The sequence below is a fragment of the Novosphingobium sp. GV079 genome (assembly GCF_003058045.1).
Lineage (GTDB): Bacteria > Pseudomonadota > Alphaproteobacteria > Sphingomonadales > Sphingomonadaceae > Novosphingobium > Novosphingobium capsulatum.
Genome location: NZ_QBUE01000011.1, coordinates 57672 through 142561, shown reverse-complemented (window position 1 = coordinate 142561; position 84890 = coordinate 57672). Strand labels below are relative to the sequence as shown.

Annotated in this window: 94 protein-coding genes and 3 tRNA genes (1 of these 97 only partly in view); 72 read left to right on the top strand and 25 right to left on the bottom strand. The window is 64.3% G+C overall.

What is annotated here, in order from left to right; translation table 11 throughout:
• The 34 genes from C8K14_RS22670 to C8K14_RS14930 form a co-directional block, all read left to right on the top strand.
• Window positions 1–222, top strand: a 222-nt coding sequence (locus tag C8K14_RS22670) for a hypothetical protein (RefSeq protein WP_158271923.1), incomplete at its 5' end; no start/stop codon positions are given.
• Window positions 219–425, top strand: a complete 207-nt coding sequence (locus C8K14_RS15085) for a hypothetical protein (RefSeq protein ID WP_107717262.1) — start codon at window positions 219–221, stop codon at window positions 423–425. The genes C8K14_RS22670 and C8K14_RS15085, both read left to right, overlap by 4 nt.
• Window positions 426–591: 166 nt before the next feature.
• Entirely contained in the window at window positions 592–1563 is a 972-nt protein-coding gene (locus tag C8K14_RS15080; RefSeq protein ID WP_108338591.1) for a hypothetical protein, read from the top strand.
• Window positions 1514–2083, top strand: coding sequence for a hypothetical protein (locus C8K14_RS15075; RefSeq protein WP_133726839.1), 570 nt, complete (start codon window positions 1514–1516; stop codon window positions 2081–2083). The genes C8K14_RS15080 and C8K14_RS15075 overlap by 50 nt, the downstream gene beginning before the upstream one ends.
• Window positions 2080–2277 carry a hypothetical protein gene (locus tag C8K14_RS22425; protein WP_133726838.1) on the top strand — a complete coding sequence of 66 codons (198 nt, stop codon included), beginning with the start codon at window positions 2080–2082 and terminating at the stop codon, window positions 2275–2277. Before C8K14_RS15075 ends, C8K14_RS22425 begins: the two co-directional genes overlap by 4 nt.
• A 16-nt stretch (window positions 2278–2293) precedes the next feature.
• A complete protein-coding gene (locus tag C8K14_RS15070; RefSeq protein WP_133726837.1) occupies window positions 2294–3145 on the top strand; it encodes a hypothetical protein in 852 nt (283 codons plus the stop codon).
• A 117-nt stretch (window positions 3146–3262) separates the two neighbouring features.
• A complete protein-coding gene (locus C8K14_RS15065; RefSeq protein WP_107717258.1) occupies window positions 3263–3910 on the top strand; it encodes a hypothetical protein in 648 nt (215 codons plus the stop codon).
• Window positions 3831–6032, top strand: a complete 2202-nt coding sequence (locus C8K14_RS15060) for a terminase gpA endonuclease subunit (RefSeq protein ID WP_133726836.1) — start codon at window positions 3831–3833, stop codon at window positions 6030–6032. Before C8K14_RS15065 ends, C8K14_RS15060 begins: the two co-directional genes overlap by 80 nt.
• On the top strand, window positions 6029–6271 hold the full coding sequence (locus C8K14_RS15055; protein ID WP_133726835.1) for a hypothetical protein: 243 nt from the start codon (window positions 6029–6031) through the stop codon (window positions 6269–6271). Before C8K14_RS15060 ends, C8K14_RS15055 begins: the two co-directional genes overlap by 4 nt.
• The gene (locus C8K14_RS15050) at window positions 6271–7917 is read left to right on the top strand and encodes a phage portal protein (protein ID WP_107717255.1); all 1647 of its coding nucleotides are present in this window, start codon (window positions 6271–6273) and stop codon (window positions 7915–7917) included. The genes C8K14_RS15055 and C8K14_RS15050 overlap by 1 nt, the downstream gene beginning before the upstream one ends.
• Entirely contained in the window at window positions 7914–8810 is an 897-nt protein-coding gene (locus C8K14_RS15045) for a S49 family peptidase (protein WP_107717254.1), read from the top strand. The genes C8K14_RS15050 and C8K14_RS15045 overlap by 4 nt, the downstream gene beginning before the upstream one ends.
• Window positions 8811–8831: 21 nt before the next feature.
• Window positions 8832–9479 carry a hypothetical protein gene (locus C8K14_RS15040; RefSeq protein ID WP_107717253.1) on the top strand — a complete coding sequence of 216 codons (648 nt, stop codon included), beginning with the start codon at window positions 8832–8834 and terminating at the stop codon, window positions 9477–9479.
• A gap of 27 nt (window positions 9480–9506) precedes the next feature.
• Complete coding sequence (locus C8K14_RS15035) at window positions 9507–10169, top strand: head decoration protein (protein WP_107717252.1); 663 nt, start codon at window positions 9507–9509, stop codon at window positions 10167–10169.
• A gap of 88 nt (window positions 10170–10257) precedes the next feature.
• Entirely contained in the window at window positions 10258–11268 is a 1011-nt protein-coding gene (locus tag C8K14_RS15030; RefSeq protein ID WP_107717251.1) for a major capsid protein, read from the top strand.
• A 1-nt stretch (window position 11269) separates the two neighbouring features.
• Window positions 11270–11563 (top strand): hypothetical protein, encoded by a 294-nt coding sequence (locus C8K14_RS15025; protein ID WP_107717250.1) that lies wholly within the window; start codon window positions 11270–11272, stop codon window positions 11561–11563.
• The gene (locus C8K14_RS15020; protein ID WP_133726834.1) at window positions 11560–11904 is read left to right on the top strand and encodes a hypothetical protein; all 345 of its coding nucleotides are present in this window, start codon (window positions 11560–11562) and stop codon (window positions 11902–11904) included. The genes C8K14_RS15025 and C8K14_RS15020 overlap by 4 nt, the downstream gene beginning before the upstream one ends.
• A complete protein-coding gene (locus C8K14_RS15015) occupies window positions 11897–12367 on the top strand; it encodes a hypothetical protein (protein WP_133726833.1) in 471 nt (156 codons plus the stop codon). The genes C8K14_RS15020 and C8K14_RS15015 overlap by 8 nt, the downstream gene beginning before the upstream one ends.
• Before the next feature lie 21 nt (window positions 12368–12388).
• The gene (locus C8K14_RS15010; RefSeq protein ID WP_133726832.1) at window positions 12389–12613 is read left to right on the top strand and encodes a hypothetical protein; all 225 of its coding nucleotides are present in this window, start codon (window positions 12389–12391) and stop codon (window positions 12611–12613) included.
• Between the two features lie 25 nt (window positions 12614–12638).
• Window positions 12639–13826, top strand: coding sequence for a hypothetical protein (locus C8K14_RS15005; protein WP_133726831.1), 1188 nt, complete (start codon window positions 12639–12641; stop codon window positions 13824–13826).
• 29 nt (window positions 13827–13855) lie between these two features.
• Window positions 13856–14626, top strand: coding sequence for a hypothetical protein (locus C8K14_RS15000; protein WP_107717245.1), 771 nt, complete (start codon window positions 13856–13858; stop codon window positions 14624–14626).
• Between the two features lie 156 nt (window positions 14627–14782).
• Window positions 14783–15496, top strand: coding sequence for a hypothetical protein (locus tag C8K14_RS14995; protein WP_133726830.1), 714 nt, complete (start codon window positions 14783–14785; stop codon window positions 15494–15496).
• A gap of 3 nt (window positions 15497–15499) precedes the next feature.
• The gene (locus C8K14_RS14990; protein WP_107717243.1) at window positions 15500–20296 is read left to right on the top strand and encodes a D-alanyl-D-alanine carboxypeptidase family protein; all 4797 of its coding nucleotides are present in this window, start codon (window positions 15500–15502) and stop codon (window positions 20294–20296) included.
• Window positions 20296–22221: a hypothetical protein gene (locus C8K14_RS14985; RefSeq protein ID WP_107717242.1), complete on the top strand. Its 1926-nt coding sequence runs from the start codon at window positions 20296–20298 to the stop codon at window positions 22219–22221. The genes C8K14_RS14990 and C8K14_RS14985 overlap by 1 nt, the downstream gene beginning before the upstream one ends.
• A 5-nt stretch (window positions 22222–22226) precedes the next feature.
• Complete coding sequence (locus C8K14_RS14980) at window positions 22227–22751, top strand: hypothetical protein (RefSeq protein WP_107717241.1); 525 nt, start codon at window positions 22227–22229, stop codon at window positions 22749–22751.
• Window positions 22752–22753: 2 nt separating this feature from the next.
• Complete coding sequence (locus C8K14_RS14975; RefSeq protein ID WP_107717240.1) at window positions 22754–23176, top strand: hypothetical protein; 423 nt, start codon at window positions 22754–22756, stop codon at window positions 23174–23176.
• A complete protein-coding gene (locus C8K14_RS14970) occupies window positions 23176–25026 on the top strand; it encodes a hypothetical protein (protein WP_107717239.1) in 1851 nt (616 codons plus the stop codon). The genes C8K14_RS14975 and C8K14_RS14970 overlap by 1 nt, the downstream gene beginning before the upstream one ends.
• A 13-nt stretch (window positions 25027–25039) precedes the next feature.
• The gene (locus tag C8K14_RS14965; RefSeq protein ID WP_133726829.1) at window positions 25040–26206 is read left to right on the top strand and encodes a hypothetical protein; all 1167 of its coding nucleotides are present in this window, start codon (window positions 25040–25042) and stop codon (window positions 26204–26206) included.
• A 40-nt stretch (window positions 26207–26246) separates the two neighbouring features.
• A complete protein-coding gene (locus tag C8K14_RS14960; protein WP_107717237.1) occupies window positions 26247–26510 on the top strand; it encodes a hypothetical protein in 264 nt (87 codons plus the stop codon).
• A gap of 23 nt (window positions 26511–26533) precedes the next feature.
• Window positions 26534–27073, top strand: coding sequence for a TIGR02594 family protein (locus tag C8K14_RS14955; RefSeq protein WP_107717236.1), 540 nt, complete (start codon window positions 26534–26536; stop codon window positions 27071–27073).
• Between the two features lie 33 nt (window positions 27074–27106).
• The gene (locus C8K14_RS14950) at window positions 27107–27379 is read left to right on the top strand and encodes a hypothetical protein (protein WP_199223741.1); all 273 of its coding nucleotides are present in this window, start codon (window positions 27107–27109) and stop codon (window positions 27377–27379) included.
• A 66-nt stretch (window positions 27380–27445) separates the two neighbouring features.
• Window positions 27446–27739 (top strand): hypothetical protein, encoded by a 294-nt coding sequence (locus tag C8K14_RS14945; RefSeq protein WP_107717235.1) that lies wholly within the window; start codon window positions 27446–27448, stop codon window positions 27737–27739.
• Window positions 27736–28278 carry a hypothetical protein gene (locus C8K14_RS14940; protein ID WP_107717234.1) on the top strand — a complete coding sequence of 181 codons (543 nt, stop codon included), beginning with the start codon at window positions 27736–27738 and terminating at the stop codon, window positions 28276–28278. The genes C8K14_RS14945 and C8K14_RS14940 overlap by 4 nt, the downstream gene beginning before the upstream one ends.
• 59 nt (window positions 28279–28337) lie before the next feature.
• On the top strand, window positions 28338–28709 hold the full coding sequence (locus C8K14_RS14935) for a hypothetical protein (protein ID WP_107717233.1): 372 nt from the start codon (window positions 28338–28340) through the stop codon (window positions 28707–28709).
• Window positions 28706–29512: a hypothetical protein gene (locus C8K14_RS14930; protein WP_107717232.1), complete on the top strand. Its 807-nt coding sequence runs from the start codon at window positions 28706–28708 to the stop codon at window positions 29510–29512. The genes C8K14_RS14935 and C8K14_RS14930 overlap by 4 nt, the downstream gene beginning before the upstream one ends.
• A gap of 69 nt (window positions 29513–29581) precedes the next feature.
• Here C8K14_RS14930 and C8K14_RS22420 read toward each other — a convergent pair whose 3' ends face one another.
• The 13 genes from C8K14_RS22420 to C8K14_RS14870 form a co-directional block, all read right to left on the bottom strand.
• On the bottom strand, window positions 29582–30124 hold the full coding sequence (locus C8K14_RS22420; RefSeq protein WP_133726828.1) for a hypothetical protein: 543 nt from the start codon (window positions 30122–30124) through the stop codon (window positions 29582–29584).
• Window positions 30097–30597: a hypothetical protein gene (locus C8K14_RS14920; RefSeq protein WP_107717230.1), complete on the bottom strand. Its 501-nt coding sequence runs from the start codon at window positions 30595–30597 to the stop codon at window positions 30097–30099. Before C8K14_RS14920 ends, C8K14_RS22420 begins: the two co-directional genes overlap by 28 nt.
• On the bottom strand, window positions 30594–31268 hold the full coding sequence (locus tag C8K14_RS14915) for a hypothetical protein (protein ID WP_133726827.1): 675 nt from the start codon (window positions 31266–31268) through the stop codon (window positions 30594–30596). Before C8K14_RS14915 ends, C8K14_RS14920 begins: the two co-directional genes overlap by 4 nt.
• A 132-nt stretch (window positions 31269–31400) precedes the next feature.
• Window positions 31401–32633 (bottom strand): hypothetical protein, encoded by a 1233-nt coding sequence (locus tag C8K14_RS14910; RefSeq protein WP_107717228.1) that lies wholly within the window; start codon window positions 32631–32633, stop codon window positions 31401–31403.
• A 142-nt stretch (window positions 32634–32775) separates the two neighbouring features.
• On the bottom strand, window positions 32776–33372 hold the full coding sequence (locus C8K14_RS14905) for a methyltransferase type 11 (protein ID WP_107717227.1): 597 nt from the start codon (window positions 33370–33372) through the stop codon (window positions 32776–32778).
• Entirely contained in the window at window positions 33369–35087 is a 1719-nt protein-coding gene (locus C8K14_RS14900; RefSeq protein ID WP_107717226.1) for a DUF3560 domain-containing protein, read from the bottom strand. The genes C8K14_RS14905 and C8K14_RS14900 overlap by 4 nt, the downstream gene beginning before the upstream one ends.
• Window positions 35088–35151: 64 nt before the next feature.
• On the bottom strand, window positions 35152–35448 hold the full coding sequence (locus tag C8K14_RS14895) for a hypothetical protein (protein ID WP_107717225.1): 297 nt from the start codon (window positions 35446–35448) through the stop codon (window positions 35152–35154).
• Entirely contained in the window at window positions 35445–35588 is a 144-nt protein-coding gene (locus C8K14_RS22665; protein WP_158271922.1) for a hypothetical protein, read from the bottom strand. The genes C8K14_RS14895 and C8K14_RS22665 overlap by 4 nt, the downstream gene beginning before the upstream one ends.
• Window positions 35582–35923 (bottom strand): hypothetical protein, encoded by a 342-nt coding sequence (locus C8K14_RS14890; RefSeq protein ID WP_107717224.1) that lies wholly within the window; start codon window positions 35921–35923, stop codon window positions 35582–35584. Before C8K14_RS14890 ends, C8K14_RS22665 begins: the two co-directional genes overlap by 7 nt.
• Window positions 35924–35926: 3 nt before the next feature.
• Entirely contained in the window at window positions 35927–36214 is a 288-nt protein-coding gene (locus C8K14_RS14885; protein WP_107717223.1) for a hypothetical protein, read from the bottom strand.
• Between the two features lie 245 nt (window positions 36215–36459).
• On the bottom strand, window positions 36460–37182 hold the full coding sequence (locus tag C8K14_RS14880; RefSeq protein ID WP_107717222.1) for a hypothetical protein: 723 nt from the start codon (window positions 37180–37182) through the stop codon (window positions 36460–36462).
• Window positions 37179–37625 carry a zinc-finger-containing protein gene (locus C8K14_RS14875; RefSeq protein ID WP_199223740.1) on the bottom strand — a complete coding sequence of 149 codons (447 nt, stop codon included), beginning with the start codon at window positions 37623–37625 and terminating at the stop codon, window positions 37179–37181. Before C8K14_RS14875 ends, C8K14_RS14880 begins: the two co-directional genes overlap by 4 nt.
• Window positions 37622–37846 carry a hypothetical protein gene (locus tag C8K14_RS14870; RefSeq protein WP_107717221.1) on the bottom strand — a complete coding sequence of 75 codons (225 nt, stop codon included), beginning with the start codon at window positions 37844–37846 and terminating at the stop codon, window positions 37622–37624. Before C8K14_RS14870 ends, C8K14_RS14875 begins: the two co-directional genes overlap by 4 nt.
• Before the next feature lie 311 nt (window positions 37847–38157).
• Here C8K14_RS14870 and thyA point away from each other — a divergent pair, with 311 nt between their 5' ends.
• The 3 genes from thyA (at window position 38158) to C8K14_RS14855 (ending at window position 39513) form a co-directional block, all read left to right on the top strand.
• Window positions 38158–39108 (top strand): thymidylate synthase, encoded by a 951-nt coding sequence (thyA, locus tag C8K14_RS14865; protein ID WP_107717220.1) that lies wholly within the window; start codon window positions 38158–38160, stop codon window positions 39106–39108.
• A 120-nt stretch (window positions 39109–39228) separates the two neighbouring features.
• Window positions 39229–39305, top strand: a tRNA-Asp gene (locus C8K14_RS14860).
• A gap of 131 nt (window positions 39306–39436) precedes the next feature.
• Window positions 39437–39513 (top strand) — tRNA-Asp (locus tag C8K14_RS14855).
• A gap of 99 nt (window positions 39514–39612) precedes the next feature.
• Here C8K14_RS14855 and C8K14_RS14850 read toward each other — a convergent pair.
• The 4 genes from C8K14_RS14850 to C8K14_RS14835 all read right to left on the bottom strand — a co-directional run bounded on the left by C8K14_RS14850 (window position 39613) and on the right by C8K14_RS14835 (window position 41326).
• The gene (locus C8K14_RS14850) at window positions 39613–39852 is read right to left on the bottom strand and encodes a DUF2842 domain-containing protein (protein ID WP_062782494.1); all 240 of its coding nucleotides are present in this window, start codon (window positions 39850–39852) and stop codon (window positions 39613–39615) included.
• Window positions 39852–40469, bottom strand: a complete 618-nt coding sequence (locus tag C8K14_RS14845) for a 5-formyltetrahydrofolate cyclo-ligase (protein WP_107717219.1) — start codon at window positions 40467–40469, stop codon at window positions 39852–39854. Before C8K14_RS14845 ends, C8K14_RS14850 begins: the two co-directional genes overlap by 1 nt.
• A gap of 156 nt (window positions 40470–40625) precedes the next feature.
• On the bottom strand, window positions 40626–40988 hold the full coding sequence (locus tag C8K14_RS14840; RefSeq protein ID WP_107717218.1) for a cell division protein ZapA: 363 nt from the start codon (window positions 40986–40988) through the stop codon (window positions 40626–40628).
• 59 nt (window positions 40989–41047) lie between these two features.
• A complete protein-coding gene (locus C8K14_RS14835) occupies window positions 41048–41326 on the bottom strand; it encodes a hypothetical protein (protein WP_107717217.1) in 279 nt (92 codons plus the stop codon).
• A gap of 249 nt (window positions 41327–41575) precedes the next feature.
• On the opposite strand from C8K14_RS14835, the gene tkt reads away from it, so the two are divergent.
• The 4 genes from tkt to C8K14_RS14815 all read left to right on the top strand — a co-directional run bounded on the left by tkt (window position 41576) and on the right by C8K14_RS14815 (window position 46951).
• Window positions 41576–43543: a transketolase gene (tkt, locus tag C8K14_RS14830; protein ID WP_107717216.1), complete on the top strand. Its 1968-nt coding sequence runs from the start codon at window positions 41576–41578 to the stop codon at window positions 43541–43543.
• 68 nt (window positions 43544–43611) lie between these two features.
• Window positions 43612–44619 carry a type I glyceraldehyde-3-phosphate dehydrogenase gene (gap, locus tag C8K14_RS14825; protein WP_022674902.1) on the top strand — a complete coding sequence of 336 codons (1008 nt, stop codon included), beginning with the start codon at window positions 43612–43614 and terminating at the stop codon, window positions 44617–44619.
• A 93-nt stretch (window positions 44620–44712) separates the two neighbouring features.
• Window positions 44713–45909 (top strand): phosphoglycerate kinase, encoded by a 1197-nt coding sequence (gene pgk / locus C8K14_RS14820; protein WP_107717215.1) that lies wholly within the window; start codon window positions 44713–44715, stop codon window positions 45907–45909.
• 139 nt (window positions 45910–46048) lie between these two features.
• Window positions 46049–46951, top strand: coding sequence for a fructose bisphosphate aldolase (locus C8K14_RS14815; protein WP_022674904.1), 903 nt, complete (start codon window positions 46049–46051; stop codon window positions 46949–46951).
• Here the strand turns inward: C8K14_RS14815 and C8K14_RS14810 are convergent.
• The gene (locus C8K14_RS14810; protein ID WP_133726826.1) at window positions 46941–47303 is read right to left on the bottom strand and encodes a hypothetical protein; all 363 of its coding nucleotides are present in this window, start codon (window positions 47301–47303) and stop codon (window positions 46941–46943) included. The genes C8K14_RS14815 and C8K14_RS14810 overlap by 11 nt on opposite strands.
• A gap of 92 nt (window positions 47304–47395) precedes the next feature.
• Here C8K14_RS14810 and thiE point away from each other — a divergent pair, with 92 nt between their 5' ends.
• From thiE to C8K14_RS14795, 3 genes are all read left to right on the top strand, one after another.
• Window positions 47396–48094: a thiamine phosphate synthase gene (gene thiE / locus C8K14_RS14805; protein ID WP_022674906.1), complete on the top strand. Its 699-nt coding sequence runs from the start codon at window positions 47396–47398 to the stop codon at window positions 48092–48094.
• Between the two features lie 99 nt (window positions 48095–48193).
• Window positions 48194–49303, top strand: a complete 1110-nt coding sequence (locus tag C8K14_RS14800) for a L,D-transpeptidase (protein ID WP_107717214.1) — start codon at window positions 48194–48196, stop codon at window positions 49301–49303.
• Between the two features lie 85 nt (window positions 49304–49388).
• Window positions 49389–51338, top strand: coding sequence for an OPT family oligopeptide transporter (locus tag C8K14_RS14795; RefSeq protein ID WP_107717213.1), 1950 nt, complete (start codon window positions 49389–49391; stop codon window positions 51336–51338).
• Between the two features lie 43 nt (window positions 51339–51381).
• Here C8K14_RS14795 and C8K14_RS14790 read toward each other — a convergent pair whose 3' ends face one another.
• Window positions 51382–51816, bottom strand: coding sequence for a hypothetical protein (locus C8K14_RS14790; protein ID WP_054131024.1), 435 nt, complete (start codon window positions 51814–51816; stop codon window positions 51382–51384).
• A 93-nt stretch (window positions 51817–51909) separates the two neighbouring features.
• Here C8K14_RS14790 and efp point away from each other — a divergent pair, with 93 nt between their 5' ends.
• The 14 genes from efp (at window position 51910) to C8K14_RS14720 (ending at window position 65455) form a co-directional block, all read left to right on the top strand.
• Window positions 51910–52473, top strand: a complete 564-nt coding sequence (gene efp / locus C8K14_RS14785) for an elongation factor P (protein ID WP_022674910.1) — start codon at window positions 51910–51912, stop codon at window positions 52471–52473.
• A 4-nt stretch (window positions 52474–52477) separates the two neighbouring features.
• On the top strand, window positions 52478–53296 hold the full coding sequence (locus C8K14_RS14780) for an inositol monophosphatase family protein (protein WP_054131026.1): 819 nt from the start codon (window positions 52478–52480) through the stop codon (window positions 53294–53296).
• 54 nt (window positions 53297–53350) lie between these two features.
• A tRNA-Leu gene (locus C8K14_RS14775) sits at window positions 53351–53434 on the top strand.
• Window positions 53435–53513: 79 nt separating this feature from the next.
• Entirely contained in the window at window positions 53514–55268 is a 1755-nt protein-coding gene (locus C8K14_RS14770) for a chloride channel protein (RefSeq protein ID WP_054131235.1), read from the top strand.
• Between the two features lie 117 nt (window positions 55269–55385).
• Window positions 55386–55898 carry a hypothetical protein gene (locus tag C8K14_RS14765; protein WP_022674913.1) on the top strand — a complete coding sequence of 171 codons (513 nt, stop codon included), beginning with the start codon at window positions 55386–55388 and terminating at the stop codon, window positions 55896–55898.
• Between the two features lie 59 nt (window positions 55899–55957).
• Window positions 55958–57325: a DNA repair protein RadA gene (gene radA / locus C8K14_RS14760; RefSeq protein ID WP_107717212.1), complete on the top strand. Its 1368-nt coding sequence runs from the start codon at window positions 55958–55960 to the stop codon at window positions 57323–57325.
• 10 nt (window positions 57326–57335) lie between these two features.
• Complete coding sequence (locus C8K14_RS14755; RefSeq protein ID WP_107717211.1) at window positions 57336–57947, top strand: CvpA family protein; 612 nt, start codon at window positions 57336–57338, stop codon at window positions 57945–57947.
• A gap of 1 nt (window position 57948) precedes the next feature.
• Window positions 57949–58380 (top strand): iron-sulfur cluster assembly scaffold protein, encoded by a 432-nt coding sequence (locus C8K14_RS14750; RefSeq protein WP_166643363.1) that lies wholly within the window; start codon window positions 57949–57951, stop codon window positions 58378–58380.
• Window positions 58381–58421: 41 nt separating this feature from the next.
• Window positions 58422–60029: an MFS transporter gene (locus C8K14_RS14745; protein ID WP_107717210.1), complete on the top strand. Its 1608-nt coding sequence runs from the start codon at window positions 58422–58424 to the stop codon at window positions 60027–60029.
• A gap of 32 nt (window positions 60030–60061) precedes the next feature.
• Window positions 60062–61138: an alanine racemase gene (locus tag C8K14_RS14740; protein ID WP_107717209.1), complete on the top strand. Its 1077-nt coding sequence runs from the start codon at window positions 60062–60064 to the stop codon at window positions 61136–61138.
• Window positions 61139–61210: 72 nt separating this feature from the next.
• The gene (phaR, locus tag C8K14_RS14735; protein WP_022674919.1) at window positions 61211–61774 is read left to right on the top strand and encodes a polyhydroxyalkanoate synthesis repressor PhaR; all 564 of its coding nucleotides are present in this window, start codon (window positions 61211–61213) and stop codon (window positions 61772–61774) included.
• Window positions 61775–61846: 72 nt separating this feature from the next.
• Window positions 61847–63394, top strand: coding sequence for a proline--tRNA ligase (gene proS, locus C8K14_RS14730; protein WP_054131028.1), 1548 nt, complete (start codon window positions 61847–61849; stop codon window positions 63392–63394).
• A 115-nt stretch (window positions 63395–63509) separates the two neighbouring features.
• Window positions 63510–64829: a M28 family peptidase gene (locus C8K14_RS14725; protein ID WP_107717208.1), complete on the top strand. Its 1320-nt coding sequence runs from the start codon at window positions 63510–63512 to the stop codon at window positions 64827–64829.
• A 41-nt stretch (window positions 64830–64870) separates the two neighbouring features.
• Entirely contained in the window at window positions 64871–65455 is a 585-nt protein-coding gene (locus tag C8K14_RS14720) for a DUF805 domain-containing protein (protein WP_107717207.1), read from the top strand.
• Here C8K14_RS14720 and C8K14_RS14715 read toward each other — a convergent pair whose 3' ends face one another.
• Window positions 65456–66223 carry a class I SAM-dependent methyltransferase gene (locus C8K14_RS14715; protein ID WP_107717206.1) on the bottom strand — a complete coding sequence of 256 codons (768 nt, stop codon included), beginning with the start codon at window positions 66221–66223 and terminating at the stop codon, window positions 65456–65458.
• A gap of 80 nt (window positions 66224–66303) precedes the next feature.
• Between C8K14_RS14715 and C8K14_RS14710 the strand changes: the two genes are divergently transcribed.
• Both C8K14_RS14710 and C8K14_RS14705 read left to right on the top strand, forming a co-directional pair.
• On the top strand, window positions 66304–67065 hold the full coding sequence (locus tag C8K14_RS14710; protein WP_107717205.1) for a helix-turn-helix domain-containing protein: 762 nt from the start codon (window positions 66304–66306) through the stop codon (window positions 67063–67065).
• A 51-nt stretch (window positions 67066–67116) separates the two neighbouring features.
• Window positions 67117–69411 (top strand): ribonuclease R family protein, encoded by a 2295-nt coding sequence (locus C8K14_RS14705; RefSeq protein WP_107717204.1) that lies wholly within the window; start codon window positions 67117–67119, stop codon window positions 69409–69411.
• A gap of 109 nt (window positions 69412–69520) precedes the next feature.
• Here C8K14_RS14705 and C8K14_RS14700 read toward each other — a convergent pair whose 3' ends face one another.
• Window positions 69521–69982, bottom strand: a complete 462-nt coding sequence (locus tag C8K14_RS14700) for a universal stress protein (RefSeq protein WP_062783000.1) — start codon at window positions 69980–69982, stop codon at window positions 69521–69523.
• A gap of 253 nt (window positions 69983–70235) precedes the next feature.
• On the opposite strand from C8K14_RS14700, the gene C8K14_RS14695 reads away from it, so the two are divergent.
• From C8K14_RS14695 to C8K14_RS14665, 7 genes are all read left to right on the top strand, one after another.
• Window positions 70236–71528 (top strand): pyruvate dehydrogenase complex dihydrolipoamide acetyltransferase, encoded by a 1293-nt coding sequence (locus C8K14_RS14695; protein ID WP_107717203.1) that lies wholly within the window; start codon window positions 70236–70238, stop codon window positions 71526–71528.
• On the top strand, window positions 71525–71899 hold the full coding sequence (locus C8K14_RS14690) for an acyl-CoA thioesterase (protein ID WP_022677071.1): 375 nt from the start codon (window positions 71525–71527) through the stop codon (window positions 71897–71899). Before C8K14_RS14695 ends, C8K14_RS14690 begins: the two co-directional genes overlap by 4 nt.
• Before the next feature lie 12 nt (window positions 71900–71911).
• Window positions 71912–73324 carry a dihydrolipoyl dehydrogenase gene (gene lpdA / locus C8K14_RS14685; RefSeq protein WP_022677072.1) on the top strand — a complete coding sequence of 471 codons (1413 nt, stop codon included), beginning with the start codon at window positions 71912–71914 and terminating at the stop codon, window positions 73322–73324.
• Between the two features lie 144 nt (window positions 73325–73468).
• Complete coding sequence (locus C8K14_RS14680; protein ID WP_107717202.1) at window positions 73469–74638, top strand: NAD(P)/FAD-dependent oxidoreductase; 1170 nt, start codon at window positions 73469–73471, stop codon at window positions 74636–74638.
• A gap of 181 nt (window positions 74639–74819) precedes the next feature.
• Window positions 74820–76274, top strand: coding sequence for a M10 family metallopeptidase (locus C8K14_RS23205; RefSeq protein WP_133726825.1), 1455 nt, complete (start codon window positions 74820–74822; stop codon window positions 76272–76274).
• Window positions 76275–76392: 118 nt separating this feature from the next.
• Complete coding sequence (locus C8K14_RS23050) at window positions 76393–78114, top strand: M10 family metallopeptidase (RefSeq protein WP_107717200.1); 1722 nt, start codon at window positions 76393–76395, stop codon at window positions 78112–78114.
• Window positions 78115–78326: 212 nt separating this feature from the next.
• Window positions 78327–80261 (top strand): FIST N-terminal domain-containing protein, encoded by a 1935-nt coding sequence (locus C8K14_RS14665; RefSeq protein WP_158272939.1) that lies wholly within the window; start codon window positions 78327–78329, stop codon window positions 80259–80261.
• A 272-nt stretch (window positions 80262–80533) separates the two neighbouring features.
• Here the strand turns inward: C8K14_RS14665 and C8K14_RS14660 are convergent, their stop codons facing one another.
• The 3 genes from C8K14_RS14660 to C8K14_RS14650 form a co-directional block, all read right to left on the bottom strand.
• Window positions 80534–80806, bottom strand: a complete 273-nt coding sequence (locus C8K14_RS14660; RefSeq protein WP_022677077.1) for a hypothetical protein — start codon at window positions 80804–80806, stop codon at window positions 80534–80536.
• Between the two features lie 158 nt (window positions 80807–80964).
• The gene (locus tag C8K14_RS14655) at window positions 80965–81603 is read right to left on the bottom strand and encodes a CoA transferase subunit B (RefSeq protein ID WP_022677078.1); all 639 of its coding nucleotides are present in this window, start codon (window positions 81601–81603) and stop codon (window positions 80965–80967) included.
• On the bottom strand, window positions 81603–82313 hold the full coding sequence (locus C8K14_RS14650) for a CoA transferase subunit A (protein ID WP_107717198.1): 711 nt from the start codon (window positions 82311–82313) through the stop codon (window positions 81603–81605). Before C8K14_RS14650 ends, C8K14_RS14655 begins: the two co-directional genes overlap by 1 nt.
• A gap of 104 nt (window positions 82314–82417) precedes the next feature.
• Between C8K14_RS14650 and C8K14_RS14645 the strand changes: the two genes are divergently transcribed.
• The 5 genes from C8K14_RS14645 to C8K14_RS14630 all read left to right on the top strand — a co-directional run bounded on the left by C8K14_RS14645 (window position 82418) and on the right by C8K14_RS14630 (window position 84697).
• Window positions 82418–83287 carry a LysR family transcriptional regulator gene (locus tag C8K14_RS14645; protein ID WP_107717197.1) on the top strand — a complete coding sequence of 290 codons (870 nt, stop codon included), beginning with the start codon at window positions 82418–82420 and terminating at the stop codon, window positions 83285–83287.
• A 364-nt stretch (window positions 83288–83651) separates the two neighbouring features.
• Window positions 83652–83858: a cold-shock protein gene (locus C8K14_RS14640; protein WP_022677081.1), complete on the top strand. Its 207-nt coding sequence runs from the start codon at window positions 83652–83654 to the stop codon at window positions 83856–83858.
• An 86-nt stretch (window positions 83859–83944) separates the two neighbouring features.
• Complete coding sequence (locus tag C8K14_RS14635) at window positions 83945–84154, top strand: hypothetical protein (protein WP_062782566.1); 210 nt, start codon at window positions 83945–83947, stop codon at window positions 84152–84154.
• Window positions 84155–84187: 33 nt separating this feature from the next.
• On the top strand, window positions 84188–84316 hold the full coding sequence (locus C8K14_RS23130) for a hypothetical protein (protein WP_255352173.1): 129 nt from the start codon (window positions 84188–84190) through the stop codon (window positions 84314–84316).
• Window positions 84317–84439: 123 nt separating this feature from the next.
• Entirely contained in the window at window positions 84440–84697 is a 258-nt protein-coding gene (locus C8K14_RS14630; protein ID WP_022677084.1) for a hypothetical protein, read from the top strand.
• 3 nt (window positions 84698–84700) lie between these two features.
• On the opposite strand, the gene C8K14_RS14625 is transcribed toward C8K14_RS14630, so the two are convergent.
• A protein-coding gene (locus C8K14_RS14625) for an exopolyphosphatase (RefSeq protein WP_054131040.1) crosses the window boundary here: on the bottom strand, window positions 84701–84890 show its 3' portion. The gene runs 1292 nt beyond the window's last position; the window shows 190 of its 1482 coding nt (coding positions 1293–1482); the start codon falls outside the window, past its right edge — the gene reads right to left on this strand; the stop codon is at window positions 84701–84703.

Sequence of the window (84890 nt, the reverse complement as noted above, 5' to 3'; positions counted from 1 at the left end):
TCCCGCGTTCAACCCGATCGCTTCGCTTACGATGCGATGATGGAGCGAAAAATCCGTGCCCACATAGGAAAAGACGTGTCGATGATGACCGACCGGCGTGGTGGCGAAAAGAAACCCATGACGCTTGATGCCTTCGCCCAGCGACTTCGCGCCCAGCCTGAGGAGCGCTACGAATATCAGCCCGGCGATAGCGGCTGCGCCTGCTTTGCGGGTGTCGCATGAGCATCCCAGCGCCTTTCGAGGTGCATCAGCACCATGATGGCTGGCGGTGGCATCTGATCGCCGCGTGTGGCCGGCCGCTGGCCTATTCGACCGATGCATTCCCCAGCGACTTTGCCGCTGCCGAGGCGGCCAGGGCCACGCGCGCTGACATGGCGCTGCGGGCGGCCTTGGTTGATGCGGATGGGGAAATGCCGTGGACGTGAAAGACCGCAGCCAATTCCACCGCGATAGCCTCCGCAGGGCCGCTGCTCAGGTCATCTGCCCGACATGCGGCGCCCTGAGGGGCTTTCCATGCATTCGCGCGCGTGGCGGCCCCCGCAAGGCCATCCACGCCGATCGCTATGCCCAAGTCCGGGGAGAGCGGCCCCTGTGAGCGGCTTCGTCACCCTCCACCGTGAAGCGCTCGATCATCACCTGTTCCGGGGCGATTCCGCGCGGCTGGGCGCATGGTTCTGGCTGATCGGCAAGGCATGCTGGAAACCGACAACGCATGACGCGCGCGGGCGCACGATCACTGTCGAACGCGGGCAGCTTTGTGCTGGCCGCGAGTATCTGGCGAAGGAGTGGGGCTGGTCACCCAGCGCGGTCGAGCGGTTTTTGGTCCGTCTCGAAACCGAACATATGATCGAACGGCAAACCGGACAGGGAAAGTCAGTCATAACCATCTGCAATTACGACAAATATCAGGACGTAGCGGCAGAAGGCGGACATATGTCCGGACAGTCAACCGAACAGAAGTCGGACAGAAATCGGACAGCAAAAGAACAAGGGAACAAGGAAACAAGAGAACCTAACGGTTCTCATACCCCCCTTTCCCCCCGTTCTGATTTCGAGGCTTACCCAGAGCCTGCCCCAGCGCCCACCGCGGACAATCGGGGTGAGGTTGAAGCTTCGCCTGCCGCCGCCAAGTTTGGGCCACAGGACGTGCTCGACATGTGGAACCGGGCAGCGGTTCAGATCGGCCTGCCCAAGGCCACGAAGCTGTCCGATGCCCGCCGCAAGCACGCCACCAGGCTGATCCGCGATCACGGCGAGGAAGGCTTCCGCACCGCCATCAGGGCCATCATCCGCTCCCGGTTTCTGCGGGGCGATAACGACACCGGCTGGCGGGCGGACGTGGATTTCCTGCTGCAACCCAAATCCTTCTTGAAGCTCATTGAGGGCGCATATGACCGAAGCAACCGGGCAAGATCTGATTACCGCCACGAGCCCGACGGCGCAGTGGCTTTCCTCCAGCAGCGTCTTGGGATTGACGGAGATCCGGGCCCTCCCGGAGAGGCTGGACGATGGGATGATCGAGAAACTGGAGGCAGTGATCTCGTGCCCCGCCGTTCAGCCTGAGCCTTGCCCGCCGCAGTATCTGGAAAAAGCGCTGATGGCGATGATGGCGGTGCTGCCGCGTCAAGGCAAGGATGCGGCGACAGGCGCGGTGATGGTCAAGCAATACCTGCTCAAGCTGGCCAAGCACCCCAAGGGCGCGATCGAGTATCTCTGGGCCACGTCGATCGATCGGTTGAAGTGGTTTCCCACCGTGGCCGAGTGCAACGAGATCATCGCGGAATGGACCTCGCGCGCGGCGGAGCAGCGGCACGCCAAGGACATCGCCGGCAGCCGGATCAAGCGCGAGAAGCAGGCCCGGTTCGATGATGCGATGCGCGCGCTGAAGAAGGGCCAGTTGAGCCAGGCCGAGATCGATGCGCTGCCCGACAAGTGGAAGCTCCATGCCGTGACGGCGGGCCACCTCTGGCTGCTGAAGAACGGCGAGCATCGCGCCCGGTCGGCATTCCTCTGGATGACCGATGCCCAAGTGGAAGAACAGCGCGCCCTAGTGGCGCAGTGGCAAGAGGAAGGTTTGCTGTGAGCCGTTCAAGCCTGACACGCTTCTCGCATATGATGCAAGATCCTGACCCAAATGGTGCCAGTAAAGCTGCGCGCGAGGCCTGGCTTCAACACGGCATTGTTGTCATTTTTCCGAGCCAATTGAAATCTATGGCGGGTCTGGAACGCCAATTGATTTGCGCTATTGCTGATAAGAACTATGGTAAAAGACAATAATACAATGGGGTCGGACATGGACAAGCGTAAGATTACCGCCGAAGAGGTGAAGGCAAGGGTGCGAGATAATGCCATTGCCGAAGAACAGCGAGAAGCAGCTTTCATTGATCATTTCGAGCGCGTGGCTGTGCAGCGCGTCTGCGATGAGATCGGCAAGCCGTTTGTTGAGGCCGGGTTGGTTGGCGTGGATGAACCCGCGGCAGTGGCGGCTGAGCGTGAGCGCGTCGCGGCGCTGATCGAGCGTGACCGGGCCGATCGCGTCAGCGAGCGTGATCGTAAGGCCGCCGCGTTGCAGGTATCCGAGGGTGTGACGGTAAACATTGCCGATGCCGTGATTGAGCCTACGCCGGAATGGAAGGAGCAGGGCGATTTTCGCACTTTCACGCCGCGGCTGGAGCAAGGGACCGTGCGCACGGTGAAGGCCTATCGCCGCGTCAGTGTGCCGATGGTCCTGCGGCTTTGGAGCAAGGGCAAGATCAACGATGACCAGCTGCGCGCCTGCATCTGGTATCGCGAGGCATGGGAGCAGGCCGGGCTGATTGGCCGGTTCAAGTCCAGCCACATCAGCTTGACCGGAAATACCGGCGGCAGCGGCGGCATAGGCCAAGCCCCGATGGCATTGCAGCAGCGTGAGGCCGAAGCCAGGGATGGGTTCCGCCAGGCCACGGCAGCGATCGCGCCGGTGCTGGTGAAGATGTTTCAGGCGATCGTGCTGCACGACATGCCTCTGGCGCGCGCGCGGCGCTTCATCCGCTGCCGCAATGGTCAGGAGTTCCAGCGCTTCCTCGCCGCCTGCCAGGATCTGGTTGCCCACATCGAGAGCAATTCGATCGAGATCATGGACGAAGATGATGATGAAGGAATTTGACACGGGGAGAAAAACGATTCATCTGTGCCCCCGGAACAGTTATGCCCAGCGAACAGAGCCCCGCCCCGTGCGGGGCTTTTTCGTTGGTGCAAACCGCCAGAAATCAGGGGTTTTCTGATGGCCCGGCCTGGCACAAGCATCAATGCTCGGATCGGAAAACTGATCACAGCCGAGCAGCGCGCAAAAAAATTCAAGCGAGGCGAAGTCCTGGCATCCAAGCCGATGTGCGAGGTGCTGGGGGTGAGCTGGCCGACGTTGCGGGATTGGTGCAACGACATTGCGGAACTGGAAGCATCCGGCGCCGTGGTGCGTGGTGGCAACGGCATCGAGTGGCAGTTCAAGCCGGCTCGCACCGTGGCCATCATACTCAAGTCGCTGTCCAAGCAGCGGGACGGCCAGGCCAAGAAGAGCCGGGAAATCAGCAAGGCGATTGGTGTCAGCCTATCGCCCGATGAATCCGCGCCCAGCCTGGCCGAGACGAAGGACCTGGTGAACCTGACGCTGGCCGTGGTGGCCGCGCAGGAAAAGCAGGGCCGCTACACGCCGACCGAGCAAATGCTCGACTTCATCGAGCGCTATAACCAGCGCGTGGTGGAGGGGATCATGGGGGTGCGCACCCGCATGGACCCGAACGGGAAACTACCGCCCCAGATCCGGGCGGAAATCGACAAACACCTGCGCGCGGTTGCCACTGAAGTTCATGGTGAGGCCAAGCGCTTCATCGGAGAACACTGTGCGGGTTCTATCCAGGCAGGAGCTATCTGAGCAGGCACGATTGCTGGCTGCCGATGGCTTTTGCCAGGCGCCCGCCGCGCTGGCTGCACGCAAGCTCGATAGCCTGCTGCCGCGCGACAGCCTGACCACGCTCGAATATTCGGAAACGCGCCGGGTCATTCGCAAGCCTGACGGCACCAAGACGAACTGGTCCAAGGATCTGACGCCCTACCTGGTGCCGATCATGGATGCCCATGACGAACCAGAGGTGCAGGAGATCATCGTACCTAAGCCGGGGCGCTGCGGCGGCACGGTGGTGGCCGAGAACCATGCGCTGAAGCGGCTGGAGAACGGGCCGGCGGGCGACATCATGTGGTATCTGGCCGGGCCGGGCGAAGTCCGGTCCTACGCCGATCGCGTGCTGACGCCGCTGTTCGAGGATCATACCGGGGTTTCTAGCCGGCTGGGCACCTCGGCCAGCGACAACAAGAAGACCATGAAGCGGGTCGCCGGGGCCACGCTCGAACTGATGGTCATGGGCAAGGCGACGACGACGAACCGCCAGGCGGCATACATCGTCTTCGATGAGCCAGACAGCTACCACAAGGACTTCCGCTCCAACTTCCTGGAGCAAGGCCGGCAGCGCCAGCGCATGCTGGGTAATGACCGGCTGATCTACGCCTGTGCGCACCCCGACATCGGGTGGACCGGTGGCGTGGCCCAGGCCTGGACGCTTTCGACGCAAGGCATCTTCGTGATGCGGTGCCCGGAATGCGGCGATCACGCCTCGCCCTATCCGACCAAGTATTGGCCGGAGGTGCGGCGGTTCCGGCTCAGCTACACCAAGGCGCCCGAGGGCACGCCGCTGGATGAGCGGCTGGCGCTGGCCGAGGCCACGGCCTGCATGGCCTGCCCGCACTGCGGCGCCGGCATCGATGAGGCCCAGCGCGCGAAGATGGTCGATGAGGGGCGCTACATGCACAAGGGGCAGACGCTCGACATTCGCGCCGGCATCGTGGGTGAGCCGAACAAGAGTAAGACCTGGGGCTTCTGGATCCACGTCCTGATGTCGAAGCAGGTCGGGCTGGGCGAACTGGCCAAGGAACTGGAAGGCGCGATCGAGCACAAGGAACGCACCGGCAAGACCGACAAGCTGAAGCAGGTCATGGTGCGCACCTTTGGCGAGGTGTTCGAGGGGGCTGGGGAAGCCGAAGGGCTCGACGCCCAGAACCTGCGGATGCGGACCAAGGATCTGGCCCGGCACAGTGATGATGGCGAGCCGGTGGCCTATCGCATGGGTGAAGTGCCCGATGGTGTGCGGTTCATCACCGTGTCCATCGACGTGGGCGACAACAAGTTCGACATCCTGGCGCGCGGCTGGGATCTGGAGCGGCGGTCATGGCTGATCGATCGCCGCACAATCCGGCAGCGCTGGGATGGCCCGGTGCTGCGCGACATCGCGCCGGCGCACTCGCAAGAGGACTGGCAGGTGCTGGCCGAAGAGATCGACCGGCTTTATCCGCTCCAGTCCGATCCTGGCCTGGCGCTGCGGCCGGCGGTGGTCACCATCGACGCATCGAGCGGCAAGCACACCTGGAAGGCATACGAGTTCGCCCGGCGCATGGACGGCAAGCGCTGGGGCGTCTGGCGCAAGGTCCGGTGCATCAAGGGCTCGACCAACGCCAAGGCGGATCCGCTGCCGGCGACGCCGACCAAGATTTCGAAGGACAGCATCGGGAAACTGGTGCTGCCCGTGATCACGCTTCACTCGCTGGGCGTGCACAAGCTGAAAGAGGACACGCTCACCGATCTTGCGATCGAGGATGGCAGCCCCGGCCAGTGCTACTTCGCGCTGAACACACCGGATGGCGCCTACCAGGAACTGTTCAACGAGGTGCTGATCGACGGGAGTTGGGTTCGCAATGGCCCCAACGAAACGCTCGATCTTTACGGATATGCCGAGGCCGGCCGCCTGATGTTGCAGCCGGATCGCAAAGACATTCGCTGGGATGATCCGGCGAAGTTCCCCCCATGGGCCCGCCCGGTTCCCCTCTATTCGGAAGGAGGTGATCAAGCGGTCGAGGTGAAAGCGGCGGCACAGGACACGGGGACGGACAAGCCGAAGCCGAAAGGCATTTTCGCCAAGCACAAGGCACTTGAAGGAGACGAATGATGGCGCAGTCATCCGCGGAAATTCAGGCGGAACTGACCGACCTGTATGCCGCGCGTGCCGCCTTGGCGAAAGGCCAGATGGTTGAGCAGGCTGGGCGTGGCATGCGCCTGATGCGCTTCGCCAAGATGACGCTCCCCGAACTGGATGCCTATATTCAGCGCCGGGAGCAGGATCTGGAACAGGCCAAGGCTGTCGAGGCTGGCACGCCGCGCCGGCGCGCAATCGGGACGTATTTCTGATGCAGCCGCAGGACTATCAGCGCAAGTTTGGCGCCAGCAAGCAATCCATGGCCATTGCCACCGGCGGCACCGGGCGGTGGGGCGCCTATGACGCGGGCCGCTTCAGCAGCCGAGAAATGGCGTCGTGGCATCCGCCGCATTCCTGGGTCAACACCGACATTCTCGATAACCGGGACAAGGTGCAGGACCGGGCGCGCGACATGGCGCGCAACCACCCGGTCATTTCCGGCGCAATCGATCGTCGTGCCGAAACTGTCGTTGGCCCGGAGATCCGGCTGGAAGCGCAGCCTGCGTTCGAGGTCATGGGCCGGAGCCCGGAATGGGCTGATGACTGGGCCACCAACACCGAAGAGCAATTCCGGGTCTGGGCGCAGAATCATCGGTTCACCGCTGATGTCGAAATGACCACGACGTTCGGAGGTGTTGTCGAGACGGCCTATCGCCACTGGTGGACCGATGGCGATGCAGTGGCGGTGATCAAGCTGCTGGACCGCGGCGCCAATTACCAGACCTGTGTGGAGGTGATTGATCCAGATCGGCTTTCAAACCCGGATGGTGTCGCCGACAACATGACGCTGGAAAACGGCAACCGCGTGATCGGCGGTGTCGAAATCCACCCCGATGGCTACCCGGTGGCGTATCACATCCGCTGCGCCCACCCGGCCGAGTGGGGCCGCACCGATGGCGAGACGATGCGGTGGGAGCGCGTCCCCCGCTATGACCAGACCGGGCGCCCGATCGCAGTGCACGCTTTCAAGCGCAACATCGGTGGCCAGCGTCGGGGCATCAGCCGGTTTGTCGCCGGCATCAAGCGCATGAAGATGTTCGATCGGTATGACGATGCCGAGGTCGAAGCGGCGCTGCTCAATGCCGTCATGGCCGGGTTCATGGAAAGCCCGTTCCCGACTGGCGATGTGCAGGGCGCGATGCAGGCGCCGACCGGCGCCGAGGGCAGTGATGATGCCTGGTCGTTCGACAAGCAGTTGAACTACCGGATGGAAAATTCGGTGAAGGTCGATGGTGTTCGCATCATTCAAGGCCTGCCCGGCGAAAAACTGACTTTTGCGCGCGCGGAACGGCCGAGCGCTAACTACCCCGAGTTCCAGAAGACTGGTCTGCGCAGCTTGGCCGCCAATTTCGGCCTGTCCTATGCGCAGGTGTTCCAGGACTGGAGCGACATCAACTATTCGTCAGCGCGTGCCATGCTCAATGAGATCTGGCGCGGTCTGCTGCATGATCGCTACGAGTTCGTGACACGGTTCTGCACGCCCTGTTATGCCGCATGGCTCCAGGAAGCGGTTGCGATTGGCCGGGTGAAGGTGCCCGGTGGTCCGCTGGCGTTCTTTCGCTGGCGCGACGAACTGACCATGTGCGCATGGAAGGGCCCAGGCCGTGGCACCATCGATCCGCTCAAGGAATCGCAGTCCAACGAGTTCGAACTGAACGCGGGCACCACGAACCTGGGCATGATCGGCGACGACAATGGTGTGGACCATCGCCAGGTGCTGCTGGGCCAGGCGCGCGACAAGCGGCTGCGCGAGCGCCTTGGCCTCGACGCCTATACCCCGCTCAAGGGCGGCAAGGCCGCTGATGGTGCCAGCGCCGACCAGCAACCGGCGGATGCGCCGGCAGGAGCAGAAGCATGAGCAAATTCGCCCACGTTGCCGGCCGGCTGTTCAATGCTCCCCTGATGCTGCGGCCTGAAAAGGCCGAAATGCTCTGCGCCGCGCTGGTCGACCGGCTGGGCATTGCCAAGCTGGATACGATCGATGGCCGTTCGCTGGGCGCTGCGCAGATGCGCCAGATGGCGATGGATGACAGCGACTGGTATTCCAAGCCGAAGACCGCGCGGGATATGTATGAGTTGCGACAGCGCGTGGCCACGGTTTCGATCTCTGGAACAACCGTGCACAAGCTTGGTGGGGTCGAGCCCTATTCGGGAATGATAGGCTACGATCAAATTGAGCGCATCGTGGCCGATGCTCAAGCCAATGAAGAAGTCGGCGCCGTTCTGGCCGAAATCGATAGCGGCGGCGGCGAAGTGGCTGGATGCTTCGATTTCTGCCGCAAACTGCGGACCATGGGCGCCAAGAATGGCGGCAAGCCCATCATCGCATTCGTCAACGAGATGGCGTGCTCCGCTGCCTATGCCATTGCGTCATGCTGTGATGCGGTCATGACAACCGAGACTGGTATCACCGGCTCGATCGGCGTTTGGACCATGCTGGTCGATATGACCAAGGGCCTTCAAAAGGGCGGCATCGAGGCGACCATGATCCGTGCCGGTGAACGCAAGGCGCGCGGCGGACCTTATGAGCATGCCGACAAGGAAACTGTCGATAAGCTTCAAGCCTGGGTCGATGAGACCTGGCACATGTTTGCCGCTCTCGTAGCAGAGGGGCGCCCCATCTCCGAAAAGGCCGTGATTAGCCTTCAAGGTGATTGGTTTACCGGTCACGACGCACTCGGCCTTGGCCTCGTCGATGCGGTCGATTCCTCCGAGGCCATTTTCGACGCGGTCGCGAAACTCGCCCGCTGATCACTCTACAAGGAGAAGACAATGTCCAAAGCCTCGAACGGGCTGCGGCAGGCGCTCGCACGCTCTGCGAGTGGCACCGTGGTCGCGCTGGGCGAGATGGCGGCTACCGACATCCTGGCAAGCCTGAGCGAAGAGCAGAAGGCTGGCCTTCTCGCCCAGCTTGGCGCCGCCCCGCCGCCCGCACCGCCCCCCGGTGCCAATGCCGGCGATCCAGAGCCCGACGGCAATGATCCGAACGAGCCGGGCGAGGACGACAAGTGCTCGAAGTGTTCGGAGCCGATGAAGGATGGCAAGTGCCAGAAGTGCACGCCGGACTCCAACGCCTCTGCTGCCGCCAGCGATCCCGTCGCTCAGGCCCGCGCCGAAGAGCGCGCCCGCTACAGCGCCGTGATGTCGAGCGAGCATTATCAGGGCCGCGAAGCCCTGGCCTCCAAGATGCTGGCCAACGACAAGCTGAGCGCCGACGACATTGTGGGCATGCTTGCCGCCGCCGCGCCGGGTGCCGCCGGCAGCGATGCCGATGCCCAGGCCGGCGCGGCGATGCTCGCCGCCATGAAGTCGTTCGGAAATCCCGACACCAGCCATGCCAGCGGCGGCAAGCCCAAGGCCGAAGCCAATCACGGCTGGGACCACATTCACGCTGAAATCCGCGAACGTCGCGGCCGGTAAGCCCAAGTCCGAAGGAAGGACCTTTCCATGACCACTCTGACCGAAGGCATTTACCCGACCGAATCGCTGATCAGCGAAGCCCCCGGCGAACAGAGCCGCGAGGCGATCGTCGTGAAGTCGGGCCAGAACCTCAAGTCCTGTGCTGTGCTCGCAACTCTCTTGGGCGGTACCGTCGCATCCGCTGCCAAGGCTGGCGGCAACACCGGCAACGGCACCTTCACGCTCGATGCCACCACGCCGCTGCTGCTGGGCGCCAAGCTGGGCGTCTATACCCTGCGCTGCATCGCCGCCGCTGCCAACAATGGCACGTTCCGGCTGGAAGATCCCGATGGCGTCGTGCTGAGCGACATCGTGATGGCCGCCGGTGCCGCCACCGTGGCAGAGCAGATCAAGGGCGCCCTGGCCGATGGTGCCACCGACTTTGTGGTGGGCGACGGCTTCGACATTACCGTCTCGGCCATCGTCGAGAAGGAGGTCGAATACAACCCGGCCGGCGCCGATGGTTCGCAGATCGCCACCGGCATTCTCTACGGCGCCATCAATGCCACTTCGGCTGACACGCGCGGCGTGGCCTACAAGCGCAACTGCGAACACAACGCCGACATCGTGGTCTGGAAGACGGGTATCACCGCCACCCAGAAGGCGAAGGGCACCGCCGACCTGAAGCGCCGCGGCATCATCCTGCGCTGATCTTCTGAACCAATCGCGCGCTCAAGGGCGCCGGGGCACGTCTCCGGCGCCCTTTTTGCGTCGATCCCTCTGAAAGGACCGATTCCCCATGCTTACCATGGACGTTTTCAAGCAGGACGCCTTCTCGGCGATCTCGCTGACCGAAGCGGTGCGCCGCAGCCAGACCATTCCCGGCTTGCTCGGCACACTGGGCCTTTTCACCCCCAAGCCGGTGCGCACCCGCACCGTGGCCGTCGAGGTCAAGGGCAACACGCTCAACATCATCCAGACCAGCGAGCCGGGCGCGCCGCGCACCCGCCGCGCCAACAACAAGGCCGACATCCGCGACCTGCGTGTGCGCCGGATCGAGGAAGCCAGCACGATCACGGCGGAATCGCTCCAGGGTATCCGGGCCTTCGGTTCGGAAACCGAACTGAAGACCCTGCAGAAGGACGTGGCCGAGCGGCAGCAGGACTGCATCGATGATCTGTCGGCCACCAAGGAACGCCTCTACCTGTCCTGCATCGATGGCGTTCTGCGCGATGCCGACGATACGGTCATCTACGATTACTATGACACGTTCGGCTTCGTGAAGCCGGGCGAAATCGACTTCAACTGGTCGGCTCGCACCGGCTGCAAGAAGTTCGTGGCCAACAACGTCAAGCGCCCCATCCTCCGCGCGCTGGGCGGCGTCGCGCCGGCAGGAATGCGCATCATTGCGCTCTGCGGTGACGACTTTTTCGACGATCTCCAGGAGAACGGCGAATATCGCGACACCTTCAAGAATACCGAGCGGGCTTCGAAGCTGCTGGAAGACACCGCGTTCGAATCGGTGGAAGCCTGGGGCGTCACCTGGATCAACTATCGCGGCACCGACGACAATTCGAAGGTCGCGGTCGGCGTGGACAAGGCGAAGTTCATTCCGGTCGGCGTGCGCAACCTGTTCCAGGAAGCGTTTGCCCCGGCGCCGACGTTCGGCTTCGTCAACACGCTGGGCCAGGAATGGTACAGCCGCATCGTGGTCGACAAGGATCGCGAGGAATGGGCCGATGTCGAAATCGAGTCCCACCGCCTCCCGATCTGCACGCGCCCCGAAGCGCTGATCCAGGGTAACAAGTAACATGGCGCGGCCTGTCCCTGACGGGTTCCGCCGGGTCCGGGCGCTCAGCGCCCGCACCCACTTCGTGCCTAGCCACGGCCAGGTTCACTTCGACCCCGACAACAGCAAGTTCGAGACGCGCAATCCGGCCCTGCCGGAAGACCAGATCGAACTGCTGGTCGAGCGCGGCTGGGTTGCCGATGACCTGAGCGAGGCAGATCTTGCCGACGACGATCAGGCGCCGGCGGCCAAGCGCCAGAGCCGCAAGGCCAAGGCTGTGCCCCCCGCCGACGACGATCAGGCGCCGGCGGCATGACTTGGACAGGCCCTCGTCTCGAAGACATGCTGGATGACCTGGCAATCACCAGCGCCGACATTCTTGGCGATGGCCTGTCCTACACCCCCGCCGGCGGCATCGCTACGCCGATGCGCGGCTATGTCGATTTCGGCGACCAGCAGCAGGACATGCAGACTGGCAAGGTCATTGCCCAAGATATCCGCATCGAACTGCCGATCGCCACCTGTCCGATCCGCCCCACCGGCCAGGCTCGGCTGACCATCAACCTGCTGCCCGGCATCGTCTTCAAGCCGATCGATATCGAGCGCAGCGACGACGGCCATCATTGGGTCTTCAATGTGGAGAAGGTCGTTGGCTGATCCTGCAATCTCCAAGGTCGAGGACGCTATTGCCGCCGTCCTGCGCGCTTGGCCCGCTTTGTCCGCGTTCACGGTTCTGACCAACCAGAGCAGCGATGTCGCGCTGGAAGAGGGGACCAACAATACGTTGACGGTCGCTACCGCCGCCTATCGTTTCGAGGTGGCAGACGAGAACTGGATGACTCTCCACACCGCAATGATCGATGTGGAGTCCACCACCCAGGTGCAGGCCGTAGGTACCATCAATCGTGCCAACCAAGCTGCTCTGGCCCATGTGGTTGGCGCGATTGGCGCAGATCGCACCATCGGCGGCATGCTGCAGGACATTCAGGAAGTCGATGTGGCGCCGGCTGCTGCCATGGGCCGCGATGTCGGATCTGCGTCGATCCAGCTGATGGTCCAGTTTTTCACGCCCCGGGACGATCATTTCACGATCGTTGGGCCCGGCGGCGCTCACTTCTGACCCCGACGAAAGGATAGCCATATGGCTGACAGTGTTTGCCCGCCGCTCGGCACGGGCAGCGTGGATATGAACGCGCTCTCCGACGCTGCACGCAAGAACAAGGATCTCGATGCAGCCCTGGCTGCCGCCACCACGCGCGTGGAGGCCCCGGCACAGGCCGATCCCGAATCTGATCCTGCTCCGACCGCCAGCCAGGCTGTTGAGCAGCCCGCTGCCGACGCCAGCCCGGCGGGCTCGGCGCAGTAACCTCGACTGAAGAAAGGCCAGTCCCATGGCATTGAAGTCCAACAACACGGCGGTTGCCGTTGCCATCCAGTCGGTGGTGGATGCGTTCACCGCGCCGACCACGCCGGCCGACCTGATGCCGGTGTCGAACCTGAAGCTCGATATCGCCGGCGTGACGATCGCCAACGACGAATACACCGGCTCGCCCTTCAAGAACGCTGACAGCGTGGCAGGCAAGAAGGTGACGCTCTCCTACACCATTAAGCTGCGCCCGCCCGGCGGTGTGGCCATCCCGGCCGCGAACGCATTCCTGCTTGGTCGTATTCTCCAGGCTGCCAAGTTCACCGAAGTGCGCACGTCCGCTGCTATCCCCGTTGCCCCCGAAGCGGTCAGCGCCGGCACTACCACCGGTGCCACGCTCGGCGCTGGCGCGGCGGCGACTGCCGATCTCTACAAGGGCATGGCCATCTCGCTGGCCGGCATGGGCACCAACTATAAGGAGCGCATGAGCGCCATCCGCTCCTATTCCTCGACGAAGGTGGTTGCCTTCGTGGAAACGTTCGGCAGCGGGGTGGCCGGCAATTACCAGATCCCGGCCCAGATCGGCTACATGCGTGACGTTTCGTCTGTTGATCCGATCCTGCTTTCCCAGCAGGTCTGGTTGGACGGCCACCGCTTCGATCTGGTGAACTGCCGCGTCACGCAGATGACCTCGCCAGTTCCGACCTCGACCAAGGACCAGGCGGCCTATCCGGAAGTGAACGTCACGTTCGATGCCACCATCAGCGCAAACTCGGAACAGGCCACGCCGGCCGTGCCGCCCGCTGGCACCATCCCCCTCTACAAGGACGGCGATGGCTGGTTGGCGGGTGTGCGCGTCGGTCTGAAGTCGTTCACCGTCGATCTCGGCATTCAGACCGAGAACCCGCCGAACCCGAACAAGGTCGACGGCGTCGATGCTGCCGAACTGGTGGGTGGCGTGGCCAAGGTGCAAATGGTGCGCCAGAAGTACCGGCCTTCCACCATCGACACCCTCGCTCTGGCCGATGCCCAGGCCTATCAGCCGTTCTTTGCGCAGTGGGGTAATGCGCCTGGGCAGATGGTGCAGATCGTCGTGCCCGATGGCCGCCTCGATTACCAGAACCCCGACCTCGGCGGGAACATCATCATGGAAAATGGTGACCTGCTGATCGATGCGCTTTCGCGCGGGGTCTGCATCAACTTCCCCTACTGATCCCCCACCACCTGAAAGGACATCCTGACGTGCCCCAGGACATCCCCCTGGAGGCCAGTGAAACGCTGGCCTTCACGCCACAGTCGCTTGCTGGCATCAGCGGCGCCCCCGTCTTCACGCTCCGAACCCCAACCACGCGGGAAAAGCGGTTTCGCCGCCGCCTGATGGCTGAAGAAGGCGTGGCCTTCCATTCCGAAGGCGAATTGCGGCAGGAAATTCTTGACGCGCTGCGCACCCATCTGTGGGGCGAGGAAAAGTTCGTGACCCACAGGGCGCCCCTGCTCGCGTATTGGGATGCGCTGGACGAATACCGTCTTCAGAAGAAGGACGATCCCGACCTCAAATGGTCCTATGATGAAGCCACTGAGCAGGCTGTTCTGAACCTGCTGCGCGATGTCGAGCAGTCCTGGAAGCCGATCGGCCGCATGAAGGCCGACAACATCGATCACAACGAAATCTTCATGGCGGCCACGGTGGCTGTCATCGTGCAGGAATGGAGCGGGCTTCCCACAGCCAGGGATACCGACCGCGGGTATCTCACCATCGATTGCGTCGATGCCATGGCCACCAGCATGACCAAATTTGCCGAGCGCAATGACGTGCTGGGCAAGTTGGCTTGGCTGGAACTGTTCAACGCCTGTGCCAAGCAGATGTCGCTTGATGAGGAAGAGGAAAAAAACTCCGCATCGCCGTCGCCGTCAGGGATGACCCCACCAGCTTCGAAGCCGAGGAAAGCCTCGGCCAAGGCTGGGAAATCCCGGGCCTCGGCGCGTTCCAGCAAAACCCCCGCAGGCGCCTGACCGATGATCATTGGGCGCTGCTTCGGCTCCACCGCCAGTGCGACATGGGCATGGCCGGCATGCGATATCCCGACGGGCGCGCGCCGCTCGATCAGCCATTGCTGCTGCTCGATGCGTTCGCGGTCATATCGTCGGCCCTGGCGGAACTGAAGCGCCGTGAGGATTAGCGCGCGCCTTCACGCCGGTGATTATGACGGGCCATTTGCTGCCTGGCGGCGTTTCGCCGAACAGCGCATGGAGCGGGCGGCCTTGATCGCCACTGATCGCGGCGCACGATCGATGCTGGGCCAGGTACGCAGCCAGATGGCAAGCGCCGGCCTGGGCCGGCTCGGCAATGGGCTTGGCGCGGATTCCGATCTGCGCCAGGGCCGCGGCGTCCACCGCTATGCCAATGGCGGCTTCAGCGCTTCTGGCGTGGTGTTTATCCGTAGCGGTTCCGACCGCACCAGGGGCGCGATCGAGGCCTATACCCAGGGAGCCGAGATCACCCCGGTGCGATCGCGCTGGCTCTGGATACCGACCGACAATATCCCGCGCGTGTCAAAGCGCTTTCGCCTGACGCCGGCACTGTGGGCGCAGAACGGGCTGGATCAGCGCATCGGGCCTCTGGTCTTCATCAAGGGCATCAACGGATATCCGCTGCTGGCGGTCAAGAACGTCGGCGTCGACCTCTCGGGCCGGAAGCGGTCGGCGAAGTCGCTGACCAAGCGCGGCATGCCCCGAGCAGGCCAGGCTGAAAAGCAGCTGCTCATTGCCTTTGTCGGCATCCCTCGCACGGCCCGCGCCGCGCGGGTGGATGTCAACGCCATTGCGCGCGCCGAAGCATCGGCGCTGCCGCTCCACTTCAACGATGCCACCGGAAGGATCTGACGAATGGCTGATGGTCCCGTGTTCCCGGCCTTTCTCAAGCTGGAATACCAGCGCGACAATAGCGCCAAGGACACGTTCCTTGCTGAAATGGCGTCGATCAACACTGATGCGCAGCGCCAGTTCAAGCAGTCGTTCGATGAGATCGGCAACATCGTCAAGCGCAGCCTCTCGGGCTTTCGCAGCGGAGAATTTCGCATCGATCTCGACACGTCGACGCTGCGTCAGGCCGCGAACGATGCCGAGTTTGCAGCGTCACGCCTGGCCTTCACGCGCGATGCGGCGACGAGGCTTGCCGGCGCCACGGGCGATACCTCGCAGGCCACGCAAGCCTATCTCCAGGCACTGCGCGCACAGACGATCGAGGCAGAGCGCAATGCCGGCGCGGCGCGCGAGCAGGTCACCACCTATTCCCGGCTCCAGGCTGAGATCGATCGCACGATCGGCAAGAACCAGCAGTTGGCTGCGTCATATCGGGCAACATTCGAAGAGCAGGCCAAGGCCACCAATTATGCCCATGCCTATCAGCAGGGCATCAACCAGGTATTCGCGCCAGGCCTGATCGGCCCAGCCAAAAGCGCGCGTTCGTCGGCGTCGGTATTCGAAGATCAGTCCTATGCCTCCAGGGCCGACACCCGCAGCGGGTTGGACCGCATGCTGGCCGGCTCTGCCTCGCTCGATCGCGCCGCAGTGTCCGCCACCACGCTTGAGCAGGTGCTGGGGCGCGTCTCGGCAAAGGGTCGCGAGGTGTCTGCGTCGCTGGCCGATGCGGCCCAGCAGGCAGCCCGTGCGGCCGAAGAGGAAGCGGCCCGTGTAGCAACTGCCAAGGCGGCAGAGGAAGCAGCGACGAAGGAAGCGGCAGATGCCATGCGTCGTTACGCCGCGCAGGCAAATGATCTTCGCCAGCGCCTCGATCCGGCACTGGCCGCGCAGCAGCGCTACGATGCCGAACTGGCCCGTGCTGATGAACTGCTGGCCGCCAATGCCATCTCGGCGCAGGAATATGCCCAGGCGCAGAAGCTCGCGACCGCCGGGCTCCAGGATGCTTGGCGCGGCCTCACGCAGGCCGAGAACGAGAACGTGGCGGTCAAGAAGCGTGGCAGCACCGAAACGCAGAATGTGATCAACGGCATTCGGGCACAGCGTTTTGCCTTTATCCAACTCGGCCAGCAGATGCAGGACGTGGTCATTCAGACCCAGATGGGCACATCTGCCACAACAGTCTTTGTGCAGCAGGTTCCACAGATGGCCTATGCGCTGTCTGGTCTGGAGGGCAACGTCAACAAGACCTATGACCGGATCGGCAAGTTCGCAACATTCCTTGCCGGCGGATGGGGCGCCGTGATCTTCGCGGCGGTAGCCGTGCTGGGCCCGTTAGCCACGGAACTGCTGGGCGTTGGCGATGCTGAGGAGGATGCCAAGGGCAAGGCTTACGATTTCTCGAAGGGGCTCAACGTTCTGGAGTTGAGCGCATCGAGCGCTGCCAACGCAATGGCGCAGCTTGCTCAAGAAATGCGGGGGGCTATTGCCGTTCAAGGCGATTTCCTTCGGGCGAAGGCAGATATTGCCGACAAGTCCGTTACAGATCTCGAAGCGGAACTGAAGAGTAGCCAGGATCAACTGGCAGCGGCCAAAAAGCGCTTGTCCGAAGGCGGCATGGCCTATTCGCTCTCTGGCGAAGGTCTGAACGATGCGTGGCGGGCGGACCACTTGCCAGCCATCATTGCCGATCAGCAGAAAGCACTGGCCAGCGCCCGCATGGCCCAAATAAATGCGCAAATTTCGGTGAGCCAGAGGGCCGTCAATGACAGCCTGGATGCCGCGACACGTGCGACTGACACATACAACGAGGCGGTTGGGCGTCTGAATGATCGCCTGCAGAAATCGAAGGATGACCCGGTCAGCGCCCAAAGCTCTGGCATCTTCATCGACCAGAAGGGTTATGAAGCCGAGTTTCTTCGCCTCACGAAAATCAAGAATGCCGCGATCAAAGCCGCGCAGGACGCCAAGAAGTCGGTCCAGGAATACGGTCGGGAGATCGACATGGCTGCTGCCAAGTCGATCGCGCAGGCAGCTGGCTTCCAGGTCAATAGCGGCAACCGGTCCTACGCCGATCAGAAGCGGCTCTATGATCAGTGGGTTGCACAGGGGAAGCCTGCCGATAATCCCGTAGCGGTGCCGGGTACTAGCGCGCATGAGCGCGGCAATGCCCTCGATATCCAGATCGCAGACGGTGTCACCCCGGCTTCGATCAAGAAGGCCTATGAGGATGCCGGTGTTCACCTCACCAAAATCTTCAAGGAGCGTGGCCACTTCCACATCGAGTGGAGCACCAGCGGCGCCGACAAGGTTCAGCGAGAGGAAGATCAGCTTGCCAAGTTTGGCAAGACTGCCGCTGAGTCGATCGCGCGCGTCAATGAACGGTTCAATGAGCAGCCGCGCCTGGTCGACGCCGCCGCCCAGGCTACCCGGCAACTAGACGACATCATTGCCGAACTGGAGAAGCGGCATCCTCCCGGTTTCGAGAAAATGATTGCCCAGGCCAGCGCGGCGAAGGCGGCTATCGATGATGCCTTGGTGCGCCCCTACAGGGAATTGCAGCGGGATAGCGATCGCCGCATCCAGCAGCAGCAGTTGCTTTTGCAGGGACGTGATGCCGAAGCTAATGCACTTCAGGACATCTGGCGGCTGGAAGAGAAACTTGGCCCGCTTACCGCTGAGCGACGCGCCGAAGTGCTGCGCATGGCTCAGGCTGAGCAAAAGCAGGTCGAAGCTCTCCAGCGAGCCCAGGAAATGCAGCAGATCTACCTCGACACCACGCGGTCTATCCGCAGCACAGTCGAGGGCATCCTGGGGGGCTATGGAAAGCTTTCCGACCTGAAGAACATCGGCCAGCAACTGCGCGGCCGGGTTATGGCCGAGAACCTGTTCGGCGACGTGTTTCGCGACATGGACAAGTGGGTGAAGGACAAGACCGGCATCGGGTCGAGCGTTGACCTGATGGCAACGGAAACTGAGCGGGCTGGCGCTGCGGCGGGCACGTTTGCTGATACGCTCATCGCTGCCGCCAACAAAATCGCTCAGGGCGGGAGCGTCGGCACCGGCGCGGGCAGTGCTGGTTCGTCGTGGGCTCTGGGCAACATGAGCATCCCCTCGATGCTGGCTGCCCCGAAATCGACGCCGGCCGCGGCCAACGAAAATCCGCAGATTGTCGTGACCGCGAACCTTCCCCCGAAGGTGGGCAAGACGGTCAACGACCTGACGCCTGATCGGTATTTCGAAGAGCAGAAGAACAAGATGCGCGATGCGCTGACAGCTGCTTTGGAAAAATCCGGTCTTGGCCCCGGCTTGTCGAAAAGCCTGGCCGGCCCGCTTGCCGGTGCATTCGAGGGCTATATCTCGACCGGCACCACGTTCGGTGCCGTTCTCGGCGGCCTGAAAGACATCAAGGGTTTGCCAGATGACCTATCGAAATCTCTCGGCGCGGCATTCAAGGGCGCGCAGACGGGGGCAAGCATTGCTGACCTAAGCGGCATGCTGGGCATCGGCCTGGACAAGAACGGGTCGGTAGCCGGCGGTGCGCTTGGTGGCGCCGTTGGCGATCTGGTCGGCATCCCTTGGCTGGGCGCCGCTGGTTCGGTTGTTGGTGGCATTCTTGGCAAGCTATTCGGCAAGCGCCCGCGCGGCGGTGGCGCAGTCACGCAGGATTCGGTGACGGTCAGCGCCAACGATAATGGGATCACCGGATCGCTCGACAGCTTCGGCAGCACGCTGCAGTCCTCGATCACCAAGATCGCTGATGCCCTGGGCGCTTCAGTCGGCTCGTATGATGTCGGGATCGGGCGCTACAAGGAATACTACCAGGTGTCGGGCGTCGGCAACGACAAGGCGCTGGGCAATTCCTATTTCCAGAACCGCAGCAGCACCGCGCTCTATGATGGCACCGATGCTGAAGCGGCAATGCGCGCGGCCATTCTGGGCGCCATCCAGGACGGCGCAGTCAAGGGCATCCATGACGGTGCACTGCGACTGCTCAAGGCTGGCAAGGACCTTGACACGCAGATCCAGAAGGCAGTCGATTTCGAGAACGTCTTCAAGAAGCTGAAGTCCTACACCGATCCAGTGGGCGCCGCGCTCGACACCCTCGATAGCGAGTTCACCAAGCTGAAGGCGACCTTCACCGAAGCCGGCGCATCGGCCGAAGATTTCGCTGCCCTGGAAAAGCTCTACGGCATCGAGCGCACGAATGCGGTGAAGCAGGCGATGGACCAGATCACTGGATCTCTGCAAAGCCTCTACAACGACCTGACCGTGGGCAATAGTGCGCTCTCGCTGCGCGATCGCAAGGCAGAGGCCCTGGCCACCTATCAGCCGCTCGCCGATCGGGTGAAGGCGGGCGACACCACGGCCTATGACGACTATGCCGCAGCGGCGCGCCAGCTGCTTGAGATCGAGCAGCAGATGAGCGGCTCCCAGAGCGACTATTTCGCGCTGCTCTCAGAAGTGACCTCGCTGACCAAGACGCAGCTGGACTCCACCAAGGCGGTGGCCGACGCATCTGCCAACCGGGATAGCCCGTTCTCGACCAGCACCAGCACGGGCACCAGCACTAGCACGTCGGTGGCGAACGATAACAGCAGCGTGACCAATGCCATCGGCTCCTTGGCACAGACGCTGCTCGACGGCCTGGGCTACAAGCTGGATGCCGTGAACACGAACCTTGGCTCGCTAATCCAGCAGGGGATCAACAACGGAACGATCACCGGCGAGTATGCCGGCATGCTGAAGACGGGAACCTGGTAATGCTCTCCGTCCTGGCGAAGGTATCCCCGCTGCATCTGGCGACGGGGCAGCGGCTCGATGTGCGCGTGGCATCTGCCCAGGATCGCCGCATCACAGGCCTCGGCGGGAAGGTGTGGGAGCCGGCCATGGTCACGCCGCCGTCGATCGGTATCGCACTGTGGAACGGCGACTTCACCGATGCCATTTCGGCCGCGGCGGCCACGCTGCCGGTCAATGTCGGCATCCTGAAGGAGACCTATGCCCAGGCCGATGACACGATGTGGATCGGTGCGCCGGTGGAGATCTATGCCGAGCCGGCCGGCACAGTCTGGCCCTGGCGCACCCTGTTCCGCGGCAAGGTGACCGGCTTCACACGCAAGTCCAACAATCTGTCCCTGACCTGCGAAGTAGACAGCGAGCCGTTCAAGGCCAATGTGCTGGTGAAGACCTATGCCGGCACCACGGGCGCGGAAGGCCCGGTGAGCATCAAGGACAAGGTGAAGCCCCTGGTGCTGGGCTGGGCCATGAACGTCGAGCCGCAGCTGATCGACAGCGACGACTCGGTCTATCAGTTCTCTGGCTATGGCCCGATCGAAGGCGTCACCACGCTTTACGAGCGCGGTTCAGACTTCGGCGCATCGGTGGGCGACTATGCGACCTATGCTGCGCTGGTTGCTGCCACCATTCCGCGCGGGCGGTGGGCAACCTGCCTGGCTGCGGGCATGGTGCGCCTCGGGGCCCCTGCCTATGGCGTAATCACGGGCGACGTGCGCGGCCATGTGGTTGGCGGGTCGACGCCGCGGCTAACCGGGAAGGTGATCCAGGCCCTGGCCCAGATCGCTGGCATCGATCCTGATATGCTGCAGACCAGCACGCTCGATACGCTGGATGCCGAGGTGCCTTTCCCGATCAACCTGGTGCTGACCGACCAGACCAAGTTCATCGATATCGCCCAGCAGCTGGCGCGCTGCTGCAATGCCCAGGCCGGGGTGAGCCTGACGGGCGAGTTTTTCGCCACGCGGGTAGCATTCGACCGCGACCAGGAAATTACCTTCGATGCCCAGGGGAGGGCCTATCCGCAGGTCACGGCGTCAGAGGAATCCTATGTCAGCGTGCCCTACTGGCGCACCACGATCGGCGCGAACCGGTCCTGGCGCGTGCACAGCGCAGACGAGATCGCCTTCGAGGCGCCTATCATCGAGCGCGGCCTCTATTCGCCGACCGAGACCTATCGCGAGGGGAATTGGGTAAGCCTCGCCGATGGATCGGAATGGCTCTACATCGCCCTGGCGCCAACCTCTGGCAACGCGCCGCCGGCCTGGCCGACAACTGCCAATGCCTATTGGCAGAACAAGCGCCCGCCGACCAAGGCGCAGGATATCACCTTCAACACGGGGCAGACGATCGAGGCCCTGAAGCCGGCCGAGGCAAATGCGACCAATGGCGCTCCGGCCGGCACTCCCGTGGGGGACAAAACCGCCACCGACGTATCGAGCACGGTCAAGGCTGGGGGCGGTGTTGCCACCGACCAGGTGGCAACGGCAGCGATCCAGAATGTGGCTGTCAGCAAGACCAATTACACCACGCTCTCCAACCCGATACCGCTACCCGATGCCGTCGATGTGGACATCTTCTCCCTGACGGTGACCAAGGACGAAGCGTCATCGCTGATGCGCATCGAGGCGAGCGTGATCATCGAATCCGACGACGATATTCGCGGCGACTTCACATTCTACAACTCGGCCGGATCTGCATCCCAGGTCTATTCGATCTTCATGAACGGCGCCCTAAGCACCTTCAGAACGGTGATCTCGATCACTGCCCTGTTCTCCGGCCTCGGCGCCGGAACAACCACCCACAAGCTGAAATTCCGGCGCAACGGCGGCGCAACTGTTGTGACGGCCAACGCCAACAGCCTGTTTTCAGTTCGCGAGGAAAAGAAGTAGCAGCCATGGAATATTGGATCGTTTACCGGGCCGGCGATGGCGTCGAGCTCGCGCGAGGGTGTTCGCCCGATGTCGGCGCGGCGGCGCGCCAGGTGCTCGCACCGAATCAGGCCACAATGGTTGTGCCAGGAGAGGCCACTCAGACCATTCCGACCGATATGGGCATCGTGAAAGCGGCGCTGCAGCAGCGGATCAATGCGGAGGCTGAGCAGCACCGCCAGCAGTTCATCACGCCCGGGGCCGGCCAGATGCTGGTCTATCTCGCCAAGGTGCGCGAGGCAGAGGCGGTTTCGGTCAACGCCAAGGCTAGCACGCCCCTGCTATCGGCTGAGGCCGCGGCGCTGGGTAAGACCGTGCCGGCTCTGGCCGCCGATGTGCTGGCAGCCAATGCGCGATGGACGCGCGCCAGCGCCGCGATCGAGGTCGCGCGCCTCTCCGCCAAGGCTGCAGTTTCCGCCGCATCCGATTTCGCTGCGCTCAACGCCGCTTCCACGGTCGATTGGGCCAACGCCACTGCAACAGGGGAATAGGCATGGCCTTCGAACTGAACATCTTCCACCCGAGCAAGCGCGTCCCGTGGGGCGGGGCATCGGCTAACGCAGATCTGGTGCTGGTCGGCACGGACTGGTCGGCTGCAGCGTTCTCCATGAGCTTTGCCGCTACCCAGGGCGGCACGGCGATTGCGGACATCCAGCTGGCAAACGCGGCAGCCGGATCGCAAGGCATTTCGGCCAGCTATGACGCCAGCTATGTGCACCCCGAAACGGGCGCTGTGGTTGGCGCCACCACGATCCGGCCGCAGATCGATGAGGCATCGCTCGAAGCCTTGGTCTGGGGATCGGACCCCACCGCGAACTTGGTCCTGCACTATGACCTGCTGGTGACGCCTGTGGGCGGCGTTCAGCAGGTGTTCTGCTATGGCACCTTCACCATTCAGCCGGGGATCGGCGACTGATGGCACAGGTAATCGTCGCCCAGAACGGGCCTCTCTCGATTGTGGAACTGGACAGCGGCGGGCAGGCCAAGGTGCTGCTGGGCGAGAACACCGCAGAGGCGAAGGCCAATGCGCTGGTTGCGAGCAGTGCAGCAACTCTGGCAGGGCATTATGCCAACGATGCGACGGATACCGATGTGCCGGGCGGCGCTGCGGGCGAGCGAGGGGCCAAGTACTGGGCGAACCTCGCCTTGGCGCGTGCCACCGCTGCGCTGGTGGCTGTTGGGATCGGGATCAAGGCTGGTTCCGCGCGGTTCACGCTCTACTTTTCGGGTGACAAGTCGATCTGGTTCGACCTGACGCCGACAGCGATCAAGCACGTTGTGATCGATGGTATCTTGGCGGCGGTTGCATCGTTGCAAGCATTGTTCGCAACGATTAGTGCGCCAGCGCAACGACTTGCCAGCAAGCCTGGCCCGGATGGGCTCTACCTGTATGGGGCGGATGGGAAGACCTTCGCCAGCATCACGCGCAACGCATTCAATCATCCTGATTACGCCAGTACGAAGGCGCAGATTAGCAGCCTTGTGGCGAACGGCGTCTCTAGCAGCTACCTTGTCCGCGACAGCAAGTGGGACAGCATCCAGGCGATTGGCGAAATCATCCATTTCGAGGGTGTGGGGCAAAGCCGGGCACAAGGTTACCCGGGCACGCTCTACAGCACCGGCGCCGCCAATTTCGCCAAGATGTTCGTGGGTGGTGTGCGGCCCGATGATCTATCGGTGGACCCGGCCGTCATCTATGCGAGCCTTGCGGACCTGCAGGAACGGTATGTGACCAGCATGGCCGATAGCACCGCGAATTCCAGCGGTTCTGTTGGTGAAACGCCGATGTTTGGTGCCATGCAGATGATCGCCCAGCTGCTGCGCGACAACGACGGTATCGACCCGAGCACCAGCGGCCAAAAGTTCCTTGCGTCGGTCTCGGCGCGCGGTGGGGCGACTGCCGCCCTGCTGACCAAGGCAAATGGCACACGCTATCCGCGCACCTTGCTCAACATGCAGAAGGGCCCCGTGGCGGCCCGGGCGGCAGGATGGAGCTATGCGACGGGCGGGGCCTTTTATACGCAAGGCGAAGGAGATTGCGCCGCGGTGACTGACCCGAGCACATGGAAAACCACCGTGCGCGGCATTCGGTCATCGATGGAGGCGGACTGGCAGACAGCCACGGGCACGGCGCGGCCCTTGCCAATGTTCCTCGATCAAACGCCATCTTCGGCCAATTACTATGCCGGGGCTCAACCTGATATCGCCATCGCGCAACTGCAGTTGGCGCTTGAAGACGACTATATGTGCCATGTCGTGGCGCCGTTCTTCATGGCGTTTCGCAACAACGATATTCATATGGTGCCGCAAGGATACAAGCACCTGGGCGCCTACTATGGTTGGGCCGCGTATCAGTGGCTGTTCAAGGGCTACAAGCCGCAGCCGCTGCGTCCAGTGATCCGCGCCGAAGGCAACAAGATCATCGCGCGCTATCCCGTGCTTCCAGGCCGCAAGCTGGTGATCGACACCACGACGATCGAGCTGATGCCCAATTTTGGGATGCGGGCCTTTTCGGCCGCTGGCACCGAAAAGACCTTGAGCAACCCCAAGTTGGTAGGGCGCGATTGCGTGGTCTGGGATGCGTCGGAGACGCCGGCTGATACCTGGAGCTTTGGCTATGCGTGGTCAAAGCAAACCGCGGCGAACCGCACCGTTTTGAACGGCGGAAATATTCGTGACGATAATCCGCTGATTTTCGACCCGACTGATTTGAACAAGCCCATGTACCGATGGGCGCCGATCGACAAGATCACCCTGACGGCTTGAGGGAGCACCTGTTATGACTATGTTCGGTATCGCGTTCCCCGGTTCGGGTGGGGCCTATGGCACATTCGAGACTTTGCCCTCGTTCGGCGGACTGGGATACGCCGGGCATCTTTTCGGTTCATCGTTGACCTCCACGCCGAGTGCCAACCTGTTTGAGTCCTCAACTGCTGGAAACGCCTTGCTCTACGGCACGGCGGGTGCCGTGGGGATTGCTCTGTCAGGCGCTGCCTTCACCGGTGTCATTGCCGGTGGCGTGCTTACGGTCTCATCCTTTGTCGCCGGCGGGCAGGCCCTGGCCGTTGGCCAGACGGTGTACAACAGCAACGGCGTGCAAGTCGGCGTGATCGCATCGCTTGGCACCGGCACAGGCGGAAACGGCACATACAACCTGGCTGCGGGTTGGGTCGCCACGGCTTCCAGCAGCATGAAGAGTGTGAAAAATGCGGTCGATTTGCCCGGTTATAGTGGCCAGGCCTATAACGGCGCGGCCTTCACTGCCGATATTACTGCTGGTGTTCTCACTGTTTCGGCGTTTCCGAGCGGGGGCACGGGTACGCCGTTGGCGGTCGGTGATGCAATCTACAGCGCTGGCGGCGTGGTGCTTGGCGTGATCGCATCGCTTGGCACCGGCACGGGCGGGACCGGAACTTATAACCTGGCAGCGGGCTCGATCGCCACGGCTTCTACCACGATGTATCGCGGCACCACGGCAGGTATTGGCGGCATGACCAGCATCGCTGTTGCCAAGGGCAATGCCGGCGGACTTGTCAGCGATTATGTCGCCACGGCGGGTGCATCGCTGGCGCTTCAACTTAATGGCGGCGCCACCACGGCCATGGGTGTTGTGCGCGGCAGCACGACGGTAAACAGCCAGGTGGCGCTGCTGGCCAATCCGACCACGCAATGGACGATGTATGTGTGCCAGTTCACGGCCACGATGGTGCAAGCAATGGTGTGGCGCGCGGCCAGCGGCCTGGTATCTGCAGATGCGACTGCACTGCCCACGGCGGGCGCAGTTGGATCAACCACCAATCGCCTGCAGGTGGGCCGTCCTTATGGCATTCCAAACGCCACAGTGGCGGGGGTGGCGGTCTATAGGGGCGCACTCACCCAAGCACAGATTTTGGCAGTCGGGGCTGCGTTCGGCGCAATTCTGGCGGACGTTGGTGAAACGCTCTGATGGGTATGCCCTGGTGGCCTTTCCATGAAGGCCCATCGCCATGAACCAGCCCACAAATCAGGAGATCGCCCGCCGCATGACCGGGCTGGAAACGCAGGTCAAAGACCTGATCAAGGCCGTCGAAGCACTGAACGACTCTGTCGGTGAGGTGAAGGCCGGCGTCGATGAAACACGCGATATCGTGAAGGCCTGGGAGGCCGTGAAGACGGGCGGAAAGTTCGTGAAATGGCTTGGTGCGCTGGCCGGCGCCCTGGTCGCAATTGTCGTGGCCATCAAGGGCGGCATCGCGCTCGCGATCAAATAGCCCGAACCCTCTGGAGAAAATCGATGGTGAATTTGCCGCCGGCATATCGCTGGCTGATGTCGCTCGCCTTGCGTCCGCGCATGGTCGACGAAGCTCTCAAGCTCTACGGCACGGCCGAGGTAGCCGGCGCCGGGAATAATCCTGCGATCATGGGGTGGGCCAAGGAAATGGGCGGCGATGTCGCTCGCCTCTACGGCGCCGACAGCGTGCCGTGGTGCGGCCTCTTTGTCGGGATCGTCGCCAAGCGCGCGGGCAAGCCTCTGCCTGCCACGCCGCTGTGGGCCTTGTCCTGGGCCAGCTGGGGTGCGCAGGTGGCCCGACCCATGCTGGGCGACGTGCTGACCTTCAAGCGCGCCGGTGGCGGCCACGTCGGCCTCTATGTCGGCGAGGATGCCACTGCCTTCCATGTGCTCGGCGGAAACCAAGGTGACCAGGTGTCGATCGTGCGCATCGTGCGGGATCGTCTCTTCGCCGCGCGCCGCCCTTCCTACAACGTCCAGCCCGCAACCGTGCAGCCCTACCAGCTGGCGGCCAACGGCGCTGTTTCCACGAACGAAGCCTGAGCCGGATAGTTCGGCCCTTAAAGGAGAACGAAAATGCCCGATTGCAAGACCAAGATGCGTGCCAAGATGGTGGTCAGTTCGGTGATGCCGACCTTCGACCCGGACAAGAACAAGATCGGCGAGGTGGTCAACTTTCACGCCGTGGCCCGCAGCACCTATTCCGACACGAACGGCGACGACGAAGACAACACCTTCGCCAAGTACAGCCCCAGTGCATCGGTCATGATCCACATCGCCAACCCGGCGCTCCACGACCAGTTCGAGCCGGGTCAGAAATTCTACGTGGATTTTTCGCCGGCCGCCTGATCGGTCGCGAAGTCCAGCCCGGGCCGTCAGTGCGCAAGCTCTGGCGGCCCTTTTCATGGAGGCTATATGGCACCCGATACCCCTGATATCGAAACCACCGGCGATGTGCCGGCGCCGATCGAAGTTGCCGGCAGTCCGGTGCGCGAACAGGTGATGACCACCTTGCGCCAGGCGCTGCCGCCGATCGCCGCGTTCGTGGTCGGCCGCGGCTATGTGGCCAACGACACGGCGGCCTTGCTGGGCGCGCTGGCGGCGATCGCGTGGCCGATCATCGACGGCCAGCGCCGCACGCTCAAGCGCAGCCGCACGCTGGCCCAACTGGCTGCCGTGGCGCCGGATAGCGTGGCGGTGGTGAAATGAGCGGGCTGGGCATCGCCAGCGGCGTCGGCGCGATCCTTTCGCGCTGGCGCCTTGGGCTGATCCTGGGGCTGATCTTGGGCGTAGCGCTGCTGGTGATCGGCATGACCGGCGCAGCGCTACACTATCGCAGCGCCTACCAGGCCGAAGTCCTGGGCCGGGCCAACGACCTGGACGGCTACAAGCAGGCGCAGCAGCTGGCCGAGCAGCGTGCCCGCGACGCGATCGCGCACCAGGAATCAACGTGGCGCATGCGCGCCCAGATCGAGGACACCAAACATGCGACCGACCTTGCTGATGCTCGCGCTGCTGCTGAGCGCCACATTGCTGATAACCGCGTGCAGCCCAAAGCCGCTGTCCGTGCGCCCGGCGGCGCCGCTGCCGACGCCCAAGGTGACGGTGCCGGAATTCGCCAAGACCTGCCCGCCGCTGGTGTCGTGGTATCCGAAGACGACGTGCGCGCCTGCACCGAAGTGACGGCCTATGCGTTGTCCCTGCGCGATTGGGCCCTCGGGCTCAATGATCCGGCGCCAGAGCAATGACCGCGTGGCCAGGCTGGCGCGCTGCCTCCTGGCCACTGCACTGACAAGGACATCGAGACATGGCTGCAACACCCGTTCGCATCGGCTTCATCATGACCGATTTCCGCCGGGCCATTGCGGAATCGCCCACGGCCAAAGCCCGATATGGCGACGATGCCCGCCAGAGCGATGATCCGATCGAGAGCTATTTCGACAGTGTTGCCGATGCTCAGGCAATTGCCGATGAGCGCCAGGCGCTGCTGTCGGTCGAGCGGCGGCGGTTCAAGGTCACTGCCAAGGCGGTGGACGAAATCGCATACCTGGATCTGAGCAATGGCGTGCCTGTTGCCCGGTTCATCGATCGCCAGAGCGCGGCCGATCGTGACGTGCTGATCTCCGAGATCATCATCGATCTGGCCAAGCAATCCACCACCACCACGCTTTGGGGTTGACCGTGGCCACCATCCGCAAACCGTTCTTCGTCCTGCCGCTCGATCTTGGCACCATGGTGGCGAGCGCCGCCGATACCGGATACCCGGTGTTCAACCTCAACCGCCACAAGGCCATTGGCCTGACCTGGCAGGCAAAGGCCACAGGCGGGTGCTGGGCGCGCGGTGCACTGCCGGCGCAGGCCTCGATCGATTTCTGCGCGATCGTCTCGGCCAACGCGCAGCTGGGCACAACCTATCGGCTGAGGCTAGGGGCGTCGCAGGCTGATGTGGATGGCAGTAGCGCGCCCTATGACAGTGGCGTGCTGCCGTTCATCAATCCGGCCATCGTGCGCGATGACGGGCTCTATCACTCGCACCTGGAGTTGCCCGCGGCCCAGGCAGCCACCTATTGGCGCATCGATATCGGCGGCCATGCCGGCTCGTTCCAAGCCGCCAGCCTCGTGCTGGGCAGCAAGATCGAACCGAGCCGCTATTACAATTTCGATTGGGAATACGGCGTCAAGGATTTGGGCGACCTCAATCTGACGGCGTGGGGCGTGGCCGACGAAACGCCTGGTCTGATCTGGCGGAACATCAGCTTCACGCTGGGCTGGCAGACCGAGGCCGAGTTCGAAGCCTCGTTCCGGCCGATGCAGGAGCGCCTGGGGCGTCGCGGTGTCGTGTTCTGCGCCTTCGATCCCGAGCCCACGGCATACCGCCAGGCCAGAACCTACATGGGCTTCTTTGACAAGGCTCCATTCGCGAAGGGCATCCGCAAGCCGCGCACATTCACCCAGGATTTCGTGCTCAACTCGATGATCTGACTTCGCCGGCAGACCTCTCCCTGCCGGCGCAGGGCGGGGTGGCAGAGGGCACGCTGTCACCCCGTTTCCTTACTTGGTAGTTTCAGTCACATCCAGTTCGGGCAATGCATACCTAATGCGGAACCGCTCCGCGATCTGCTTGAAGCGCATCGTCACTTCATTCACGGCGCGATCAAAAGGATCGTAAGCTGCATTAAAGGATGCATCTATTTCGGCGTTGGGGTTCCCTTTGAGAACCTCTCTTACCTCAAACGTCCAAACGTAGAGATCGGCGGTTCTGTCGATCAAATTTTTAAGTTCATTTCCTATTTCCGGAAAATATATAGCGCATATGGCATATAACTGATGGCCGTATTCGTCAGGAAAAGGTTCAGGAAGTAGGCGAATTGCTGCATTTACTTCGTCGTTGATCGATTTTCTATGACGCCACAACAGCAATATCGCTTCTTCCAATCGGGTTCTGTATAAGGCCCGATCATCTTTCTTCTTTTGTAGGTAATGGGTCAGAGGTGGGCCAGCGAGTCCGCCAGAGACACCGATCAGGCCGCCAATGATGACTGGAATTAGATGATCCCACATGAAAATCACTCCACATCCAGGCGCAGCGACCATTTCAGCTTCTTGGTGACCATCGACCTGGCACGCATGTGCCAGTCGAAAGCATCCATCACGGCAAAGCGCATCGCCCGCTCATCGTGCTGGCGCTCGACCACGGTAGCCCTGACCACTTCAAACCCGTCTCCACTGGTAGGGGTGGAGGTGGTGACCGCAATCAGCGCGCCGCCGCGCGTCTGGTGCAAGTCCAGCGTGATCCGCAGCGGCTCGCGCCCACGGATCTCGAAACTGTCGCTGCACAGCAGCCGGGCCCAGGCCTCGATCGTCGGACCCTTGCCCTGGACAATCTCCAGCCGCTCGAAGCCCTCGGGCTCTTCCGCCCGGGCGATCGCGCGCCGCACGTCCTGCTTCGCCCGGGCAATGATCGAGGTGATTTCCTGCTTGGCCTGTGGGTCCAGTTGCTCCAGCGCCTGGCCGGGCAGTTCCACGACGACATCGACGCCGCCGGTATCCTTCACGTTCGATTTCATGCGGCTTTCCTCCAATATTGGGCATTGGCCTGCTTGACCTTGAACCAAGCGGCATTTCGATTTCGCCGGTAGGGGGCCTCTGCATCCTTGAGCATGATCCCCTCTCCACCGGTAGCCCAGACGCGCCGAGCCTCCCCCAGAGCCTCCCCCACATCCTGCACCCACTGATCGGGCAGGATCGGGCACGACGTGCGCCAGGACTCATCGCCCTTGCTGCCCGGCCGATATTCCCACGATAGGGCCGGATCTTCATCCACCGCGCGCGCCAGATCCTGGAGCCGGGATTTGCGGGCATAGAGCGGGGTATCATCGCCGCCCGCGCGCCAGTCGGCCATGGGCAGGCAGTCGAACAGATGCAGCGTGCCAGCCTCGCCGCCGCGGCGCCATCCGCCCTCGCACCATGCCTTGGTTGCCGCCAGCGTGCCCCCGACCTGGAATTCGCCATCGAACACCATCGGCCGCCCGGCCGCGCGCTCCATCAGGCCCAAACGGTAGAGGATATGGCCGGCGCCCTCGATCAAGCGGCCCTGGCGCGTGAACAGGCGGGGCGTGCCATCAATGCCGGTCAGGTAGAGGCAGCGCCAGCCATCGCGCTTTTCCTCGGCCATCATCCCGCCGGCCGGCATCTGGCCCCGCCAGTCTCCCGCCAATTGGCATAGGCTCTCAGCCATGTGCTTTCCTTTCATTGCCCTGCGAATCCACCGGGGCAGGCACTCCCGGCGCCCGGTGCATATCGCTTGGCTCTCATCCACGATAGGGGGTGCTTTCCGCATGGACCGCACCCCGGTTTCCCACGGTAGGGGCTAGGCTGCTATGCCGAGCTTACGCATGGCCGCTTCCGCCCTGGTCACACGCGACACCATCGCTTCGAACTGGCCGGCCAGCTGCGCCAGCGCCGCGCCCTCGCGATCGGCGCGCGCCGTGACAGCGGCAAGAGCGGTGCGGGCCTGGTCGCGCTCGCGCACCAGCCGGGCCAGATCGCTGGCGCGTTCGGGTTGTGACGGATCGGCCATGGCCTGGCGCAGCTGGGTAAGAGCGACATTCGCGGCTGCCAGCGCACGCCGCTCCAGATCAGCCCGGCCGCGCGCTTCAGCAATCATACGCCGCGCGCGCCGCGCCATGGCCCGGCGCCGCTCCAGATGATGCACACCCCGCCGGGCAAAGGCTTCGGCATTGCGCATAGCAGCGGCTTCGCCTTGCTGTGCAAGAGCCGCAGCGTCCGTAGCGCGGGCGTATCGCACCTCTAGCTGCGCGATTTCCACCTCTGCCGCGCGCCGCGCCTTGCGTTCTGCCCACGCCCGCCGAATAGCCCGCTCATGCGCCGGGGTGCGCTTGGCATGCGTCGACGCCGGTGCCGCATCTGCGGTAGGGGTGCCGGTGCGCGCCACGGATAGGGCGGCAATGGTCTGCTCCAATGCGGCCACGCGCGCGGCAATATCGTCCAGATCTATGGATGCCGGCAACTTGTCAGGATTGCTTACAGGTTCGATCACGGCAGTTTCTGGCGCCAGGGCCGGTTCTGGCGCGCAAACCGGCGACGACGTGCCACAGGTAGGGGCAGGGGCCTCTTTCGCGTCCTGGCCGCCCTGGGCTGGCGCCTCATCCCTGGTAGGGGGGCAATCTTGTGACACGGCTTCCAGGGCAGCGGCGCGCTTGCCCCGCTTCGCCTTGACCGGCTCCAGCCCGCACCAGTCCCGCACCTGCTTTGCCGTGGCGGGAATGCCGCCGCGCTTGTCCTGCGGTAGGGCCATGGTGCGCACCACATTGCCGGCATCGTCCAGCACTTCGCACGTTGCCACCTGGGCTTGGCCATAGCCGGGCATGGCCACGATGTAGCGGCATTCGGCGCGGCTCCAGATACCGGCAAGGTGATATTCGGCGCCCGGCGGAACGTGCACGCCGTCGCGCTCTGCAAGCCAATCGAGATAGGCGCGAATCTCTTGGGCATGGGGCTGGCGCGGTCCATCATTGCGACGGGCCTTGCCGCGCGGGCCGATATGCGGTTCGTGGTAGGGCGTGAAGTCGAACAGGTTCATGACTGGCAATCCTTCTGTGCCCTGTGTTGCACCTGGCGCGCGGGCAATGCGCCGGGGAGGCTTGCGCCTATCCGATGCGCCCGTCTCCACCGATAGGGGCAGGCGCACGGGATAGGGGCGGGGCATGGCGGCCCCGCCTGGTTCAAGCTGTTAAGCGAATGATTTTCGTCCTAACCTTGGCCGTTGGAAACGTGAATTCGTCCAGATATTCGAGCATTTCAGCCCCGCCGATTTCGAACGTGACAGGCACCAGCGCCACCAGCGTTGCCCGGTCACGGCCGCCGCGCCCCAATAGTGCACGCGCCGCCGCCACATGCCGGCGCACCTGGCTGAAAGGCGGATTCATGATGATGCGGGGGAATTCCACCTTGCCGCGCACTCGCTCGGCATATTCAAGGAAGCATTCTTGAATGACCGTGCCGAACTGATGCAGCCCGCCGGCTAGGGCGTGGTGGCGCTCCACCTGCACAAGCTCATACCGGCTATGCCCAGCGGCAAGCAATGCGCGGGAAAGGTTGCCGGTGCCCGCGCTAGGCTCAAGCGTCAAATAGTCGCCCTGGCTTCCCAGATACTCGACCATGCGCGCGGCAACCTCTGGCGGGGTGACGTGGCATTCTGTGGCGCGATCAACCGCAACCACGGCCGGGGCTGGTGCGATAGCCGGCGCGGCGAAATCCTCCCGGCGCTTGACCGGGAGAACTTGGGGCCGCTTGGGCATGCGATAGACTTCGCGCTTCATGCTGCGCGTTCCTCGGCAGCAGTCAGGACGCGTTCGGCAACCTGGTGCCAGTGCGCATCGGGATATCCCTCATAGGTGCCCGCATCGGTGCGACGGATGCTATCGCCGAAGCGGTCGATTTTCCGGCCGGCATAGAAAAGCACAACCTCGCCTTGGGTAGTGCTCGGGCGGTAACGCTTGATACGCAATTGCTCGGCATCATAGGGCGCGCCGCCAAGTGTTGCGGGCTGCCCCGCGTTCTCAAGTTCGAATGCTGTTGCGGCTTCAATCGCTGCCAGATCAAGCGGCAAGGCCTTTGCCGGCTTGTCAGAAATGTGCACGACTGCGCGCGGCTTGTGGAACGCTGAACCGCCGGCATAGATGCGAATCCGGGCCACGCCTGGCAGCGGCGGCGGGTTGACGCTGGCGGAATACCCGCGATTGTTCACCCGCCGCCCATCCGCCGAAATTTCGATGGTTTCGAATACCGAATATGAGCCGCCCGAGTTGCTGGAATAGGTAGCTTGCGTCACTTCCTTTATCTCATTCGGCAAGGCGCGTTCGGGATAGCCTTGCGCCTTGCAGGTGGTCCGCTCCTGGTCGTTCCAGATCGTTTGCAGCCGTTCGGCATCCTCCCGAGTCGGATTGATCAGGGGCAGCGGCGCCGGCTTGCTGGATGCGCGGCGCGGCTTGGCTTCTGGCACAGTATAGCCAACAGCCTGCATCAGGTCGCGCCAATCATCCTCCACCATGTCGAGCGTGCAGCCGTTGGCGATATGGGCGGGCAGCGGGTAGGGGCTGGAAAGCTCGAACGCGCCGGGATCGGTAACCGTCGCAACTGGCTTTTCTGCGCCGTTCTCCCGTGCGAAGGCCTGCAAAATGACGGGCGTTAGTTCCCCTTCATAGCGCGCCACCTCGCCAAGCATCGATCGTTCGAAAGCCAGCCGGTTCAAGGTGTGCTCAATCCAGCGCTTGCGGTTCGGGCCCGTTGCTGCCCGCTGCGCGACTGCAATGCAACGCGCCCGCGCGTCCGCGGGGGATAGTTCCCCCTTTTCGACCGCATAATACATTTCGGTGGTCGCGAAGATGCGCTGCGAATCCATGTTGCCGATTGCCCAGCGGATTTTTTCATCCGTGGTCATATTATCCCAGATCGCTAGCGCGGCATGGGCGTTATTGATGCCGCGTTGCAGGTCGCGCAATTCGGCCAAAAGCGTCTTGATGCGATTGGCCCTGGTGCGCGGATCGTTTTTCATATTGGCGAAGTGCTCAACCCCGCTGGCGCGATACAGCCAATAGTTGGCCGTCTGGTGCGCCTTGTTGGCCTGTGCCTGGGCAGCGTCCATACGCTCTTTCGTTTTGCGCGCCTTCCGCTCGCTGTGGTGACCGACAAGGATTGGCTGCCCCATATAGAACGCTTCGGACAGTTCCGACGCGCGGCGGGCGAATGCGTTCGCCTCCCGGTGGCGCTTGCTGGCCAGTTCCTCAAGCCGTTCCGCCTTGGCCTGGGCACGCTCGGCAAGCGTCATTTCTTCCGGCTCGATTTCTCCGGCCAGTTCAATGGCCAAATCTTCGCGCGCCGGCGTCCACGACGGTGCAACAAACAGTTCCTGGCGCGGCGCCCACTTGAAGCCTGCGGCCTTCACGCGTTCATAGGTTTCCGCGTCAAGGCGCGTCGACGCATAGAGGCGAAGCTTGTTGTCTTCCGGGCTATAGGTGGCGGTAATGGTGGTCATGGTTCGGTTCTTTCGCTGGCCATGATTGCAGCGCACCGGGCGGCCAAGCCGGGCGCCGTGTCGATTAGCGGGACAGCGCCGCCTGGCGCCGCTCCCTTTGTTCCTGGGCAAGTTCGCGCTTGAAGCGCTTGACGTTGCGGCGGTTCAGATCAGCAAGGCCGGTGTGCGCCTGCCAATAGGCAAAGTGCGCCGCGCGCCATTGCGGGGTTGCCTTGACGTGATCGGGGGTAAGCCCAAACAGCCCGCTGCCCGTGCCGGGGATAGCGGCCAGCCGGGCCGCCGCGTCGCGCATGCGATTTGTCAGGGCCTCCCGTGCGGCGCGGTATGCCAGAAACTGCGGGCTATAGGTGGGGGCGGTCATGGCTGGCGCTCCCGGTTAGCGCGATCATCGGCCAGCACTTGCAGCCAGTGGGCGCCAAGCCGGCGCGCATCGCGCCAGATGGACCACAGCGCGGCAATGCCGGCCGCATTGATTGCCATGTGGGCAAGAAAGCTCAGCACATTTGCCCCCTGTCGTATTGGCTGTCATAGGCCTTGCCACAGGGCAAGCCGCGCTTAGCGCTGCGATGCTCTTGCACCATCACGGGAACAGTCATGTCGGGGTCAATGCTGGCCGCCATCACGGCGCGGTGATTGCCATTGGCCAACTGTGCTTGGCCGCGCATCCTGTCGATAGACAAGAGCACAGGCTCCCGCACGCCTTCAGCCGCAATCGATGTGCGCAGCGCTGCATTGTATGCCGCGCGGTCTGGGTCAACGTCCAGGCCCGCACCGGCCGCATGCACGGCAAAGCGGGCAATGTCTCCAGCCCGCACCATCATGTGATAGTGGGCCATGGCTCAGCGCTCCACCTGGCAGGCATAGTGCCCGCGTGGCCCGTTGACCGAATAGAGCGCGTTCAAGCAGTCTACGCCGGTCAGCCCGTGGTCCATGACGTATTCGTCCTGGCCAATGGTCTGCACCAGCGCCCACGTATCGGCGCGCGGCGCCGGGGCAGGCTGCAGATTGGTATAGAGCGCGATCGCTCCCGAGATCAGGGCGGCGCCGGTGGCCACGCCAGAGATCAGGCACAGGGCCAAGCCGATACGCTTGTCAGTCTTGGTCGGGGTGATGTGGGCAAAAGCCATGGTGTTGCCGTGCCAGGTATGGGGAGGCCCGATCGCCTCCCCGCCCCTGCCTTTCATTTCGATGCCCTGCGTTCAGTGGGGGGCGGGCTGTCCCCGGTTTGACCTGGTGAAGCATGGCGGCGGTCAATCGCCATGCGCAATACATATGCTTGCGCGATAGTAATGCAATAGGAAAAGCGCAGATAACGCGGGTCCTACCTAGAGAAAATGCAACGACTAAGCGCTTAAGGACCGCTTTTTTGTTGTCAGTGGTCTATGCCGGTATTTGCGCCAGTTTGAAGTTGTAGTTTGGCGGTTGCCTTATTGTCCGTTTCTATAATTTTATGAGCAAGCGCCACCCAATGGCTCCATGGCCCTTCGGCATTCTGGTTATCGTTCCTTGGCGACCATGGAACGAACCATCCATCAAGCCATTCGCTGCGCTGGATGCCGCATCGACGCTCGCCCTGAATAGTCTCCGGCAAATGTGGCAGCAGATCATCATCGTCAGGCCGGGGGGCGTCGTCACTCGCCTTAACCGCGGCCAGCTTGCGCTCCGATGCTCGCAGGGCGGCATAGAGCGGAGTTTCCCGCGCTTCCTCCAATGCTGCAAAGATCTCATCGCGACGGATCGTCAAGAACGGCAAGGCGTGATCAGTCCTGCCATGTGTGTACATCCACGCCACCGGCTGCCCCTGCATCGCAGCGGCCTTTCCAGCCTCATAGGCCTTGATCATGGCGCCCAAGCTGTAATCCATGTCGCCGTTATCGCGACGGATCGCCATGCAGTTGGCGGTAATCCACTCGACCGCTTCGTCGTGGTCGAACAGTTCTGGAATTGGCGGCGGGGGTTCGCGCATCGCGGCAATCGCGGCGCGGGCGCGGCGGTGATAGTGGCTCTTCCAGTCATCACTGCGGTCTTCCCATGTGGCTTCAGGATGGTCACTTTCGTGCAACGCCCGCGCCACGCGCTCAAGCTGGCTGCTCATTTCCCTTTCCTCCTGCAAATCTCGACCACCCGCTTGGCGGTCGCTTCATCCATCATGCCGATGTGGCATTCCTTGGTGCTGATCCCGAGTTGCTGGGCCAGCCACCTGTAGCCGCGGCCCCTGGCTGTCTTGGGCGTGAGGCCGGAAATCTCGGCCCGGCGGCGCCAGAGCGGATCGAATGCCGCGTGTGCATCCTCGCGCGCCCGGCGTGTTGCGGCGCCGGCCGGCGTACCTACGGCTGAGAGGTTAGGGTGGGTGCCGCAATAGGCGCCGCACCGGCACTGCCACAGCCACTTGCCGGCAAGGTCGGGCCGATGCCGATAGATCTCGGCGCCGCTCACCAGCGACACGCTGCCCGGTGCGCAGCCTTCGCCGCACGCGGGTGCGATCTTGGCCAGGGCTTTCGCCGTGAAGTCGCGCGGATCGACAAGGTATTCGGTCATAACGGCCTGCTGATCACGTAGGGGAAGAGGGCAAGCTGATAGCCCTGGCCGGGGAACGCGATGTCGAGCGCCAGGCATTCGGAGCAGCGGCAGCGCAGCGGGTCTTCGGCTAGGCGAATAATCGGCACGGGCGGTGCCGGTGGCTTGCCGCCAAGATCGGGAAGAGCAGTGCTGTGCAGCGCGCGTGCCAGCCATCCTGCGACGCGGCCGGGGTGCTTCACTGGCGGAAATCCTGGGCTTTGGGCTTTGGTGAGACTTTGGTGAAATTGCCCGAAAATCCAGCAATGTTCCTGGCTCGTTCTGCTGCACACCTCGGGCAAAAGCACGCATTTCTGCGGGTTTGCGTGTTATCCCCTTGCTTCGGGAGGCAGGGGCCGGAGGTTCGAATCCTCTCTCCCCGACCACTTATTTCTCCTGCATTGCAGGGGCATGAAAAAGCCGGCCTTTGGGTCGGCTTTTTCGTTTCTGGGCCAGGGCCGGAAGAGGCTTGCCGCTATTTGCGATTTCCGCCGGCACTTCTAAGGCTGTGGGCATGATGAGCCCCACCGAATCCCACAGCCCGCACTTCGAATGGCAATACCTTGACCTGATGCGCCAGATCTGGACGCAGGGTGACGAGCGGATGGACCGCACCGGCGTGGGCACCCGCGCGGTGTTTGGCACGCAATTGCGCTTCGATCTGTCGCAGGGCCGCGTCCCGCTATTGTCGACCAAGCGGGTATTCTGGAAAACCGCGACGCGCGAATTCCTGTGGTTCCTGACCGGCGATACCAATATCCGCGCCCTGTGCGCGCAAGGGGTGGAAATCTGGACCGATTGGCCGCTCGATCGCTATCGCCGCGAAACGGGCGAGGATATCAGCCGCGCCGATTTTTCCGCGCGGATCGTGGCCGATGCGGCCTTTGCCGCGCAGTGGGGCGATCTTGGCCCGGTCTATGGCAAGCAGTGGGTCGATTGGCCGGTCTATGAGCCAGCGGGCCAAGATGGCCTGTTCCGCCGCCGCGCCCAGGGGGTGAACCAGGTGGCTGGCTTGGTCGAAAGCCTGCGCCATAATCCCGGCAGCCGCCGCCACATCGTGGAGGGGTGGAACGTGGCGGAGCTTGACGCCATGGCCCTGCCGCCGTGCCACAAAACCTATCAGTTCCAGGTGGCGGACAATCGTCTGTCTTGCGTGCTCTATCAGCGCAGCTGTGATGTGGTGCTGGGCCTGCCGTTCAACCTGTGGGGCGCGGCGCTGTTCGTGCACATGCTGGCCCAGCAGTGCGATCTTGAGCCGGGTGAACTGGTGTGGATGGGTGGGGACACCCACCTCTATCTCAATCATGCCGATCTGATCGAGGCGCAGTTGCAGCGCGTGCCGTCGGGCGATCCGCGCCTGGCCATCGCACGGCGGCCGGAATCGATCTTTGACTATCGCATCGAGGACTTCGTGGTGGAGGGCTATCATCCGCAAGGGCATCTGGCCGCCCCGGTCGCCGTGTAAGGTGCGCCGCGTTTGCGGGGTGCCGATCAAGTTTTGCACAGCTTGGTGCGAAAATTCTGCATGACCCTTTGTTGACACCTGCGGCCGCCCGGCATAGAGGCGCCTCACCCCAAGGGGAATGCGGGTGTAGCTCAGTCGGTTAGAGTGCCGGCCTGTCACGCCGGAGGTCGCGGGTTCGAGCCCCGTCACTCGCGCCACCCCTTGGGTAAGATGTTGTTGGTCAACGAAAACCTTGCTCGAACAAGGCTTTCACGCCAAGGCTGGAAACAGCAAATTGGCAGTTGACAGCATATCGGCCGCGTCTTAGAGGCGCAATCCCCAAGGGCACGCGGGTGTAGCTCAGTTGGTTAGAGTGCCGGCCTGTCACGCCGGAGGTCGCGGGTTCGAGCCCCGTCACTCGCGCCACTTGGTGGATTTTCAAAAAGGCCTCCTTCGGGAGGCCTTTTTCGTTTCCGGCATAAATGGCTCGGCGTGCTGATGGTCAGCTCTGCCTGTCCACGTGGCCTAGCCCCAGCGGCCGGTTTCCATCCAGATCAGGAAGCGGCGCAGCGGCAAGAGCCAGATCGTGCCCAGCACCAGGTAGATCGGCACTTGCACCAGGACGGGCAGGCGGCCGATCTGTTCGCCCAGGCCCATGACGAACCCGCCATAGATCGCCAGCGCGGCGATCAGTGCCAGGATGCCCACCGGCTTGCGCCAGGTGGGCGGAGGCGGCGGATTGAAGTGGGGTTGGCGCTCGCCCATCAGAACGGACCGTAGAGGCGGGTAGGGGTGACCACCGCGCGCAACGGGCGATCGTGCACCTCGCGCGGCAGGCTGTCGACGCATTGCGCGTCCCACGCCATGCCGATCGGCACAGCATCGGGATGGCCTTCCAGCCAGCGATCGTAATGCCCGCCGCCCTGGCCCAAGCGCTGGCCTTGCGCGGTGAAGCCCACCAGCGGCACGAACAACACATCGGGCGTAAGCAGCGGCGCATCGGCGGCTGGCTGCTTTACGCCCCAGGGATCGGGTTCCAGCACATCGTCGAGCGGCGGCACCAGCCATTGGCGGAATTGCATCGGCGCGCCACGATCGGCAAACCACGGCAGCGCCACGGCGTGCCCAGCCTCGTGGAAGAACGTGGCATAGCTGGCCGCCGGCGCTTCCCACTGGCTGGCATTGTACAGCGCCACGGTGGCGCCGGCCGGGATCAGCGCCATCAGCGGCGCGGGCGGGCGGCGGAACAGCAGCGCGCGGGTGCGCGGATCGAGTGCCTCGACATGGGCGCGGCGCCGCGCCCGCAGGTCCTTGCGCAGGGCCTGCTTGGCGGCAACGGCGTTGTCTTCGTCCGGGAATGGGGGGGGTGACGGGCCCACCATGGGTCGTTCTCCGGGAAAATCCTCTGACGCCTCAACGTCAGGTGGGGACCATGTGCCTGTGCCAGGGCCCAGGTAGGGACAGCCCCCTTGGATTTGCTTATAGCCTCAGGGATGTTTCATGCGGCGCGTGCCGGGCAGAACCCGTCGCCATGCAATTTAGGCGTTCGCGGCATCAGGCTCAAGGGGCAGCGCCAGTTTTTGCGCCAGGTTTTCCACCCGCTCGGCGAGATTGGTCACGCGGGCGATCAATTCGGGCGGCGGCGCAGCCGGAGCGGGTGGCGGAGCGGGCGGTTCGGCCGGCGCAACCGGGGCAGGGCGGCTGTGCACCTCATGCAGTTCATCGGCCAGCATCAGCGCGGCAAACAGCAGCATGCGCGCTTCACCCTGCGTGGCCATGTTGCCCAGGCGGCGCACCCGATCGTCGATCATGCGGCCCAGCATTTCGGCGTGGGCTTCTTCCCCGGCGGCAACCGAAATGGTCAGCGACCGTCCACCGATGGCCAGAGTCACGTTCGTCATCTGCATGCTCGTTGTTCCCCTGGCCCCTGATCGGATGAGGCTGATCAGATGCGGCGCTGTTACTGCGGCAGGCTCGACAGCAGCAGGTCAAGCTGCTGCAATTCCTCGCTGACGCGTTCGCGCAGCTTGCGGTGGCGCGATTTCAACTCGCTCAGTTCGGCCTGCGCGCTGTGCGCTGCTGCGCTTTCCGCCTCGGCCTCGCGGCGGGCGACAACCTCTTCCAGCCGGGCCAGCGCCAGTTCGACCCGCTCGATCGCCGAAAAGAGATCGCCGGTGCCATCTGTGCCTGTGCCGTCGGTGGCAGTGCGCGCTGCCGAAGTGCCGTCCATGATTGCCATGTTTCATCCGGTATCACACTGGCCGTGGCCTGCAAGTTCCCCTGTGCATACAAAAGGGCGGGTCATGCCAGCCAGGGCACCGATTGCGCTGTCAAACGGCACGGGCCATCGCCGGGTATGGTCCTGATCACCTGCCATGGCCGACGCCGCGCTTGACGCTGGCAAGCCGGGGAACCAAAGAGACCCCGATTTCCCCGAATCAGACGCCCCGGCCGCGCCGGGCGCGCGAGTAAGGACACCAACCCGAAGATGACAAGCGATCCGACCGCGCTGGCTCCCATGGCCAACGCGATCCGTGCGCTGGCGATGGACGCGGTCCAGGCAGCGGAATCCGGCCACCCTGGCATGCCGATGGGCATGGCCGATGTTGCCACGGTGCTGTGGTCGCGCTTTCTCAAGTTCGATCCTGCCGCGCCCAAGTGGCCCGATCGCGATCGCTTCGTGCTCTCGGCCGGGCACGGCTCGATGCTGCTTTACGCGCTGCTGCATCTGTCGGGTTATCAGCAGCCGACGATGGATGACATCCGTCACTTCCGCCAGCTGAACAGCCCTTGCGCGGGCCACCCGGAAAACTTCCTGCTGCCTGGCGTGGAATGCACCACCGGCCCGCTGGGCCAGGGCTTTGCCATGGCCGTGGGCATGGCCATGGCCGAACGCCACTTGAATGCGCAGTTCGGTGATGACCTGGTCGATCACCGCACCTGGGTGGTGGCTGGCGATGGCTGCCTGATGGAAGGCATCAATCACGAAGCCGTGGGCCTGGCCGGCACGCTGGGCCTGGGCCGCATGATCGTGCTGTGGGACAACAACAAGATCACCATCGACGGCGATACCTCGCTGTCCACCAGCGAAGACGTTCTGGCCCGCTACCGCGCCAGCGGCTGGCACACCGAAGACTGCGATGGCCACGATTTCGCCGATATCGAGCGCGCGATTGCCGCGGCGATGGCTGATGACCGCCCCTCGCTGATCTCGTGCCGCACGGTGATCGGCAAGGGCGCGCCCAACAAGCAGGGCGGCCACAACGTGCATGGTTCGCCGCTGGGCAAGGACGAAATCGCCGCCGCCCGCGAATACCTGGGCTGGACGGCCGCGCCGTTCGAAATCCCCGAGGATATCATGGCCAACTGGCGCGCCACGGGCGATGCCGGCCGCGATCTGCGCACCGAATGGGAAGCGCGCCTGGCGGCCAATCCGCAAGGGGCCGAACTGATGCGCCGCATGGCCGGCGAACTGCCTTCTGGCGAAGAAGCGGGCCGCATCTTTGGCGAATGGCTGGGCAAGACCCAGAACATCGCCTCGCGCAAGGCATCGGAACTGGCGTTGGAAGTGCTCACTCCGCTGGTGCCCGAAATGGTTGGCGGTTCGGCCGATCTTACCGGGTCCAACAACACCAAGACCAAGGCCACCACGCCGTTCGGGCCGGCTGACTATGCCGGGCGCTATGTCTATTATGGCATTCGCGAATTCGGCATGTCTGCGGCAATGAACGGTATGGCGCTGCACGGCGGGATCATTCCCTATGGCGGCACGTTCCTGGTCTTTGCCGATTACTGCCGCAACGCGATCCGCATGTCGGCGCTGCAGCACGCGCGGGTGATCTACGTGCTCACCCACGATTCCATCGGCCTGGGCGAGGATGGCCCCACGCATCAGCCGATCGAAACGGTGATGAGCCTGCGCATGATCCCCAATCTGCAGGTGTTCCGCCCGGCCGATGCGGTGGAAACCGCCGAATGCTGGAACCTGGCGCTGGCGTCGCCGCAGACGCCTTCGGTCCTGGCGCTGACCCGCCAGAACCTGCCGCAGCTGCGCCACGATGGCGCGATGCTGAGCGCCAAGGGTGCCTATCGCCTGGTTGCCGCCAGTGCTGCGCGCAAGGTCGTGCTGCTGGCCACCGGTTCGGAAGTGGCGATCGCGGTTGACGTGGCCAAGGCCCTGGAAGAACAGGGTATTGGCGCCGATGTCGTGTCGATGCCAAGCTGGGAACTGTTCGAGGCACAGGACGCCGCCTACAAGGCTGACGTGATCCCGGCCGACGTGCTCAAGGTCTCGATCGAGGCGGGCACCACGTTCGGCTGGCAGAAGCATGTCGGCGATGGCCTGACGATCGGTATCGACAGCTTTGGCGCCTCGGCGCCGGCCCCCGTGCTGTATGATCACTTCGGCCTGACGGCTGCCAAGATCGTGCCGCAAATTCTCGAACGGCTCGGGTAAGCACCCGGGCCGCTCGGCTCCAAGTCACCCCCATCCATCCGGTGTCTTCAATTCTAAGGAGTAAGACCATGGCGACCAAGGTTGCAATCAACGGTTTCGGGCGCATCGGCCGCAACGTGGCACGTGCCATTCTCGAACGGCCCGACTGCGGCCTGGAACTGGTCGCCATCAACGACCTCGCCAGCGCCAAGGCCAATGCCCTGCTGTTCAAGCGCGACAGCGTGCACGGCGCCTATCCCGGCACCGTGGAAGTGGATGGCAACGACCTGGTGATCGACGGCAAGCGCATCAAGGTGACCGCCGAGCGTGATCCCGCCAAGCTGCCGCACGCCGAACTGGGCATCGATATCGCCCTGGAATGCACCGGCTTCTTCACCGACCGTGAAGGCGGCATGAAGCACATCGAAGCCGGCGCCAAGAAGGTGCTGATCTCGGCTCCGGCCAAGAACGTTGACCTGACGGTCGTGTTCGGCGTGAACCACGACAAGCTGACCGCCGATCACGTGATCGTGTCGAACGCCTCGTGCACCACCAACTGCCTGGCGCCGTTCGCCAAGGTGCTCAACGATGCCATCGGTATCGAGCGTGGCCTGATGACCACGGTGCACAGCTACACCAACGACCAGAAGATTCTGGACCAGATCCACTCCGACCCGCGCCGTTCGCGCGCTGCCGCGATGAGCATGATCCCCACCACCACCGGTGCCGCCCGCGCTGTGGGTGAAGTGCTGCCCGAACTCAAGGGCAAGCTCGATGGTTCGGCGATCCGCGTGCCGACCCCGAACGTTTCGGTGGTGGACCTCACGTTCCAGCCCAAGCGCGACACGACCAAGGAAGAAGTCAACGCGCTGCTCAAGGCAGCGGCCGAAGGCCCGCTCAAGGGCGTGCTGGCCTATAGCGAAGAACCGCTGGTCTCGATCGACTACAACCACGATGCTCACTCGTCGACGGTCGACAGCCTGGAAACGGCCGTGATCGATGGCAAGCTGGTGCGCGTGCTGTCGTGGTACGACAACGAATGGGGCTTCTCCAACCGCATGGTCGATACGGCCGGCGCGATGGGCAAGCTGATCTGATCACCTGAATGCGAAGGCCCGGTGCCCGCGCGTCTGCCCACAAGGCAGAGGCGGGCGCCGGGCCTTTTCCTTATGGAACAGGGGTATAGGCCCATGACTTTCAAGACTCTCGATGATCTGGGCGACGTTACCGGCCAGGCCGTGCTGGTGCGCGAAGATCTCAACGTGCCGATGGCCGATGGCCAGGTGACCGACGACACCCGCCTGCGCGCTGCCGTGCCGACCCTGACCGAACTGGCCGACAAGGGCGCCAAGGTGCTCGTCCTTGCGCACTTCGGCCGCCCCAAGGGCGAACGCAGCGAGGCCAATTCGCTCAGGCAGGTGCTGCCCGCGCTCAGCCACGTGCTGGGCCGTCCGGTCGCCTTCATCGACGATTGCGCCGGGGCCGAGGCGGAAGCTGCGGTGGCCGCGCTCGACAATGGCACGATCGCCGTTCTGGAAAACACCCGCTTTCACAAGGGTGAGGAAAAGAACGATCCCGAACTGGTTGCCGCGATCGCCAAGCTGGGCCAGGCCTATGTGAACGACGCGTTCTCTGCCGCGCACCGCGCCCACGCTTCTACCGAAGGCCTGGCCAAGGTGCTGCCCGCCTATGCCGGTCGCGCCATGCAGGCCGAACTCGAAGCGCTGGAAAAGGCGCTGGGCAAGCCGGTGAAGCCGGTGGCCGCCGTGGTCGGCGGGGCCAAGGTTTCGACCAAGCTCGACGTGCTCAAGCATCTGGTGTCCAAGGTCGATCACCTGATCATCGGCGGTGGCATGGCCAACACGTTCCTGGCCGCGCGCGGCGTGGACGTGGGCAAGTCGCTGTGCGAGCATGACCTGACCGGCACCGCGGAAGAAATTCTCGACAACGCCGACAAGGCCGGCTGCACCGTGCACCTGCCCTACGACGTTGTCCTGTCCAAGGAATTTGCCGCCAATCCGCCCAGCTTGCGCACTGCCAACGTGCACGAAGTGGGCGCTGACGAAATGATCCTCGACGTGGGCCCGGCAGCGGTCGAAGCGCTGGGTGACGTGCTCAAGACCTGCCGCACCCTGGTGTGGAACGGGCCGATGGGTGCGTTCGAAATGGCACCCTTCGATGCCGCCACGGTGGCGCTGGCCAAGACGGCCGCCGCGCTGACCAAGGAAGGCTCGCTGGTTTCGGTGGCCGGGGGCGGGGACACGGTCGCCGCGCTCAACCATGCTGGCGTGGCGGGTGATTTTTCTTACATTTCAACCGCTGGCGGCGCTTTCCTCGAATGGATGGAAGGCAAGGAACTGCCCGGCGTGGCGGCTCTCGAAGCCTGATCGCAACTTTTTTACAGGCGCGTGTTGCAGTGCAGCGCGCGCCTGTTTATTGCGTGGGTGTGCATAGGTATGCGCAGCCAGATTCGCTCACCTGATTGCGGCGCCCGCGCGCTGCTGCCCCAGATCCACAGGACCGATCATGAACCACGCTGAAATGACCGAAAAGATGGCCGCCGGACATGGCTTCATCGCCGCGCTGGACCAGAGCGGCGGGTCCACGCCCAAGGCGCTCAAGGGCTATGGCGTTGAGGAAAGCGCATATTCCAACGACGAGGAAATGTTCGGCCTGATCCACGAGATGCGCAGCCGGATCATTCGTTCGGGCGTGTTCAACGGCGAAAAGGTGATTGGCGCCATCCTGTTCGAACGCACCATGGATGGCACCGTGGATGGCAAGCCCGTGCCCACCGCCCTGATCGAAAAGGGTATCGTGCCTTTCATCAAGGTGGACAAGGGCCTGGAAACCGAAGCCAACGGCGTGCAACTGATGAAGCCGATGCCTGAACTCGACGCTCTTGTGGCGCGGTCCAAGGCGCTAGGCGTGTTCGGCACCAAGGAGCGTTCGGTGATCAATTCGGCCAATGCCGAAGGCATCGCCGCCGTCGTCAAGCAGCAGTTCGAAGTGGGCCTGCAGATCCTGGCGGGTGGCCTGATGCCGATCATCGAGCCGGAAGTGAACATCAAGAGCGAGACTCGCGAAGCCTGCGACACGCTGCTGCGTGACGAAATCCTCAAGGCACTCGATGCCTTGCCCCAGGGCACCAAGGTCATGCTCAAGCTGTCGCTGCCCAAGGTGCCCGGCACGTTTGACGCGCTGGTCGATCACCCGGCGGTGCTGCGCGTAGTTGCGCTGTCGGGTGGCTTTGCCCGGCCCGAGGCTTGCGTGGAACTGTCGAAGAACCGCGGCATCATCGCCAGCTTCAGCCGCGCGCTGCTGGAAGACCTGCGCTATCAGATGACCGACGCGGAATTCGATGCCGCGCTGGGCGGCGCCATCGATGAAATCTTTGCCGGCTCTACCCAGAAGCTGGTTACGGCGTAATCACGCTGAAATGAAACCGCCATGCGCCTGGCAGGATTCGCCTGTCGGTGCGCTTGGCGGGTTCGGCGCTATCGAGCGTCACGCCCGAGGCATCGGGCTTGCCCAGTTCCAGGTTGCGCGTTTCACGACCCACCCGCGTGGCAACGATGAGACGACCGGCGGTGATGCACCGGGCGTTTTCGGGGCAGCGGCTGTCTTCCACCACCGATAGCGGGCGCACCGTCTGGCTGCCCACCCGCGTCGCTTCGCCAAGCCGGGCCAGACCATCGCTGCGCGGCGATTGGGGCAGGGTGGCGCAGGCGCCAATGGCAATGAGCGAAAGCAGCGGCAGCAGCGGGGGCAGGATCCTCATGCCCATGCCAATGCTTCGCCCGCCGCGCGGGTTCCCGGGCGATTTCGCGCAAAGATGGACGCGCGAAGGCGAAACCGGTAGGGGCGGCGACCATGACCAAACTTGCCAGCCATCTTTACCTGATCTCGCCCCTCGATGTGGGTGGCGATTTTGCCGATCGCCTTGCCCGTGCGCTCGATGCCGGGCCGGTGGCGGCGTTCCAGTTTCGCGTCAAGGATGTGGACGAGCATGCCGCGGCCAAGCTGGCCGACCCGCTCCAGCGCATCTGCGCCGATCGTGACGTGGCGTTCATCGTCAACGATTCGGTCAGCCTGGCCAAGCGCCTTGGCGCCGATGGCGTGCACCTGGGGCAGGACGATGGCAGCGTGGCCGATGCGCGCCAACGCCTGGGCCGCGATGTGCAGATCGGCGTGACCTGCCATGCCAGCCGCCACCTGGCGATGGAAGCGGGCGAGGGCGGCGCCGATTACGTGGCCTTTGGCGCGTTCTATCCCAGCGGCACCAAGGAAACCAAGCACCGCGCCGCGCCCGAATTGCTGGCCTGGTGGTCTGCCGTGTTCGAACTGCCCTGCGTGGCGATTGGCGGCATCACCCCGGAAAACTGCGCGCCGTTGGTCACTGCCGGCGCTGATTTCCTCGCGGTGAGCGGGGCGGTCTGGGCCAATGGCCAGGGCCTGGATGAAGCAGGGGCGGTTGCAGCCTTCCTGCGCACCATTGCCGAGGCGCCACCGCGCGAAACCGAAGGATTGGGCGATCTTCGCGCCGACGACGCCGACGTCGAACCGGATTGATTGCGCGAACGCGGGAACCATCAGGAAAGATTGCGGTTTTGGCGTGGCAGCGCTGCGCCAATACACGCACGTGGCGGCTGCCCCGTTCACGGAGACCTGATGACCCGCAAAAGCCGGCTTGCCCCCTTCGCCGCACTTTCCCTTGTTGCCCTTGCCCTTTCTACCACGGCCTGCAACCAATCCACGCCCGACGATGCCGCCAGCGGCTCGGCCAGCGCCACCGCCAATCTGCCCGGCGCCGATAGCATGGCCTCGCAGGATGCCGGCCCGGGTGAACCGGCAGCCCATCCCGACGATGTCGCGCGCCCCGAAATGCAGATGCAGGTGCTGCTCGATCGCGCCGGCTTCTCCCCCGGCGTGGTGGATGGCACGCTGAACGCGGCCACGCGCAATGCCTTGCGCGCCTATCAGCAGGCGAACCAGTTGAACGCGACGGGCACGCTGGACGATGCCACCCGCGCCTATTTTTCGCGGCAGAGCAACATTCCCGCCACCCGCGTGGTGACCATCCCGGCCAGCTTTGCCGCCGGCCCGTTTGCGCCTCTGCCCAAGGATCCTTCGGCCCAGGCCAAGCTGCCGGCGCTCGGCTATGCCAGCCTTGACGAAAAGCTGGGCGAGCGGTTCCACACCACGCCCGAAGTGCTTCACGCGCTCAATCCCGGCGCGCCGCCGTTCGCCGCTGGGTCAAAGCTGCGCGTGCCCAACGTGGGCGCAGATGCCATCGATCCGGCGCAGGTCAGCAATGCCGCCTGGCGGCAGACCCTGGCCGATCTGGGAGTGGGCACGCAGCAACCCCATGCCACGCGCATCGTCGTCAGCCGCAAGGCCGGCACACTGTCGGTCTATGACAGCCAGGACGAACTGGTCGCGCTGTTCACTGTCACCACCGGCTCGCAGCACGATCCGCTGCCGCTGGGCAAGTGGAAGATCAACGGCATCGATCGCAATCCCAAGTACCATTACAACCCCGCGCTGTTCTGGGACGTTTCGGATGCCAAGCCCGAAGCGATGCTGCCGCCTGGCCCCAACAGCCCGGTCGGCGTGGTGTGGATCGATCTGTCCAAGCCGCACTACGGCATCCACGGCACGCCCGAGCCGGCCGCGATCGGCAAGAGCGAGAGCCATGGCTGCGTGCGGCTGACCAACTGGGATGCAGCGCGCCTGTCCGAGATGGTCGACCAGCAAACCCAGGTCGAATTCGTCGCCTGATCTTCGTTTGGCGCCATCTTTCCTTTGCTGTCTGCCCGTGCCACACGGCAGGCAGCAAAGAGAATATGGCGGCAAGAAGGATGCAATGGTGGCAAGTGGCAGCAATCCCCGGGAATTGACGTGGCGCGGTGTCGCGCTGGGCGCGGTGTTGACGGTGGTCTTTACCGCAGCCAACGTCTATCTTGGGCTGCGCATCGGGTTGACGTTCGCCACCTCCATCCCGGCGGCGGTGATTTCCATGGCGATCCTGCGCCTCTTGCCGGGATCGACCATCCAGGAAAACAATATCGTCCAGACGATCGCCAGTTCGGCAGGCACGCTCTCGGCCATCGTCTTCGTGCTGCCGGGCCTGGTCATGGTCGGCTGGTGGAGCGGCTTTCCCTATTGGCAATCGGTGGCGGTGATCGCCATCGGCGGCATCTTGGGCGTGATGTATTCCGTGCCGCTGCGCCGCGCCTTGGTGACCGGTTCTGATCTGCCTTATCCCGAAGGCGTTGCTGCGGCCGAAGTGCTCAAGGTTGGCGCGGGTGAGGGCGGCGTCGAGGAAAACCGCCGTGGCCTGGCCGCCGTTGCCACTGGCACCGGGCTTTCGGTCGCCTATCCCCTGCTCGCCAAGCTGGGCCTGGTGGCCGAAGAGGCCAGCGGCGTGTTCCGCTTCGCCGGTGGTGCCACCACGGCCGGCGGTGGCCTGTCGCTGGCGCTGATCGGCGTGGGTCACCTGGTGGGCCTGGCCGTGGGGCTGGCGATCCTGACCGGCGTAATCATCGGCTTTGGCGTCCTGCTGCCGATCTACACCGCCGTCGGCGCGCCCGCCGGCACCGAATTGGCCGATTTCGTTTCCGGCGTGTTCCGCGCCAAGATCCGCTTCATCGGTGCTGGCACCATCGGCGTTGCCGCGATCTGGACCCTGCTGCGCGTGATCGGCCCGATCGTGCGCGGCATTGCCGGCGCGCTAGCCGCCAGCCGCGCCCGCGCTGCCGATGGCTATGCCGGGGTGGCCCTGGCCGAACGCGATCTGCCAATCGGCCTGGTCGGTGGCACGATCGTGGTCTTGATGCTGCCGATCGCCGCGCTGCTGGCCGGCTTTGCCAGCGGCGGCCCGGTGGCTGATCACCTGGTTCCGACGCTGCTCGCGGCTGTCGCCTATGTGCTGGTGGCCGGCGTCGTCATCGCCTCGGTCTGTGGCTACATGGCGGGGCTGATCGGTGCGTCGAACAGCCCGATTTCGGGCGTGGGTATCCTGGCCGCGCTGGGGATTGCGTTGGTCATGCTGGCGCTGTTCGGCCACGTCGCCGATCCGGCCGCCGGCAAGGCGCTGGTGGCCTTTGCCCTGTTCGTCACGGCACTGGTGTTTGGTGTCGCCACCATTTCCAACGACAACCTGCAGGATCTCAAGACCGGCGAACTGGTTGGCGCCACGCCGTGGCGGCAGCAGGTGGCGCTGGTGCTGGGCGTGGTGTTCGGCGCGGTGGTGATCCCGCCCATCCTCACGCTGCTCAACGGCACGTTCGGCTTTGCCGGCGCGCCCGGCGCCGGGCCAGAGGCACTGGCCGCGCCACAGGCGGCGCTGATTTCCGCAATCATCCAGGGCGTGTTGGGGCAGGGCCTCGATTGGAAACTCATCGCGCTGGGCGCGGGCATCGGCGCGGTGGCCATCGCCATCGACGAAGGCCTGCGCGCGACGCGCAAGGGTTCGCTGCCGCCGCTGGCCGTGGGCATGGGCATGTATCTGCCGATGCCGACCACGCTGCCCGTGGTGGTGGGCGCGGTGCTTGGCCATTTCTACAACCGCTGGGCCATGGGCCAGCGCGATCCTGCCCTGGCAGAGCGCATGGGCGTGCTCACTGCCACCGGCCTGATCGTGGGCGACGGGCTGTTCAACATTGCCTTTGCCGCGATCGTGGCCGGCAGTGGCAAGGCCGATATCATGACAGTGGTGGCGCACAATGCCTGGGCCATGCCGCTGGGCCTGGCGCTGTTTGGCGCGCTGATCGCCTTTGCCTATGCCCGCATGGCGCGCGGCGCCCGCATTTGACTTAGGCTCGCCGGCCCCGTGTGTGGGCCGGCGGCAACAGCGTTCAGTTCGCCCCGTTCACGCCGGCTTCGGGCGCATCGGCAAAGCCGCCGCTGGGCGCGCCGGTGCGGGTGCAGCGCACACCGGTGCGCTTGCCGTTGGCATCAAGCTGCAGCACCGTGTTCGGGCCCTGCGCCTGAAACGTCCGGCCGTAATAGGGGCCCGAGGTAAAGCTCATCGCCCGGCCCAGCAGGATATAGGTGCCGCCCCCCTTGCCATCGGGCGTGCGATAGCTGGAATCGGGCGTAATGCGAAATTCCTGGTCGGGCACATGGCGCGGCAGAATCGCGGCATCGCCGCCCTGTTCGCAGGTCCAGCGGCCATTGTGCAGCGTGCCCAGATCACCGCCCGGCACGGCATGGGCCGGCAGCGAGGCGGTGGATGCGGCCAGCATCAGGGCAAGGGCCGCCAGCGAGGCATTGCGTGCGCGCATGGTCATGCCGCACCGGCTAGCATGCATCAGCGGCTTGAAGCAATCGGCCACCTCGGCTAAGGCGCGGCCTTTCCTACTTTGGTCAGGGCTCTTTCCATCATGAAGATCAGCGGCGTGGACATCCGTCCGGGCAACATCCTGGAATACGAAAAAGGCATCTGGAAGGTTGCCAAGACCCAGCACACCCAGCCCGGCAAGGGCGGCGCGTTCATGCAGGTCGAAATGAAGAACCTGATCGATGGCCGGAAGACCAACGTGCGCTTTCGCAGCGCCGATACGGTCGAGCGCGTGCGCCTCGATACCAAGGACTTCCAGTTCCTCTATGCCGAGGGCGATGACCTGGTGTTCATGGACGTGGAAACCTACGACCAAATCACGCTGCCCAGCGATCTTCTCGGCGATGCCGCCGCGTTCCTGCAGGATGGCATGACCGTGCTGCTCGAAATGTATGACGAGCGCCCGATCTCGGTCGAACTGCCCGAAACCGTCGAAGCCACCATCGTCGAAGCCGATGCCGTGGTGAAGGGCCAGACCGCCTCTTCGTCGTACAAGCCGGCCGTGCTCGACAATGGCGTGCGCATCCTGGTGCCGCCGCACATCGAAAGCGGCACGCGCATCGTGGTGGACGTGTACGAGCGTTCCTACGTCGGCAAGGCGGGCTGATCTCATGGCGATTTCCGGTCTCGTCCGGGTGATGGAGCGTGCCGCCCGCAAGGCTGGCACGCGCCTGCGCCGCGACTTCGGCGAAGTCGAGCACCTTCAGGTGAGCCGCAAGGGCCCGGCCGATTTCGTGTCCAAGGCTGATCGCGCTGCCGAGCAGACGATCTACGAGGAACTGCGCGCCGCGCGCCCCGACTGGGGCTTCCTGATGGAAGAAGGCGGCGTGGTTGAAGGCGATGCCACCAAGCCGCGCTGGATTATCGATCCGCTCGATGGCACCACCAATTTCCTCCACGGCATCCCGCATTTCGCGATCTCGATCGCGGTGCAGGAACCGGCGCTGGATGGTTCGGGTTGGGGCGATGTCATTGCCGGCCTGGTCTATCAGCCGATGACCGACGAAAGCTTCTGGGCCGAAAAGACCCGTGGCGCCTGGTTGCAGGATCGCCGCCTGCGCGTTTCGGCCCGCCGCAATCTCGAAGATGCGGTCGTTGCCACCGGCATTCCCTTCCTGGGTTATGGCGACATGGGCGAATGGACCCGCATCTATCATGAAATCGGCATGCGCGTGGCGGGCATCCGCCGCTTTGGCGCCGCGTCGCTCGATCTCGCCTGGGTTGCCGCTGGCCGCTATGATGGGTTCTGGGAAAGCAACCTCAAGCCGTGGGACACGGCCGCCGGGTGCCTTCTGGTGCGTGAAGCGGGCGGCTTCGTGTCGGACTATCGCGGCCGTTCGCAGCCGATCTGCGACGCAACCGTGCTGGCCGCCAACGATGCGATGCATTCCAAGCTGCACAAGCTGGTGGCAACTGCCATCAAGGCTTGAAAGTTGGTTGAACCTTTTTGCCGGGGCGGTTAAAGCGCCCCGGCAAGCCGCAGTGCCCCTGTGGTGGAATGGTAGACGCGACCGACTCAAAATCGGTTGTCGAAAGACGTGCCCGTTCGAGTCGGGCCAGGGGCACCATTTTCCGGCCATGCTGTTCCGGCTCTCGATCGCGGGTTGACCGATGCCCCATTCCGGCTCTTCCTCGCCCCGGCGCAGCATTTCCCACACATTGTCCAACACGCTGATCAAGCTGGTCGTGCGCCTGCGCCGTCTGCTGCGCGAGCGGGAAGCCGCCTTCATCGTCCTGGCGGCGATCGCCGGGGCATTGGCCGGCCTTTCGACCAACCTGCTCAGTTTCATCGCCCATGCCATGCAGCAGGTGTTCTATGGCCTGGAGGGCAACCGGCTGAGCGCGCTGGCCGAAATCCGCCATCCCTGGCGACTGCTCGCTCTGCCGCTCGGCGGCCTCGTCCTCGCGCTATGGGCGCGCTGGCTGCGCCGTCGCAATCGCCCGCTGATCGACGTGGTCGAAGCCAATGCCCTGCATGGCGGGCGCATTCCGCCCGCCGACAACCTGATCATTGCCGGGCAGACGGTGATTTCCAACGGCGTCGGCGCTTCGGTCGGGCTCGAGGCGGCCTATGCCCAGATGGGCGGTGGCATGGCATCGGTGCTGGGCCAGGCGATGAAGCTGCGCCGCAACGATCTGCGCACCCTGGTGGGCGCCGGGGCCGGGGCGGCGGTGGGCGCGGCGTTCAATGCGCCGCTCGCCGGCGCGTTCTATGCGTTCGAGATCGTGATTGGTTCGTTCGTGCCCGGCGCGGTGGCGCCGGTGATGGCGGCGGCGCTGGCGGCGGCTGGCATGTCGCGCCTGATGGGCAGCGAACCCTGGCTGATCGCTACCACGGCCGTGGGCCGCAGCCTCACGTTCGAGCATTACCTGGCCTATGGTGTGCTGGGGCTGGCGGCAGCGGTGGTCGGCATCATCGTCATGCGCCTGGTCACGGCGGCCGAACTGACGCTGGCGCGGTTCAAGTGGTTGGCGCGCTGGCGGCCGATCCTGGGTGGCTTCCTGCTGGTGCCGCTCGCCCTGCTGACGCCGCAATCACTGTCGGCCGGACACGGCGCGCTGCATCTCAACCTGGCACTGCGGCCTGGGCTGGATTTCCTCGGCCTGGTGCTCTTGGCCAAGATAGCCGCCTGCGTGGTTGCGCTGTCCAGCGGCTTTCGCGGCGGGCTGTTCTTTGCCTCGCTGTTCCTTGGCTCGGTGGTGGGGCAGGCCTTTTCGATCATCGCGGGGCAGCTGTTTCCCGGCCTCTCGCTCGATCCCACCGACGCGGCGCTGGTCGGCATGGCCGCGCTCAGTGTGTCGATCGTTGGCGGGCCGATGACGCTCGCCATGCTCATGCTGGAAATCACCCACGATTTCGCATTGATGGGCGTGGTCCTTACCGCGTCGCTGGTCTCGGGCACGCTGACCCGTGAAGTGTTCGGCTATTCGTTCTCCACTTGGCGCCTGCATGTGCGCGGCAGCAACATTCGCGGCCCGCGCGACATCGGCTGGATGCTCAACCTCTCGGCGGGGCGGATCATGCGCCGCGACTGGGTATCGATGCCCGAAGACCTGACGATCGAGGAATTCCGCACGCGCATGCCGCTCGGCTCGGCCAGCAAGGCGGTTCTGGTCGACGATGAGGGGCACTATCGCGGGATCATGGCCACGGCAGCGGCCTATCGCCCCGATCTCGCGCCCGACATGCGCCTGCACGCCCTGGCCGGCTTGACCGGCGTGACGCTTGGCCCCGCGTCAGACATCAAGGCGGTCCTGGCCCTGTTCGATGAATATGCCGCCGACGAAATCGCCGTGGTCGATGGCGTGGGCGTGGTGCAGGGGGTGATCACCGAACGCCACGCCCGCCGCCGCTATCTCGAAGAAGTGGAAGCCGCACAGCGCTCGACGTTCAGCGAATAGGCGCGGCTGCTTTTCCCTTCGCCTATGTCGTTGGCAGATTTCCGATCGCCTGGCGCGCGGGCAGGGATATAGCCCACGGCTCATCCTGTCGCGTCCGAAAAATGGAGATGCACGAGTATGTTGCAAAGCGCAGTGGCGATCGCTTCGCATACCCCGGTCTATGTCTGGTTCGTCCTTGGCCTCGTGCTGTTGCGGGCATGGCAGGCTACCCGTCCGCGCACGACCGGCCTGGCCGGGCCATTGGTGTTGCCGGGCTTGATCGTTGTCCTCGGCGTGGTCGGATTGGTTGCGGCGCATGCCACGGCGCTGGAAGTGGCCGTGTGGGTGGCCGCGTTGCTGCTGGGCGGGCTGGTCGGCCGGCCGCTGGGGCATCACCTGCTGTTGCGGGCCGAGCCGGGGCCGCCGGTGCGGCTGCATCTGCGCGGGAGCTGGCTGATCTTTGCGCTGATCCTCGTCATCTTTGCCCTGCGCTATGGCATGGCGGTGTTCGATGCGGTCGATCCCGTCACGGCGCATCAGCCCGCGCTGCGCCTGGTGGAAACGGTCGTGCGGGGCGCGCTGTCCGGGCTTTTGGTTGGTCGCGGGCTGGGCGTGCTGCTCTCAGCCCGGGCGATGCGCGCCGCTCATTGATGCCGCAATGGCGGCATCCGGCGCTTGCGTTCTTGCTCTGTTCGCGTTAGCGCGGGCTCATGGCCAAGCCCAAACGTCGTTATATCTGCCAGGCCTGTGGCAGTGTCTCTCCGCGCTGGCAGGGGCAGTGCCCCGATTGCGCCGAATGGAACACCCTGGTGGAAGAAGCGCCGCAGACGGTGTTTTCCGCCAAGCATGACCTGTCGAGCGGCGGCCGCGCGGTGCAGTTCGTCTCGCTCGATAGCCCGGTTGCCCTGCCGCAGCGGCGCAAGACGGGCCTGGCTGAATTCGATCGCGCCCTGGGCGGCGGGCTGGTGCCGGGCTCGGCCATCCTGATGGGTGGCGATCCCGGGATCGGCAAGTCCACCCTGCTGCTGCAGACGGCGGCCAGCATCGCCAACAGCGGCGGCATGGTCGTCTATATCAGCGGGGAAGAGGCGTCGGACCAGATCCGCCTGCGCGCCGATCGGCTGGGCCTGGGCAAAGCGCCGATCCGTCTCGCCTCCACCACTTCGGTGCGCGATATCCTCACCACACTGGGCAGCATGGACGCGCCGGCGCTGCTGGTGATCGATTCGATCCAGACCATGCATTCCGACCAGATCGAAGGCGCGCCCGGCACGGTCAGCCAGGTGCGCGGCTGCGCGTTCGAGCTGATCCGCTACGCCAAAGAAAACGGCGTGGCGCTGGTTCTGGTGGGGCACGTCACCAAGGATGGTTCGATCGCGGGCCCGCGCGTGCTCGAACACATGGTCGACGTGGTGATGAGCTTCGAAGGGGAGCGCAGCCACCAGTATCGCATCCTGCGCGCGATCAAGAACCGCTTTGGCGCAGTGGACGAAATCGGCGTTTTCGCCATGGCCGGAGCAGGGCTTGAGGAAGTGGGCAACCCCTCGCTCTTGTTCCTGTCGGGCCGGGAAGAGCCGGTGCCGGGCAGCGCCGTGTTTCCGGCGCTGGAGGGCACGCGGCCGGTCTTGGTCGAAATCCAGGCGCTCACCGTGCGCTTGGCCAGCGGCGCCACGCCGCGACGCGCCGTGGTGGGCTGGGATTCAGGCCGGCTGGCGATGCTGCTCGCCGTGCTCGAATCGCGCTGTGGCCTCAGCTTTTCCTCGGCCGAAGTCTATCTCAACGTGGCAGGCGGCTATCGCCTGACCGATCCTGCGGCCGATCTTGCCGTTGCCGCCGCGCTGGTGTCGGCGCTGGCCGATCGGCCCCTGGCGGCTGGCACCGCCTGGTTTGGCGAGGTCTCGCTCGCCGGTGAAGTGCGCCCCGTGGCGCATTCCGGGGTGCGCCTGCGCGAGGCGGCCAAGCTGGGCTTTACCCAGTTGCACGGCCCCGATGGCGCGGCGGAAAAGGTGGAGGGCTTGCGCTATTCCCCGATCCGCCTGCTCCCAAATCTCGTTGACCGGGTGATGGCCGGCGCTTAATCGCCGGGATATGACCGGCTTCGATTATGTTGTCTTCCTGGTCGTCGCGGTCGGCGCGATCGGCGGTTTCTTTCGCGGTTTCGTGGAGGAGGTGCTGTCGCTTGCGGCATGGTGCATCGTCCTGGTGGCAGTGCATTATGGCCTTGAACCGCTGACCGAGGCACTAAAACCCCACCTCAAGACCGAAACCGGCGCGGGCGTTCTTGCTTATGCGCTGCTGATGGTCGTGCCCTGGGGGCTGATGCGCCTGATCGCGCGCAAGATGGGTGCGGCCAGCCGCGATTCGATGCTGGGGCCGATCGATCGGCTGCTCGGCTTCGGGTTTGGCGCGGTCAAAGGCGCCATTCTCATGGTCCTGGGCTTTTCGCTGCTGGTCTTTGCCTATGACGTCGTCTGGGGCGTCAAGGGCCGGCCGGAATGGATCACGGCGGCGCGCACCTATCCCTTCCTCAATGCCGCGAGCGAGGAACTGGTGGCGATGATTGCCGAGCGGCGCGATGCTGCGGCCCAGGCGGCCGACGATCCCAACGCGCCTGATGGCGATGCTACGCCCAAGCCCAGCACCGCCGCGCACAAGAAAGCGACGCATCACCGCAAGCATGCGGTCAGCGCCGACAATTGAGATGAGCGCCACCGTTCTCTACACGCCCGAGGTGCTGGCCGCCGCCATGTCGCTGGCGCAATGGTCGTGGGACGAGAGCCTGCCTTTGGTGGGCGAGGCGCGTTCGCGCGCCTGCGGCAGCACGCTGCAGATCGGCCTGGCCCGTAACGATGCCGGCCAGATCACCCGCATCGGCCTTCGTCCCCATGCCTGCGCCGTGGGGCAGGCCGCCGCCCAGGTCTTTGCCGCCGCCGCCATCGGGCACACGGCCGAAAGCCTGACGCAGGCGCGCGCCGAACTGGGCGCATGGCTGGCGGGCGAGGGGGCAGAGCCGGATTGGCCGGGCATCGGCCTGCTGCGCACCGCGCGCGACTATCCCGGCCGCCACGGCGCGATCGTGCTGGCGTGGGACGCGGCGCTGGCAGCGCTGGCGGAGCCGGCCAAGGCAGGCTAAGGCATTCCCGGATAACAGTGCCCCGGGGGAAATTACGCACCATGAACACCACCCACGCGGAACCGACCGCGGCAGACATTCGGCTGGTGATTGCTGCCAGTTCCGCCGGCACGGTGTTCGAATGGTACGATTTCTTCATCTACGGCACGCTGGGCACGATCCTGTCCAAGGCGTTCTTTCCCACCGGCAATGCCACGCTGGAACTGCTGCTGTTCTGGCTGGTCTTTGCCGTGGGCTTTGGCTTTCGCCCCTTGGGCGCTGTACTGTTCGGGTTCCTGGGTGATCGGCTGGGGCGCAAATACACGTTCCTGGCGACTGTGGCGCTGATGGGTGTGGCCACGGCGGGCGTCGGCCTGGTGCCTTCGGCGGCCAGCATCGGCTATACCGCGCCAGCCTTGGTCATCCTGCTGCGCGTGGCGCAGGGCCTTGCCCTAGGCGGGGAATATGGCGGCGCGGCGGTCTATGTCGCGGAACATTGCGCGCCCGAACGGCGCGGTTTCTTCACCAGCTTCATCCAGGCCGGCGTGGTCGGCGGCTTCATCCTCAGCCTGGTCGTGGTGCTCAGCTGCAAGGCGGCATTCGGCCCGGAACTGTGGGCCGCGTGGGGCTGGCGCGTGCCGTTCATCCTCAGCCTGGCGCTGCTGGCAATCTCGCTGTGGATGCGGCTCAAGCTTTCGGAAAGCCCGGTATTCCAGGCGATGAAGGCGGAAAACGAGCTGGCCGGCAATCCCTTTATCGAATGCATGACCGCACCGGGCAACCGCAAGCGGCTGCTCGTCGCGCTGTTCGGCATTGCCGCCGGGCTGACGGTGATCTGGTACACCGCCATGTTCAGCAGCCTGACGTTCCTGAAAACGGCCATGCGGATGAACGACACGGCGGCCGAGATCATCGTCGGCATCGCCGCGCTGTTCGGCGTCGGCTCGTTCCTGTTCTTTGGCCACGTGTCCGACCGCGTGGGCCGCAAGGCGCCGATCGTGTGGGGCTATGTCGCCACGCTGGTGCTGCTGTTCCCGCTCTATTGGGGTATCGGTGCCTTGGCCAATCCGCATCTCGCGCGCCAGGCGCGTGAGCTGCCCGTGGTCGTGGCCGGCCCCGATTGTCGCTACGAAGCCTTTGCCATCGATCAGGCTAGCCAGTGCGGCAAGCTGCTGTCGGATCTCACCGCCACCGGCGTGCCCTATCGCCTCGAACATGCTGCCGCGCTGTCGCTGCACGCCGGCGCCGCGCGCCTGCCGCTGGAAGCCTATCCCTGGGCCGACAAGAAGGCGCGGGGCAAGGCGCTGGAAGGCCTGCTGGGCAAGGCCGGCTATGATCTGGCGCGTATTACGCCCACGCCAGGCCGGGCGATCCTGGTCGTGCTGGTGCTGTTCGGCCTCATGGCGCTGTCGGGCGCCACCTATGGGCCGGTTGCTGCCACGCTGTGCGAAATGTTCCCGCCGCGCATCCGCTATTCCTCGCTGTCGATCCCCTATCACATCGGCACTGGCTATTTCGGCGGCTTCCTACCGTTTCTTTCCACACTCATCATCGCCAAGACCGGCGATCCCTATGCCGGGCTGTGGTATACCTGGGTTGTCGTCCTGGTGGCCCTGGTGGTGTCGCTGTGGGGTCTCAAGGGCGGCCTGCCGCAGGACGAGCCAGCCTGAAACGCTTTCATCCATCAGGATTTGATCGAACGTTGTCTGTTTTTTCTTCCGTTCCGTTGCCCCCTGCCGCGCTGCGGCTTGCCCTTGATGCCACGGCCCTCGCCGGCAACTGGCGCGCGCTCGATCGCCTGAGCGGCGCGGCCAGCGCTGGCGCTGCGGTCAAGGCCGATGCCTATGGCCTGGGTGCGGCGCGGGTGGTGCCGGTCCTGGCGCAGGCCGGCTGCCGCGACTGGTTCGTGGCGCACTGGTGCGAAGTGCCCGATCTGCTGCCCCATGTTCCGGCCGCGTCGATCCACGTGCTGCATGGCCCGATGAACGCGGCCGACGTCGCCTATGCCCGCGCCACTGGGGTTACCCCGGTGCTCAACTCCCTGGCGCAAGTGCAGCGCTGGCTGGCCGCGGGCGGCGGGCGTTGCGACCTGATGGTCGATACCGGGATCAACCGCCTGGGCCTGCCGATGGCCGATCTGGGCGATCCCGGCTTGGCGGCGCTGGATATCGACTGCTGCATTTCGCATCTTGCCAGCGCGGACGAGGATGTGGCGCAGAATGCGCAGCAACTCGCCCGCTTTCAGGCGGTACGCGCCCAAATCAAGGCCCGGCGCTACAGCCTTGCCAACAGCGCCGGCATCGCGCTGGGTGCCCCGTGGCATGCCGATGTGACGCGGCCGGGCATCGCGCTTTATGGCGGCATTGTGCGCAGCGAACTGGCGGGCATGATCGCCCCAGTGGCGCGGCCGCAGGCGGCCGTGATCCAGCGGCGCCAGCTCCATCCGGGCGATCATGTCGGCTATAATGCCACGTTTACCGCCGATCGCCCTGTTGCAGCCGCGGTGGTCGCGCTGGGATATGCCGACGGCTATCTGCGCACATGGTCTGGCAGGGGCGAATTTTTGTGGCAGGGCAAGACCTTGCCAGTGATTGGCCGGATTTCGATGGATATGACCATAGTGGACGCAACAGATGCGCCCGCGCTGGTTGAAGGGGACTGGCTCGACGTGGCTTATAATCTGCCAGAAGCCGCCAAAATCAGCGGGTTGTCCCAATATGAGCTGCTTACCCTGCTGGGCCGCCGATTTTTGCGCGACAAAGCATGTCTTGCACCTTGATTAACTCATATTGCGCCGCACATACTGCATCTGCTAATCGTGTACGACATTCCCAGCGGGGGTCCGATAAAAATGGCAAATCAGGCTAAGGACGGCGATACCGTCATCATCAAGAAGTACGCCAACCGCCGTCTCTACAACACGCGGACGTCCAGCTACATCACGCTCGATCACCTCGCCCAGATGGTGAAGGAAAATGTCGAGTTCAAAGTGATCGACGCCAAGAGTGGCGCCGACCTGACCCATTCGATCCTCACCCAGATCATCATGGAAGAGGAAGCCACCGGCGAGCAGATGCTGCCGACCAACTTCCTGCGCCAGCTGATCGCGATGTATGGCAATTCGATGCAGGCGCTGCTGCCGGGCTATCTGGAAGCCTCGATGGAACACTTCCGCGAGAACCAGAACAAGCTGCGCAAGGCGATCGAGGATTCGATCGGTTCCAACCCGCTGGCGCAGATTGCCCAGCGCAACATGGAAATGTTCAAGGCTGCCGCTGCTGCGTTTGTCCCCGGCGCCACCCCGCGCGAGGATGACAAGCCCGCCAGCGCTCCTGCCGGTGGCGAGGGCGAACTTTCGGAACTGCGCAAGCAGATGGCCGAAATGCAGAAGAAGCTTGATCAACTGGGCAAGTAAGCCGCCGATTTTTGCCGGTGCGCGTGCATTGGGGCGTTGCCCCGATCCGCCGCACCGGCTAACCGGCAGGGCATGAACCAGCCCAAGATCAAGCACGCGCTGCCGATCAAGCGCGAAGAAGACTTTGCCCAGTGGTACCAGGCGGTCATCGCCGAGGCCGAGCTTGCCGAGGAATCCGGCGTGCGCGGCTGCATGGTGATCAAGCCATGGGGGTACGGCATCTGGGAACGCATCCAGAAGCTGATGGACGCACGCATCAAGGAAGCGGGCGTCGAAAACTGCTATTTCCCTCTGTTCATCCCGCTGTCGTACTTCGCCAAGGAAGCCGACCACGTGGAAGGCTTTGCCAAGGAAATGGCGGTTGTCACGCATCACCGCCTGATCGCCGATCCCAAGGGTGGGCTGATGCCCGATCCCGAAGCCAAGCTGGAAGAGCCGCTGGTCGTGCGCCCCACCTCGGAAACGGTGATCGGCGCGGCCATGGCGCGCTGGGTGCAATCGTGGCGCGATCTGCCGCTCCTGACCAACCAGTGGGCCAATGTCGTGCGCTGGGAAATGCGCACCCGCATGTTCCTGCGCACCAGCGAATTCCTCTGGCAGGAAGGCCATACCGCCCATGCGGACGAGGCCGACGCCATGGAAGAAACCCTGCGCGCGCTCGAAATGTACCGCGGCTTTGCGCAAGACGTCCTGGCGCTGCCGGTCATCGCCGGGCCCAAGCCTGAAAACGAACGCTTCCCCGGTGCCGTCGCGACCTATTCGATCGAGGCGATGATGCAGGATGGCAAGGCGCTGCAGGCCGGCACCTCGCACTATCTCGGCACCACCTTCTCGCAGGCAGCCGGCATCCGCTATCAGGACAAGGAAGGCCAGCAGGCGCTGTGCCACACCACGTCGTGGGGCGTGTCGACCCGCCTGATCGGCGGCGTGATCATGACGCATGGCGATGATGATGGGTTGCAGACGCCGCCACAGGTGGCGCCGCACCAGATCGTGATCCTGCCGATGCTGCGCGATAACGACGGCGATGAAGCGCTGCTCGCCTATTGCGAAGACCTGCGCAAGGCGCTCGCGGCGCTTAGCGTGTTCGATGAAAAGGTGCGTGTCCTGCTCGACAAGCGTCCCGGCAAGGCCACGGCCAAGCGTTGGGCCTGGGTCAAGAAGGGCGTGCCGCTGATCCTCGAAATCGGCGGGCGCGATGCGGAAAACGGCCAGGTTTCGGCCGTACGCCGCGATCGCCTGTGGCGCGAGGATGGCAAGGTCAATTTCGTCGGCCAGGCCAAGGACGATTTCGTCGCCAGCGCCGTGGCCGAACTGGAATCGATCCAGGCTGCGCTGTTCGCCCAGGCAGAGGCGCGTCGCGATGCGCAGATCGAGCGCGGCGTGACCGATCTCGATGGCCTGGCCGCCTACTTTGCCGAAGACCGCAAGTTCCCCGGCTGGGTGGAACTGGGCTGGTCGCGCCCGACCGGCGCCGCGCTCGACAAGGTGGTGGAACAGCTCAAGGCGTTGAAGCTCACCATCCGTAATAGCCCGCTTGACGGTCCCGCGCCCACCGGCACGTGCCCGTTCACGGGAGAGCCGGCGGTGGAAACGATCTATATCGCCCGGGCTTATTGAGCGCTTTGTAAAACATTCCCTCCCCCGACCCCTCCCGCAAGCGGGAGGGGGTTGGGGGAGGGAATGTCCCAAGTTCCCCCTTACGCCCCGCAAAATTTCGTTTACCTTGCGCAACATGACCCGCGCTCTCGTTGCTCTTCCGCTCCTCGCCCTGGCCGTGCCGCTTCATGCGCAAGAGGTTTCGCCACAGCGCCTCAAGGCCGATGTCGAAACCCTGGTCGGCTTCGGCACGCGGCACACCATGTCCTCTCCCACCGATCCCAAGCGGGGTATCGGCGCGGCGCGGGCCTGGGCCAAGGCGCAGTTCGCGGCGAGCAGTGCGGCCTGCGGGCAGTGCCTCACCATCGTCACCCCCGAAACCACGGTGACCGGCGAACGCGTGCCCACGCCCACCAAGATCGTTGATGTCGTGGCCATCCAGCGCGGCACGGAGCGACCCAACGAGGTGGTCATCGTCGCCGGCCATATCGACAGCCGCGTGAGCGACGTGATGAATGTCACCGCCGATGCCCCCGGCGCCAACGATGATGGTTCGGGCACGGCTTTGGTACTGGAAGCCGCGCGCGTGCTCTCCACCCGCAAGTTTCCGACCACCATCGTCTATGCCATGCTCAGCGGCGAAGAGCAGGGGCTCTATGGCGGCAAGCTGCTGGCCGATTACGCCAAGGCCCAGGGTTGGACGGTGAAGGCCATGTTCAACAACGATATCGTCGGCAATTCGCGCGGGTCTGACGGGCTGGTGGATGATGCCCATGTCCGCGTCTTTTCCGAAGGGCCGCGTGGCGATGGCGATGCCGCGCTCGGCCGTGCGCAGCGGGCGATCGGGGGCGAGAACGACAGCCCCTCGCGCAATCTTTCGCGCTGGCTGGCCGGCCTGACCAATCCCGCGAAGACCGGCCTTGCCGTGCGTCAGGTCTGGCGCGCCGATCGCATGGGCCGGGGCGGCGATCATCTGCCGTTCGAGGCGCTGGGCTATCCCGCCGTGCGCTTTTCGGTCGCGGTCGAAAACTATGATCGCCAGCACCAGGATCTGCGCACCGAGCAGGGCCGCCCCTATGGCGACACGGTCGATGCCATGGATTTCGCTTATCTCGCCAAGGTGACCCGCCTCAACGTTGCCGGGCTGGCGGCGCTGGCCCGTGCACCGATGCCGCCGGTCGCCACTGTCAAGGCGGCGGTCCAGACCTTTACCGATATTGCCTGGCAACCGGTGGCCGGCGCGGTGCGCTATGCCGTGTGGCAGCGCGCCACCGATGCACCGGGCTGGCCGGCCAAGCCCGTGCAGACCACCAGCGATACCCATGTCACGCTGCCCGGCGTGCGCGGCGATGACTGGTTCTTTGGCGTCAGCGCGATCGCGGCCGATGGCAGCAGTAGCCCGGTGGCCTCGGCCGTGCCGGGCGGCGGTTTCGGTCCACAGCAGGCCCAGCACTAAACCACACGATTGCGTGGCCACCAGGCCACAGGGGAAATTTCATGCTTCACGCCATCAAGCACGGCTTGCGTAATCTCGTCACGCTTACCGGCCGCGATGGCCGCAAGCAGTTCTGGCTCTATGCGGTGTTCCTGCTGCTGCTGCGGTGGGTTGTCAGCACGGTGGCAACGGTGCCGTTGATGGCTAGCACGATGAACACGGCCTTCACTGCCGCGCGCAACAGCACCGATCCTGCCGCCACGGCCACTGCCGTACAGGCCAACATCACCGCCGCGCTGCCGCAGATCATGATCTTGGGCATCGTGATAAGCCTGATCACCGCAGCCATGCTGCTGTCCAGCCTGGTGCGCCGCCTGCACGATAGCGGGCTGTCCGGTTGGTTCGCGCTGTTGCCGGGCGTGCCCTATCTTATTTCGCTGGCAGCCGCCCCGCGCGAAGTGGCGCACACCATGGCGGTCATGCAGCAACAGGGCCCTGGCCACCCCGGCGCGGCGCTCCATGCCACCAACTGGAGCATTGCCGCGATCGGCTGGCTGGCCCTTGCCTTGCTGGTGGCAGTGGCGGCGCGGCCGTCCACCCCCGGCACCAACCGCTACGGGCCGGAGCCAGTGGATTTGGACGCCTGATCAGGCTGCGACCGCCTCGATCAGCAGGGTGTCGATGGTAAAGCTGCCATCCGCCTCGATCGCAAAGTGATCCTGCACCTCGCGCGGGGCCTGTTGCTGAACCTGGCGGATCATCGCTGCATGGGCGGCGGGCGTGCCCATCCGCGCGGTCCATTCGGCAAAGTCCATGCGCAAGCGCCCCGGCTGGATCGCGGTCACGGCAAAGCCGGCCTGGCCCAGCGCCGCCACCCATTCGGCGGCGCTGTAATCGCGCACGTGTGACGCATCGCGCAGCAGTTCCATCACCTGCAAGTGCGTGTCGCACAGCGCCTGGACCGGCGCCACCACATCGGCAAACAGCGCCAGCCCGCCGGGCCGGCACACCCGCCGCGCCTGTGCCAGCCCGCGGGCCAGGCTGTTCCAGTGGTGCGCGGAAAAGCGGCTGCTGATTGCATCGGCATGGCCATCGGCAAAGGGCAGGGTTTCGGCGGCGCTCACGCAGGTGACGATGTTGGCCATGCCACGGCGCGCGCTTTCGGCCTCGACAGCGTCCAGCATGCGCGGGGAAAGATCGGTGGCGATCACCTCGGCACAATGCGGCGCAGCGGCATAGGCCACGTGGCCGCCGCCGGTGCCGATGTCGATCAACCGGGCGGGGCGGCGTTCGGCCAGCGCCTGCGCCATGCGCGCGAGATCGGCACCCTGGGCGTGAACGGCGCTGGAAACATAGGCGGCGGCGCGGCTGCCGAATTGGGCGTCGGCGTGGCTGTCGTGGTTGGGCTGGGTCATGGTCTGTCCTTTCCCGGCGGGGTGTGGCGCGCGATTTACCCTGTTACAAGATTGGCGTTTATCCTGTTATAAGTGCTGCCATGACCGATACGAGACTGGAACTGGGCCGCTTCCTGCGCGCCATGCGCGAACGCAGCCCGGCCGAGGCCGGCGGCCGCCGCCGCACCCCCGGCCTCCGGCGCGAGGAACTGGCGGTGCGCGCCGGGATCAGCACCACGTGGCTGGCCTGGCTGGAGCAGGGGCGCGAGGCCAATCCATCGCCCCATGCGCTGGCCCGGCTGGCGCGGGCCCTGGCGCTGTCGGTGGCAGAGCGTGCCTATCTGTTCGAACTGGCCGGCCGGCTCGATCCCGAGGCGCCGGTCGCCCTGGCGCTGGAAGAGGCGCCCGATTCGGTGCGGGTGCTGGTCGATTTCGCGCCCGGCCCGGCCTATGGCCTCGATCGCACCTGGCGCGCCACGTGCTGGAACGCGGCGGCGGCGCGGCTGTTTCCCGGCTGGCTCGACGATCTGGGAGAGCGCAACCTGCTGCGCTACATGTTCCTGCGGGCTGAAGCGCGCGCCATGCTGCCCGATTGGCACGAGCGCGCCCGCCGCCTGATTGCGGAATTTCGCGCCGATCATGCCGGGCGGCATGGCGATCCTGTCAGCGAGCGGATCGTGGCCGATTTGCGCGGGGAAAGCGCTGAATTCGCCAGCCTGTGGGATGAGCAGGTGGTGCAGGGCCGCGAAGGTGGCCTGCGCCGGTTCGACCATCCCTGGGACGGGCACCTGGCCTTTCGTCAGTTCACTTGGATTCCCGCCGATCGCCCCGATACCAAGGTGGTGGTGCTGCACCCGGCGTGACGCGCGCGGCAAAGGTTGCGCTTTGCGCGCCAAACGCCCACATGCGCTGGAATGGCCAAGACCAATTTTCCCGCGGGACTCCCTACGCGCCAGCAGGTGCTCGATTTCATCGCCCAGAGTGCAGAGCCAGCCGGCAAGCGCGAGATTGCCAAGGCATTTGGCCTGAGGGGCACGGAAAAGATCGCGCTCAAGGCGCTGCTCAAGGACATGGCCGAAGAGGGCCTGATTGACGGCAACCGCACCGCGTTCCACGCCATGGGCGGCGTGCCCAAGGTGACGGTGCTGCGCGTCGTCGAAATCGATGAAGGCCATGTCCTGGCCATTCCCGACAGCTGGCAGCCCGATGATGCCAGCCCGCCGCCGCGCCTGCGCGTGATCGAGCCCAAGGGCAAGGCGCGTGATCGCCAGGCCGCGCTCAAGCCGGGCGATCGCGTGCTGGCCCGCACCGAGGAAGTTGGCGGGCCGGGCAGTGGCAAGTGGCTGGCCCACCCGATGAAGAAGCTGCCGCAGCAAAGCGAGCAGGTCATGGGCGTGGTCGAACTCGATGGCGTGGGCAAGGGCTGGCTGGCCCCGATCGACAAGCGCGAGCGCCACGCCGCGCCGATTTCCGATCTGGGCGGGGCAGAGGCCGGGCAACTCGTGCTGGCAGAGCCGGCCGGTCGTAGCCCACGCTCTGGCATGCGGGTAACGGCGGTGCTGGGCGATCCGCTGGCGCCGCGCGCGTTCAGCCTGATCGCGATCCACAAGCACGGCATCCCGATGGCCTTCGCGCCCGAAGCGCTGGACGAGGCGCACGTCGCTGCCAAGCTGCCGCTCAGCCACGATCACCGCGAAGACCTGCGCGCCCTGCCGATCGTCGCGATCGATCCCAGCGACGCGCGCGACCACGACGATGCGATCTGGGCCGAGCCCGATGGCGAGGGCGGCTTCCGCGCCCTTGTCGCCATCGCTGACGTCAGCTTTTACGTGCGCCCCGGCGGTCAGCTCGATCGCGATGCGCGCAAGCGCGGCAATTCGGTCTATTTCCCCGATCGCGTCGTGCCGATGCTGCCCGAAGTGCTAAGCGCCGATGTCTGCTCGCTGAAATCCGGCGCCGATCGCGCGGCCATGGCCTGCCATCTGCACATTGCCGCCGATGGCCGGATCAAGGACTTCCGCTTTACCCGCGCGCTGGTGCGCATCCACGAAGTCATCGCCTATGAAGAGGCGCAGGCCCGCATCGATGAAGATCGGGCCGAGCCGCACCTGCAGAACCTGTGGGCAGCCTGGCGCCTGCTGGAAAAGGCCCGGGCCGCGCGCGATCCGCTGGAACTTGAATTGCCCGAACGCCGCGTGATGCTCGACGAGAAGGGCCGCATCGCCCAGATCGCCCTGCGCGAGCGGCTCGATGCGCACCGCGTGGTCGAAGACTTCATGATCGCGGCCAACGTGGCCGCGGCCAAGGCGCTGGAAGCCAAGACCGCGCCGGTGGTCTATCGCATTCACGAGCCGCCAAGCCGGGAAAAGCTGCTGGCGCTCAAGGACTATCTCGCCACATTCGATCGCAAGCTGTCGCTGGGCCAGGTGATCACGCCGGGCCTGTTCAACCGCATGCTCAAAGACGTGACCGACGAGGCGGAAAAGGCGCTGGTGATGGAAGCGGTGCTGCGCAGCCAGACCCAGGCCTATTACGGCCCGCGCAATGCCGGCCACTTTGGTCTGGCGCTGGGCAGCTATGCCCACTTTACCTCGCCGATCCGCCGCTATGCCGACTTGCTGGTGCACCGCGCGCTGGTCGATGCCTATGGCTTGGAGCAGCCGCGTCCGGCCGACCATGCCGTGCCTGCCACCTCGGGCCTGTCCGATCGTGACAGGGGCGATCTCGCGCGGGTGTCCGATGCCATCAGCGCTGCCGAGCGCCGCGCGATGGAAGCCGAGCGCGAGACGATCGACCGCTATGTCGCCGCCTGGCTATCCACCCGCGTGGGCGAGGTGTTCGACACGCGCATCAGCGGCGTGCAGAAATTCGGGCTGTTCGCCACGATCCTGGGCTTGGGCGGCGACGGCCTGGTTCCGGTCTCCACGCTGGGCGCCGAGCGCTTCAATTACGATGAAAAGGCCCAGCGCCTGGTCGGCGAACTGAGCGGCGAGGAATTTGCCATGGGCATGATCCTCAAGCTGCGCCTGGCCGAAGCCAACCCGCTCACCGGCGCGCTCAAGTTCGAGCCGGTGGACGTGGCCGAAGGCGTACAGCGTATCGAACGGCGTGGCAGCAAGCTGGATGGCAAGCCCAAGTTCCGCGGCAAGCACATGGTCGGCCAACGCGGCCGGCCCGGCAACATTCGACACCAGGGCAAGCGCAAGTAACCCCCTCCGACGGCCTGCGGCCGCCACCTCCCCCGGTGGGGGAGGACCTGCTGATCCTCCCCCACCGGGGGGAGGGGAACCGCCGCGAAGCGGTGGTGGAGGGGCGGCGTCAGCTCACCGCGTCGATCGTCTCGTCATCGACGCCACCTGGCACGATCATCAGCACGCAGGGCAGGGTGCCCGCGGCCGCGGCAAAGTGGGTGATAAGCGGGCCAGGATTGTCCTGAGCCGCGCCCAGCACCAGGGCGGACACTTCCGGGTGTTCCTTGAGGTATTCGCGCACCACCTGCGGGCCGTTGCCCTGGCGCACGCTGATCAGCGGCGCCAGGCCAGATTCGCTGGCGAGGCTGCCGGCGGCGGCTGTCGCCAGCACTTCGGCGCGATCGTGCGCTTCCTGCTCGATCGTGGCCTGCACCCCGGCAAAGGCGACGAATTCCTGGCGTGGTACCAGCGCCAGGATATGCACCCCGCCATTGGTACGCACCGCGCGGCGCGCGGCAAAGCGCAAGGCCCGCGCCGCTTCCTCCGTCTCGTCCATGATCACCAGATAGATGCGCTGCTGGTCTGGCATGTGCTTGATCCGCCCCCGTTTCGCGCATGTGGTATCGCGAATGCGGGGTTCTGGCAAATAGGTGAGGTGCACGGGCACAGCAGGATGCGTAAAAATCATCGCCTGCGCGCGTCGCTAAAGGCTTGACCGAAGGTGCAAGGCTGGTGAAATGGAGTGGTGAAACGAAAATTCGATTTAACCCGAATTTTTGAGAAAAAACCAGTTTTGCAAACCGAATTGACACTTTTGTCAGCAAGGACACGGAAAACAGCCCATGCCCATCGCGATCAAGATGCCCGCCCTGTCCCCAACGATGGAAGAGGGCACGCTGGCCCGCTGGCTCGTCAAGGTTGGTGACAAGGTTTCCTCGGGCGACATCATGGCCGAAATCGAAACCGACAAGGCCACCATGGAATTCGAAGCGGTGGACGAAGGCACGATCGTGTCGATCGACGTGGCCGAAGGCAGCGAAGGCGTGAAGGTTGGCACGGTGATCGCCATGATCGCCGGCGAAGACGAAGATGCCAGCGCCCCGGCACCGGCCACACCCGCACCTGCGCCGGCCAAGGCCGCCGAAGCCGCGCCGGCGCCTGCTGCCAGCGCCCCGGCACCCGCTGCGCCTGCTGCTGCCCCGGCCGCCAAGGGCGACCGCGTCATCGCCACGCCGCTGGCCAAGCGCATTGCCGCTGAAAAGGGCATCGACCTGTCGGCCGTCAAGGGCAGTGGCCCGAATGGCCGCGTGACCAAGGCCGATGTGCTGGGGGCCAAGCCCGGTGCTGCTGCAGCGCCCGCCGCCACTGCTGCCCCGGCTGCGCCCGCCGCCGCCACGCCGGCCCCGGCTGCGGCGCCCGCACCGGCTGCAGTGCCCGATTTCGGCATCCCTTACGAAGCGCAGAAGCTCAACAACGTGCGCAAGACCATTGCGCGCCGCCTGACCGAAGCCAAGCAGACCATCCCGCACATCTACCTTACGGTCGACGTGCGCCTCGATGCGCTGCTCAAGCTGCGCAGCCAATTGAACGCCGCGCTCGAAGCGCAGGGCGTCAAGCTTTCGGTCAACGACCTGCTGATCAAGGCGCTGGCCAAGGCCCTGGTCCAGGTGCCCAAGTGCAACGTCAGCTTTGCCGGCGATGAGCTGCGCAGCTTCACCCGTGTCGATGTGTCGGTGGCCGTGGCCGCGCCTTCGGGCCTGATCACGCCGATCATCAAGGATGCCGGAGCCAAGTCGATCTCGGCCATCGCCACCGAGATGAAGCAGCTGGCCGGCAAGGCCCGCGAAGGCAAGCTGCAGCCGCACGAATTCCAGGGCGGCACGGCCTCGCTGTCCAACCTCGGCATGTTCGGCATCAAGCAGTTCGAAGCTGTGATCAATCCGCCGCAGGGCATGATCCTGGCCGTGGGCGCTGGCGAGCAGCGCCCCTACATCGTCGATGGCGCGCTGGGCGTGGCGACGGTGATGAGCGCCACCGGCAGCTTTGACCACCGCGCGATCGACGGGGCCGATGGCGCCGAACTGATGCAGGCGTTCAAGCAGATCGTCGAAAATCCGTTGGCGCTGGTGGCATGAGCGTAAGCAGCCGCGAGCCGGCCATCCGCGTCACCGCCATGCCGGCGGATTGCAACGCCTATGGCGACATTTTCGGCGGATGGCTGATGTGCCTGATGGACAATGCTGCGGGGCTGATCGCCTCGCGGCGTTGTCGCGGGCGCGCGGTCACCATCGCGCTCGACGGCATGCAGTTCCTCAATCCGGTGAAGGTGGGTGACGAGGTGTCGGTCTATGGCGAAATCGAAAAGACCGGGCGCACTTCGATGACCATCGCCATCGAGGCATGGCGCCGCGAACGCCATCGCGAGCAGTCCTCGATGGTCACCCAGGCCAAGTTCACGTTTGTTGCCGTTGACGGCACCGGCCGGCCCCGCCCGGTTGACGAATAAGGAGAATTCCAAGTGGCTGATCAATATGACGTGATCGTCCTCGGTTCGGGTCCTGGCGGCTATGTAGCGGCAATCCGCTGCGCCCAGCTGGGTCTCAAGACCGCCATTGTCGAGCGCGAGCTGCTCGGCGGCATCTGCCTCAACTGGGGCTGCATTCCCACCAAGGCGCTGCTGCGCTCGGCCGAAGTGCTCAACCACATGAAGCACGCGGCGAGCTATGGCCTGGCGGCCGACAACATCCGCGCCGATCTGGACGCGGTGGTCAAGCGTTCGCGCGGCGTGGCCAAGCAGCTTAACCAGGGCGTGACGCACCTGATGAAGAAGAACAAGATCACCGTGCACATGGGCACGGGCGTCTTGAAGAGCCCCACCAGCATCGAAGTGACCGGCGACAAGGGCACCGAAACGATTTCGGCCAAGCACGTGATCGTCGCCACTGGCGCCCGCGCGCGTGACCTGCCGTTTGCCAAGGCCGATGGCAACCGCGTGTGGACCTATCGCCACGCGATGACGCCCAAGGAGCTTCCGAGCAAGCTGCTGGTCATCGGCTCGGGCGCGATCGGTATCGAGTTCGCCAGCTTCTACAACGACATGGGCGCTGACGTGACCGTGGTTGAAATGCTCGATCGCGTCGTGCCGGTGGAAGATGCCGATGTTTCGGCATTCCTCGAAAAGGCGCTAACCAAGCAGGGCATGAAGATCATGACCGGCGCGGGCGTGGAAAGCCTGGCGGTGTCGGCCAATGGCGTGAAGGCCAAGATCAAGGCCAAGGACGGCAAGGTGATCGACGGCGATTACAGCCATGTGATCGTGGCGGTCGGCATCGTGCCCAATACCGAGAACATCGGGCTTGAAGCACAGGGCGTGAAGATGGAGCGCGGCTTCATCCAGATCGACGGCTATGGCCGCACCGGCGCCAAGGGCCTGTGGGCGATCGGCGACGTGACGCCCGGGCCGTGGCTGGCGCACAAGGCGAGCCACGAGGGAGTGATCGCGGCAGAAGCCATTGCGGCCGAACTCGGCAATAAGGACGTGCACCCGCACCCGATGGACCGCGCCAACATCCCCGGCTGCACCTATTGCCACCCGCAGATCGCCAGCGTCGGCCTGACCGAGGCCAAGGCCAAGGAAGCGGGTTACACCGTCAAGGCCGGCACGTTCCCGTTCATCGGCAACGGCAAGGCCATCGCGCTGGGCGAGCCGGAAGGCTTCGTCAAGACGGTGTTCGATGCCAAGACCGGCGAACTCTTGGGCGCGCACATGATCGGCGCCGAAGTGACCGAAATGATCCAGGGCTTTGTCGTGGGCAAGACGCTGGAAACCACCGAGGCTGAACTGATGCACACGGTGTTCCCGCACCCGACCATCAGCGAATCCATGCATGAATCGGTGCTCGCCGCCTACGGCCGCGCCCTGCACATCTAAGCGAACCTGACATGCCCCTCCCGCCTGCGGGAGGGACACCTACCTACCCCCCTCCCGCGTGCGGGAGGGGTTGGGGGAGGGCATGTTGCACCCCAACCGCCCATCCTCTTGCCAAACCTCCACCAATCCCCCACGGCGCCCGGCATGACGCACGATGTGATCATCCTGGGCGCCGGGGCGGCTGGCCTGTTCTGCGCGGCCACGGCGGCTGCGCGCGGGCGCCGCGTGGTGGTGCTCGATCACGCCGAAAAGCCGGGCAAGAAAATCCTGATTTCCGGCGGCGGCCGCTGCAATTTCACCAATCTGCACACCGCGCCCGATCGCTATCTGTCCGAAAATCCGCATTTCGCGCGCTCCGCGCTCAGCCGGTTTACCCCGGGCGATTTCATTGCCCTGGTCGATGCCCACGGCATCGCCTGGCATGAAAAGACGCTGGGGCAGTTGTTCTGCGATGGCTCTGCCCGCCAGATCGTGGATATGCTGATGGACCAGTGCGCCGCCGCTGGCGCGCAGGTGCGCTGCAACAGCCCGATCGGCGCGGTGCGCCACGCCGATGGCCTGTTCCATGTCAGCGCGGGGGAAAGCGCATTTGCCGCCCCGTCGCTCGTCATCGCCACCGGCGGCCCGGCCATTCCCAAGATCGGCGCCACCGGCTTTGCCTATGACCTGGCGCGGCAATTCGGCCTCAAGGTGGTGCAACCGCGCCCCGCGCTGGTCCCGCTCACGCTGCCGGCCGAAGCGGCCTTGTTTCGTGAGCTTTCCGGCATTGCCGCCCCGGTTGAAGCCAGCTGCGGCAAGGCGCGGTTTCCCGAAGCGGCGCTGTTTACCCATCGCGGGCTGTCCGGCCCGGCGATCCTCCAGGTGTCCTCGTACTGGAAGCGCGGCGAGGCCGTGCGGATCGATTTCCTGCCCGGCCGCACGGGCGACTGGCTGCTCGATGCCAAGCGCCAGCGCCCGCGCGCCGGCCTGCGCAGCGTGCTGGGCGAGGCGCTGCCCGAGCGGCTGGCCACCGCCCTGGCCGATCAGCTTGGCCTGGCGGCCGAAATGGGCAACCTGCCTGACAAGGCCTTGCGCGCCGCGCAGGCGCGCCTGCATGCCTGGGATTTCATGCCCGATGGCAGCGAAGGCTTTGCCAAGGCCGAAGTGACCGCCGGCGGCATCAGCACGGCCGAACTGTCTCAGCGCACGATGGAAGCTCGCAAGGTGCCAGGCCTTTTCGCCATCGGCGAGGCGGTGGACGTGACCGGCTGGCTGGGCGGGTATAATTTCCAGTGGGCCTGGGCCAGCGCGCACGCGGCCGGCATGGCCGCCTGATCGGGGGAATACCTAGGGAAACGCGGGTTGAACCGGCAGAAACCTGCCGGATAACGGCAGGATAATGCCAATTGGGTGCAAGCACGTGCCCTTAAACATACGCGCTGTTGATGGTCTATGTGGCCTGTTCGCCATGGAAAGCCCGCCAGCCGGGCATCGTGCGATCAAGGACCACACCCCCATGCCCAACTATACCGATGCGTCGGTCGTTTCGACCTATGCGCTCACCGGCAACAAATACTTTGACGCCTTGCTCTATTCCAAGGCCATGTTCCGCTCCAAGTGGTCGACCATTGCCGATGGCAAGACGGCGATCACCTATAGCTTCCCGTGGCTCGATGGCGTCGCCAGCAAGTTTGCCAATGGCTATGGCAGCGAACCGGGCGCGGCCACCCATGGCGCCATGCCCAGCGCGCAGATCGCCAACATCAAGGCGGCGTTCCAGGCGTGGTCCGATGTGGCCAACATCACCTTTACCCAGGTGAGCGAGACCGACAGCGGCAGCGTCGGCGATATCCGCGTCGCGCAATCGTCCAGCGTGAGCGGACAATACTGGGGCTATTGCAAGCTGGTTTCCAACGGCGCGGCCAATGCCCATGGCGATATCTGGATTTCGCCCAATTATGGCAACGGCTCGTTTGCCGTGGGCACCTATAACTACATGGCGATGATGCACGAGGTCGGCCACGCCCTGGGCCTCGATCACCCGTTTGAAGGCAATAAGATGCCCTCGGGCTTTGACGTGCGCAATTACACGATCATGTCCTACACCGATTCCAAGGGGGTGTGGTGGGTGAACAGCGGCACGGGGCAGACCGAATACCTGATCAAGTCGCCGATGGTCTATGACATCGCCGCGATCCAAGCGATCTATGGCGCCAACACCGGCTTTCACGCGGGTGACGATACCTACAGCTACTCCGCCACGGCACCGTTCTTCGCCGCAATCTGGGATGGCGGCGGCAATGACACGATCGATGTCAGCGCCTTTTCCAAGGGGTGCCGCGTCGATCTGCACGCCGGTGCCTATTCTACCCTGGTGTTCGACAACCTGCAGACGCTGAACAACAATCTGGGCATTGCCTTCAACTGCACGATCGAAAATGCCACGGGCGGCAGCGGGGCCGACAAACTCGTCGGCAACGATATCGCCAATGTGCTGTTCGGCCGCGACGGCGACGATACGCTCACTGGCAATGGCGGTAACGACACGCTCAACGGCGGCGCGGGCAAGGACGTGCTGCTGGGCGGCAACGATGCCGATACCCTGATCGGCGGGGCAGGGCAGGACACGCTGACCGGGGGCGCTGGCGCGGACGCTTTCGTTTTTACCGCCATTTCCGATTTTGCCGGGCAAGACCTAGCCAGTTGCGATGTGATCACCGATTTCAGCAAGACGCAGAAAGACGTGATCAAGCTCAACCAGATCGATGCGATCAGCACCAACGCCAATGCCGATGATCCCTTCACTTTCATCGGCACCGCCAATTTCCACAAGGTGGCGGGCGAATTGCGCTATATGTACAGCGGCGGCGCCACGGTGATCCAGGGTGACGTCAATGGCGATGGCGTGGCTGATTTCTGGCTGAAAGCGGCGGGCAAGATCGCCTTTGCCGCCACTGATTTCGTGCTCTAGCCTGGGCGCCTTGCCAGGGGGAGGCGCGCTCACGCCTCCACTTTGAACCTGTCGTCCGTCCCGTAACGCGGCAGGCTTGCCTACCAAGGCAGGCCTTCAACCGTTCGGGAATGCACGCGTGGCCACGTATACCCAGGCATCGCCGGTCAAGACCTATTCGCTGACCGCCGATGCGCGGTTCAATGCCTTGCTTCAGGCCGATCCCGCCTATCGCCTGGCGTGGTCCACCGTTTCGGCCGGCAAGACGGTGGTCAGCTACAGCTTCATCTGGGGCGGCGGCGTCGCCTCGGCCTTTGCCAGTGGCTATGGTACCGAAATGACCGCAGCCACGGTCGGCGCCTTGCCGTCTGGCGACTATGCCAATGTCGCTCTGGCGTTTGCGCAATGGTCCAACGTGGCCAACCTTTCGTTCAAGCAGGTGGCCGAAACCGTCGGTGGCACGGTGGGAGACATTCGCCTGGGCCTGTCCTCGCGCGTGGGCGATGCCTGGGGCTATACCAAGGCCACGGCGGGCGGCCTGGCCAATAGCCACGGCGATATCTGGATCAACCCGCTCTATGGGCGCGATTCCTATGCGGTGAATACCTACAATTTCACCGCCCTGATGCACGAAATCGGCCACGCCCTGGGCCTGGCGCATCCATCCGAAGGCTTCATCATTCCCACCGGGTATGATTATCGCAACTACACGATCATGTCCTACAACGATCCCTATGGGGTCTATGCCTATAACCCGGCCAAGGAAGACTTCGACTATATCATCCAGACGCCTATGGTTTACGATATCGCCGCGATCCAGGCGATCTATGGCGCGAACATGAGCTATCATGCCGGCGACAACACCTATGCCTATTCGCCCGGCAGCCCGTTCTACGCCACGATCTGGGATGCCGGCGGCAAGGATCTGATCGACCTGCGCACGTTCAAGCTCGATTGCTGGGTCGATCTCCACCCCGGCGCCTATTCCACGCTGGGGTTTACCAATGTCAGCGTGTCCAACAACCTGGGCATCGCCTACAACGTGACGATCGAGGATTGCTACGGCGGCTCCGGCAACGACACGCTGGTGGGCAACGAGGCGAACAACGCGCTCTATGGCAACGCCGGCAACGACCGGCTCTATGGCTATGGCGGGAATGACAAGCTTTCGGGCGGCAAGGGGGACGATATTCTCTCGGGCGGCGATGGCAACGACACGTTCCTGGCGGGCGATGACCTGGGCAACGATCGCTATGTCGGCGGCCCCGGCCTTGATCTTGTCACCTACGCCGGCGCGACGGCGGGCGTCACGGTCAACCTGGCCACGGGGGTGGGCGATGGGACCGCCGCCGGCCTGGGCAAGGACACGATCTCGGGCGTGGAGCGCGTTACTGGTTCAGCCCACAATGATACCCTGCTCGGCGATGCCAACGACAACATCCTGTCGGGCAACGGCGGTAACGATACGATCAACGGCATGGCCGGCGCCGATACCCTGCGCGGCGGATCGGGCCAGGACAGGCTCACCGGCGGCAGCGGCGCCGATCGCTTCGTGTTTGAGCGGGTGATCGAATTTGCCGGAAGCACAGCCGCCACGTGTGACGTGATCACCGATTTCAAGCATGCGGAAGGCGATCTGATCGTGTTGACACCGATTGACGCCAACAGCCTGACCAGCGCCGACGATGCCTTTGCGTTCATCGGCACGGCCGCATTTCATCATGTGGCAGGCGAGTTGCGCTACGCCATCACCGGCGGCAACACCCTGATTCAGGGGGACATCAACGGCGATGGCCTGGCTGATTTCGCGCTGCTGCTGCAAGGCAGTCTGTCGCTGGCAAAGGGCGATTTCCTGCTCTGAACGGGCTACGCACTTTCCGCAGGGGCGCCCAACGGTTTGTTGGCCATGGCGGGTCTAAGCCGGCCAAAATGCCGGAGACGACCATGTTCGGATTGCGCAAAGTCTTTGGGAGCCCTGCCGCGCCCGCGCCACCTCCTGCCTTGACGGCGTGGGATCAAGACGTGCCGCCTGTCGAGAGTTTTGTCCCGCTGGCGCAGCCGTCGATGCGTGTGGTGCGCAGCAACAGTATGCTGCAAGGGCTGGGCCACGAAACCTTCCGCTTTGGCGATGTCGCCGCAGCGCTGGTCATGGCCTATGTGTCACCGCACGTCGATTTCGAAACGGTGGTGCAGCGTTTGCGTCCGTTGTGCGCGCCGACGCGCGTGGTGGCAGTCACCACGGCGGGCGAACTGTGCGGCGATGGCCAGGGGCCACTTTATTGCCCGGCCGATGGCGTGTGGGACAGCGTGGTGGTGCAGGTCTTCGGACCCGACCTGTTTGCCGCTACCAGCATCCACGCCGTTCCCCTGGCGAACGCCGATATTCGCGCCGGCAGGCCCAGCAAGGCGCAGGAGGCCCGCGTCGACGAGATTGCCGGTCACCTCTCGCGCCTGTCGGTGTCATTTCCGGTGCGGCACCATGATACGCTGGCACTCACCCTGATCGACGGGCTTTCCGCCAGCGAGAACTTCTTCATGGAGGCGGTCTATCGCTGCGGCCGCTTCCCATGCGTGTTCATCGGTGGATCGGCTGGCGGCAAGCTGGATTTCCAGGCGACCTGGCTGTTCGATGGCGAACGCTTCTTGCAGGACCATGCGGTGATCGTCTTTGCCAAGATGCGCGACGATGCGCGCTTCGGCATCTTCAAGACGCAGAACTTCGTCGATACCGGGCGCAGCGTGATCATCATGGAAGCTTCGGCCGAAACCCGCTGCGTCACTTCGGTGGTGGAGCCCGGCTCGGTGGAGATCGTGCCGGTGGTCGATGCGCTCAGCGCCATGATGGCGTGCCAGCCGCATGATCTGGAACAGCGCCTGCAAGGGCACACGTTTGCCATCCGCCTGAACGACCAGCTGTTCGTGCGCTCCATCTCCAGCATCGATGTGGCGGCCGGGGCCGTGCATTTCTATTGCGACATCAATCCCGGCGATGAATTGCACCTGGTGGCCGCCACCGATTTTGCCGGCCAGACCAGGGCCGATCTGGAGGCGTTCCTGCGGGGCAAGCCGCATCCGGTGGGCGCCCTGCTCAACGACTGCATCCTGCGCCGCCTGGGTAATGGCGCGCAACTCGGCGCGCTGGACGGGCTGTGGGGCGATGTGCCGGCGGCGGGCTTTTCCACGTTTGGCGAATTGCTGGGCATCAACGTCAACCAGACCTTGACGGCGGTGGTCTTCTTCAAGCCCGCGCCGGGCGAGGTGCTGGCCGAACCGTTCGTGGAGCAGTTCCCCATCCACTATGCGCAGTTCGCGCGCTATTTCGTGGAAACGCGGCTCAACCAGCAGCGCCTGATCAACGGGCTGCGCCAGCAGTTGCTGGGCCGGCTTACCGATTTCGTGATGAAGACCGCGCGCCTCGCGCACGAGCTGGACCAGGTGGCCAGCGGAACCGAGGATGTGCGCCGAAATGTCGATGCCATGCGCACCGAGATCGAGCAGCGGCTGGCGGGCCTGGCCCACAGCGATGGGGAAGGGGTGCTCGATACCGAATTCGGCCATGTCGCCCAGGCCATGGCCCAGCTGCGCGACATCGTCGAAGTGATCGACAAGATCAACATGCAGACCAACCTGCTCTCGCTCAACGCCGGGATCGAGGCGGCACGCGCCGGCGAGGCCGGGCGCGCCTTTGCCATCGTCGCCAACGAAGTGCGCAGCCTGGCCAAGATGACCCGCACCACGCTCGATCAAAGCCGCGAATCGCTGGGCCAGGTCGACAATTCGATGACGCGCCTGGGTGGCCATGTCGCGCAGACAGAGGCCAAGCTGGGCAATGCCCGCAATGGCTTTGATGTCATCACCGCCAGCCTCGGCGCGATGTTCGCCTCGTTCTCGCGCATTGGCGACTTGCTGGGATCGGTGGAGCAGATGGCGCGCCAGCAGACCGGCATGATGAGCCAGGTCGAGCTGGAGATTGAGCGCCTGCGCCGGGTGGAGGGGCAGCAGGCGTAATGCCGCCTAGGCGGTGTGGACAAATTCCACAACGTCACGGTTGCCCTCTAAAAGGCTCTGGGGAGGCGCGAGGACGAAGCAAGAGTGGGCCTCTTGCAAGACCGAGCAACGCTGCCAGGGCCTTTTAGCGGGCAACCCCTGTGGGGCTGGACCAAAAACCGCCATTTCAGCGTCGGCTCGTCGCGCAATATTCCCGATATTGCGCTTCCTCGCCTCCTCGAACTGGCGGTTTTTGCTTCCAGCCGTGGCGCTGTGGAATTTGTCCACGCCGCCTAGATCCGGCGCAGCGCGTCGGCCATCACATGGGCTTCATGCTGGCTGGCGATCAGCAGCGGCTGGGTGTCCTGCTCGGCCCGGCGTTCGCTTTCGGGCACCAGCGCGCGTGCGTCGCCGCTCCACTGTGCGGCAATCGCCCGCACTTCGGGCACGATCACCAGCTTGGCCACCACCAGCGATCCCGTCCACAGCGGGATCGACAGTACGAGCGAGGTGATGACGCACTTCACAGCCTTGCCGGGGTGCAGGAAGTTGATGTTCCAGGTCATGGTCAATTCCCGATTGCGCTTTCCCATCGGTCCCGCGGCAGGGGCTAATGGCTCGGGCCTGACATCGGGATGAATGACCAAATTTTCATGTTGGTTCAAAAGGTAGTCTGGGTACTGCGCCGCCAGTGGCCCTGCGGCCATGGCGGCGCAGCAATGGTTCAGGCCGCCACGTAATGCGCTGTGGTCTTAGCGGCCACTTCCTCGGCCGTCACGCCCGGCGCCAGCTCCACCAGGTGGAACGGGCTGTCGTGATCCGGGCGCTGGAACACGGCGAGGTCGGTGATCACCATGTCGACCACATTCTTGCCGGTCAGCGGCAGGGTGCAATCAGGAATGAACTTGGAGCTGCCGTCCTTGGCGCAGTGCTCCATCACCACGATGATGCGCTTCACCCCCGCGACCAGGTCCATGGCGCCGCCCATGCCCTTGATCATCTTGCCGGGCACCATCCAGTTGGCGATATCGCCGCCCTGCGACACTTCCATCGCGCCCAGCACGGTCAGGTCGATATGCCCGCCCCGGATCATGGCAAAGCTTTGCGCGCTATCGAAATAGGCGGTCTGCGGCAGTTCGCTGATGGTCTGCTTGCCGGCGTTGATCAGGTCGGCATCCACCTCGTCGTCGAACGGGAAGGGGCCGATGCCCAGCATCCCGTTTTCCGATTGCAGCGTCACTTCCATGCCGGCGGGAATGTGGTTGGCCACCAGCGTGGGGATGCCGATGCCCAGGTTCACATAGAACCCATCTTGCAGTTCGCGCGCCGCGCGCGCGGCCATTTCGTCACGAGTCCAGGGCATCAGGCGTTCTCCCGCGCACGGGTGGTGCGGAATTCGATCTTCTTGTCATAGGGCGCGCCCAGCACCAGCCGCTGGACATAGACGCCCGGCAGGTGGATGCCATCGGCATCGAGGCTGCCGGTCGGCACGATCTCTTCCACTTCCACCACGCAGACCTTGCCGCAGGTCGCGGCCGGCACGTTGAAATTGCGCGCCGTCTTGCGGAACACCACGTTGCCGCTCTCGTCCGCCTTCCACGCCTTGACCAGCGACAGGTCGGCAAAGATCCCGCGTTCCAGGATATAGTCCTGCCCGTCGAAATTCTTCACTTCCTTGCCCTCCGCCACCAGCGTGCCCACGCCCGTCTTGGTGTAGAAGCCGGGAATGCCTGCGCCGCCGGCGCGCATGCGCTCGGCCAGGGTGCCCTGCGGGCAGAATTCCACCTCCAGCTCGCCCGACAGATACTGGCGTTCGAATTCCTTGTTCTCGCCCACATAGGACGAGATCATCTTCCTGACCTGGCGCGTGCGCAGCAGCTTGCCGATGCCTTCGTTGTCGATGCCGGCATTGTTGCTGGCAAAGGTCAGCCCGCTCACCCCGGACTCGCGCACCGCATCCAGCAGCCGCTCAGGGATTCCGCAAAGGCCAAAGCCCCCGCAGGCGATCAGCAGGCCATCGTGCAACAGCCCGTCCAGCGCGGCTGTGGCAGAGGGATAGATCTTGTTGGCCATCGGCACCTCTCCATTGATGCCCCGTCTTACGCCAGCCAATCGATCGGAACTAGCGATACATTGTTATCTTTTATGATAAGACCTGGATATGATACCGCAGGCCCATGAAGCGCCTGGCCATCTATCACCTCGAAACCCTGCTGTGGATTGCCCGCCTGGGCACGTTCCGCGCCGCGGCGGAGCGGCTCAATACTACACAGCCCGCCATTTCCGCCCGCGTGAAAGAGATCGAGGAGCAATTGGGCGTCGATCTGTTCCGCCGCGAAGGGCGCAATATGGTGCTCACCGCGCGCGGCCGCGCCCTGGTTGCCGATTTCGAGCCGCTGTGGGCCGGCTTCGAACGCGCGCTGTTCAAGGCGAGCGACTTTGGCGGCGCCACCGGCATCGTGCGCATCGGCACCGGAGAGATCGCCGCCGCCAGTTGCCTGCCCGCCTTCGTCGCGGCGGTGGAGCAAGACCTGCCCGGCGTGACGCTGGAGATCGAGCTGGACCTGACCGCCCGCATGCTCCAGCAACTGCTCGCCGGCACCAGCGACATGGTGTTCCTCGCCGGCCCGGTCGCCAGCCCCGGCGTGCGCACCACGCCACTCGGCAGCGTCGCGCTGGTCTGGGCCGCGAGCAAGGCCACGGCGCAGGCCGGCGGCTTCAAGCAGCCGCTGCCGGTCTGGTCGATCCCGGAACACTCCCCGATCCACGGCATCATGCGCGAATCCCTCGCGCAGCACGGCATCACGCCGCCAGTCATCCGCACCTGCAACAATGTCCGCGCCCTGGTCGAAATCATCCGCCTCGGCACCGGTGCTGCGCTGCTGCCCGAAACCATGGTGCGCGGCGAACTGGCGAGCGGGGAACTGGTGCAAGTCCTGCCATCGCCCAAGCGGCAACTGCGCTTCGAAGCGGCGATTAGAAGCGCGGAGCGGGATCCGCTGATCCTGGAGCTGTTCCGGCGGGTTAGTGGGCTGCGGATTGATTAGCCCAAACATTCCCTCCCCCAGCCCCTCCCGCCAGCGGGAGGGGAGCGAAGAGAGCAGCGCTAAAGTTCCCCTCCCGCCTGCGGGAGGGGTTAGGGGAGGGCTTGTAAGCGCCAAAACCCAATTCTGTCGCATTCCTTCGGCGTGCCATGTTGTATTGTGCATCAATCCAGGCCGGGATGTCAGGAAAACCGAGAATTGCCTTTCAATTTTTCGGCATCGTGTTATTAGGATTTTGCTTACGTCGCATGCGACGGATAAATCGGCAGCTTTATGCCACCCCTTTATCCTTTTCTAGCACTACAGAAGCCGGGATGTGCCGCTGTTGGCGCATGCCCGTCAAACCATGGGATAAAGGGTTATCCATATGACGACCGGAACCGTAAAGTTTTTCAACGTCGACAAGGGCTATGGCTTCATTGCGCCCAATGACGGCGGCACCGATGCCTTCGTGCACATCTCGGCCGTGGAACGCGCCGGCATGCGCACGCTCGAAAAGGACCAGCGCGTTTCCTACGAGTTGGAAACCGATCGCCGTGGCAAGGTTTCGGCAGTCAATCTCCAGGCTGCCTGATGGATGCGGGTCGCGCGGTTGATCCAACCGCGCGACCACACCGCACCTGTCGCTACATGCCAAATTGACATTGCTGGAGGCCGAAAATGTCTGATCCGAAAAATCGTCCGTTCCTGATCAACAAGGATGCGGAAGGCAATTTCCGGCTGACCGTGCGCAGTGTGCGATACAACTCGCAAGGGTATCCGTTGGTCACGGCGGCACTGCAAGACGAACTGTTCAAGACCATGGCTGGCGCCCGCACATTCGCGCGCGACAACTTTGGTGCGCAGCCGGGCGAATACGCTTCAAAGTAAAGAGCGTTGTTCGCACCGTGAAAAGGAATTGGCATGGCCAAGGGACAAAAGAAATCCAACAAGGAAGTGCGCAAGCCCAAGGCGGCCAAGCCGCCCAAGCTTAACGCCTCCAATCCATCGACCAAGCCAGCGCCGGTCGGGATCGTCACGATCAAGCGGTGAGCCCGAGCGGGCAACTGCCCTGCTTTGCCACTCTGGCCGCGCCGATGCCAACGCTCGGCGCGCCGTTGGCATGCCGGAAAATCAGCAAGATTGCCGGCATCGCCAACCGGTGGAGCCAGTTTCATGACGGATAGTCCCAGCCTCATCGACCCCCAGTTGCTCGATGCGCACGAAGCGTCTGATATTTCAGCCATCAACGGCATCGTCAGTCTGGCGAACATCCTGCGCGGCCGCAATATTCTGACCGACGCCGAGGCTTCGGCCTTGCACGAGAGCATGAGTTTGCCGCTTGGCATGGCCAAATACGCAGACAATCCATCGGTCCAGGACATTCAGCTCAATCTCGACCGCCTGTTTGCGATGGTCGTCCGCCCGGGTTGAGCCCTACCGCTCCCTGATCGCCGCCTTCAGCCCCAGATGCGCGGCAAGCGCTTTCAAGTCCCGGCCCACGCTGTCGTTGATCAGCACGGCATGGCGATCTTCCACTTCCATCACCAGCACCTCGCCTTCGCGGCGCAGCGTGCTGCCGTTGAGCGCGGAGGGCGCGCCCACGGTGAACCGCCGGCATAGGCGG

Bases quoted from the DNA above. Each gene is read 5' to 3' on its own strand.
- C8K14_RS15085 (WP_107717262.1), top strand. From the start codon at position 219: ATGAGCATCCCAGCGCCTTTCGAGGTGCATCAGCACCATGATGGCTGG.
- C8K14_RS15075 (WP_133726839.1), top strand. From the start codon at position 1,514: ATGATCGAGAAACTGGAGGCAGTGATCTCGTGCCCCGCCGTTCAGCCT.
- C8K14_RS15070 (WP_133726837.1), top strand. From the start codon at position 2,294: ATGGACAAGCGTAAGATTACCGCCGAAGAGGTGAAGGCAAGGGTGCGA.
- C8K14_RS15065 (WP_107717258.1), top strand. From the start codon at position 3,263: ATGGCCCGGCCTGGCACAAGCATCAATGCTCGGATCGGAAAACTGATC.
- C8K14_RS15055 (WP_133726835.1), top strand. From the start codon at position 6,029: ATGATGGCGCAGTCATCCGCGGAAATTCAGGCGGAACTGACCGACCTG.
- C8K14_RS15050 (WP_107717255.1), top strand. From the start codon at position 6,271: ATGCAGCCGCAGGACTATCAGCGCAAGTTTGGCGCCAGCAAGCAATCC.
- C8K14_RS15045 (WP_107717254.1), top strand. From the start codon at position 7,914: ATGAGCAAATTCGCCCACGTTGCCGGCCGGCTGTTCAATGCTCCCCTG.
- C8K14_RS15040 (WP_107717253.1), top strand. From the start codon at position 8,832: ATGTCCAAAGCCTCGAACGGGCTGCGGCAGGCGCTCGCACGCTCTGCG.
- C8K14_RS15035 (WP_107717252.1), top strand. From the start codon at position 9,507: ATGACCACTCTGACCGAAGGCATTTACCCGACCGAATCGCTGATCAGC.
- C8K14_RS15030 (WP_107717251.1), top strand. From the start codon at position 10,258: ATGCTTACCATGGACGTTTTCAAGCAGGACGCCTTCTCGGCGATCTCG.
- C8K14_RS15025 (WP_107717250.1), top strand. From the start codon at position 11,270: ATGGCGCGGCCTGTCCCTGACGGGTTCCGCCGGGTCCGGGCGCTCAGC.
- C8K14_RS15020 (WP_133726834.1), top strand. From the start codon at position 11,560: ATGACTTGGACAGGCCCTCGTCTCGAAGACATGCTGGATGACCTGGCA.
- C8K14_RS15010 (WP_133726832.1), top strand. From the start codon at position 12,389: ATGGCTGACAGTGTTTGCCCGCCGCTCGGCACGGGCAGCGTGGATATG.
- C8K14_RS15005 (WP_133726831.1), top strand. From the start codon at position 12,639: ATGGCATTGAAGTCCAACAACACGGCGGTTGCCGTTGCCATCCAGTCG.
- C8K14_RS14990 (WP_107717243.1), top strand. From the start codon at position 15,500: ATGGCTGATGGTCCCGTGTTCCCGGCCTTTCTCAAGCTGGAATACCAG.
- C8K14_RS14985 (WP_107717242.1), top strand. From the start codon at position 20,296: ATGCTCTCCGTCCTGGCGAAGGTATCCCCGCTGCATCTGGCGACGGGG.
- C8K14_RS14980 (WP_107717241.1), top strand. From the start codon at position 22,227: ATGGAATATTGGATCGTTTACCGGGCCGGCGATGGCGTCGAGCTCGCG.
- C8K14_RS14975 (WP_107717240.1), top strand. From the start codon at position 22,754: ATGGCCTTCGAACTGAACATCTTCCACCCGAGCAAGCGCGTCCCGTGG.
- C8K14_RS14970 (WP_107717239.1), top strand. From the start codon at position 23,176: ATGGCACAGGTAATCGTCGCCCAGAACGGGCCTCTCTCGATTGTGGAA.
- C8K14_RS14965 (WP_133726829.1), top strand. From the start codon at position 25,040: ATGACTATGTTCGGTATCGCGTTCCCCGGTTCGGGTGGGGCCTATGGC.
- C8K14_RS14960 (WP_107717237.1), top strand. From the start codon at position 26,247: ATGAACCAGCCCACAAATCAGGAGATCGCCCGCCGCATGACCGGGCTG.
- C8K14_RS14955 (WP_107717236.1), top strand. From the start codon at position 26,534: ATGGTGAATTTGCCGCCGGCATATCGCTGGCTGATGTCGCTCGCCTTG.
- C8K14_RS14950 (WP_199223741.1), top strand. From the start codon at position 27,107: ATGCCCGATTGCAAGACCAAGATGCGTGCCAAGATGGTGGTCAGTTCG.
- C8K14_RS14945 (WP_107717235.1), top strand. From the start codon at position 27,446: ATGGCACCCGATACCCCTGATATCGAAACCACCGGCGATGTGCCGGCG.
- C8K14_RS14940 (WP_107717234.1), top strand. From the start codon at position 27,736: ATGAGCGGGCTGGGCATCGCCAGCGGCGTCGGCGCGATCCTTTCGCGC.
- C8K14_RS14935 (WP_107717233.1), top strand. From the start codon at position 28,338: ATGGCTGCAACACCCGTTCGCATCGGCTTCATCATGACCGATTTCCGC.
- C8K14_RS22420 (WP_133726828.1), bottom strand. From the start codon at position 30,124: ATGGTCGCTGCGCCTGGATGTGGAGTGATTTTCATGTGGGATCATCTA.
- C8K14_RS14920 (WP_107717230.1), bottom strand. From the start codon at position 30,597: ATGAAATCGAACGTGAAGGATACCGGCGGCGTCGATGTCGTCGTGGAA.
- C8K14_RS14915 (WP_133726827.1), bottom strand. From the start codon at position 31,268: ATGGCTGAGAGCCTATGCCAATTGGCGGGAGACTGGCGGGGCCAGATG.
- C8K14_RS14910 (WP_107717228.1), bottom strand. From the start codon at position 32,633: ATGAACCTGTTCGACTTCACGCCCTACCACGAACCGCATATCGGCCCG.
- C8K14_RS14905 (WP_107717227.1), bottom strand. From the start codon at position 33,372: ATGAAGCGCGAAGTCTATCGCATGCCCAAGCGGCCCCAAGTTCTCCCG.
- C8K14_RS14900 (WP_107717226.1), bottom strand. From the start codon at position 35,087: ATGACCACCATTACCGCCACCTATAGCCCGGAAGACAACAAGCTTCGC.
- C8K14_RS14895 (WP_107717225.1), bottom strand. From the start codon at position 35,448: ATGACCGCCCCCACCTATAGCCCGCAGTTTCTGGCATACCGCGCCGCA.
- C8K14_RS14890 (WP_107717224.1), bottom strand. From the start codon at position 35,923: ATGGCCCACTATCACATGATGGTGCGGGCTGGAGACATTGCCCGCTTT.
- C8K14_RS14885 (WP_107717223.1), bottom strand. From the start codon at position 36,214: ATGGCTTTTGCCCACATCACCCCGACCAAGACTGACAAGCGTATCGGC.
- C8K14_RS14880 (WP_107717222.1), bottom strand. From the start codon at position 37,182: ATGAGCAGCCAGCTTGAGCGCGTGGCGCGGGCGTTGCACGAAAGTGAC.
- C8K14_RS14875 (WP_199223740.1), bottom strand. From the start codon at position 37,625: ATGACCGAATACCTTGTCGATCCGCGCGACTTCACGGCGAAAGCCCTG.
- thyA (WP_107717220.1), top strand. From the start codon at position 38,158: ATGATGAGCCCCACCGAATCCCACAGCCCGCACTTCGAATGGCAATAC.
- C8K14_RS14850 (WP_062782494.1), bottom strand. From the start codon at position 39,852: ATGGGCGAGCGCCAACCCCACTTCAATCCGCCGCCTCCGCCCACCTGG.
- C8K14_RS14845 (WP_107717219.1), bottom strand. From the start codon at position 40,469: ATGGTGGGCCCGTCACCCCCCCCATTCCCGGACGAAGACAACGCCGTT.
- C8K14_RS14840 (WP_107717218.1), bottom strand. From the start codon at position 40,988: ATGACGAACGTGACTCTGGCCATCGGTGGACGGTCGCTGACCATTTCG.
- C8K14_RS14835 (WP_107717217.1), bottom strand. From the start codon at position 41,326: ATGGCAATCATGGACGGCACTTCGGCAGCGCGCACTGCCACCGACGGC.
- tkt (WP_107717216.1), top strand. From the start codon at position 41,576: ATGACAAGCGATCCGACCGCGCTGGCTCCCATGGCCAACGCGATCCGT.
- gap (WP_022674902.1), top strand. From the start codon at position 43,612: ATGGCGACCAAGGTTGCAATCAACGGTTTCGGGCGCATCGGCCGCAAC.
- pgk (WP_107717215.1), top strand. From the start codon at position 44,713: ATGACTTTCAAGACTCTCGATGATCTGGGCGACGTTACCGGCCAGGCC.
- C8K14_RS14815 (WP_022674904.1), top strand. From the start codon at position 46,049: ATGAACCACGCTGAAATGACCGAAAAGATGGCCGCCGGACATGGCTTC.
- C8K14_RS14810 (WP_133726826.1), bottom strand. From the start codon at position 47,303: ATGAGGATCCTGCCCCCGCTGCTGCCGCTGCTTTCGCTCATTGCCATT.
- thiE (WP_022674906.1), top strand. From the start codon at position 47,396: ATGACCAAACTTGCCAGCCATCTTTACCTGATCTCGCCCCTCGATGTG.
- C8K14_RS14800 (WP_107717214.1), top strand. From the start codon at position 48,194: ATGACCCGCAAAAGCCGGCTTGCCCCCTTCGCCGCACTTTCCCTTGTT.
- C8K14_RS14795 (WP_107717213.1), top strand. From the start codon at position 49,389: ATGGTGGCAAGTGGCAGCAATCCCCGGGAATTGACGTGGCGCGGTGTC.
- C8K14_RS14790 (WP_054131024.1), bottom strand. From the start codon at position 51,816: ATGACCATGCGCGCACGCAATGCCTCGCTGGCGGCCCTTGCCCTGATG.
- efp (WP_022674910.1), top strand. From the start codon at position 51,910: ATGAAGATCAGCGGCGTGGACATCCGTCCGGGCAACATCCTGGAATAC.
- C8K14_RS14780 (WP_054131026.1), top strand. From the start codon at position 52,478: ATGGCGATTTCCGGTCTCGTCCGGGTGATGGAGCGTGCCGCCCGCAAG.
- C8K14_RS14765 (WP_022674913.1), top strand. From the start codon at position 55,386: ATGTTGCAAAGCGCAGTGGCGATCGCTTCGCATACCCCGGTCTATGTC.
- radA (WP_107717212.1), top strand. From the start codon at position 55,958: ATGGCCAAGCCCAAACGTCGTTATATCTGCCAGGCCTGTGGCAGTGTC.
- C8K14_RS14755 (WP_107717211.1), top strand. From the start codon at position 57,336: ATGACCGGCTTCGATTATGTTGTCTTCCTGGTCGTCGCGGTCGGCGCG.
- C8K14_RS14750 (WP_166643363.1), top strand. From the start codon at position 57,949: ATGAGCGCCACCGTTCTCTACACGCCCGAGGTGCTGGCCGCCGCCATG.
- C8K14_RS14745 (WP_107717210.1), top strand. From the start codon at position 58,422: ATGAACACCACCCACGCGGAACCGACCGCGGCAGACATTCGGCTGGTG.
- phaR (WP_022674919.1), top strand. From the start codon at position 61,211: ATGGCAAATCAGGCTAAGGACGGCGATACCGTCATCATCAAGAAGTAC.
- proS (WP_054131028.1), top strand. From the start codon at position 61,847: ATGAACCAGCCCAAGATCAAGCACGCGCTGCCGATCAAGCGCGAAGAA.
- C8K14_RS14725 (WP_107717208.1), top strand. From the start codon at position 63,510: ATGACCCGCGCTCTCGTTGCTCTTCCGCTCCTCGCCCTGGCCGTGCCG.
- C8K14_RS14720 (WP_107717207.1), top strand. From the start codon at position 64,871: ATGCTTCACGCCATCAAGCACGGCTTGCGTAATCTCGTCACGCTTACC.
- C8K14_RS14715 (WP_107717206.1), bottom strand. From the start codon at position 66,223: ATGACCCAGCCCAACCACGACAGCCACGCCGACGCCCAATTCGGCAGC.
- C8K14_RS14710 (WP_107717205.1), top strand. From the start codon at position 66,304: ATGACCGATACGAGACTGGAACTGGGCCGCTTCCTGCGCGCCATGCGC.
- C8K14_RS14705 (WP_107717204.1), top strand. From the start codon at position 67,117: ATGGCCAAGACCAATTTTCCCGCGGGACTCCCTACGCGCCAGCAGGTG.
- C8K14_RS14700 (WP_062783000.1), bottom strand. From the start codon at position 69,982: ATGCCAGACCAGCAGCGCATCTATCTGGTGATCATGGACGAGACGGAG.
- C8K14_RS14695 (WP_107717203.1), top strand. From the start codon at position 70,236: ATGCCCATCGCGATCAAGATGCCCGCCCTGTCCCCAACGATGGAAGAG.
- C8K14_RS14690 (WP_022677071.1), top strand. From the start codon at position 71,525: ATGAGCGTAAGCAGCCGCGAGCCGGCCATCCGCGTCACCGCCATGCCG.
- C8K14_RS14680 (WP_107717202.1), top strand. From the start codon at position 73,469: ATGACGCACGATGTGATCATCCTGGGCGCCGGGGCGGCTGGCCTGTTC.
- C8K14_RS23205 (WP_133726825.1), top strand. From the start codon at position 74,820: ATGCCCAACTATACCGATGCGTCGGTCGTTTCGACCTATGCGCTCACC.
- C8K14_RS14660 (WP_022677077.1), bottom strand. From the start codon at position 80,806: ATGACCTGGAACATCAACTTCCTGCACCCCGGCAAGGCTGTGAAGTGC.
- C8K14_RS14655 (WP_022677078.1), bottom strand. From the start codon at position 81,603: ATGCCCTGGACTCGTGACGAAATGGCCGCGCGCGCGGCGCGCGAACTG.
- C8K14_RS14650 (WP_107717198.1), bottom strand. From the start codon at position 82,313: ATGGCCAACAAGATCTATCCCTCTGCCACAGCCGCGCTGGACGGGCTG.
- C8K14_RS14645 (WP_107717197.1), top strand. From the start codon at position 82,418: ATGAAGCGCCTGGCCATCTATCACCTCGAAACCCTGCTGTGGATTGCC.
- C8K14_RS14640 (WP_022677081.1), top strand. From the start codon at position 83,652: ATGACGACCGGAACCGTAAAGTTTTTCAACGTCGACAAGGGCTATGGC.
- C8K14_RS14635 (WP_062782566.1), top strand. From the start codon at position 83,945: ATGTCTGATCCGAAAAATCGTCCGTTCCTGATCAACAAGGATGCGGAA.
- C8K14_RS23130 (WP_255352173.1), top strand. From the start codon at position 84,188: ATGGCCAAGGGACAAAAGAAATCCAACAAGGAAGTGCGCAAGCCCAAG.
- C8K14_RS14630 (WP_022677084.1), top strand. From the start codon at position 84,440: ATGACGGATAGTCCCAGCCTCATCGACCCCCAGTTGCTCGATGCGCAC.